Annotated in this window: 87 protein-coding genes, 1 tRNA gene and 3 pseudogenes (1 of these 91 cut by a window edge); 32 read left to right on the forward strand and 59 right to left on the reverse strand. The window is 63.2% G+C overall.

Annotated features, from left to right (window positions below):
- From ACNFHO_RS12120 to ACNFHO_RS12230, 23 genes and pseudogenes are all read right to left on the reverse strand, one after another.
- Positions 1 to 51: the 5' portion of a phage tail tape measure protein gene (locus tag ACNFHO_RS12120; RefSeq protein ID WP_416766443.1), read on the reverse strand. 2586 nt of this gene lie to the left of the window's left edge; only the first 51 of its 2637 coding nucleotides appear in the window; its start codon is at positions 49 to 51; the stop codon falls past the left edge of the window.
- Positions 41 to 160, reverse strand: a complete 120-nt coding sequence (locus ACNFHO_RS12125; RefSeq protein ID WP_081263144.1) for a GpE family phage tail protein — start codon at positions 158 to 160, stop codon at positions 41 to 43. The genes ACNFHO_RS12120 and ACNFHO_RS12125 overlap by 11 nt, the downstream gene beginning before the upstream one ends.
- Positions 161 to 168: 8 nt before the next feature.
- Complete coding sequence (locus tag ACNFHO_RS12130) at positions 169 to 480, reverse strand: phage tail assembly protein (RefSeq protein WP_416766444.1); 312 nt, start codon at positions 478 to 480, stop codon at positions 169 to 171.
- A gap of 23 nt (positions 481 to 503) precedes the next feature.
- Entirely contained in the window at positions 504 to 1019 is a 516-nt protein-coding gene (locus ACNFHO_RS12135) for a phage major tail tube protein (protein WP_182321904.1), read from the reverse strand.
- Between the two features lie 14 nt (positions 1020 to 1033).
- The gene (locus ACNFHO_RS12140) at positions 1034 to 2206 is read right to left on the reverse strand and encodes a phage tail sheath protein (protein WP_416766446.1); all 1173 of its coding nucleotides are present in this window, start codon (positions 2204 to 2206) and stop codon (positions 1034 to 1036) included.
- Between the two features lie 108 nt (positions 2207 to 2314).
- Positions 2315 to 2740, reverse strand: a complete 426-nt coding sequence (locus ACNFHO_RS12145) for a phage tail assembly chaperone (RefSeq protein ID WP_416766447.1) — start codon at positions 2738 to 2740, stop codon at positions 2315 to 2317.
- Positions 2741 to 2748: 8 nt separating this feature from the next.
- Positions 2749 to 5106 (reverse strand): phage tail protein, encoded by a 2358-nt coding sequence (locus ACNFHO_RS12150; RefSeq protein ID WP_416766448.1) that lies wholly within the window; start codon positions 5104 to 5106, stop codon positions 2749 to 2751.
- Positions 5099 to 5710, reverse strand: a complete 612-nt coding sequence (locus ACNFHO_RS12155) for a phage tail protein I (RefSeq protein WP_416766449.1) — start codon at positions 5708 to 5710, stop codon at positions 5099 to 5101. The genes ACNFHO_RS12150 and ACNFHO_RS12155 overlap by 8 nt, the downstream gene beginning before the upstream one ends.
- Positions 5707 to 6621 (reverse strand): baseplate J/gp47 family protein, encoded by a 915-nt coding sequence (locus ACNFHO_RS12160; RefSeq protein WP_416766451.1) that lies wholly within the window; start codon positions 6619 to 6621, stop codon positions 5707 to 5709. The genes ACNFHO_RS12155 and ACNFHO_RS12160 overlap by 4 nt, the downstream gene beginning before the upstream one ends.
- On the reverse strand, positions 6618 to 6962 hold the full coding sequence (locus ACNFHO_RS12165) for a GPW/gp25 family protein (RefSeq protein ID WP_416766452.1): 345 nt from the start codon (positions 6960 to 6962) through the stop codon (positions 6618 to 6620). The genes ACNFHO_RS12160 and ACNFHO_RS12165 overlap by 4 nt, the downstream gene beginning before the upstream one ends.
- Positions 6959 to 7564, reverse strand: a complete 606-nt coding sequence (locus ACNFHO_RS12170) for a phage baseplate assembly protein V (protein ID WP_416766453.1) — start codon at positions 7562 to 7564, stop codon at positions 6959 to 6961. The genes ACNFHO_RS12165 and ACNFHO_RS12170 overlap by 4 nt, the downstream gene beginning before the upstream one ends.
- A gap of 25 nt (positions 7565 to 7589) precedes the next feature.
- Positions 7590 to 8045, reverse strand: coding sequence for a phage virion morphogenesis protein (locus tag ACNFHO_RS12175; RefSeq protein WP_416766455.1), 456 nt, complete (start codon positions 8043 to 8045; stop codon positions 7590 to 7592).
- Complete coding sequence (locus tag ACNFHO_RS12180) at positions 8038 to 8571, reverse strand: phage tail protein (protein WP_401112455.1); 534 nt, start codon at positions 8569 to 8571, stop codon at positions 8038 to 8040. The genes ACNFHO_RS12175 and ACNFHO_RS12180 overlap by 8 nt, the downstream gene beginning before the upstream one ends.
- Positions 8555 to 8821 (reverse strand): Rz1-like lysis system protein LysC, encoded by a 267-nt coding sequence (gene lysC / locus ACNFHO_RS12185; protein WP_401112452.1) that lies wholly within the window; start codon positions 8819 to 8821, stop codon positions 8555 to 8557. The genes ACNFHO_RS12180 and lysC overlap by 17 nt, the downstream gene beginning before the upstream one ends.
- Positions 8742 to 9110, reverse strand: a pseudogene (locus tag ACNFHO_RS12190) (LysB family phage lysis regulatory protein); the annotation flags it as partial. The gene lysC and the pseudogene ACNFHO_RS12190, both read right to left, overlap by 80 nt.
- Positions 9110 to 9904 carry an N-acetylmuramidase domain-containing protein gene (locus tag ACNFHO_RS12195; protein ID WP_416766456.1) on the reverse strand — a complete coding sequence of 265 codons (795 nt, stop codon included), beginning with the start codon at positions 9902 to 9904 and terminating at the stop codon, positions 9110 to 9112. The gene ACNFHO_RS12195 and the pseudogene ACNFHO_RS12190, both read right to left, overlap by 1 nt.
- Complete coding sequence (locus ACNFHO_RS12200) at positions 9901 to 10215, reverse strand: phage holin, lambda family (protein ID WP_416766457.1); 315 nt, start codon at positions 10213 to 10215, stop codon at positions 9901 to 9903. Before ACNFHO_RS12200 ends, ACNFHO_RS12195 begins: the two co-directional genes overlap by 4 nt.
- Before the next feature lie 33 nt (positions 10216 to 10248).
- The gene (locus ACNFHO_RS12205) at positions 10249 to 10461 is read right to left on the reverse strand and encodes a tail protein X (RefSeq protein ID WP_416766459.1); all 213 of its coding nucleotides are present in this window, start codon (positions 10459 to 10461) and stop codon (positions 10249 to 10251) included.
- A complete protein-coding gene (locus ACNFHO_RS12210) occupies positions 10461 to 10655 on the reverse strand; it encodes a hypothetical protein (protein WP_416766460.1) in 195 nt (64 codons plus the stop codon). The genes ACNFHO_RS12205 and ACNFHO_RS12210 overlap by 1 nt, the downstream gene beginning before the upstream one ends.
- Complete coding sequence (locus ACNFHO_RS12215; protein WP_416766462.1) at positions 10655 to 11116, reverse strand: head completion/stabilization protein; 462 nt, start codon at positions 11114 to 11116, stop codon at positions 10655 to 10657. The genes ACNFHO_RS12210 and ACNFHO_RS12215 overlap by 1 nt, the downstream gene beginning before the upstream one ends.
- Positions 11117 to 11221: 105 nt before the next feature.
- Positions 11222 to 11920 carry a terminase endonuclease subunit gene (locus ACNFHO_RS12220; protein WP_416766463.1) on the reverse strand — a complete coding sequence of 233 codons (699 nt, stop codon included), beginning with the start codon at positions 11918 to 11920 and terminating at the stop codon, positions 11222 to 11224.
- 10 nt (positions 11921 to 11930) lie between these two features.
- The gene (locus ACNFHO_RS12225; RefSeq protein ID WP_416766464.1) at positions 11931 to 12938 is read right to left on the reverse strand and encodes a phage major capsid protein, P2 family; all 1008 of its coding nucleotides are present in this window, start codon (positions 12936 to 12938) and stop codon (positions 11931 to 11933) included.
- 33 nt (positions 12939 to 12971) lie between these two features.
- Entirely contained in the window at positions 12972 to 13835 is an 864-nt protein-coding gene (locus ACNFHO_RS12230) for a GPO family capsid scaffolding protein (RefSeq protein ID WP_125930244.1), read from the reverse strand.
- A 150-nt stretch (positions 13836 to 13985) separates the two neighbouring features.
- Between ACNFHO_RS12230 and ACNFHO_RS12235 the strand changes: the two genes are divergently transcribed.
- A complete protein-coding gene (locus ACNFHO_RS12235; protein WP_416766466.1) occupies positions 13986 to 15743 on the forward strand; it encodes a terminase ATPase subunit family protein in 1758 nt (585 codons plus the stop codon).
- Complete coding sequence (locus ACNFHO_RS12240; protein WP_416766467.1) at positions 15740 to 16798, forward strand: phage portal protein; 1059 nt, start codon at positions 15740 to 15742, stop codon at positions 16796 to 16798. Before ACNFHO_RS12235 ends, ACNFHO_RS12240 begins: the two co-directional genes overlap by 4 nt.
- 172 nt (positions 16799 to 16970) lie before the next feature.
- Here the strand turns inward: ACNFHO_RS12240 and ACNFHO_RS12245 are convergent, their stop codons facing one another.
- From ACNFHO_RS12245 to ACNFHO_RS12300, 12 genes are all read right to left on the reverse strand, one after another.
- Positions 16971 to 17291: a hypothetical protein gene (locus ACNFHO_RS12245; protein ID WP_416766469.1), complete on the reverse strand. Its 321-nt coding sequence runs from the start codon at positions 17289 to 17291 to the stop codon at positions 16971 to 16973.
- Between the two features lie 264 nt (positions 17292 to 17555).
- A complete protein-coding gene (locus ACNFHO_RS12250) occupies positions 17556 to 19028 on the reverse strand; it encodes a hypothetical protein (RefSeq protein WP_416766471.1) in 1473 nt (490 codons plus the stop codon).
- Between the two features lie 556 nt (positions 19029 to 19584).
- A tRNA-Thr gene (locus tag ACNFHO_RS12255) sits at positions 19585 to 19660 on the reverse strand.
- Positions 19661 to 19757: 97 nt separating this feature from the next.
- Positions 19758 to 20012, reverse strand: a complete 255-nt coding sequence (locus ACNFHO_RS12260) for a hypothetical protein (protein ID WP_253781904.1) — start codon at positions 20010 to 20012, stop codon at positions 19758 to 19760.
- 21 nt (positions 20013 to 20033) lie between these two features.
- Positions 20034 to 20414: a hypothetical protein gene (locus ACNFHO_RS12265; protein ID WP_125931219.1), complete on the reverse strand. Its 381-nt coding sequence runs from the start codon at positions 20412 to 20414 to the stop codon at positions 20034 to 20036.
- A gap of 18 nt (positions 20415 to 20432) precedes the next feature.
- Positions 20433 to 20639: a helix-turn-helix domain-containing protein gene (locus tag ACNFHO_RS12270; RefSeq protein WP_043211003.1), complete on the reverse strand. Its 207-nt coding sequence runs from the start codon at positions 20637 to 20639 to the stop codon at positions 20433 to 20435.
- A gap of 9 nt (positions 20640 to 20648) precedes the next feature.
- Positions 20649 to 21227 (reverse strand): hypothetical protein, encoded by a 579-nt coding sequence (locus ACNFHO_RS12275; RefSeq protein WP_054895538.1) that lies wholly within the window; start codon positions 21225 to 21227, stop codon positions 20649 to 20651.
- A gap of 477 nt (positions 21228 to 21704) precedes the next feature.
- Positions 21705 to 22922, reverse strand: a complete 1218-nt coding sequence (locus ACNFHO_RS12280) for a methyltransferase (protein ID WP_414155889.1) — start codon at positions 22920 to 22922, stop codon at positions 21705 to 21707.
- A gap of 117 nt (positions 22923 to 23039) precedes the next feature.
- Positions 23040 to 23729: an ABC transporter permease gene (locus ACNFHO_RS12285; protein ID WP_125931221.1), complete on the reverse strand. Its 690-nt coding sequence runs from the start codon at positions 23727 to 23729 to the stop codon at positions 23040 to 23042.
- Positions 23726 to 24421, reverse strand: coding sequence for an ABC transporter permease (locus tag ACNFHO_RS12290; protein WP_063541434.1), 696 nt, complete (start codon positions 24419 to 24421; stop codon positions 23726 to 23728). Before ACNFHO_RS12290 ends, ACNFHO_RS12285 begins: the two co-directional genes overlap by 4 nt.
- 57 nt (positions 24422 to 24478) lie before the next feature.
- Entirely contained in the window at positions 24479 to 25231 is a 753-nt protein-coding gene (locus ACNFHO_RS12295; RefSeq protein ID WP_054895292.1) for an ABC transporter substrate-binding protein, read from the reverse strand.
- Positions 25232 to 25243: 12 nt separating this feature from the next.
- Positions 25244 to 26017 (reverse strand): ABC transporter ATP-binding protein, encoded by a 774-nt coding sequence (locus ACNFHO_RS12300; protein WP_065863893.1) that lies wholly within the window; start codon positions 26015 to 26017, stop codon positions 25244 to 25246.
- Between the two features lie 643 nt (positions 26018 to 26660).
- Here ACNFHO_RS12300 and gabP point away from each other — a divergent pair.
- The gene (gene gabP / locus ACNFHO_RS12305) at positions 26661 to 28049 is read left to right on the forward strand and encodes a GABA permease (protein ID WP_054895290.1); all 1389 of its coding nucleotides are present in this window, start codon (positions 26661 to 26663) and stop codon (positions 28047 to 28049) included.
- 77 nt (positions 28050 to 28126) lie between these two features.
- Here the strand turns inward: gabP and trmL are convergent, their stop codons facing one another.
- Positions 28127 to 28582: a tRNA (uridine(34)/cytosine(34)/5-carboxymethylaminomethyluridine(34)-2'-O)-methyltransferase TrmL gene (gene trmL / locus ACNFHO_RS12310; RefSeq protein WP_112899365.1), complete on the reverse strand. Its 456-nt coding sequence runs from the start codon at positions 28580 to 28582 to the stop codon at positions 28127 to 28129.
- Here trmL and ACNFHO_RS12315 point away from each other — a divergent pair.
- On the forward strand, positions 28581 to 29018 hold the full coding sequence (locus ACNFHO_RS12315) for a hypothetical protein (RefSeq protein WP_416766476.1): 438 nt from the start codon (positions 28581 to 28583) through the stop codon (positions 29016 to 29018). The two genes, trmL and ACNFHO_RS12315, sit on opposite strands and share 2 nt — an antisense overlap.
- Positions 29019 to 29583: 565 nt before the next feature.
- Here ACNFHO_RS12315 and ntrC read toward each other — a convergent pair.
- The 4 genes from ntrC to glnA form a co-directional block, all read right to left on the reverse strand.
- Entirely contained in the window at positions 29584 to 31020 is a 1437-nt protein-coding gene (gene ntrC, locus ACNFHO_RS12320; protein ID WP_063541426.1) for a nitrogen regulation protein NR(I), read from the reverse strand.
- Complete coding sequence (glnL, locus tag ACNFHO_RS12325; RefSeq protein WP_063541424.1) at positions 31017 to 32102, reverse strand: nitrogen regulation protein NR(II); 1086 nt, start codon at positions 32100 to 32102, stop codon at positions 31017 to 31019. Before glnL ends, ntrC begins: the two co-directional genes overlap by 4 nt.
- Positions 32103 to 32365: 263 nt before the next feature.
- The gene (locus ACNFHO_RS12330; RefSeq protein ID WP_416766479.1) at positions 32366 to 32908 is read right to left on the reverse strand and encodes a chorismate mutase; all 543 of its coding nucleotides are present in this window, start codon (positions 32906 to 32908) and stop codon (positions 32366 to 32368) included.
- Between the two features lie 151 nt (positions 32909 to 33059).
- Entirely contained in the window at positions 33060 to 34466 is a 1407-nt protein-coding gene (gene glnA, locus ACNFHO_RS12335; RefSeq protein WP_063541420.1) for a glutamate--ammonia ligase, read from the reverse strand.
- A 492-nt stretch (positions 34467 to 34958) separates the two neighbouring features.
- On the opposite strand from glnA, the gene thiI reads away from it, so the two are divergent.
- Positions 34959 to 36413 carry a tRNA uracil 4-sulfurtransferase ThiI gene (thiI, locus tag ACNFHO_RS12340; RefSeq protein ID WP_054895283.1) on the forward strand — a complete coding sequence of 485 codons (1455 nt, stop codon included), beginning with the start codon at positions 34959 to 34961 and terminating at the stop codon, positions 36411 to 36413.
- A 127-nt stretch (positions 36414 to 36540) separates the two neighbouring features.
- Positions 36541 to 38361 (forward strand): translational GTPase TypA, encoded by a 1821-nt coding sequence (gene typA / locus ACNFHO_RS12345; protein ID WP_054895282.1) that lies wholly within the window; start codon positions 36541 to 36543, stop codon positions 38359 to 38361.
- A 196-nt stretch (positions 38362 to 38557) separates the two neighbouring features.
- Here the strand turns inward: typA and ACNFHO_RS12350 are convergent, their stop codons facing one another.
- Positions 38558 to 38962, reverse strand: coding sequence for a YkgJ family cysteine cluster protein (locus ACNFHO_RS12350; protein ID WP_054895281.1), 405 nt, complete (start codon positions 38960 to 38962; stop codon positions 38558 to 38560).
- A 186-nt stretch (positions 38963 to 39148) separates the two neighbouring features.
- Here ACNFHO_RS12350 and ACNFHO_RS12355 point away from each other — a divergent pair, with 186 nt between their 5' ends.
- The 3 genes from ACNFHO_RS12355 to ACNFHO_RS12365 all read left to right on the forward strand — a co-directional run bounded on the left by ACNFHO_RS12355 (position 39149) and on the right by ACNFHO_RS12365 (position 43439).
- The gene (locus ACNFHO_RS12355; protein WP_063541416.1) at positions 39149 to 41599 is read left to right on the forward strand and encodes a glycogen/starch/alpha-glucan phosphorylase; all 2451 of its coding nucleotides are present in this window, start codon (positions 39149 to 39151) and stop codon (positions 41597 to 41599) included.
- 229 nt (positions 41600 to 41828) lie between these two features.
- Entirely contained in the window at positions 41829 to 42839 is a 1011-nt protein-coding gene (locus ACNFHO_RS12360; RefSeq protein WP_054895279.1) for a class 1 fructose-bisphosphatase, read from the forward strand.
- 3 nt (positions 42840 to 42842) lie between these two features.
- A complete protein-coding gene (locus tag ACNFHO_RS12365; protein ID WP_054895278.1) occupies positions 42843 to 43439 on the forward strand; it encodes a DUF924 family protein in 597 nt (198 codons plus the stop codon).
- A 52-nt stretch (positions 43440 to 43491) separates the two neighbouring features.
- Here ACNFHO_RS12365 and ACNFHO_RS12370 read toward each other — a convergent pair whose 3' ends face one another.
- Both ACNFHO_RS12370 and ACNFHO_RS12375 read right to left on the reverse strand, forming a co-directional pair.
- A complete protein-coding gene (locus tag ACNFHO_RS12370) occupies positions 43492 to 44322 on the reverse strand; it encodes a methyl-accepting chemotaxis protein (RefSeq protein WP_370671086.1) in 831 nt (276 codons plus the stop codon).
- A 24-nt stretch (positions 44323 to 44346) separates the two neighbouring features.
- Positions 44347 to 45582 (reverse strand): annotated as a pseudogene (locus tag ACNFHO_RS12375) (cache and HAMP domain-containing protein); the annotation flags it as partial.
- 21 nt (positions 45583 to 45603) lie between these two features.
- On the opposite strand from ACNFHO_RS12375, the gene bamE reads away from it, so the two are divergent.
- Positions 45604 to 45858, forward strand: coding sequence for an outer membrane protein assembly factor BamE domain-containing protein (gene bamE / locus ACNFHO_RS12380; RefSeq protein WP_054895277.1), 255 nt, complete (start codon positions 45604 to 45606; stop codon positions 45856 to 45858).
- On the forward strand, positions 45855 to 46427 hold the full coding sequence (locus ACNFHO_RS12385) for a lipocalin family protein (protein ID WP_416766483.1): 573 nt from the start codon (positions 45855 to 45857) through the stop codon (positions 46425 to 46427). Before bamE ends, ACNFHO_RS12385 begins: the two co-directional genes overlap by 4 nt.
- A 55-nt stretch (positions 46428 to 46482) precedes the next feature.
- On the opposite strand, the gene ACNFHO_RS12390 is transcribed toward ACNFHO_RS12385, so the two are convergent.
- A complete protein-coding gene (locus ACNFHO_RS12390) occupies positions 46483 to 47847 on the reverse strand; it encodes a formimidoylglutamate deiminase (RefSeq protein ID WP_416766485.1) in 1365 nt (454 codons plus the stop codon).
- 143 nt (positions 47848 to 47990) lie between these two features.
- Between ACNFHO_RS12390 and hutC the strand changes: the two genes are divergently transcribed.
- The 11 genes from hutC to hutG all read left to right on the forward strand — a co-directional run bounded on the left by hutC (position 47991) and on the right by hutG (position 60869).
- The gene (hutC, locus tag ACNFHO_RS12395) at positions 47991 to 48701 is read left to right on the forward strand and encodes a histidine utilization repressor (RefSeq protein ID WP_172964844.1); all 711 of its coding nucleotides are present in this window, start codon (positions 47991 to 47993) and stop codon (positions 48699 to 48701) included.
- The gene (locus ACNFHO_RS12400; protein WP_414154422.1) at positions 48698 to 49273 is read left to right on the forward strand and encodes a HutD family protein; all 576 of its coding nucleotides are present in this window, start codon (positions 48698 to 48700) and stop codon (positions 49271 to 49273) included. The genes hutC and ACNFHO_RS12400 overlap by 4 nt, the downstream gene beginning before the upstream one ends.
- A gap of 450 nt (positions 49274 to 49723) precedes the next feature.
- Complete coding sequence (gene hutU, locus ACNFHO_RS12405) at positions 49724 to 51403, forward strand: urocanate hydratase (RefSeq protein WP_063541406.1); 1680 nt, start codon at positions 49724 to 49726, stop codon at positions 51401 to 51403.
- A gap of 161 nt (positions 51404 to 51564) precedes the next feature.
- Positions 51565 to 52533 carry an ABC transporter substrate-binding protein gene (locus ACNFHO_RS12410; protein ID WP_416766486.1) on the forward strand — a complete coding sequence of 323 codons (969 nt, stop codon included), beginning with the start codon at positions 51565 to 51567 and terminating at the stop codon, positions 52531 to 52533.
- Positions 52534 to 52559: 26 nt separating this feature from the next.
- Positions 52560 to 53411 carry an ABC transporter permease gene (locus tag ACNFHO_RS12415; RefSeq protein WP_063541402.1) on the forward strand — a complete coding sequence of 284 codons (852 nt, stop codon included), beginning with the start codon at positions 52560 to 52562 and terminating at the stop codon, positions 53409 to 53411.
- Entirely contained in the window at positions 53408 to 54238 is an 831-nt protein-coding gene (locus ACNFHO_RS12420) for a quaternary amine ABC transporter ATP-binding protein (protein ID WP_054894807.1), read from the forward strand. Before ACNFHO_RS12415 ends, ACNFHO_RS12420 begins: the two co-directional genes overlap by 4 nt.
- Before the next feature lie 8 nt (positions 54239 to 54246).
- Positions 54247 to 55770 carry an HAL/PAL/TAL family ammonia-lyase gene (locus tag ACNFHO_RS12425; protein ID WP_416766488.1) on the forward strand — a complete coding sequence of 508 codons (1524 nt, stop codon included), beginning with the start codon at positions 54247 to 54249 and terminating at the stop codon, positions 55768 to 55770.
- A 23-nt stretch (positions 55771 to 55793) separates the two neighbouring features.
- On the forward strand, positions 55794 to 57326 hold the full coding sequence (gene hutH / locus ACNFHO_RS12430; protein WP_125931228.1) for a histidine ammonia-lyase: 1533 nt from the start codon (positions 55794 to 55796) through the stop codon (positions 57324 to 57326).
- 104 nt (positions 57327 to 57430) lie between these two features.
- Positions 57431 to 58834 (forward strand): amino acid permease, encoded by a 1404-nt coding sequence (locus ACNFHO_RS12435; RefSeq protein ID WP_063541396.1) that lies wholly within the window; start codon positions 57431 to 57433, stop codon positions 58832 to 58834.
- A 15-nt stretch (positions 58835 to 58849) separates the two neighbouring features.
- Entirely contained in the window at positions 58850 to 60055 is a 1206-nt protein-coding gene (gene hutI, locus ACNFHO_RS12440) for an imidazolonepropionase (RefSeq protein ID WP_416766491.1), read from the forward strand.
- Positions 60056 to 60065: 10 nt separating this feature from the next.
- Positions 60066 to 60869 carry an N-formylglutamate deformylase gene (hutG, locus tag ACNFHO_RS12445; protein WP_414154418.1) on the forward strand — a complete coding sequence of 268 codons (804 nt, stop codon included), beginning with the start codon at positions 60066 to 60068 and terminating at the stop codon, positions 60867 to 60869.
- A gap of 56 nt (positions 60870 to 60925) precedes the next feature.
- Here hutG and ACNFHO_RS12450 read toward each other — a convergent pair whose 3' ends face one another.
- Entirely contained in the window at positions 60926 to 66427 is a 5502-nt protein-coding gene (locus tag ACNFHO_RS12450) for a dermonecrotic toxin domain-containing protein (RefSeq protein ID WP_416766493.1), read from the reverse strand.
- 177 nt (positions 66428 to 66604) lie between these two features.
- Here ACNFHO_RS12450 and pip point away from each other — a divergent pair, with 177 nt between their 5' ends.
- From pip to ACNFHO_RS12485, 7 genes are all read left to right on the forward strand, one after another.
- Positions 66605 to 67576 carry a prolyl aminopeptidase gene (gene pip / locus ACNFHO_RS12455; protein ID WP_063541390.1) on the forward strand — a complete coding sequence of 324 codons (972 nt, stop codon included), beginning with the start codon at positions 66605 to 66607 and terminating at the stop codon, positions 67574 to 67576.
- Positions 67573 to 68010: a D-aminoacyl-tRNA deacylase gene (gene dtd, locus ACNFHO_RS12460; protein WP_065863878.1), complete on the forward strand. Its 438-nt coding sequence runs from the start codon at positions 67573 to 67575 to the stop codon at positions 68008 to 68010. Before pip ends, dtd begins: the two co-directional genes overlap by 4 nt.
- Before the next feature lie 263 nt (positions 68011 to 68273).
- Positions 68274 to 70019, forward strand: a complete 1746-nt coding sequence (locus tag ACNFHO_RS12465; RefSeq protein WP_081255321.1) for a glucan biosynthesis protein G — start codon at positions 68274 to 68276, stop codon at positions 70017 to 70019.
- Positions 70012 to 72585: a glucans biosynthesis glucosyltransferase MdoH gene (gene mdoH / locus ACNFHO_RS12470; protein WP_112899350.1), complete on the forward strand. Its 2574-nt coding sequence runs from the start codon at positions 70012 to 70014 to the stop codon at positions 72583 to 72585. Before ACNFHO_RS12465 ends, mdoH begins: the two co-directional genes overlap by 8 nt.
- Positions 72586 to 72806: 221 nt before the next feature.
- Entirely contained in the window at positions 72807 to 73604 is a 798-nt protein-coding gene (locus ACNFHO_RS12475) for a transporter substrate-binding domain-containing protein (RefSeq protein WP_054894813.1), read from the forward strand.
- Positions 73605 to 73628: 24 nt separating this feature from the next.
- A complete protein-coding gene (locus ACNFHO_RS12480) occupies positions 73629 to 74645 on the forward strand; it encodes an amino acid ABC transporter permease (RefSeq protein WP_372821900.1) in 1017 nt (338 codons plus the stop codon).
- Positions 74638 to 75372 carry an amino acid ABC transporter ATP-binding protein gene (locus tag ACNFHO_RS12485; RefSeq protein WP_054894811.1) on the forward strand — a complete coding sequence of 245 codons (735 nt, stop codon included), beginning with the start codon at positions 74638 to 74640 and terminating at the stop codon, positions 75370 to 75372. The genes ACNFHO_RS12480 and ACNFHO_RS12485 overlap by 8 nt, the downstream gene beginning before the upstream one ends.
- 75 nt (positions 75373 to 75447) lie before the next feature.
- On the opposite strand, the gene ACNFHO_RS12490 is transcribed toward ACNFHO_RS12485, so the two are convergent.
- From ACNFHO_RS12490 to ubiE, 12 genes and pseudogenes are all read right to left on the reverse strand, one after another.
- A complete protein-coding gene (locus ACNFHO_RS12490; protein ID WP_416766497.1) occupies positions 75448 to 77391 on the reverse strand; it encodes a HAMP domain-containing methyl-accepting chemotaxis protein in 1944 nt (647 codons plus the stop codon).
- A 152-nt stretch (positions 77392 to 77543) separates the two neighbouring features.
- On the reverse strand, positions 77544 to 78416 hold the full coding sequence (locus ACNFHO_RS12495) for a methyl-accepting chemotaxis protein (RefSeq protein WP_407682514.1): 873 nt from the start codon (positions 78414 to 78416) through the stop codon (positions 77544 to 77546).
- Positions 78399 to 79514 (reverse strand): annotated as a pseudogene (locus tag ACNFHO_RS12500) (methyl-accepting chemotaxis protein); the annotation flags it as partial. The gene ACNFHO_RS12495 and the pseudogene ACNFHO_RS12500, both read right to left, overlap by 18 nt.
- 45 nt (positions 79515 to 79559) lie before the next feature.
- On the reverse strand, positions 79560 to 80267 hold the full coding sequence (locus tag ACNFHO_RS12505; RefSeq protein ID WP_416766499.1) for a 16S rRNA (uracil(1498)-N(3))-methyltransferase: 708 nt from the start codon (positions 80265 to 80267) through the stop codon (positions 79560 to 79562).
- The gene (gene tatC / locus ACNFHO_RS12510) at positions 80264 to 81055 is read right to left on the reverse strand and encodes a twin-arginine translocase subunit TatC (protein ID WP_063546576.1); all 792 of its coding nucleotides are present in this window, start codon (positions 81053 to 81055) and stop codon (positions 80264 to 80266) included. Before tatC ends, ACNFHO_RS12505 begins: the two co-directional genes overlap by 4 nt.
- Positions 81052 to 81426, reverse strand: a complete 375-nt coding sequence (tatB, locus tag ACNFHO_RS12515; RefSeq protein ID WP_054894794.1) for a Sec-independent protein translocase protein TatB — start codon at positions 81424 to 81426, stop codon at positions 81052 to 81054. The genes tatC and tatB overlap by 4 nt, the downstream gene beginning before the upstream one ends.
- A gap of 3 nt (positions 81427 to 81429) precedes the next feature.
- Entirely contained in the window at positions 81430 to 81714 is a 285-nt protein-coding gene (locus tag ACNFHO_RS12520; RefSeq protein ID WP_054894793.1) for a twin-arginine translocase TatA/TatE family subunit, read from the reverse strand.
- A 77-nt stretch (positions 81715 to 81791) separates the two neighbouring features.
- Entirely contained in the window at positions 81792 to 82124 is a 333-nt protein-coding gene (locus tag ACNFHO_RS12525) for a phosphoribosyl-ATP diphosphatase (RefSeq protein WP_054894792.1), read from the reverse strand.
- A 2-nt stretch (positions 82125 to 82126) separates the two neighbouring features.
- Positions 82127 to 82519, reverse strand: coding sequence for a phosphoribosyl-AMP cyclohydrolase (hisI, locus tag ACNFHO_RS12530; RefSeq protein ID WP_054894791.1), 393 nt, complete (start codon positions 82517 to 82519; stop codon positions 82127 to 82129).
- A gap of 73 nt (positions 82520 to 82592) precedes the next feature.
- On the reverse strand, positions 82593 to 84203 hold the full coding sequence (gene ubiB, locus ACNFHO_RS12535; RefSeq protein ID WP_054894790.1) for a ubiquinone biosynthesis regulatory protein kinase UbiB: 1611 nt from the start codon (positions 84201 to 84203) through the stop codon (positions 82593 to 82595).
- Positions 84200 to 84823 (reverse strand): ubiquinone biosynthesis accessory factor UbiJ, encoded by a 624-nt coding sequence (locus tag ACNFHO_RS12540; protein WP_151925997.1) that lies wholly within the window; start codon positions 84821 to 84823, stop codon positions 84200 to 84202. Before ACNFHO_RS12540 ends, ubiB begins: the two co-directional genes overlap by 4 nt.
- Positions 84823 to 85593 (reverse strand): bifunctional demethylmenaquinone methyltransferase/2-methoxy-6-polyprenyl-1,4-benzoquinol methylase UbiE, encoded by a 771-nt coding sequence (gene ubiE / locus ACNFHO_RS12545; protein WP_054894788.1) that lies wholly within the window; start codon positions 85591 to 85593, stop codon positions 84823 to 84825. Before ubiE ends, ACNFHO_RS12540 begins: the two co-directional genes overlap by 1 nt.
- Before the next feature lie 124 nt (positions 85594 to 85717).
- Between ubiE and ACNFHO_RS12550 the strand changes: the two genes are divergently transcribed.
- The 3 genes from ACNFHO_RS12550 to ACNFHO_RS12560 all read left to right on the forward strand — a co-directional run bounded on the left by ACNFHO_RS12550 (position 85718) and on the right by ACNFHO_RS12560 (position 87361).
- On the forward strand, positions 85718 to 85993 hold the full coding sequence (locus tag ACNFHO_RS12550) for a polyhydroxyalkanoic acid system family protein (protein WP_063546572.1): 276 nt from the start codon (positions 85718 to 85720) through the stop codon (positions 85991 to 85993).
- 131 nt (positions 85994 to 86124) lie between these two features.
- Positions 86125 to 86547 carry a phasin family protein gene (locus ACNFHO_RS12555; RefSeq protein ID WP_063546570.1) on the forward strand — a complete coding sequence of 141 codons (423 nt, stop codon included), beginning with the start codon at positions 86125 to 86127 and terminating at the stop codon, positions 86545 to 86547.
- Positions 86548 to 86557: 10 nt separating this feature from the next.
- Entirely contained in the window at positions 86558 to 87361 is an 804-nt protein-coding gene (locus ACNFHO_RS12560) for a phasin family protein (RefSeq protein WP_416766504.1), read from the forward strand.
- A 94-nt stretch (positions 87362 to 87455) separates the two neighbouring features.
- Here the strand turns inward: ACNFHO_RS12560 and ACNFHO_RS12565 are convergent, their stop codons facing one another.
- Positions 87456 to 88070 carry a TetR/AcrR family transcriptional regulator gene (locus tag ACNFHO_RS12565; protein WP_054894783.1) on the reverse strand — a complete coding sequence of 205 codons (615 nt, stop codon included), beginning with the start codon at positions 88068 to 88070 and terminating at the stop codon, positions 87456 to 87458.
- 4 nt (positions 88071 to 88074) lie between these two features.
- Positions 88075 to 89757, reverse strand: coding sequence for a class II poly(R)-hydroxyalkanoic acid synthase (gene phaC / locus ACNFHO_RS12570; RefSeq protein ID WP_416766506.1), 1683 nt, complete (start codon positions 89755 to 89757; stop codon positions 88075 to 88077).
- Positions 89758 to 89952 lie beyond the last annotated feature (195 nt).

Here is an 89952-nt window from a genome sequence, read left to right on the forward strand (position 1 = left end):
GGCCTGGTCGATGGCGTCCAACAGCACCCGCAGGCGCAGGTCATTTGCCATGGTTGTTACTCCTGATCCGCGCTCGCTCGCGCCAGTCCATCAGCTCGCAAACACTGAGCCTGTCCATGTCACCGGGCGACCAGTGAAAGACGATGGCCACGTCGGCCATCGCGTCCTCTACGCAACGAGGGATGCGTCCGTCTTCATCCGCTTCTGCAGCAAAAAACTGGCGACCTTCGTGCCGATGGCAAACAGGTCGGCGGGGTCCAGGCGGCTGGCTTCGTACTCGTTGAGATCGGTGATACGCGGGATCAGCTTGATCAGGCTGGCCACGTCGATTTGTAGCAGCTCGGACAGGTGCAGGCCGCGCAGCTCGCCGGAGGAGGGTTTGCGCAGGGTGACGAGTGCGATCTCGGTGTCGCCGCGTTTGATCGGGGTGTCCAGCTCGACCTGGTTGTCGTTCAGCGGGGTGGCGTCGGTGGTCTTCATGGTGGCTCCAGTGGGGAAGGGGGTTAGATGCCCAGGGCTTTACGCTGCTCGGCGAGCATGTCTTTGCCGTCGATGATCTCGATGAAGTTGAGCAGGTCGATCTCGACCAGGACCTCGCCATCCACCGCCAGCTTGTAGTAGCTGCAGGTGGTGGTGATGCTGTGCTCGGTGTCCTCGCCGGGCGTGGCTTCGCCCATCTCGATGGTTTCGTGGCGGCCGCGGACGACGACCTCCACGGCGGATACGGTGCCGGTGTCGTCCTGCTGGAAGCTGCCGGCGAAGCGCAGCATCACGCCGTCAGCCTTCACCGCGCCGAATTGGCGCAGGGCCAGCAGGTCCAGGCCGCCGGTCTTCCATTCGAACTGGATACCGTCGTCGGAGAAGCCCAGGTCGGCCTTCACCGGGCCGTTCATGCCGCCCCCGCGGTAGCCTTCCATCTTGCGGCTCAGGGGCGGCAGGGTGCAGGACTTGCACACGCCCAGGTAGCTGGTGCCCTCGTTGAAGAGGTTCATGTTCTTGAGTTTGCGCGGCATGGCCATGGTGGCGGTCTCCGTCAGCTGTTGATGCGGCTGGCGAAGTCAGCCAGGTATCGATCAGTGATGCGCTGGCGAAGGGTCAGGTCCTCCAGCGGCGGTACCGGCGTGTAGTCGTAGTCGATGTAGAGCTTGCCGGCCTTGAGGGTGGTAGCGCTGTTGACCTCTTCGTCGTACCAAGCGCTGCCGCCGATGAGGTAGCCGCCGGCCACCAGCTCGCGGAACTTGGCGTTGATACCCTCGATGATGTCGCGCACCAGGGAGGGGTGCATGGGTTTGTCCATCGCCCACATGTGCGCCTCGGCCATGGTGTCGGCCAACACCTGGGCGGTGCGGGTGTAGTTCTCAAAGGCGAACAGCGGGTCTTCGGTGCAGGTGCGGCTGCCCCAGAAGCGGAAGCCGTCGGCGTTGATCAGCGTGGTGACTTCGTTACTGTTGAGGTAGTTGGCGTCGGTCGCCGGGTTCTGCAGGTCCCAGAATACGTCGGCGCTGATGCCGGTCACGCCGTTGACCGGGATGTTCGACAGGGTTTTGTGCCAGCCGGTGTCCTTGTCGATCTTGGCGCGCAGGCCCAGGGCGCGGGCCACAGCGGGCGCGGTGACCGTGGCATTGGTCGCGGTGCTCCACTGTTCGAAGTCCGGCCAGATCACCATGGTTTCGCGGGCGCCGAAGTTCTCGCGGTACGCGACGGCCTCTTCCTTGGTCTTGCAGCCGCTCGCGCTGACGTAAGCGAAACCGCGCAGCTGCTGGGCAATCGCGGTCAGGGCGTTGGCCACTGGCAGGGTGTCGAGTCCTGGCACGCCGAGGATGCGCGGGGTGACCTTGAGGCGGGTCTTGGCAGCGAGCAGGGCCTTCATGCCGGTGTACTTGCCGGTTTCGGTGGTGGTGCCGATCAGGTTGCTGGTGGTCTCGGCGTCAGTCGCGCCCTTGGCCACTCGCACGACGACGGTCGCGGGTTGGGTCTGGTCGGCGATGGCCTGCAGGCTGTCGGCCAGCGTGCCGGTCTCGCCGGCCTTGCCGATGGCGCTTTGAACGCTTGTCAGCAGGACGGGCGTATCGAGGGGGAACATAGCCGGATCGGCGTCGTCTGCGGTGCAGACCAGGCCGACCACGGCGGTGGAGACGGTGCGGATTGGGCGGGTGCCCTCGTTAATTTCGAGGACCCGGACGCCGTGATGGTATTCGTCGGCCATGGTAGGTGCCTGTGCAGTGGGGTGACACTGCACAGGCTGCCGCGCGCGCGCGGGATCAGCGAGGGGCTGGGCTTGTAAGAGGGCATACTACAAACGGCGCGGTGATTATTACAGGCCCTGGCTGGCCAGCCAGGGCGGGGCTGCCGGTCGATGAGCCTGCAGTGGAAACTCCTTGGACTCTGGCCATGTACGTAGTGCTCGTCGATACACCTGCAGCTCGGCGTATTCGACGATAGTCAGCGTTGTGTCTACGCCCTCCTCAAGCTCGTCGCGGTGACGGACGACCAGGCTGTCAGTCACGGACAACTGCTCGTCACGCCAACCTCGCTCAATTGCGGCGAACCAGCCGGGAGACTCCGAGGGATCCCTGAGCACTGGATAGCCCTGATCGTTCGCGACCAGCCACTTACCCTGCGCCTGCCCATCCTGCAGCGCCGCGTATTCCTCGTCACTGACCGCTACGGCTCCATCGGGGATAAACCCATGGAACGCGAGACTGTAAAAGCCGCCGTCTGCCGCACAGAAGTAATTCATATGCCTCCTTAGTAACCCTTGGCCCGCCAGAAGTGCTGGGAAGCGCTGCTGCTGCCTGAATGGGAATAGTTGAACCCTGTTTTCGTGAAAGCCCCAACCTGGACTGGTCCTCCACGGGTCGCGGGCGCTTGCGTTCCGGCGTCGACATAGGTCATCTGCACATTGAGGCAAGCATTGGGAAATGCCTGAGGGAATGTGATTGGCATTACCACTCCAGGCGCTGCACCACCGGTCAATCCCCACATTTCGATGTCGCCGTTAGGCAGCTTGGAATAGCCAGTGACAGCGAGAGAGGCCGCAAACAGCGGCGATGTGCGAAGCGGCTCAGTACCGAAGTGGCAGCGCCAGACGTTCATTTCCCTGATCGCGATGAAATCACCACCGGCGGCGAGGGTGTACGGCACAGCTACCCCCAGGTTGTTCATCGCCAACTGATCGCTGGCGACTACAGTCACGCGCGCCGTGGTCGCGACCGGCCCCGCCGAAATCAACACAGCAGCACCTAAGGGCACTGTCGAGGTGTCTGGCAATGTCACCGTGGTGTTGGCGGCCAGCTCGATACGCTTGCCCAGGTCTGCGACCGTCAGCGCTCGACTGGCAGAAATGCTGAGTGAGCCGGAGAAGCTGCCCAGCGCGCGCTGTACAAATTCGGTGGTTGCCAGTTGGCGGCTGTTGTCGAACTGCGGCAGCGTCGGCCGGTCCACAAAGCTGAGCGCTGCGCTACCGCCGATCAACGCCCAGCTCCCCCCAGCCCGCGCCAGTATCGCGGTGTCACCCTTGTTCAACGTCAGCGACGTAACAAGGCCGGCCCCAGGATCAATGACGTCTCCCCCTTGTACCGCTACCGTCTGGGTGCCCGACGTGCCGGAGTGCTGAATTGCAAACGTGGCGCCTTCCACCAGAGTGGAGATAAGTGGCAGTGTCAGTGTGTAGCCGGTGCCCGCCATGCGGATTAGCTTGCCGGCGTCTGCCTTGGTCAGCGTAACGTTCGCGCCATAGGTCGTCGCACCCGAAAAGCTGCCTAGCGCGCGCTGCACAAACTCGGTGGTGGCCAAACTGCGCCCGCTATCGAATTGTGGTTGAGTGCTCCAGCTCGCTTCTTGCATGACAGCTGCGTACCTCAGCAGCACCGAGCCGCCGATGAGATACCAAAGGTTGGTGCCATTGCGGATGAACTCGGCGGTGTCGCCCTGACCCATTGCGATATTGCCCGGCGCGTTGATTGCGCCAATCGTGTCGCCACTCGCCGCAGTTACTGTGAGCGAGCCTTGGGAACATAGCAGCTTGACGATCGCCCCCGGCTTGATCTGCGCGCCAGTGGGCAGTGTTGCGGTCACGGGCGTTGTTGGGTGGCCGAGCGCTACTAACTTGCCGCACTCCGCCTGCGTCAGCGAGGCCGAACCCGAAAAGTTCGTATAACCGCCGTATTCCACACCCATGCGCTTCAGAAAGGCCGTGTTGACCAGCAACTGAGAGCTATCGAACTGAGGGGGTGTCGGCGTCGTTGGCTGGCCGGTGAACGCTGGTGACAGCAGCCGGGCAAAGCCGTCGGTAACGTCGCGGAATACCAGTGCAGTGGTGCCCAGGACAATAGGCGCGTCGGTGATCAGTTGCCAAATGGTATCGGCGAGTATTGCTCCCTGCTCGACAGCGACTATGAGCCCCGGCGTCACCTCAGTACTTGCATCGGCATCCGAGGATCGCGACCAGGAGCCAACAGCAGCGGTATATAGGCCATTGTCTTTCGCGGCGGCTTGGTTCTTCACCAGTACTCGGTCGCCAGCCAACAGCAATACCCCGTCGACAGTTTGCAGGCCGGTCAGCGTGATATTGGCCGTGGTAGCTACCCGCACGGACTGCTTGTTGTCCAGCTTGTTGATTTCCTCGGTGAGGCGGCTGTCGACGTACTCGCGGGTCGCTAGGACGACGGAAGGATCGATCCTCAGTTCGACATTGGAAGAGCTGCTGACAAGAAGGTTCATGCGCACCACTTGGGTGCGCCCTGAGCCCTGGTTCAGCAGGGGCTTATAGGTCGGTGGGCAGTTGGCAACCGCGACCATGTCCCCGTCAGCGTCGTACAGCGCGATTTCCCGGATCCATTTGCCGCCGACCTCGGCCGGGATCACCTGCTCCGCCACGATGATGGCGTTGTTCTTGTCGTCGACCTTGAGCTGGTTCAGCGGTGCGCGGCGCCACTCGTTGATCAGGCGTGTCTGGGTGGCGTTTGGGGTGGGCTCAGTGCCGTTGGCATCGCCGACACCAAGCTGGGTAATCCGCCAGGGGATACCCAGTGCATCCGCGTTTGCCTGTTTCGCCGCTCCCACGTTGGTGAGGATGGCGTAGAACTGCGTGTTCTGGTCAGCCATGTGCAATGTCCATAGTGTCTATCGTGTGATCTCGACCACCACGGCCAATCGAGCCGGTGACCTCGATGTCGCGTGGGGCAGGGGGGAAAATGTCCAGTTCGTCACCGTCGTAGAAGCCGCTGGCGATGTGGAGTGAGCCGCTTGTCTCAAGGCTTATGGCAAGGCCGGTCAGGTGCCGGGTGAGCGGTTTCGCGTCGTCGATCAGCCGAGTCAACTCCTGGTAGGTCTCGTCGCTGATGCCCTCGTCGTTCACACCGACCTTGATTGCGAAGGTGCCGGGCACGCCATTTGGCTCGGTTTGAAACCACTCCACGACCTCGATCAAGTAGCCCAGTGGCTCCACCACACGGCGCAGGGCACCGATGGTGCCCTTGCGGGAGTGGACGAAGTACGACGAGCGGATCGCCCTGCGTTTGACGGCCTCCGACCAGCCGCTGTCCCATCGATCGATGGAGAACGCCCAAGCCAGAAACGGCAAAAGCGCCACAGGGCAGCGCTCAGGATTGATCAGATCGCGGATCGGAACGGGCACCCGCTCGATCTGAGCCAAGGCCTCGGCCGCCTGGCGCTCCAGTGGAGTGGCATTGCCAGGGAGCAGCCTCATGGCTCACTTCCTTGGACCAGCGCTATGGAGGTGCAGAACGGCGCTTGGCTGAGGCTCGCGTTGATATCCGACCATGCCTCCAGCTCAACCTTTCGCACACCCTCGACGTGCAATGCCGCATGGATGGCGGATTCCGACACCTGCATGCCCAGGCGGCGGCGTTGATGAACGAAGGCCAGCAGCTTCTGTTCTGCTGCGTCGAGGATGGGTTCGGCTTCAGGGCCGAGCGTTTTCAGGAACAGCCTCGCTTTGACCTGGTACTGGATGATCTGGGCACCTTGAACGGTCAAGCGGTCGGCCACAGGGCGGCGGTCTTCGTCGTTCAGGTAGGTGCGCACTGTGGCGAGCAGGGCCTCGCTGGCAGTGCCATCCCCTTGGGCGGCTTGCACCGTGACGACGGCCACGGCCGGCGATGGGCTGTCCGCTGTGGCATCTGCCACCATGCCGTCAGCGGCGCGGGCGTGGAAGATGTAGGCATTACGCGGCCCCGCGGTGCTCAGGCCCTCGAAAGCCATCTGCGCACGCTCCCGCAGCGCCTCGTCGCTCTCCAGCACCTGCGGAATAGGCGGTACGGCCTGTGGCTGGGCAGTCTGGATGACCAGGCGCTTGACGTTGAAGTTGCCGGCGACCTGGTCCAGGTCGTTGCCCCCAGCCGAGCTGAGCATTACCGCGAGCGAGGCCTCGTTGACCCGCTGACGCAGGATCATTTCCCGGTAGGCGTTCTCCTGCAGCAGCTTGGTGATCGGTTCCGACTCCAGCTCCAGGCGCGCGGCGATCTCGGCCTGTTCATCCGCTGGCCAGAGGCTGACGGCATAGGCCTTGCGCTCGGCGAGGATCTGCTCGAAGTCGATTTGCTCCACCACCAGTGGGGCAGGGAGCTGGCTAAGGTCAATGGGCAGGAAGGTATTCATGCACTGCCCCCCAGCTGCAGCGGTGTGCGGATGTTGAACGGTTCGTTGGTGTCCACCAGGACGCCGGTCAGGCTCAATTCGGCCTGGCCGCTAAGGTCGCCGATCACCAGTTCGACTTGGGCAAGGCTGATCCGCGGTTCCCAGCGCATCAGGGCCATGGCGGTCGCCGCGTACAGGCGCAGGCGGGTGGCGGGGTTGAGTGGCTGGTCTACCAGCTCGGGCAGCAGACTGCCGTACTCGCGGCGCTCCACGCGGGTGCCCTGGCGGGTGGTGAGGATGTCCTCGATGGACTGGGCGATGTGTTCGAGCTTGCTCAAGGCAGCCCCGGTGCGACGGTTCATTGTGGTGCTCCCGTCTGCCCAGGCCCTGGCATGACGCCGGCATGAACGTGCTCGACCAGGCTGATGCCGGCCGCAACGACGTCGACGGAGACCGTGACGGTTCCGGTGACGTTCTGGTTGCCGGTCTGGGTGTAGTCGCCCTCATGGGTGATCGGGCCGACGATGTGGATGCCGCCCGTGCTGGTTAGGCTGGTGGTACCGCCATTGGGCAGAACCGCGCTGAGGTGGTGCGCAACACTGTCGTACTCGATCACGGCGCCGTCGCGGTAGGTGCGGCGGTGCAGGCCAGGGCGGTCACCGTTGGCGGGAATGGTGTCGCTGAACAGACCAGTGAATACGACGCCATTGGCCATCTGCCCGCTGGGGGAGAGCAGCAGCACCTGTTCATTCACGGTGGGCGGGTCCCATTCCTGGTCTGCGCCGGCACGCCAGGCCATCCACGGCAACCAGGTCGTCAGATTTCCACCGGTTTGCACCTTCACCCGGGGCGGCTTGTGCTGCACCTCGGCGATGGTGCCAAAGCGGATCAGGTTTTCCAGCAGGCGGTTCAGGTCGGCGATGTTCATGCCGGCGATGGTCGCGCCACGCGCGCGCGGGTGCATTCGCGTGGGCTTGTAGGGAAGGGCGTTACAGGGTCAGGTGAGCCAGCAGGGTGTCGCGGAGCTGGTCAATCTCGGCGTCGGTAAAGCCCAGCAGCTCGCGCTGTTCGTACTGTACGACCGCGCCACCACGGGCCACACGGTCTTTCAGCCCCTTCTGGTGGACATTGGCGATCTTGGCAATCCGACCGGCGAAGCCCACCGACGCGCCGGCGGCGTCCCCTTGGGCCTTCAGGTAGGTGGCGGTGCGCATCTTCTGGAACATCTTCACCTTGCGCCGGACACGGCCTTTCTTGCCTCGTAGCTGCCGAGGTTTGCGCGGGGCGTAGGGCGATCCGTCCGGGTTGCGCTGGGCAATGACGCGCTGTTGCTGGCTACGGCGCAGGTCCTTGGCGACAGTCCTGGCCAGCTTGGTTCGAGCGGCTGGCTCTATGCGCTGTAGGAGCGGGCTGATCCAGTGCTCCAGGGCGTCCAGGTCAGCCATGGTGTTGGGGCTTCAGTTGAGGGGTGGCCAGGGCCATGCCGTCTGGGGCGGCGGGCGGCTGCCAGGAGGCAAGCGGCTCGCCGTTGGCATAGAGCGTGACTTCGCCTTGGTCCTCGTAGGGTTCGTACTGGGGCTCGCCAGGGTGGGTCACGTCGAAGCCGCCGCCGTCCAGGCGCTTCACCACCACCCGTTCTGTCAGTGGCAGGGTCAGGCTGAGGTCGACCTTGCTGCGGTCGAGGAGATCGGCTTCGAAGGTCAGGCCATCGGCCGACTTTTCCAGGTTGGCCAGCAGCTCGGACTGGTTGACCCGCAGCCAGCCGAGAATCGGCAGCATCACGCTGTCCGGGTGGCCGGCGAAGTCGGTCAGGATGATCTGCAGGGTATAGGCGTACTCGAACGACAGGCTGACGGCTGCGGTGCAGCGGACTTTGCCGCTGTCGATGAACATCAGCAGGCGGTCGGGGTTGCGAGCGAGGCCAGGGACGGCGGCGAGCAGGTGCTCGCGCAGGCTATCGGGCTTGTTCATGGTTCACCTGGTGCTGGTAGACGCGGTCGACCTGGGCGGCGCACTCGGCCCAGGCCAGTTCGGTGCGCTCCTGGTCAGTGAGCAACTGGCCGTTGCGGGCTGGTGCCGTCGCCGGCAGCTGGCACGGGACGACTACCGGACAGCCACTGACGATAAGCGTCGGCGCCGGTGATGGCGGGGCGCTCGCGCAGCCGGCGAGCAGCGTCAGGCAGAGGCTGGTCAGCCCATTCGCGAAGTTGCTGGTTTTCATGCTTGAGGCCCTCGATCATGCGTTCGCGCTGGGCAAGTCCTTGGCGCAGTTCGCCTTGAAGGGCAAGCAGCTTGGCCTGGCTGGCCCGCTCGCTCGCCAGTTCGGATTTCAGTTGGTTGGCCGTGGCCAGGTTCTGGTCGCGGTCTTGCTGCGCACGGCTTAGCTGATCCTCCAGCCGTTTGCCGGCCTCGTTGGCGGTGGCTAGCTGGTGCTGCTGGTCCCAACCCCACAATGCGGCGCCGCCGGCCGCGAGCAGGGCGAGGGCAAGCAAGCCGGTGCGCAGATCCATCAGGCAACCGCCAGGGCGCGGTCCTGGTGCCGCTCGAAGGCGCGCTCCAGCTTCACGTCGTACAGGTTCCGCTTGTAGTCGGCGCCGTTGTACAGCTCGGCGACCTTGGCCCACTTCAAAGCTTTCAGGGCCTTGTGCAAGGTGGGGTCGGTCTCGATGAAGCGGACGAAGGCCTCCAGCTGCTCGGGTTCGCCGCGCGCCATGTGGTCGACGAAGTCCTGCACATTGGCGTAGCCGAGCCGCTCCCAGTGTAATCCCATGATCTGGAAGGCCCCCCAGCTGGCCGACTCCAGGGCGGCGGTGTCATCGAGCTGGCGGGCCTGGACCAGGCGCTGATGCTCGGCGGTACCGCCGATGTATCCGCCGGGCTTCGGGTTGACCAGGGCAGGGTTGAGGTGGGCCAGTTCGTCAGCGCGGGGCTGTTGCAGACGCCTGAACATGATGTGACGTTCGAACAGGATCACGGGCTTGCCGTTGTCCAAGAAGCCGCGCCCTTTCGATTCCACCTCGTTCAGGGCATAGATGGCCGCCACCGGCACGCCCAGCCGCTCGGAGGCCTTCACCAGGTCGGCGTGCTTCAACAGCTTCAGGTTGTCAGCGCCTTGCAGGCTGGACAGCGTCTTGGGACCCGCCACGCCGTCGGAGACCAGGCCCGTCTTGAGCTGGTAGACGCGGACAGCAGCCTCGGTGGCGTCACCATAGATCCCGTCGGCCGAGAGCTTGGCGCCGTGATCGTTGAGCTTGCGTTGCAGGTCGCGGACCGCTTGGGAGCGGTCACCGTGTCGAAGCGTCATAGAGTTTCCTCCTTGCGGGTGAGGGTTTTCGTCGCGGCTGCACGCACGAACTCAACGCCCAGCAAGCCGATGAGACCACCGAAGAACGGCGCGGCAGTGAGCGGGATGCCGATCAGTGAAAGGCCGTGGCTCGCGGAAAGGGCGAGGGCGCCGCAAAGCGGGGCCTCGATCACCAGCTGGCGAAGCTTGCCGCCGCCGTAGATCACACGCAGCGCGGCGATGAGGGCGGCGAGTAACCCGGAGTACAGTCCGGGCCAGTTGTGTTCGAGCCAGGAGGCCAGGAAGGCCCAGGTTTCGGGACGGTCAGGCATGTTGATCCTTCCTTGGTTGGGTGGTCGCGCGGGTCAGTCCCATAGGTTCACCATCGGTCTTTCAGGGGCTGCCGTCTGGAGTTCGGGCAGGGTGATGAGCAGGCCGGCCGGGAGCACGGCGCCGTGATCGGCCAGGCCAGGGTTGGCATCGAGCACGGCCTCGACCACGCCGGCTGTGCGGCCGTAGTGCCTCCAGCACAGGGCGTCGACGGTGTCGTGCTGCTGGGTACGGCGCTGCTCGTCCATCACTTGGAGTCCTCGGCCACGTCGTCGGGGTAGACCCACGGTCCGTCATCGCTGATAACCGCCCCAGGTGATGTGCCAGTGGCGAGATCTCGGCAAACAGCGAGGCCAAGCGGGTGCATGATTTCCCGGTTGATTCGGACCAGCAGGCCGCGCTGGGAGATCTCGTTCCAATCAATCATTTTGGGCTTGTTCATCACAGCAGCTCCACGGTGGTGCGCGGGGTGCCGAGGAAGTCCCGGACGGCCCAGCGCTGGTCGCGGCGGTAGTCGTCGATGGTCGGCATGGTCTCGTCGGCATTCTTGTCGCCGCTGCCGCTGCTGTCGTAGCCGCGGTACCGCTCGCAGACTTCGGCGCCGGCGGCGCACTCGACGGCGCGCAGGTACAGGTACACCAGTTGGGATTGGCCATTGATCTGCGCGCTGGGCACATCAGCGAGCTTCTCGGCGCCCGCGGCCTGGGCCTTTGTGCGCCACTCCACCAGGTCGCGGTTCACAGCGATCACTGCGGCTATGACGGCGGTTTCAAGTCGGGCGGGGGTGACGCTGGAGTCGATTCGCAGGGTTTCGCGGATCTTGTCCAGGTCAATCGACGGCCAGAAGTCTTCACTGTTGATGTGGCCGCCGGGTACTGGGCCGCCGGGAATGAATCCGCTCATGGTCGCGTGCTCTGGAATAGGTCGGCGGTGGTCGGGACTTCTCAGCTTGGCCAAGGAGAAAGCCGCTGATCCGTCCCGAGCCGCCGGGTTGCGTGGGACGCTCGGTTAGCCGGCCGGGCCGGTGATTTTCTTGAGGAGGCGCTCGGCGCGCTCCAGGTCTTTCTTGCCGCCGCAGCTACCGTGCAGCTCGATGGCGCGGCGCAGCAGGTCGACCCCCGCATGGACCTGGCCTGGCTGGCCGGGATTGTTTTCGTCCAGGTCGGCAACGGTGGCCTTGCCGAGGGCCATCATCAACTTGGCACGGGCCTCGTCGGGCATGTCCTCTTCGGCGGTCAGCTCGGCGGTCCGGGTCAGGATCTCGATGGGGAAGGGCTCGCTGGTTTTCTGCGCCTTGAGCGCGGCCTCGGCGATTTCTTCGGCGACGATGCAGCCGGTTGAACGCTCAAAGCGGTCAGGCATCTTCAGTCCGTGTTTCAACACGTACGTGGCCACGTCCAGGCCACCAGCCCAGTCGCCTGCGTCGAAGCGCCAGATCATCACGGTGGTCAGCACCTCATCCTGGGCACCGTGGCCAGCCTCGATCACGCCTGCGACATAGGGCTCGTATGCTGGTAGCAGATCCACCTTGAGCTTGCCTTTGCCTTCCCGCGACTGAATGGCGGAAAGGCGTTGGCGGTCCTGATGCAACTGGGCGAGGTGCAGCTCGTACTGGGTGGCGCCTTCCATGGTTTGTTCGGGCGTGGTGGCCGCCGCGGCCTGGGCCGCGGTCACGCGCTGGAAGTGGCGTCGGCAGGGATTGGTCATGACGATACCCTCACGCGATCTCAATGTTTTCGGCGAACGCGGCGCAGCCCAGGTCCTCGATGACGTAGGCCTCGTTGACCGACTCGAAGTTCTCGATACGATCGCGGGAGGCGTTGTCGACGACGGTCTTGCGGCGGCTGCCTTCCTGCCAGTAGTACGACAGGTTGTCCAGACGGGTGACGAACAGGCCGTTGGCAGGGAAGTGCGGCACACGCACGGCCGGCAAGTTGCCGATGCGCTTCTGGCTGGTGACGATATCGGCCGCCAGCATTTCGGTCGGGGCGTTTGGCTTGTTGATAATCGGGAAGTACTTGTCGGCCAGGATCTTACGACCACAGACCACCACCAACTCGGTGTCCTCCTGGTACCAGGGCTCGATCAGCTCGTTGACCATGGCGAACACCAGGGCGTCGATGTTCTCGAAGTCCTTGCCGCCGCCGATGGAGATCTTGCCGCTGCCGTCGACCACCTCTTTCATCACGCGCGCGGCGTTCTCACGGCGCATTTTCTCCAGCCAGCCGATGTTCACGTCCTGCAGCAGAGGGTTGGTCGCGGGGTTGGAGGTGGCCGCGCGACTGGTGCCGTTCCAGCCGATGCAGATGCGGTTCAGCGCCATCAGCTTGATGATCGCGTCTCGAATTCGGGCCTGGAAGTCTGGGAACTTGGCCCAGGCGTCGAGCTTCTGGTACTTGAGGTGGGTGTCGTAGTTGGTTTGGGTGCAGACGTAGCCGCGGTTGTCGAGGCCGGTCGGGTCTCGGGTTTCGCGGGCTTTGAGGTCGGTGTCGGTTGTGCCGGCGATGTTGCCAGTCACGCCCAGGCCGATTTTTTCGCCCATCTGCTCGTTGACGGGATAGCTGTTGATCATGCCCAGGAACTGACTGGACTCCTGAATACGGCTTTCGAGTTTCTGGGCCACGGCCGGGTTGGCGGCGAACTTGGTGGTGACGTCAGGCACGCCGTGGAGCTTGGCGAGCTGGGCCAGGTATTCGTTGAAAAGCAGGCGGGTATCGTTACGCATAGTAGTCTCCGGTGTTCCTTGATCCGTTCTCGATCAGCAGTCGGTGAGGTCGCGACCGCTGCCACCGGGTACCGATGGGCGATCCTTCTGGGTGGTGTCTTGGGTGTTGCTCAGGCGCTTGACCAGGGCGTTGAAATCCTCTGTCAGCTTGGCGACTTGGGTAACCAGGTCATTGCGCGCTGCCACCTCTTGGCTGAACGCCTCGCCTTGTTCCTTGGCGTGACCGGCCAGGGCCTCAATCGCCTCGGCCAGTTCGGTGAAATGGGCGTCGTCCTTGACGGCTTTGTCCTTGCTCTTGCCGAGGGCTTCCATGACACGGGAGAACAGGCCGGCGACCTTGCCCTCTGTGTCCGGGACCTCCTCGAATTCGAGATCGATCTCGATGGCCTCGCTGAAGAGGTTCTCGGGATCGCGCTTGCGCGCTTTCAACGGGTTGGCATCGGGATGCTGCGCGCTGAAGGTGAGCATTTCGGTACCGAGGCTGGCCGGGGTGTCTGTGACGGCAAGACCGTCCAAGTAGGCGCGGCCTGTGTCGGCGAACTTCGGGCGGATCTCGATGCTGGTGTAGAGCTTCTGGCGTGCCTTGTTCAGGTTAATCAGGTCGGCAGTCGGCTCGATCTGGGCGAACAGGGCCAGCTTCTTCTTGCCGGCGATCTCGACCTCTTCGGTCTTGAGCGCTACCACATCGCCATAGGCTTTAAAGGGTCCATCAGGCAGCAGGCTGCGGAAGTGCTCCAGCCACACGCGGGCGCCATAGGTATTGGTGCTGTAGGTCTCGGCGGCGTCAACCAGCCACTGGCGCTCAATGGTGCGGCCATCGGTGGTGGCGCCTTCGACGGCGACGCGGAAGAATTTGCTGCGGTGTTTCTTGGCTGGGGTCTCGGTCTTGCCGGCCATACTGGGCGTCCTCGTTGCGGTGGCGGTGTGCCTGCGTTGAGGGCATGGTCCGCAGCGCGCCGGTCGGCAGCAATGCGCGGGGTTTGTAGGGCAGGGCGCTACAGGCAGCGCTAGTAGGGGATCGCGCGCGCGAGCGGCAGCATCGGCGCCATGAACGCTATCGCCCAACCCACCGCCGACGCACGCCGCCAAGCCAAGTTCCTGTATTGGACCGGGTGGCGTATCACCGATATCGCCGATTTCCTAAGCGAGAAGGAGAAGACCGTCCACAGTTGGAAGGCCCGCGACGAGTGGGACCGGGCGGACAACGTCGAGCGGATCGGTGGTGCCCTCGAAGCACGCCTCGTGCAGCTGATACTCAAGGAGGGCAAGACTGGCGGGGACTTCAAGGAGATTGACCTGCTGCACAGGCAGTTGGAGCGCCAGGCGCGAATTCAGCGCTACCAGGGCGGCGGTACCGAAACCGACCTAAACCCCAATATCGCCAAGCGTAACGAAGGGCCGAAAAAGCAGGCGGTGCGCAATGCACTGGACGAACAGCAGATCGAAACGCTTGTTGAGGCGTTCCGCGATAGTTGCTTTGACTACCAGATGGACTGGTACCGGGCCGGTAACCAGCGCACCCGCATGGTACTCAAAAGCCGGCAGATCGGCGCTACCTTCTACTTTGCTCGGGAAGCACTGATCGACGCGATCACGACGGGGCGTAACCAGATCTTCCTGTCAGCGAGCAAGGCCCAAGCACACCAGTTCAAGACCTACATGCAGTCGTTCATGAATGAGGTGCTGGGCGTCAAGTTGACCGGTGACCCGATAGTGCTCTGGAACAATGCCGAGCTGCACTTCCTTGGCACGAACTACCGCACGGCCCAAGGCCGAACTGGCAACTTCTACTTCGACGAATTTTTCTGGGTCCACGGGTTCAAGGAGGTCAACAAGGCCGCCTCGGCCATGGCCCTTCAGAAGCGTTGGCGGAAGACGTATTTCTCGACTCCAAGCAGCATGGCGCACCCGGCGTATACATGGTGGACGGGCGAGCGTCTGAACAAGGGCAAGCCGACCGCCAAGCACATCAAGCTCGATGTGAGCCATCAAGCGCTGCAGCAGGGGCGATTGGGGGAGGACAAGATCTGGCGCCAGATCGTGACGATCCTCGACGCCGAGGCGCGGGGGTGCGACCTGTTCGATCTGGACGACCTGCGCATTGAGTACGACGCCGAGGCTTTCCAGAATCTGTTGATGTGCGAGTTCGTCGACGATGGTGCAAGCATCTTCCCGCTGGCGATGCTGCAGCCGTGCATGGTGGATAGCTGGGCGGTGTGGGATGACTACAAGCCCTTCGCAGCCAGGCCGTTTGCCGACCGGCAGGTCTGGGTCGGCTATGACCCGGCTGAAACGACCGACAGCGCGGGTCTGGTCGTGGTGGCGCCATCGCTGGTACCGGGCGGCAAGTTCCGCATCCTCGAGCGGCACCAGTTCCGTGGTATGGATTTCGACGCCCAGGCCGAGACCATCCGCAAGGTGACCCAACGCTACTGGGTGACCTACATCGGCATTGATACCACGGGCTTGGGCGCTGCCGTAGCCCAGCTGGTGCGCCAGTTCTTCCCAGGTCTGCGGACGTTTTCCTACAGCCCCGAGGTGAAGACGCGCCTGGTGATGAAGGCGGTGGATGTGATCAGCAAAGGCCGACTGGAGTTCGATGCCGGTTGGACGGACGTCGCCCAGTCGCTCATGGCCATCCGCAAGACCATCACCGCTGGCGGGCGACAGTTCACCTACACCGCCGGCCGCAACGAGGCCACCGGCCACGCTGACCTGGCTTGGGCACTCTTTCACGCACTGCAAAACGAGCCGCTGGAGGGCCTTACCACGGCCAACACCGGCTTCATGGAGATCTACTCATGAGCAAGTCGAACAAGCGCCGCCAGCGCGGTGGCGCACTGGCGCAGCCGGCCCACGAGAGCGAGGTCCTGGTCAAAGGGGCCGGTGGGGAGTCGATGGCGTTCACGTTCGGCGATCCGGTACCGGTGCTGGATGGGCGCGAGATCCTCGATTACCTGGAGTGCTGGTCAAACGGGCGCTGGTACGAGCCACCGATCAATCTGGATGGTCTGGCTCGGTCGACCAAAGCCAGCGTGTACCTGCAGTCGGGGCTTACGTTCAAGCGCAACATGCTGGTGCGCAGCTTCATTCCCCATCGGCTGCTGACCCGGCACGCGTTTGAGCAGATCGTTATGGACTGGGGGTGGTGCGGAAATCTGTATCTGGAGAAGCGCGACAACATGCTTGGCCAGGCCATTGGGCTGCAGCCGTGTCTGGCTAAGTACATGCGCCGCGGTATCGACCTGGAGACCTATTACCAGGTGCGGGGTTGGAAGGATGAACATGCCTTCAAGGCCGGCAGCATCTGCCACCTGCGCGAGGCCGATATCAACCAGGAGATTTACGGTCTGCCCGAGTGGCAGCCCGCTTTGCAGAGTGCGCTGCTGAACGAGAGCGCCACGCTGTTCCGGCGCAAGTACTACCAGAACGGCAGCCACGCGGGCTTCATTCTCTACATGACCGATCCGGCCCACAGCGAGAAGTTCGTCGACGACCTGCGGGATGCGATGAAGAACAGCAAGGGGCCGGGCAACTTCCGCAACCTGTTCATGTACGCGCCCAACGGGAAGAAGGACGGTATTCAGCTGCTGCCGATCAGCGAAGTGGCGGCCAAGGATGACTTCGGGGCGATCAAGAACATCAGCCGGGATGACCTGCTCGCAGCCCTGCGCATTCCGCCGCAACTGATGGGCATCGTGCCCCAGAACGCTGGCGGCTTCGGCTCGATCAAGGAGGCGGCGGAGATCTGGGCGATGAACGAGCTAGAGCCGGTCCAGACACGCTTGGGCCAGCTCAATGACTGGTTAGGTGAGGAGGTGGTGCGCTTCGCACCCTTCGAGATATCCGCGCGGGGGTGAAGTCACAACTGGTAGGTACACCCATCACAGAGCCGCCCATTGAGGCGGCTTTTTTCTGTTCCAAGGACCTCAAAACATGCGGGGCTACAGCATGAAAAACCCCATTAAATTCTAACCCCTTACCCCTCTGCAAGCCAGGCCATATGCCGGTTTTATTCAGTAAATACGGTGGTTAAAGCGGTGGATAGACCAACGGTTCGGGGCGGATCTGGCTTGCAACCTGGCCACCCCAAGTTGGGGTGCCACTCCCTCGCTGCAGGTTTATCTCCATGCATGCGTGGGCTCTTGCAGTTCTGAGTTCGTGACGCAGTGTGTTGATCTCCTGGTTGAGCTCCCAGTTGATTTCCACCAGTTTCTGCATGTCTTCGTGCGCCTTCACAAGCTGTTGGAATGCTTGCTCGTTTTCATGTCTGAGCAACACGACCTGGTGCGCGGTCATCTCCTCGCGGCTGGGCATTCCCAGTTCGAACCCCTCGTCGTCGATAAGCACCATGGGCGCCTCCTTCAAAAAATGCTGTATGTGCATACAGTATCACTGGGGTGGAGGCCTGCCGAGCCCTGCCCGCTGAGCGGTGCTGACCCAGCGCGCGCAATCGTCCCCCCGCCACGCCTGCGGGCTAAACGTGTGGGAAATTCCGCGCCCCTGCATGGCGATGAGAGACCGTGCGGCATTGGGGCTGCTGGGTCTTTTCGAGTACGGATCGTTCTGCGAATCCCTGCACCTGGAGCGTTTTCCACAGGCCGGCACAACTGTCATTCACGACGGCAGCTGCGGGTCCATGTTTAGCGTCCCGTCCGAGTTATACGTTATGTATGTCAAGTGCTCATATTCTATATCTTGGTAGGACTCGTCAAACTTTGCCTGATAGAACTTAAAATTAGCTCGACGATTGGCTTTACAATGCTCGGATATTTTTTTAATGATTTGAATTTTCACCGTGTCGGGAGTTTTTATGCCGAAGATGATCCCGTCTAGCTGGTGAAAAGAATAGCTGACGAGACGCTCCTCACGTGTTAACTCTACTCCTGCGAGTATGACCCGGGCTTCAGTTTCTTTTTCCCAGTGCGCGGTTTTGTTAGTACAGCTCTGCAGAAATTCCTTGCTGTGGGTAGGCCAGACTTCTGCCGGGGTTTTGTAGAGGGACGAAGCATTTTTACTAACGATTCCCGATTCATCGGTGTACCAGTAGGAAAGAGCCCAGTCTTTATTTACTGCCAGTAGCGAGTCGAAAAAATTGGGCCCCCTGTATTCTGGCTTGTAATTTACCTCGATTAATGGAAGGGTTAGAGGCATATTCAGATAGTATTCATCCTTTGGCCTACCATAGTGATAGCCTTGGATGTATATAAATGGCAATTTTTTGAGGGTCAGCCCCTCATTTGCACCTGCCGTCGCGCTGTTATAAATCAGGCATATGCCTTTGTGGTTGTCCCCGTAGGAGCCCCAGATCGCCGAGTTGGAGCAGCTCTTCATAAAGCAGGCTACGTACCAGCGGGGATACATCAGGTAGTCGAGGTGGTTTGAGAATTCCTCAGGAAAATTTACAAACAGGCGATGGGCGTTCGAATCTAATTCTACTTCTCTAAAAACACTGCCTCTAATCGCTTGCTGTTTAAATTTCGTCTTAATTTCGATGTATTTTGCTAGGTCAGGTGAAGCGCCTTCTTTAGCAATTTCCCCGGCACGCAAGCTAATGTATGCGAGGAAATTTTCCCTGCTTGCTATATACATGATTGTTTCATGTATCTTGAGCTCGGCATGAAGTGCTTCGAATATGTAGCCAAGTATGGCGGTGTGAAGCGTTGATAGATGAGCGGACAGTTCTAGTCGGGAAACGCTCCGCTGGGAGTTGGCAAGCGACTCGATGTACATTTTTATTGCATTGCACGATTGGACTGAAGCTATGGCTTGCTTAATGTAATCTTGTGATGTCTCAGGGAAATTTGAGGGCTTGAGATCTATATGCATTTCACCTTTGTTGGGGCCAGCATAACGATCAATTACGGCCTCATACAGTATCAGCGTGTAGTGCTTAATTAAGTTTTTCCAAGCGACTACATCCCCCAAGAAAAAGGTTTCCCGGTGCCCTTCAAGAGGGTCGTTCAGTTCCTCTGGCGATGCGAAATAGATGGTGAGCTCGTCAAGCTCTCCTGCTCGGGCTTCAGCTTCTTGCGTGGCAGGCCGACCCAGCAAACGTTCAGCAGTGCGAAACCGGAAATACTGACTCATCGGAGGACCTCAAGAGTGGGGTCCGATCGATCATACGGAGCCATCCCTACTAATCAAGATTTTGATCGAAGGCCTGTGATGGCGCTTGACGTCAGTAGACGCTCATTGAGAGGTGCCCTGGGAAAAAGGTAAGTTTTCGTTGAAAGGGCTCGGTGTGGGCTGAGATGCCCGGATTTACTGGGCTTGGTCGCTAACCTTCGATGGTTAGGAATGGTTAGGACTTAGGTTAGGAGTTTTCAACTGCCTGATTTTAAAGGGATTTTTTTTTGAGGACCTGACTATAGGTAAAGGTAAGGAAATTACTATTACTTAACCAAAACCTAACTTCAAGAGGTTTTCTGGAGGCCAGAAATGGAGAGGGATGCAGCCTGTTCGCATGAAACCTAACCGACCTAACCTTTTTCCGATGGGTCAACATCAAACGTTGGTCGCCCCTAGGGGGAGGCTGATTGAGGGTGACGCGCAGATCTGCGCTTGCTCACACCTCTTGGTACGTGCGTTGGTACGTGCGCGCTCGAATGAGCATCAAGAAACGCACGTAAACCATTGATTTGAATGGTGCCGGCACCAGGAATCGAACCCGGGACCTACTGATTACAAGTCAGTTGCTCTACCATCTGAGCTATACCGGCACAGGGGCGTCATTATAGCGATCGGTTGGCTGCTGTAAACCACTTCCTTGCATTCAACGCGAAATCGCCTAAGTCACCGCCCCAAAAGGAGAAAATCCTACCAGCCGCGGTGGATGGTGTTGACGCTCGGTTCAGGCTCTGCGGGGTTGAAAAACAGCTTGTGGTTGTCGCAACCGCGCTTGCGGCAGCGGTCGTCCACTCGCAGGGGCAGGCCGCGGTCGCCGCCGAGCTGCATGCCGGGGGTTTCCCAGTCCAGGTTCGAGGTCTTCGGGGTGTAGCTGCTGCTACTGCTGGAGCAGCCGCTCAGGGCCAGGCCAAGGGCCAGAAGGGTGAAAGGCGTGGTGTATTTCACGTGTCGAAATCCGTTCATCTATCAATCTGGGTTGCGAATGCGCTGGATGGTGCCACCGCAGGCCATGTAGCAGCTGTCGTAATCGCGGCCGCAACTGTAGCTGGATGAGCTGCCGAATGGGTAGCTCGGCTGGTAGCAGTTGTGACGCGCTTCCTTCTTGCTCTTGCCGGTCTTGCAGTACTGGTAGGCACGCATTTCGGCCTGGTACAGGGCGCGCTGGCTGTTTTGTTCCAGACGCTCCAGTTGCTGGCAATGCCTGCGCTCGCTCGAGCAGCTGTTGATGCAGTTCATGCCATGCGCGCTGGGCGGTGGCGAATACCTATACGTGTAACTCGGGCCGCAGCCGCTGATCAGCCAGGTGGCCAGCAGTACGGCGAGTAAACCTTTGTGGGGCAAATACATGGGTGTTGCAGTCCTTGATCATTCCTCGCTGAACTCCAGCAGGTCGCCGGGTTGGCAGTTCAGCGCGCGACACAGCTTCTCGAGGGTTTCGATCTTGAAGCCCTTGATCTTGCCGTTCTTCAGCAGCGACAGGTTCGCTTCCGTTATACCGATGATTTCCGCCAGGTCCTTGGAACGGATCTTGTTCCGAGCCATGACGACGTCGAGGCGGATGATTATCGGCATAAGGGGTGGCTAGACATAACAGTTGTGTTCATCGCTGATGGTCTTGGCGTCACGCATGAGCAGCGAGAAGGCGCAGAGCAGAATGCCTTTCATGATCTCGTAGACAGCCTCGGATGATACACCGATCGACACGCTGAAGCTCCTTTCGCCAGCAGGCAGGTCGATGGCCAGTGCCAGGCCCTCGAAGGTGCCGATCAGCGACCAGAGCAGCGGCGAGCCGATGCACAGCAGGCCGACCCACCAGAGCAGGCGGATGTTGGGCAGGGTCCAGGTCTGGCCCTTGGACAGGCGCATGAAGAAGATGCCGGTCAGCAGCAGGGCGAATGCCGAGATGGCGGTGGGAATCAGGTCGAGGAAGAAGACCAGGCCGATCGCCAGGTGAGACGGTTGGTAGCCTTCGGCCAGGAGCAGCGGCATCTGGTCGCCGTAGGCCTGCAGGTAGGCGGAAACCATGGTGGGGTAGTCGAGCAGCCAGAGCAGCGGCGTGCCGCCGAACTCGACGGCAGCGGTGGTCCAGGCCAGAAGGGCGGCCAGGGCGCCGATGGTGCGCAATCGGGAGCGCGCATAGGCGACGGATCTACTGTTCATGGGGTGCCTCCGTACAGTAATGAACGGAGCGGATTATTCTTGATAAATTATCGTAATACAATAATTTATTTTTGGTTTTGTGCTTTTGCGACGCTTTGCCGCAGTGGGAACTTTAACCAGGTGTGGGAGCGGGTTTACCCGCGAAAAAGACACCGCGCTGCCTGGCACGGGCTACGCCCGTGTTCGCGGGACCAGCCCGCTCCCACAGGGAATGGGCTGGCCTTTAGATTCTGAACAAGACAGTTGCTGCAAGGGGCTTGCGTCGGATCCGGGATTTGGCTTATGCACAAGCGGCATGCAGGCGCTGCGCGAAAGGCATGCCGAAGCGCTGCGCCGTTGGTCTTTGCGCAAAGGCCTGTTTTTGCTGGCGTTCGCTTACTGAAGGGAATAAGCGAAGCGTGTGAAATAGCCGGTGGATCCAATAAACCGTGAATTTCATCACAAGCTTGTTCACAGACTTATCCACAGGTTGTCCGGCTAGTTTCGCTCGCCCAGCAGCAGCAGGTTGCGGGGTGTCAGTGGGTAGTCGCAGAACACACCCAGGCGCACGTTGTAGCCGTTTTCCTGAAGAAACAGCGCACGATCGAGTACCAACCACAGCTCCAGCGGGCGACGGAACAGGTTGCGCAGCAGTTCGAGGTTGCGCACTTGCGCCAGTCGTTGCCAGCCAGCGGCCTCCAGGGCGGCCCAGTCGGGGTTGCCGCTCAGGGGTACTTCGCGCAATGCGGCAAGGTCGCGGCAGTAGTCTTCGAAGGATTTTTCCAGCCAGGCCGTGGGCAACGAGGGCGTGGGCAGGTACTCGTCGGTCTGTCGTTGCTGGCGTTGCAGCAGGTCGAAGCCCAGGCGGCGGGCCATCGAGGTGTCGCGCTGGCGACGGGTGCGGGCGCTGGAGGTGACGGCTTCGCTCAGCGGCAGGCCCAGGTCGGTGATGCTCAGGTGCAACTGCGAGGCTTGCGCGGGGCCCGACAGGGCCTGGTAGTGCTCGGCCTGGATGCGGTTGTAACAGCATGGGGCGACGGCGATCTGCCGGCAGCCTCGGGCGCTGGCCAGTTGCAGCAGGCGCACGTGCAGGTCGCCGCAGGCGTGCAGGGCGACCACGCTCTTGTTGCCGTCCAGGTGATGGGCGCTGTCGCTGGCCATCACGTCCTGCTGCACGTGGCTGGCGCGCAGGTGGTGATGGTCGCTGAGGGTTTGGCCGGCGCTGACCAGTGCGGCGTCATATTCCAGGCAGGTGAGCTGCTGGCCGGGTTGCAGCAGGCGACGGCCCAGGTGGCCCTTGCCGGAGCACCAGTCCAGCCAGTGGTGGGTGGGCTGGCTGAAGCTCAGGTGGCTGCCAAAGGCTTCGATCTGCTGCCACTTGCGGCCGGGGACGTGGACGTTCAGGCGGTGGCCGCCCGGCGGCAGTGGCGCCTGGGGCAGTTCGCCGACGTTCGACAGTTGCAGGGCTTGCTGCGCGAGCTGCGGGAAGGGCGCGGGGGCCGGCAAGTGTTCGAGGTGATGCTCGGCGGCTTCGGCCTGTTCCAGGGTGCGGTTGCGCAACCAGTGGGCGAGCTCGGGATAGCGGGATTCCCATTCCAGGTGCAGGGCGGTAAAGGGCCGGGGTTTCCACAGGGATTCGTGCTGGAGCAGGAACTGGTCCAGGGCCTGGAAGCGGGCGCTCAGCTGGTCGGGGTGGAGGAATGGGGTCGGGGGCATGGAGGGTGGTCGGTGGTGAGGCCTTCGCGGGCAAGCCCGCTCCTACAACAACCCTCCAATCATGCAGGGCAGCTGTGGTAGCGGACTTGCCCGCGAAAAGGTCAGCTCGGTTTCAGCTCACCGCCCCTGGCAGGCGTCGACGCGCAACCAGCGCTCGAGCAGCTTGAAGCCCTGCACCAGGACGAACGAAATCAACAGGTAGAACACGCCCGCGGCAAAGAAGATCTCCACCGGCAGGTAGGTGCGGGCGATGATCGTGCGCGCCATGCCGGTCAGTTCCAGCAGGGTCACGGTGCTGGCCAGGGCGCTGGCCTTGAGCATCAGGATCACTTCGTTGCTGTAGGCCGGCAGGCCGATGCGCGCGGCGCGCGGCAGCATGATGTAGAACAGCGCCTTGCCCCGCGACATGCCCAGCGCGCGCGCCGCCTCGATCTCGCCCTTGGGTATCGCCTGCAGCGCACCGCGCAGGATCTCGGCGATGTAGGCGGCGGTGTGCAGAGTCATGGTCAGTACGGTGCACCAGAACGGATCGCGCAGGTACGGCCACAGCGAGCTGCTGCGCACCAGGTCGAACTGCGCCAGGCCGTAGTACACCAAGAACAATTGCACCAGCAGCGGCGTGCCGCGGAAGAAGAAGATGTAGCCGTAGGGCAGGGCGCGTACGTACCAGTGGCGCGAGGAGCGGGCGATGCCCAGCGGGATGGCCAGGATCAGCCCGGCGATCACCGCGATGGCCACCAGCTCCAGGGTCAGGGTCGCGCCCTGGGCCAGGCGTGGCAGCCACTTGATGATGACTTCCCAGTTCATTGCGCGGCCCTCATGAAGCCGCGAGCGGCGCGTTTTTCAAGGAAGTGCATGCCGGTCATGGCGACGATGGTCAGGCACAGGTAGATGCACGCGGCGACGGCGTAGAAGGTGAACGGTTCCTTGGTCACGGTCACGCCGATCTGCGCGTGGCGCATGATTTCTTCGAGGCCGATCACCGACACCAGCGCCGTGTCCTTCATCAGGATCATGAACAGGTTGCCCAGGCCCGGCAGGGCCACGCGCCACATCTGCGGCAGGATGATCCGCGAGAGGATGCGCCCCTTCGACAGCCCCAGTGCCAGGCCCGCTTCACGGTGGCCCTTGGGGATCGCCAGGATCGCGCCGCGGAACACTTCCGTGGCGTAGGCACCGAAGCACAGGCCCAGGGCGATCACGCCGGCGGCGAAGGCGCTGAGCTCGAGGCCGGGCATGTTCAGGGCATCGCCGAGGCTGCTCATCAGCCCGACGGTGCCGAAATAGATCAGCAGGACCCACAGCAGTTCGGGCACGCCGCGAACCAGGGTCGAGTAGGTGCCGCCAAGCCATTGCAGTGGCTTGATGGGCGAGGTCTTGGCCAGCGCGCCGAGCAGTCCAAGGACCAGCCCCAGCAGCAAGGCACAGAGCGCCAGTTTTACGGTCATCAGGGTGCCAGCCAACATGGCCGGACCGAATCCGTGCAGGTCGATATTCATGGGCAGGGTGCGTTCAAGGGACCGGCACCGCGCAGCGGCGGTGCCAGTCGGGGCGTATCAGTAGATGCTGAACGGGAAGTACTTGTCGTTGATCTTCTTGTACGTGCCGTCGGCGATGATTTCCTTCAGAGCAGCGTTCAGCTTCTCACGCAGAGGGTCGCCTTTACGCACGGCGATACCGATCTTGTCGCTCTCTTCCACCGGGTCGCCCTTGAACTCGTAGTTCTGGCCGTCCTTGCTCTTGAGCCACTCGTACTGCACGTACTTGTCGGCCAGGATGCCGTCGATGCGGCCGGCGATCAGGTCCAGGTAGGCGTTTTCCTGGGTGTCGTAGAGCTTCACGTCGACATCGCTGCCGTAGTGGTCTTCCAGCCAGGTGCCGGCCAGGGTGGCGCGCTGGGTGCCGATGGTCTTGCCCTTGAGCGAAGCCTTGTCGGTCTTGAAGTCAGCGTTCTTCGGCGCGATGAACTGCAGCTTGTTGGAGTAGTAGGGGTCGGTGAAGTCCACGGCCTGCTTGCGCTCATCGGTGATCGACAGCGACGACACCAGGAAGTCGAACTTCTTGGCGTTCAGGGCGGGGATGATGCCGTCCCAGTCGGAGGTCACGACCGAGCACTCGACTTTCATCTTGGCGCACAGGGCGTCGCCGATGTCCTTGTCGAAGCCGACCACGTTACCGCTGGCATCCTTGTTGTTGAACGGCGGGTAGGCCGCCTCGATACCCATGCGCAGTTTTTCCGCGGCCAGGGCGTTGGCCGACATCACCAGCGTGGCGGCAGCGGCCAGGAGGAATTTCTTGTAGGTCTGCATGTGTTGCTCCGTTTAGCGGTGGCTGGACATGAATTGCTTGCAACGCGCCGAGGTCGGGTTTTCGAAGACCTGTTGCGGCGATCCTTGCTCTTCCACGAGGCCCTGGTGCAGGAAGACCACTTCACTGGACACCTGGCGGGCAAAGTTCATCTCGTGCGTTACCAGCAGCATGGTACGGCCTTCGTCGGCCAGTGCGCGGATAACGTTAAGCACTTCCTGGACCATTTCCGGATCGAGCGCCGAAGTCGGCTCGTCGAACAGGATGACCTTGGGCTTCATGGCCAGGGTGCGGGCGATGGCGGCGCGCTGCTGCTGGCCACCGGAAAGCTGGGCGGGATAGCTGTGACGCTTGTCGTAGATGCCGACCTTGTTGAGCAGCGCCTCGGCTGCTTCGATGGCCTCGGCCTTGCTCTGGCCGAGCACGCGGCGCGGCGCCTCGATGATGTTGTCGAGGATCGACATGTGCGGCCACAGGTTGAAATTCTGGAAGACGAAGCCGATTTCGCTGCGCAGACGGTTGATCTGGCGGTTGTCGGCGGCGATCAGGTCGCCGGTCTTGGTGGCCTTGAGCTTGAGCGCTTCGCCGGCGACGAGGATTTCACCCTGGTGCGGGTTCTCGAGCAGGTTGATGCAGCGCAGCAGGGTGGACTTGCCGGAACCGGACGAACCGAGGATCGAGATCACGTCACCGTCGCGCGCGGTCAGCGAAATGCCCTTGAGAATTTCCTGATCGCCGTAGCGTTTGTGCAGATTGCGGATTTCCAGCGCGGGCGTGGCCTGGGCCATGTGCGGTCCTCATGTGTTCGGGTGCGTTCCCAGCTGTTGGCGGCCTTCCTGGCGAGCGCAACGCTAGCATAGCGGCGTAATGGCGGCCAACCGGGTCGCAGCGGGCTCGGGTCGTTGGCGGGACAGTTTGTCGCATCGCTGCAGTGCAACGTCGCGCGGATGTCCGCAATGCGTTGCGCTTGGCACCGGAGCCTTGATGAAAAAAGGCGCGATGGTGCCAGTTTTGGGCGGGGGAGGGAAGGAGTTTTGCTTTTGTTCGGTGGTGCGCCCCCGCCCAAACCGTAGGAGCGGGCTTGCCCGCGAAGGCCACACCACCGACTCAAGGTTGCACGCCAAGGTTGCACCTTTTGTGCCCCTGATCGGTGCAAAGGTGTTACCAAGGACTACCTTTGGTGCGTTTGTAAGTGGGTATTTCAGTAATGCACACTTGGCCCGCAGGCCTGGATGGGCATTCGGTCAAACCCTGGCCAAATGCCCGCAAGGCCCCGCCATTCGGGACTGAGACATTATTCAGACGAATGATTTTCCGCGCTGGCGCACTTATTGCCAGCTGGAAAGCGCCGATTGCCAAGGCGTCTAAATCAACCCCTGGCGCGCTTCGTTATCAGCAATCGGGTGGTCCACTCCTTACAAAGGTAGTTTTATGAGCGGTAAGCACAATTCCAATGACCTCGCTCAGGGGCTCAAACAACGGCATGTCACCATGCTGTCCATTGCTGGCGTCATCGGCGCCGGTCTGTTCGTCGGCTCCGGCCACGCCATCGCCGCAGCCGGCCCGGCGGTCCTGCTCGCCTATGCCGCTGCCGGTACCCTCGTGGTGCTGGTGATGCGCATGCTCGGCGAAATGGCCGTCGCCTCGCCCGACACCGGTTCGTTCTCGACCTACGCCGACCGCGCCATCGGGCGCTGGGCCGGCTTCACCATCGGCTGGCTGTACTGGTGGTTCTGGGTGCTGGTGATCCCACTTGAGGCCAACGCCGCTGCAGCGATCCTGCATGCCTGGTTCCCGGCGGTCGACCTGTGGGCGTTCTCGCTGGTCATCACCCTGGCGCTGACCATCACCAACCTGTTCAGCGTGAAGAACTACGGCGAGTTCGAGTTCTGGTTCGCCCTGCTTAAAGTGCTGGCGATCATCGCCTTCATCGTCGTCGGCTGCGCGGCCATGTTCGGCATGGTGCCGGGCAGCCAGGTCAGCGGTGTCAGCCACCTGTTCGATACCCAGGGCTTCATGCCCAATGGCCTGGGGGCAGTGCTGGCAGCCATGCTGACCACCATGTTCTCGTTCATGGGCACTGAAATCGTCACCATCGCGGCCGCCGAGTCGAAGGATCCGGGCAAGCAGATCAGCCGTGCGACCAACTCGGTGATCTGGCGCATCTGCCTGTTCTACCTGGTGTCGATCTTCTTGGTCGTGGCCATGGTGCCGTGGAACGATCCGACCCTTGCGGAAAAAGGCTCCTACCAGACCGTCCTGAGCCTGATCGGCGTGCCCAATGCCAAGCTGATCGTCGACATCGTCGTGCTGATCGCCGTGACCAGCTGCCTGAACTCGGCGCTGTACACCTCTTCGCGCATGCTGTTCTCCCTGAGCAAGCGTGGCGACGCACCGGCCGTGGCCCAGCGCACCACCAAGGCGGGCACCCCGCACTGGGCGGTCATGTTGTCGACCGCTGCGGCCTTCCTGTGCGTGTTCGCCAACTTCGTCGCCCCGGCCCAGGTGTTCGAGTTCCTGCTGGCCAGCTCCGGCGCCATTGCGCTGCTGGTGTACCTGGTGATCGCCGTTTCCCAGCTGCGCATGCGTGCCCAGCGTGAAGCGCGCGGCGAGAAGATCTCGTTCAAGATGTGGCTGTTCCCGGGGCTGACCTGGGCGACCATCGCCTTCATCGTCGCTGTGCTGGTGGTGATGGCGCTGCGTGAAGATCACCGGATCGAGATCATCGCGACGGCCTTGCTGAGCATCGCCGTGGTGGCGGCAGGCCTCCTGCTGCACCGCAAGCGCGGTGCTGCCGGGCAGGTGGCGCTGGATAACTGATCCGCACCGCGTAAATGAAAAGGCCGCGTCCTGTGAGGGACGCGGCCTTTTTCATGGGCGGCGAATCGCGGTCCTGCTCAGGCGAAGCCTTGTTGGCGCCAGGCCTCGTAAACCGTGACGGCCACTGTATTGGACAGGTTCAGGCTGCGGCATCCGGGGCGCATCGGCAGGCGCAGGCGTTGCTCGGCGGGCAGGCTGTCCAGCACCTCGGCGGGCAGGCCGCGGCTTTCAGGGCCGAACAGGAAGGCATCGCCTGGCTGGTAGGCCACTTCATGGAAGGGGTGCGAGGCCTTGGTGGTGAAGGCGAACAGGCGCGGTTGCCCCAGGCTTTGCAGGCATGCTTCAAGGCTCTCGTGGCGCTTGAGCGTGGCATACTCGTGATAATCCAGCCCCGCACGACGCAGGCGCTTGTCGTCCAGCTCGAAGCCGATCGGCTCGATCAAGTGCAGGTCGCAGCCGCTGTTGGCGCAGAGGCGGATGATATTGCCGGTGTTCGGTGGAATTTCTGGTTGAAAGAGGATGACGTGAAACATGCACGGCTCCAGGCACGAAGATGACGAGCATTCTACCCTCGAACCGGACCCGCGTTCGAAGGCTTGGCCACGGGTGTTGCTGTCGATGGCGATCGTCGGCGTGATGGTAGGGCTGATGATCGGTCGCCTGACTACCCCCGAAGATCGTGTGCTCGAGCGCGTTGAGGCGGTTCAGGACGGCCTTGACCTGTGGTTCAACGCAGAGCCCAGGCTGCATGGCGAGAACGTCGAGGGTACGGTGGCCGTGGTGTTCCAGGCCGAGGGCAAGGCCCAGCGTGGACAGTTGAGCCTGCAGGGCAAGCCGGTGGGCTGGCGTTTGCAGCAGAGCGAGGAAGGGCTGGTGCTTACGGTGGTGGCCGCGCGTCCCCTGAGCGGTACGTGGGCCGCTGCAGAGGACGCTGGGCGCTGGCGGGTGCAGGTGAGGCTGCACGAATAAAAGAGGGGATGTCTCGGCCTGCCTGTACCAAGGTCCCCAAAACGGGCGATGTTGCGAATAAAAGAGGGAGTCCCGGCCTGCCTGTACCGAGGTCCCCGAAACGGGCGGTGTTGCGAATAAAAGAGGGAGTCCCGGCCTGCCTGTACCGAGGTCCCCGAAACGGGCGGTGTTGCGAATAAAAGAGGGGGATATCCCGGCCTGCCTGTACCGAGGCCCCCGAAACTGGAGATACAGTACCTATTGCAGGGGGCGTGCCAGTTTTGAAAGGCCCGGAAATACTGGGCTTTCAGGGCGGTTTTGCGGGGATTGGAGGGGATTTGTGCCTTGCCGAGGTGCAAGTGGCACAGGATCGGTGCATGAGGGGAGCGTGCGGCGGAGACTTGTAGAAGCTGGCTTGCCTGCGAAGCAAGCACCGCGGTGCATGGCACGGGCTACGCCCGTGTTCGCGGGACAAGCCCGCTCCCACAGGGATTGGGCTGGTCTTTAGATTTTGAGCAAGACAGTTGCCCCTACAGGAGCTGGGCTTGCTTCTGGATCGGATGAGCGCAGCGCGACGCGTCAGTCGTCAGTGATCCTCACCCTCATCGTCATCCCCGCCATCGACCTTCATCCCCAGCTCCTTGATCTTGCGCGTCAGGGTGTTGCGCCCCCATCCCAGCAGCACTGCGGCATCGCGGCGGCGTCCGGCGGTGTGCTTGAGCGCGGTCTCGATCATGATCCGTTCGAAGCTCGGCACGGCGCTGTCGAGCAGGTTCGACTGCCCGCGCGCCAGGGCCTGGTCGGCCCACTGGCGCAGTGCCTGCTCCCAGTTGGTGACCGGTGCGGCATCATGCGGCAGGTTGAGCAGCTCTGGCGGCAGGTCGCCGATCAGCACTTCGCGGCTCGAGGCCATCACCGTGATCCAGCGGCAGGTGTTCTCCAGCTGACGCACGTTGCCAGGCCAAGGCAGGTTGCGCATGAACTCCTCGGTTTCCGGCTTCAGCAGCTTGGGCTCGACCGCCAGCTCCCGCGCCGCACGGCCCAGGAAGTGGCGGGCGAGGGCCGGGATGTCCTCGCGCCGGTCAGCCAGGCGCGGGATGTGGATGCGGATCACGTTGAGGCGATGGAACAGGTCTTCACGGAACTTGCCGGCCTGTACCAGCGATTCCAGGTTCTGGTGGGTCGCGGCGATGATGCGTACGTCCACCTTCACCGGTACATGGCCACCGACCCGATAGAACTCGCCATCGGCCAGCACGCGCAGCAGGCGGGTCTGGGTGTCGGCAGGCATGTCGCCGATCTCGTCGAGGAACAAGGTGCCGCCGTCAGCCTGCTCGAAGCGTCCGCGCCGCTGGTTGGCCGCACCGGTGAAGGCGCCTTTCTCGTGGCCGAACAGCTCGGACTCCATCAGGTCCTTGGGGATCGCCGCCATGTTCAGCGCGATGAACGGCGAAGCCGCACGCGGGCTGTGGCGGTGCAGGGCGTGGGCGACCAGTTCCTTGCCGGTGCCGGACTCGCCGTTGATCAGCACGGTGATGTTGGAATGGCTCAGCCGGCCGATGGCGCGAAACACCTCCTGCATCGCCGGTGCCTCGCCGATGATCTCGGGCGTGCGGGCGAGTACGGGCGGCGCTTCGAGCGCCTGCTGTTCCTGGGCGTGCTGGTTGGCGCGCTTGACCAGCGACACCGCCTCATCGACGTCGAACGGCTTGGGCAGGTACTCGAAGGCACCCCCTTGGTAGGACGCCACCGCGCTGTCCAGATCGGAGTGGGCGGTCATGATGATCACCGGCAGGCGCGGGTGCTGTTCGCGAATCTGCGCGAGCAGGTCCAGGCCGCTGGCGCCAGGCATGCGGATGTCGGAGATGATCACGTCCGGCTGCTGCCGGGCCAGGCGACCCATGACCCCGTCGGCACTGTCGAAGCTCTGGGTGGTCATGCCCTCTTGTTGCAGGGCTTTTTCCAGGACCCAGCGGATGGAACGATCATCGTCGACGATCCACACGGTTTCACTACGGCTCATGGGGCTGTGGCTCCTTGTTCCAGGGGCAGGAAGATCGAGAAGGTGGTATGGCCGGCATGGCTTTCACACTCGATCAGGCCCTGATGCTGGCTGATGATGTTCTGGGTAATGGCCAGCCCGAGCCCGGTACCGTCCGGGCGCCCGCTGACCATGGGATAGAAGAGGGTGTCCTGCAGTTCCGCGGGAATGCCGGGGCCGTTGTCGATGATTTCGACCCGTGCCACCAGCCTGTGGCGCACATGGCCGATGGTGAACTGGCGCACCGCGCGGGTGCGCAGGGTGATGCGGCCCAGGCGCAGTTCGTTCTGCCCGCTGATCGCCTGCATGGCGTTGCGCACGATATTGAGTACGGCCTGGATCATCTGCTCGCGGTCGATCAGCACGTCCGGCAGGCTCGGGTCGTAATCGCGCACCAGGGTGATGCCACCCTGGCTTTCGGCCTCCACCAGGCTGCAGACACGTTCGAGCACTTCGTGCACGTTGGTCATCGACAGCGACGGCAGCTTGTTCGAACCGAGCATACGGTCGACCAGGTTACGCAGGCGGTCGGCTTCTTCGATGATGACGTTGGTGTAGTCGCGCAGGCCGTCTTCGGGCAACTCGCGGGCCAGCAACTGCGCTGCGCCACGGATGCCGCCGAGCGGGTTCTTGATCTCGTGGGCGAGGCCGCGCACCAGCATCTTGGTGGTTTCCTGCTTGCTCAGTTGCGCCTCTTCCTTGGTGATGCGCAGCAGGCGGTCGCGCGGGTGGACTTCGAGCAGCAGCAGGGTGTTGCCCTGGTGCAGGATCGGCGTCACGGCGTAGTCGACGGTGATGCTCTGGCCGGTCAACGAGGTCAGTTGGGCTTCGCGCTTGGTGAACGGGTGCGCCTGTTCCACGGCCTGGCGCAGGGAATTGAGCGCCTCGGTCGATTCGGTGAACAGCTCACTGATGAACTGGCCATGGCTGCGCTGGCCGCTGACGGCCAGGAGCATTTCCGCTGCCGGGTTCATGTACTCAAGGCGCAGGTCGCTGTTGAGCAGCAAGGTGGCAGTGGTCAGGTTGTCCAGGAGCAGACGGTGCTGTGCATCGCTGATGGTCATGGTGCGTGGTTGACCTCTTTTGGCGCTGTTCTGGCACATGGCGCCCCTGGCTCGACCAGGGGCGGGCACGCTGGTAATCCGCTGATAGCCTGAAAATGCAAGAAACAAACCAAGGCTCCGAAAAGAAGCGGAATTGCCCGATAAAGCGCTGGATATGCGCAAAATCGGCTCAGAAAAGCCTGGTTTACCGATTCTCCTGACCTAATTTGGGGTGCATTGCGGGGCGTTCAGCGGTTTTGTGCACCAATATAGAGCATAGAGCGTCAGGGGCGTTGGCACAGGTTGGCGGTCGCCCTGATCAGGAACAGGCGACGCGGGGCATCGGTAGTTCTCGATGCAATCGCTTCAGCCAGGGCTTCGCTGCAGCGCTGCGGACGCTGCTGGTCGAACTCGGCCAGTGCATCGAGCAATCGGTCCTGGAGCTGATCCAGTATGGGGCGGATCACGCTGGCGAGGTCCTGGCGCGGGATATCAGGCGCTTGATGTTGCAGGTGCCACTGGTTGAGCAGGTGATACTGCCTGAGCTTGTTGGCTTCTATCTGATCGGCAAAGAACTGTTCGGCACGGTCGGCGCTCAATCGATGTGCACTGGCTGCCTGGCCGACCTTGGCCAGTACCTGTTGCTCACGTGGGCTGTCTTGAACCGGTTGGTCACGATCCCATTTATGCAATGCGACCGCCTGGGCGATTTCCAGTCGCTGTTCGATGCTGTCGAGCAGGGGATCGAAGGGGGAGCGGGGCTCGTTGGCGTTCACGCAAGCGGACAGTCCTGCGATGCAGGAGAAGGTGATAAATGAACGACGCATGGGAGTCTCCATGGGGTTGGAGCCTCTGAGTCTCGCAGTAATTCAACTAACCTTCTAGTAGGAAGGTTCTGTAAATCCTGGATGTGAAAACGCAAACGGCCTCCCGAAGGAGGCCGTTCTCTAGACGGTCACGGCGCAGGCGCCGCGCGCATCAAACGCTGTAGTACAGGTCGTATTCCAGCGGGTGAACGAAGGTACGGACCTTGATCTCTTCTTCGGACTTCAGCTCGATGTAGGCGTCGATGAAGTCGTCGGAGAACACGCCGCCCTTGGTCAGGAACGCACGGCCCTTGTCCAGCTCTTCCAGGGCTTCTTTCAGGCTACCGCAAACCTGTGGGATCTCTTTGGCCTCTTCAGGCGGCAGGTCGTACAGGTTCTTGTCGGCGGCATCGCCTGGGTGGATCTTGTTCTGGATACCGTCCAGGCCGGCCATCAGCAGTGCAGCGAAGCACAGGTACGGGTTGGCAGCCGGGTCCGGGAAGCGCGCTTCGATGCGGCGGGCTTTCGGGCTGGAAACGTAAGGGATACGGATCGAGGCCGAGCGGTTACGAGCCGAGTAGGCCAGCATGACCGGAGCTTCGAAGCCTGGTACCAGACGCTTGTAGGAGTTGGTAGCCGGGTTGGTGAAGCCGTTCAGGGCCTTACCGTGCTTGATGATACCGCCGATGAAGTACAGGGCGGTGTCGGACAGGCCGGCATAGCCTTCGCCGGAGAAGGTGTTCTTGCCGTCCTTGGAGATCGACATGTGAACGTGCATGCCCGAGCCGTTGTCGCCGTACAGTGGCTTCGGCATGAAGGTTGCGGTCTTGCCATAGGCGTCGGCAACGTTGTGCACGCAGTACTTCAGGGTCTGGACTTCGTCAGCCTTGGTGACCAGGGTGTTGAACTTCACACCGATCTCGTTCTGGCCGGCAGTCGCCACTTCGTGGTGGTGAACTTCGATGACCAGGCCCATTTCTTCCATGGCGTTGCACATGGCGGTACGGATTTCGTGGTCGTGGTCGCACGGCGGAACCGGGAAGTAGCCGCCTTTGACGGCAGGGCGGTGGCCCTTGTTGCCGCCTTCGACGTCCTGGTCGGTCATCCAGGAGCCTTGCTCGGAGTAGATCTTGAACATCGAGCCGGAGATGTCCGACTTGAACTTCACCTGGTCGAAGATGAAGAACTCAGGCTCTGGGCCGACGAATACGGTGTCGCCGATGCCGGTGCTCTTCAGGAACTCTTCGGCACGCTTGGCGATGGCGCGTGGGTCGCGGTCGTAGCCTTGCATGGTGGACGGCTCGATCACGTCGCAGACCAGGATCAGGGTCGGCTCTTCGGTGAACGGGTCGAGCACGGCGGACGAGTCGTCCGGCAGCAGGATCATGTCGGAAGCTTCGATGCCTTTCCAGCCCTCGATGGAGGAGCCGTCGAACATCTTGCCAGCTTCGAAGAAGTCTTCATCCAGCGCATCGCGAGCCGGCATGGTGACGTGGTGCTGTTTGCCTTTGGTGTCCGTGAAACGCAGATCAATCCACTTGACGTCATGATCTTTGATGAGTTGAACCGACTTCGACATGTTGTCCTCCGGATGGTCTAGGGTGCGCTTGGCCGCTGCCCTGGAAAAAGGGTGTCGCCGGGCGCGGATAGTCGGCCAAGCTTACCTGCATCACAAGGGAGCAAATTGCATGCCAGTGCCCGAAAATGGCGAGGGCGCCATGAAAATAGGCGTTTGCGGGTGTTTGGCGGGTGGCGGGCGCGGGTTGTCGCACTGTTTAAAGGCATTTTTCCGTCTTGATGAACTATTTTGGTGCAATTTCTCGAGAGTGATGCGTTGTTTGAGGGCCCTATCGCGGGACAAGCCCGCTCCCACATGATTTAAAAATCTTAAGACCAGTCCAATCCCTGTGGGAGCGGGCTTGTCCCGCGATAGGGCCGCGACAGCCACTACAAACCCGGGCTCTTGCATTTATCTGCATGCCTCTGATCAAAAGTTGCTCAAACCTCGAGCCATTTCCGCTATAATTCGCGCCCCTCATTTTCGGCAGGCCCCGGGCGCGCTGTTAACCCAATGAAACTTATCGTCAAAGTCTTCCCAGAGATCACCATCAAGAGCCGGCCGGTGCGCAAGCGCTTCATCCGCCAGCTCGGCAAGAACATCCGCAACGTGCTCAAGGATCTGGATCCTGAGCTCGTGGTCGATGGTGTCTGGGATAATCTCGAGGTGGTCACCCGCATCGAAGACGAGAAAGTCCAGCGCGAGATGATCGAACGCCTGACCTGCACCCCAGGGATCACCCACTTCCTGCAGGTGCAGGAGTATCCGCTGGGCGACTTCGACGACATCGTCGACAAATGCAGGCAGCACTTCGGCCACCTGCTGGCCGGCAAGCGCTTCGCCGTACGCTGCAAGCGCGGTGGCCACCACGACTTCACCTCGATGGACGTCGACCGCTACGTCGGCAGCCAGCTGCGCCAGCAGTGCGGCGCCGCCGGCATCGACCTGAAGACCCCCGAAGTGATGGTGCGCATCGAAATCCGCGACCAGCGCCTGTACGTCATCCACAACCAGCACAACGGCATCGGCGGTTATCCGCTGGGTGCGCTGGAGCAGACGCTGGTGCTGATGTCCGGTGGCTTCGACTCCACCGTGGCGGCCTACCAGATGATGCGCCGCGGCCTGATGACCCACTTCTGCTTCTTCAACCTCGGTGGCCGTGCCCACGAGCTGGGCGTGATGGAAGTCGCGCACTACCTGTGGAAGAAATACGGCAGCAGCCAGCGCGTGCTGTTCATCAGCGTGCCGTTCGAAGAAGTGGTCGGCGAGATTCTCGGCAAGGTCGACAACAGCTATATGGGCGTGACGCTCAAGCGCATGATGCTGCGTGCCGCGGCGCGCATGGCCGATCGCCTGGAAATCGACGCCCTGGTCACCGGCGAGGCGATCTCCCAGGTTTCCAGCCAGACCCTGCCCAACCTTGCGATCATCGACTCGGCCACCGACAAGCTGGTGCTGCGTCCGCTGCTGGCCAGCCACAAGCAGGACATCATCGATACCGCCTACCAGATCGGCACCGCCGATTTCGCCAAGCACATGCCCGAGTACTGCGGCGTGATCTCGGTGAACCCGACCACCCATGCCAAGCGCCACCGCATGGAGCATGAAGAGAAGCAGTTCGACATGGCGGTGCTCGAGCGCGCCCTGGAACGCGCCAAGCTGATCTCCATCGACCACGTGATCGACGAGTTGGGCAAGGATATCGATATCGAGGAAGTGGCCGAGGCGCTGCCAGGTCAGATCGTCATCGACATCCGTCACCCTGACGCCCAGGAAGACGAACCGCTGCAGATCGACGGCGTCGAGGTCCAGGCACTGCCGTTCTACGCGATCAACAGCAAGTTCAAGCAGCTCGATGCCAACCGGCAGTACCTGCTTTATTGCGACAAGGGTGTGATGAGCCGTCTGCACGCACACCACCTGCTCAGTGAGGGACATGCCAATGTGCGTGTTTATCGTCCGGCATAAGACGCCAGGGCTGTATGGCGGCAGCATCCGCCATCGCCCTCCCGACCTGCGGGCCCGCTGAGCCTTTTACCTTCATATTGGCCGCCTAGACTGGCGGCAAACCGAATCCTCTGCACGAGATACAGTTGTGATCGAAAATCTGCGTAACATCGCCATCATCGCCCACGTTGACCATGGTAAAACCACCCTGGTCGACAAACTCCTGCGCCAGTCCGGCACCCTGGAGCGTAACGAGCTCAACGACGAGCGCGTCATGGACTCCAACGACCAGGAAAAAGAGCGCGGCATTACCATTCTGGCGAAGAACACCGCCATCAACTGGAACGGCTACCACATCAACATCGTCGACACCCCCGGCCACGCCGACTTCGGTGGCGAGGTTGAGCGTGTAATGTCGATGGTCGACTCGGTGCTGCTGCTGGTCGACGCCCAGGACGGCCCGATGCCGCAAACCCGCTTCGTAACCAAGAAAGCCTTCGAAGCCGGCCTCAAGCCAATCGTCGTGATCAACAAGGTCGACCGTCCGGGCGCGCGTCCTGACTGGGTTCTGGACCAGATCTTCGACCTGTTCGACAACCTCGGTGCCACCGACGAACAGCTGGACTTCAAAGTCGTCTACGCTTCGGCCCTGAACGGCATCGCCGGTCTGGACCACACCGAAATGGGTGAGGACATGACCGCGCTGTACCAGTCGATCGTCGACAACGTACCTGCGCCGAACGTTGACCGTGAAGGTCCGTTCCAGATGCAGATCTCCGCTCTGGACTACAACAGCTTCCTCGGTGTTATCGGCGTTGGCCGTATCGCCCGTGGTCGCGTCAAGCCGAACACTCCGGTTGTCGCCATCGACACCGACGGCAAGAAGCGCAACGGTCGTATCCTCAAGCTGATGGGCCACCACGGTCTGCACCGCGTCGACGTCGAAGAAGCCCAGGCTGGCGACATCGTCTGCATCAGCGGTTTCGACGAGCTGTTCATCTCCGACACCCTGTGCGCCCCGGACGCGGTAGAGGCGATGAAGCCGCTGACCGTCGACGAGCCAACCGTTTCGATGACCTTCCAGGTCAACGACTCGCCGTTCTGCGGTAAAGAAGGCAAGTTCGTCACCAGCCGCAACATCAAGGATCGTCTGGACAAGGAGCTGCTGTACAACGTAGCCCTGCGCGTTCAGGAAACCGACTCCCCTGACAAGTTCAAGGTATCGGGCCGTGGTGAGCTGCACCTGTCGGTTCTGATCGAAACCATGCGCCGCGAAGGCTTCGAGATGGCTGTAGGCCGTCCTGAAGTGATCATCCGTGAAGTGGACGGCGTGAAGCAGGAACCGTTCGAGAACGTCACCATCGACATCCCTGAAGAATCCCAGGGCAAGGTCATGGAAGAGATGGGCCTGCGTAAGGGCGACCTGACCAACATGGTCCCGGATGGCAAGGGCCGTGTGCGCCTGGAATACAACATTCCGGCCCGTGGTCTGATCGGTTTCCGTAACCAGTTCCTGACCCTGACCAACGGTGCAGGCATCCTGACCTCGATCTTCGATCGCTACGACACCATGAAGTCGGGCCAGATGTCCGGCCGTCTGAACGGTGTTCTGGTTTCGGTCGAGACCGGCAAGGCCCTGACCTACTCGCTGGAAACCCTGCAGGCGCGCGGCAAGCTGTTCGTCGAGCACGGCCAGGAGATCTACAACGGTCAGATCATCGGTCTGAACAGCCGTGACAACGACCTGGGCGTGAACCCGACCAAAGGCAAGAAGCTCGACAACATGCGTGCTTCGGGCAAAGACGAAGTCATCGCCCTGGTTCCGCCGGTTCGCCACACCCTCGAGCAGGCCCTGGAATTCATCCAGGACGACGAGCTGTGCGAAGTGACGCCGAAGTCGATCCGTCTGCGCAAGAAGATCCTGGACGAAGGCGAGCGTACCCGCGCTGCCAAGAAAGCCAAGAACTGAGTTAGCTCAGGCTGAATGAGAACGCCCCCGGTCGAAAGGCCGGGGGCGTTTTTGTTTGTCTGCAGACTGGGTTGTGTTCATGCCGGCCTCTTCGCGGGCAAGCCCGCTCCCACAGGGACCCCGCTGCCCCAGTGGCCGGCGGGGTCCCTGTGGGAGCGGGCTTGCCCGCGAAGAGGCCCGTACCGGCGCTACAGGCCTATCGCCCAACCACCTTGGGCTTGTACGCACAGTACCCCGGCCGCGGTCCGACCTTGGGGTGGTTCCGGCAGGTATCCGGGCGCTTGTCATAAATGGTGCACAGGCGGCTCTTGCGGTCCAGATACATGCAATCGTCGTTGCTCATCCGGGTCAGGGTGAAGATGCCCGACTTCTGGTTGAAGCGTTCGATGATGCCTTCTTTCTGCAGGCGCTTGGCGACGTTCTTCGGCGGCTCGTCCTTCTCGAACTCGTCCACCACGCCGATGCGGATCAGATCCTTGATCTTCACCTCAACAGGCAGGGTACAGCAGGTCGAATGGCAGCCATGGCACATGCTGCTGGTGTAGCGCTGCCAGGTTTCCAGGCGGTCGACTTCGGCGGCGGCGATCAGGGTCGGTTTCATTTTAATAGTGGGCGGATCACGGTCTTGGGGCGCGCGATCATACCGGAGTTGTTCAATTTGTGAACAACCTTTTGCCGGAATCGCCAAGCCGGCATGAAAACTGCGAACCGAGCCTGTCACTCCCTGTCGAAGGGTCTAGTCTCTTCAATCTCCCTCCGTATCCGTCAACTTGCCCGAGGATGCCGCATGTCCCAGGAACCCAAAGCTCGTGACGCCGAGGTGGCCGCGTTTCGCGCCGCTGTACTGGACAAACTGACCTACGCGGTCGGCAAGGACCCGGAACATGCCTTCGACCATGACTGGTTCGAAGCCATCGCCCTGGCCGCCCGCGATCACATGGTCGACCACTGGATGGACCACACCCGCCGGGCCTACCGGCGCAGCCAGAAGCGGGTCTACTACCTCTCCCTGGAATTCCTCATCGGCCGACTGCTGTACGACAGCCTGAGCAACCTGGGCTATCTGGAAATCGCCCGTGAAGCGCTCGAGGGGCTGGACGTGGACCTTGAGCGCATCCGCCTGCTCGAGCCCGATGCAGCGCTGGGTAATGGTGGCCTGGGACGGCTTGCGGCGTGCTTCATGGAAAGCATGTCGACCCTCGGCATTGCTGCCCATGGCTACGGTATTCGCTACGAGCACGGGTTGTTCCGCCAGGCCATCGTCGATGGCTGGCAGCAGGAGCAGACCGAGAACTGGCTGGACTTCGGCAACCCTTGGGAGTTCGAGCGCGCCGAGGTGATCTACCCGATCAGTTTTGGCGGCAGTGTCGAAACGCTGCACGATGCCCATGGTGCTGCGCGGCAGGTCTGGACGCCGGGCGAAACCGTGCGTGCAGTGGCCTACGATACGCCGGTGGTCGGCTGGCGCGGCTCCAGCGTCAATACCTTGCGCCTATGGCGTGCCCGGGCGCTCGAAGAGTTGCATCTGGAGCGCTTCAATGCCGGGGATCACCTGGGGGCGGTGGCCGAAGTGGCGCGGGCCGAAAGCATCTCGCGGGTGCTTTATCCGGCGGACAGCACCGAAGCGGGGCAGGAATTGCGCCTGCGTCAGGAGTACTTCTTCGTCTCCGCGTCGCTGCAGGATCTGCTGCGACGTCACCTGAACATGCACGATGACCTGCTCAACCTGCCGGACTCGGCGGCGATCCAGCTCAACGACACCCACCCCTCGATCGCCGTCGCCGAGCTGATGCGCCTGCTGGTCGACCAGCACGGGATTCCCTGGGAAAAGGCTTGGGAGCTGACGGTCGGCACCCTGGCCTACACCAACCACACCCTGCTGCCCGAGGCCCTGGAAACCTGGCCTGTGGCGTTGATGGAACGCATGCTGCCGCGGCACATGCAGATCATCTACCTGATCAACGCGTACCACATCGACGCGCTGCGGGCCAAAGGCTTGCATGACTTCGACGTGCTGCGCGCGGTGTCGCTGATCGAGGAGGATAACGGCCGCCGTGTGCGCATGGGCAACCTGGCGTTTCTCGGTTCGCACAGCGTCAACGGCGTGTCGGCGCTGCATAGCAAGTTGATGAAGAGCACGGTGTTCGCCGAATTGCACAAGCTGTATCCGCAACGGATCAACAACAAGACCAACGGCATCACCTTCCGCCGCTGGCTGTACCAGGCCAATCCGCAGTTGACCGGCATGCTGGTCGACGCCCTGGGCGCCGAGGTGCTGGACGATCCGGAGGGCAAGCTCAAGGCGCTGGCGCCTCATGCCGATAAAGCCACCTTCCGCAAGCAGTTCGCAGCCCAGCGCCTGCACAGCAAGCGCGCACTGGCGAGCATCATCCAGGACCGCATCGGCGTGACGGTCAATCCCGAAGCGTTGTTCGACGTGCAGGTCAAGCGTATCCACGAGTACAAGCGCCAGTTGCTCAACCTGTTGCATACCGTCGCGCTGTACCAGGCCATCCGCAACGACCCGACCACCCAGTGGGCGCCGCGGGTGAAGATCTTCGCCGGCAAGGCGGCAGCCAGCTATCACCAGGCCAAGCTGATCATCAAGCTGACCAACGACATCGCCCGGGTGGTCAACAACGACCCCACCGTGCGCGGGCTGCTCAAGGTGGTGTTCCTGCCCAACTACAACGTCAGCCTGGCCGAGAGCATCATCCCGGCGGCCGACCTTTCCGAGCAGATCTCCACTGCCGGGTACGAAGCGTCCGGTACCAGCAACATGAAGTTCGCCCTCAACGGCGCGCTGACCATCGGCACCCTCGATGGCGCCAACGTCGAGATGTGCGAGCAGGTCGGCGCGGAAAACATGTTCATCTTTGGCCTGACCGCCCAGCAGGTCGAGGCGCGCAAGCGCGCGGGCGATTTCGGTGCGGCGGCTGCCGTGGCAGCGTCGGGGCGCCTTGGCGATGTCCTGCAGGCGATCCGCAGCGGGGTGTTCTCGCCGGATGATCCAGGGCGCTATGCCGGGCTGATCGACGGCCTGGTGGCCTACGATCGCTTCCTGCTGTGTGCCGATTTCGATGCGTACTGGGATGCCCAACTGCGGGTCGAGGAACTGTGGCATACGCCGCAGGAGTGGTGGCGTATGGCGGTGCTCAATACCGCACGGATGGGCTGGTTCTCGTCGGACCGGACCATTCGCGAATATGCCACTGAGATCTGGAAGGCATTGGATTAGCAGGGTGTCAGTTCCGGCCCTATCGCGGGGCAAGCCCGCTCCTGTAAAGGACGGCGCTGGTCCTGTAGGAGCGGGCTTGCCCCGCGATGGGGCCGCCGCCGACCAACTGCCTGAACTCATCGCCCGAACCACCGTCTGATCCGCCAGGCGAGTCTCTTCGCTCGCTAGGCTGCCACTCTCCCTGTAAACTGCGGGGGTTTTTCTACCCCTTTCCACTTCGGAGCCATACATGTCCCGCGTTACCCTGAGTCGCTATCTGATTGAGCAGACCCGCAGCAACAACACTCCTGCCGATCTGCGCTTCCTGATCGAAGTGGTGGCGCGCGCGTGCAAGGAAATCAGCCACCACGTGTCCAAGGGCGCCCTGGGCGGCGTGCTGGGCAGCATGGGCACCGAAAACGTGCAAGGCGAAGTGCAGAAGAAGCTCGACGTCATTTCCAACGACATCCTGCTCGAGGCAAACGAGTGGGGCGGCCACCTGGCCGGCATGGCGTCCGAAGAAATGGACAACGCCTACCAGATCCCGGGCAAATATCCCAAAGGCGCTTACCTGCTGGTCTTCGACCCGCTGGACGGCTCGTCCAACATCGACGTCAACGTCTCGGTCGGTACCATCTTCTCCGTGCTGCGTTGCCCGAACGAGTACCTGAGCCAGAACGAAACCCTCAACGAAAACGCCTTCCTGCAACCAGGCACCCAGCAGGTCGCCGCCGGTTATGCGATCTACGGCCCGCAGACCATGCTGATCCTCACCCTGGGCAATGGCGTCAAGGGCTTCACCCTGGACCGCGAACTGGGCAGCTTCGTCCTGACCCACGAAAACATCCGCGTTCCGGAAACCACCGCCGAGTTCGCCATCAACATGTCCAACCAGCGCCACTGGGAAGCCCCAGTGCAGCGTTACGTGGGCGAGCTGCTGGCCGGTGAGACCGGGCCGCTGAAAAAGAATTACAACATGCGCTGGATCGCCTCGATGGTGGCCGACGTGCACCGCATCCTGACCCGTGGCGGCCTGTTCATGTACCCGCGCGACGCTCGTGAGCCGAGCAAGCCGGGCAAGCTGCGCCTGATGTACGAAGCCAACCCGATGTCGTTCATCATCGAGCAGGCCGGCGGCGCATCGACCAACGGTTACGAGCGCATCCTCGACATCAAGCCTGAGAGCCTGCACCAGCGCGTGTCGGTGATCCTGGGCTCGAAGGAAGAGGTCGAGCGCGTCACCGCCTATCACAAGGAGTAAGTCATGCTCGCACCTTGGCAGCCGTTGCTGGAATGGTGGTTCGGTTGGGGCACCAATGCCCAGGCCGTGGCTGACGAGAAAAACACCCGCTGGTTCGGCAAGCATGACGATGCCGAGGCCCAGGCACTGTTCGGCGATCTGGTCGAGCAGGCCCTGGCGGGTGGGCTCGATGAGTGGCAGCAGAGCCCGCAGGGCTGGTTGGGGTTGTTGATCCTGCTCGACCAGTTGCCGCGCATGATCTACCGCGACACACCGCGCGCCTTCGACGGCGACCGGCGTGCCCAGGTGGTGGCCATGCAGGGTTTGCAGAAGGGCTGGGACTATCAGTTGCTGCCGATCCAGCGCGTGTTCGTGCTGCTGGTGCTGGAGCACGCCGAGGTGCTGGATTGGCAGAACCTGTGCGTGGAGCGCTACCAGGTCTTGCTGGACGAGCAACCCGAGGCCAATCGCCGGTTGTTCGAAGGCTTCCTGGACTATGCCGAGCAGCACCAGCGGGTGATCGCGCGGTTCGGGCGTTTTCCGCATCGCAACCTGATGCTGGGGCGGCCGAGTACCAGTGAAGAGATGGACTTCCTGCTGGAGCCGGGTTCCCGGTTCTGAATCAGCGGCGCCTTCTTCGCGGGTTCATCCGCGAAGAAGGCGCCGCCGAACCTTATATCCTGAAACTCCCCACCAACTGCTTCAACCGATCGACCTGATGCTCCAGGTCGTTGCAGGCACGCAAGGTGCTCTGCAGGTTCTGCACCCCTTGCTGGTTCAGCGTATTGATCTCGGTGATGTCGACATTGATCGACTCGACCACTGACGTCTGCTCTTCGGTCGCCGTGGCCACCGACTGGTTCATGCCGTCGATCTCGCCGATGCGCTGGGTCACGCTGCCCAGGCGGTCGCCTGCGCGGTTGGCGATCTCGACGCTGTGATCACTGTGCTGCTGGCTCTGGTTCATGGTGCTCACCGCCACTTGCGCGCCGGCCTGCAATTCCTCGATCAGCCCCTGTACCTGCTGCGCCGACTCCTGGGTGCGGTGCGCCAGGTTGCGCACCTCATCGGCCACCACGGCAAAACCACGCCCTGCCTCGCCGGCCCGCGCTGCTTCGATGGCGGCGTTGAGCGCCAGCAGGTTGGTCTGCTGGGAGATACCGCTGATCACGTCGAGAATCTGGCCGATGTTCGCGGTATGGGCGTTGAGCGTCTCGATATTGCCGCACGAATCGCTGATTCGCGCCGACAGCTTGTTCATCACATCGATGGTCTGGCCAACCACCTGCTGGCCTTCCGCGGCCAGGTCGCGGGCGTCGCTGGAGTGCTGCGAGGCGAGGGCGGCGTTCTGGGCGATCTCCTGGGCTGCGGCGCCCAGCTGGTTGATCGCCGCCGCCACGCTGCTGGTGCGGCTGGACTGCTGGTCGGCGTTGTCGATGGAGGCGTTGGATGCACTCACCACCTGCTTGGCCACGGCGTTGACCTGGCCAGTGGCCGAAGCCACTTCGCGGATCGACTCGTGGATACGCTCGACGAAGCGGTTGAACGACTGCCCCAGGCTGCCGAATTCGTCCTGGCCGTGGATGGTCAGGCGCCGGGTCAGGTCGCCTTCGCCCTCGGCGATATCGCGCATGGCTCGGCCCATCACGTGCAGCGGCTCCATCAGCACACGAATCAGCAGGCCCAGCAGGGCGATGATCACCACCACGGCAATCAGCGTGGCCACCACCGCCGAGGTGCGCAGTTCGCCGAGCATGGCGAAGGCAGCATCCTGGTCCAGGACCAGTGCGACGTACCAGTCCGCCGGCACGCCATCGACGTGGGTGAAGCTGATGAACTGGCTGCGACCGTCTGCCTCGACTTCGGCCAGCCCCTTGCCGATGCGCGGGGTGTTGTTGGGGTAGACGTCTGCCAGGGTCTTGAGTGCCAGCTCGGCCTTGGGATGGATGAGGATCTTGCCTTCGCCGTTGACGATGAAGGCGTGGCCCTTGCCGCCGAAGTCCAGGGCGTTGACCAGGTTGCTGATGGTCTGCAGGTCGGTGTCGACGCCGCTGACGCCAATCAATTGGCCGGCCTGCTGCACGGGCGTGGCAAGGGTGATCACCAGCTTGCCGGCCGACGCCGAGATGTAGGGTTCGGTGATGATGGTCTGGTTGGCGGCGCTGGCGGCCTTGTACCAGCCGCGGGAGCGCGGGTCGTAGTCGGGGGCGCGATTGCCGGCCGGCACCGATTGCATACGGCCGTCCTTGCCGCCGAAGTAGGTGAGCTGGAAGTTGCTGGCGTAGACCGGCAGCGCCAGGCTGCGGTCAAGGCTGGCCTTTTCCGGGCCGTCCACGGCGACCTGCTGGCCCAACGACTGTAGCAACTGGATGCGGCTGTCGAGCCAGGTGCGGATATTGCCCGCGGTGAGGTTACCCAGTTCCTGCAGGTTGGTTTCGGTATCACTGCGCAGCGACTGGCGCTGGCGATAGTCGTTGAACAGCACGAAGCAGGCGAAGGCGACGGCCACCACGAGTGCGGCGGCCACCAGGATCTTGTGGCTGAACTTGAGATTTTTTGTCATGTGCAAGGTCTGCGCAGGCATTTCGGGAGGAGGGTGCGGCAAAGGGCCACATCGCTGAATGCTATGTCGCCCGTGATGAATTAGCCATGAGAGATTTGTGACGGGACCCGACCAACGGCATGGTACGAAAGCAGGGGTAGCAGGGAACCGGGGAGGCATTTTCGCTTCTAAGGTCTCTGCAGGCCGTCTCGCCTGTTGCATCCATCTCCAGGAGAGCCCTTCATGTCGTTGCGTTCCCTCGCCCTGTTGTCCTTGTTGGTCGTCCTGACCGCCTGCAGCAAGATCAACCAGGAAAACTATTCCAAGCTCAAGGCCGGCATGAGCAAGGCCGAGGTCGAGCAACTGCTCGGGTCGCCGAAGGAGTGCTCGGGCGCACTCGGCATGAGCAGCTGTACCTGGGGGGACGAGAAGAGCTTCATCAGTGTTCAGTACGCCGCTGACAAGGTGTTGATGTACTCCGGGCAGGGCCTCAAATGAGGGCCGCGCATCTGCTGCTGGCGCTGGGTCTGGCGTTGGTATTGGGCGGGTGTGCCAGCTCGTCGGTGGATTCGTTGGCGCCCAAGACGGCTGGCAACGTCGACCTCAAGCGCTACCAGGGCAAGTGGTTCGAACTGGCCCGCCTGCCGATGCGCTTCCAGGAAGGCTGCGCGCAATCCGAAGCCCATTACAACCTCAAGCCCGATGGCAGCCTGGGGGTGCTCAATCGTTGCCGTAGCGAAGGTGATGAATGGTTGCGCGCCGAAGGTCGTGCGGGCATCGAGGCGCCGGGGCACACCGACAAGTTGTGGGTGGAGTTCGACAACTGGTTCACGCGCCTGGTACCGGGGCTGACCAAGGCGGACTACTGGATCCTGTACGTGGACGATCACTACCGCACTGCGATTGTCGGCAGCCCGAATCGCAAGTACCTGTGGATCCTGTCGCGAACTCCGAGCCTGCCGGCGTGGGAGCGCGAGAACCTGCTGTCGAAGGCTCGCCAGCAGGGGTATGACACCAGTCGGCTGATCTGGCGGGTATCGGACAAGGCGATCGTTGCCCGGCATTGAGTCTGCCGGGCTCCAGACCAGGCCTGGCGCGATCCGCAGCTGATCGCGCCGGCTTTCAGCCCAGCAGCGTGCGCAGTACCGCGGCGAATGCCTGCCCGCTTTGCTCTTCCAGCGCATGTCGCCCCTGGCGTACCACCCACCGGCCGTTGACCATCACATCACGTACCTGACGGTCGCTTCCGGCGAACAGCCAGCGGTTGAGGATGCCGTCGCCGCTCGAGGTCGCCAGGTACGGATCCTGGCCATCGAGCACCAGCCAGTCGGCACGCTTGCCCACCGCCAGCTCGCCAATGCCTTGCCCCAGGGCCTGCGCGCCGCCTGCCAGCGCCGCGTCGTAGAGTGTGCGGCCGACCATCGGCTGGTCGCTGCGGTACAGCCGGTTGCGCCGCTGGTCGCGCAGGCGCTGGCCGTACTCCAGCCAGCGCAGCTCTTCGACGACGCTCAGCGAGACATGGCTGTCCGAGCCGATGCCCATGCGCCCGCCCTGGGCCATGAAGTCGACGGCCGGGAAGATGCCATCGCCCAGGTTGGCCTCGGTGGTCAGGCACAGCCCTGCCACCGCGCCGCTGCGGGCCATGGCGCTGACTTCGTCGGCCTCGACGTGGGTTGCATGCACCAGGCACCAGCGCGCATCCACCTCGACGTGCTCGTACAGCCATTGCACCGGGCGACGGCCGCTCCAGCCCAGGCAGTCGTTGACTTCCTTCTGCTGCTCGGCGATGTGGATGTGCACCGGGCACGCCTTGTCGCTGGCGCCCAGCACTTCGGCGATCTGGTGTGGCGTTACCGCGCGCAGCGAGTGGAAACACAGGCCCAGGTGCTGCGCGGGTTGCGCGGCCAGCAGCGGCTTGAGCTGCTCCTGCAGGCGCAGGTACTGCTCGGTGGAGTTGATGAAGCGGCGCTGGCCCTCGTTCGGCGCCTGGCCGCCGAAGCCGGAGTGGGAGTACAGCACCGGCAGCAGCGTCAGGCCGATGCCGCTGGCGCTCGCTGCCGCGCTGATCTGGCGCGACAGCTCGGTGGGGTCGGCGTAGGGCGTGCCGGCATTGTCGTGGTGAACGTAGTGGAATTCGGCCACCGAGGTGTAGCCGGCCTTGAGCATCTCGATGTACAGCTGGCGGGCGATGACCTGCAATTGCTCGGGAGTGATCAGGCCGACCAGGCGGTACATCAGGTCGCGCCAGGTCCAGAAGCTGTCGTTGGGATTGCCGACCACCTCCGCCAGGCCTGCCATGGCGCGCTGGAAGGCGTGGGAATGCAGGTTGGGCATGCCCGGCAGCAGCGGGCCGGCCAAGCGTTCGGCGCCTTCGGCGCTGGCGTTCACGTCTATTTTTTCGAGGCGCCCGGCGGTGGACACCTCGAGGCGGACATTGCTGGCCCAGCCTGAAGGGAGCAGGGCGCGTTCGGCGAAGTAGGCGGACATCACTCGGTCATCCTGTATCGTTATTTGTATATACATATACAGACGTTTGCCTGCCGGGTAAACTGCGGCAAGCTACCGTCAATCAAATTGCACAAGGATGCATAGCCGTGCCGACACCTTCCGTCTCCGCGCTGGTGGCCCAGATGGGCGAAGGGCCGGCGCCGCTGTATGCGCGGGTCAAGCAGATGATCGTCCAGCAGATCGAAAACGGTAGCTGGCCGCCTCATCATCGCGTCCCGTCGGAAAGCGAGCTGGTCAGCCAGCTGGGCTTCAGCCGCATGACCATCAACCGCGCCCTGCGCGAGCTGACCGCCGAGGGCCTGCTGGTCCGCATGCAGGGCGTCGGGACCTTCGTCGCCGAACCCAAGACGCGCTCGGCGCTGTTCGAAGTCAACAACATTGCCGACGAGATCGCCAGCCGCGGGCATCAGCACCGCTGCCAGGTGATCATCCTCGCCGAGGAGGCCGCAGGTTCCGAGCGCGCCATGGCCCTGGACATGCGCGAGGGGCAGCGGGTGTTCCATTCGCTGATCGTGCACTACGAAAACGATGTGCCGGTGCAGATCGAGGATCGCTATGTGAACGCGGCGATCGCCCCGGATTACCTGCGCCAGGATTTCACCCGGCAGACGCCTTATGCGTACTTGTCCCAGGTCGCGCCGCTGACCGAAGGCGAACACGTGGTCGAAGCGATCCTGGCTGACCCAGACGAATGCAAGCTGTTGCAGATCGAGCGTGGCGAGCCCTGCCTGCTCATCCGTCGGCGTACCTGGTCAGGCCGCCAGCCGGTCACCGCCGCGCGCTTGATTCATCCCGGTTCCCGTCATCGCCTGGAAGGACGTTTCAGCAAATGAGCCAGCTGCAGTTGTTGCGTGCCCGCGATTATCCGCGCATGCCCTGGAAGAACGGTGGTGGGTCTACCGAAGAAATCACCCGCGATGCGGGCGTTGGCCTGGACGGGTTCGGCTGGCGCCTGTCGATCGCCGATATCGAGGCTTCCGGCGGCTTTTCCAGTTTCACCGGTTATCAGCGGATCATCACCGTGCTGCAGGGCGATGGCATGCGCTTGTCGGTGGACGGCCACGAAAGCCGGCCGCTGCTGCCGTTCGATGCCTTTGCGTTCAGTGGCGAGAGCCAGGTTGCCTGCACACTGCAGGGTGGCCCGATCCGCGACTTCAACCTGATCTATGCGCCGAACCGTTACCGCGCGCGGTTGCAGTGGTTCATGGGGGGTACTCGCCTGTTCAGTTCGGCCGAGACCGTGCTGGTGTTCAGTGCCGAGGCGGACCTGAGCGTCGGGATCCAGGGGCAGGCGTCGGTGCTTGGTTTGTATGACTGCCTGCAGCTCAGTGGTAACGCGGGTTTGCTGGAGGTCGAGGTATCGGGGCGCTGCTGCGTTATCGAGTTGAGTCCTCAGCTGTTGTAAGTCTTCAGGGCGCTATCGCGGGACGAGCCCGCTCCTACAGGTTCAGTGCGTCATTCAGGACGGCGCTGAACCTGTAGGAGCGGGCTCGTCCCGCGATAGCGCCCTCAAAAACCCTGAAAAAGCAGTTACCCGGTAACGCCCGCAAACAGCGCACCCTGTTACCGAATGCCCCAAAGTGGCGCAAAGTCATTTCTGTCTGAACTCCCCGACAAATCCTTCCCGCGATTTTTCTTCACGTCTCAAGGCCCTGAACCACGAGGCCTCCAGCCCATCGCCCGAACCTCTCGAACCACCCGTTTCGATGACTTGGCAATTCAATTGCATATGCTTGTATGTACAAGTAAAGATAAGTGCGCGATAGTGGATAGGCCGTCCCATCCGCACGGTACCGAACAGCCCCGGCCCGCCGATCTCGTCGGGTTTGAATAGATCGCTCAAGGAGCACCTTTCGTGACTGACAAAAAGCCCACCACTTTCCGTGACGTCGAGATCCGCGCCCCACGTGGCACCCAGCTGAACGCCAAGAGCTGGCTGACCGAGGCCCCGCTGCGCATGCTGATGAACAACCTTGATCCGGAAGTGGCCGAAAACCCAAAGGAGCTGGTGGTGTACGGCGGCATCGGCCGTGCTGCGCGCAACTGGGAGTGCTACGACAAGATCGTCTCCACCCTCAAGGAGTTGAACGACGATGAAACCTTGCTGGTGCAGTCGGGCAAGCCGGTTGGGGTGTTCAAGACCCACAGCAACGCCCCGCGCGTACTGATCGCCAACTCCAACCTGGTGCCGCACTGGGCCAACTGGGAGCACTTCAACGAACTGGATGCCAAGGGCCTGGCCATGTACGGCCAGATGACCGCCGGCAGCTGGATCTACATCGGCAGCCAGGGCATTGTCCAGGGCACCTACGAAACCTTCGTCGAAGCCGGGCGCCAGCACTACGGCGGCAGCCTCAAGGGCCGCTGGGTGCTGACCGCAGGCCTCGGCGGCATGGGTGGCGCCCAGCCTCTGGCCGCGACCCTGGCTGGCGCCTGCTCGCTGAACATCGAATGCCAGCAGGTCAGCATCGATTTCCGCCTGCGCACCCGTTACGTCGACGAGCAGGCCACCGACCTCGATGACGCCCTGGCGCGCATCGCCAAGTACACCGCCGAAGGCAAGGCGGTTTCCATCGCCCTGCATGGCAACGCCGCTGAAATCCTCCCGGAACTGGTCAAGCGTGGCGTGCGTCCGGACATGGTCACCGACCAGACCAGCGCCCACGACCCGCTCAATGGCTACCTGCCGATCGGCTGGACCTGGGAGCAGTACCGCGACCGCGCCAAGACCGACCCCGCTGGCGTGGTCAAGGCCGCCAAGCAATCGATGGCGGTGCACGTGCAAGCCATGCTCGACTTCCAGAAAGCCGGCGTGCCGACCTTCGACTACGGCAACAACATCCGCCAGATGGCCCAGGAAGAAGGCGTGAAGAATGCCTTCGACTTCCCAGGCTTCGTGCCGGCCTACATCCGTCCGCTGTTCTGCCGCGGTATCGGCCCGTTCCGCTGGGCAGCCCTGTCGGGCGACCCGCAGGACATCTACAAGACCGACGCCAAGGTCAAGGAACTGATCCCGGACGATGAGCACCTGCACCGCTGGCTGGACATGGCCCGCGAGCGCATCAGCTTCCAGGGCCTGCCGGCACGTATCTGCTGGGTTGGCCTGGGCCTGCGCGCCAAGCTGGGCCTGGCGTTCAACGAAATGGTGCGCAGCGGCGAGCTGTCTGCCCCGGTGGTGATCGGCCGTGACCACCTGGACTCCGGCTCCGTATCGAGCCCGAACCGTGAAACCGAATCCATGCAGGATGGCTCCGATGCCGTGTCCGACTGGCCGCTGCTCAACGCCCTGCTCAACACTGCGGGTGGCGCCACCTGGGTTTCCCTGCACCACGGCGGTGGCGTAGGCATGGGCTTCTCCCAGCACTCGGGTGTGGTGATCGTCTGTGACGGTACCGACGAAGCGGCTGCGCGTATTGCCCGCGTCCTGACCAACGACCCGGCCACCGGTGTGATGCGCCATGCCGACGCCGGTTACCAGATTGCGATCGATTGCGCCAAAGAGCAGGGTCTGAACCTGCCGATGATCACGGGTTGATCCGCGTCCCAGGGGTTGCTGCGCAGCCCCATCGCGGGACAAGCCCGCTCCTACTGTAGGAGCGGGCTTGTCCCGCGATGGGGCACGCAGTGGCCCCAGGTGATCCACCTTCTTTGCAAGGACTGCCGATTTCCACTTCTTAAGTTTGGGAGCGTCACGCAATGAAAACCAACAAGACCTTGCTTGCTTCGCTGTTCGCCCTTGGCCTGCTCGGCAGCGCCGGTGCCACTCAGGCCGCTACCTGGTGCGAATCCGGCAAACCGGTGAAATTCGCCGGGCTGAACTGGGAAAGCGGCATGCTGCTGACCGATGTGATGCAGTTCGTGCTCGAGAAGGGCTACAGCTGCAAGACCGACAGCCTGCCGGGCAACTCCATCACCATGGAGAACGCCCTGGGCACCAACGATATCCAGGTGTTTGCCGAGGAGTGGGTGGGTCGCAGCGAAGTGTGGAAAAAGGCTGAGGCAGCCGGCAAGGTGGTCGGCGTCGGCGCACCGGTGGTCGGTGCGGTCGAAGGCTGGTACGTGCCGCGCTACGTCATCGAGGGCGATGCCAAGCGCAAGCTCGAAGCCAAGGCGCCAGACCTGAAGAACGTGGCCGACCTGGCCCAGTACGCCAGCCTCTTCAAGGACCCTGAAGAACCAAGCAAAGGCCGTTTCTACAACTGTCCGGCCGGCTGGACCTGTGAGCTGGACAACACCCAGATGCTCAAGGACTACGGCCTGGAAGACAAATTCACCAACTTCCGTCCGGGCACCGGCCCTGCGTTGGATGCGGCGGCGCTGTCGAGCTACAAGCGCGGCGAGCCGATCCTCTTCTACTACTGGACGCCAACCCCGCTGATGGGCCAGATCGACCTGGTCAAGCTCGAGGAAAAACCGGGCGTCGACAAGACCGTGTCGATCAAGGTCGGCCTGTCGAAAACCTTCCACGAACAAGCGCCGGAGCTGGTCGGCGTGCTGGAGAAGGTCAATATCCCGATCGACATTCTCAACCAGAACCTGGGGCGCATGAGCAAGGAACGCATCGAATCGCCGAAGCTGGCCAAGATCTTCCTGAAGGAACATCCTGAAGTCTGGCAGGCGTGGGTCAGTGAAGACGCTGCCAAGAAGATCAATGCGGCGCTCTGAGCGTCCTCACCTGATGAGTGGTACCTATGTTCCCTGACAATCTCACATTCTCCATCGCCGACTGGGTCAATGGTTGGGTCGATGCGCTGGTGACCAACTACGGCGATGTGTTCCGGCACATTTCCGACACCCTGCTGTGGGCCATCGTCAACCTCGAAGGCCTGCTGCGTGCAACGCCCTGGTGGCTGATGCTGGGTATCGTCGCGGTCATCGCCTGGCACGCCACCCGCCGCATCCTGCCGACCCTGGTGATCGCCGGCCTGCTGTTCCTGGTCGGCGCCGTCGGCCTGTGGGACAAGCTGATGCAGACGCTGGCGCTGATGCTGGTGGCCACGCTGATCTCGGTGTTGGTGGGCATTCCGTTGGGCATCCTGTCGGCGCGCAGCAACCGCCTGCGGGCGGTATTGATGCCGCTGCTGGACATCATGCAGACCATGCCCAGCTTCGTGTACCTGATTCCGGTACTGATGCTGTTCGGCCTGGGCAAGGTGCCGGCGATCTTCGCCACCGTCATCTACGCCGCACCACCGCTGATTCGCCTGACCGACCTCGGCATTCGCCAGGTCGACGGCGAGGTGATGGAAGCGATCAACGCCTTCGGCGCCAATCGCTGGCAGCAACTGTTCGGCGTGCAGTTGCCGCTGGCACTGCCAAGCATCATGGCCGGGATCAACCAGACCACCATGATGGCCCTGTCGATGGTAGTGATCGCCTCGATGATCGGCGCTCGTGGCCTGGGCGAGGATGTGCTGGTCGGTATCCAGACCCTCAACGTTGGCCGCGGCCTCGAAGCGGGCCTGGCCATCGTGATTCTCGCGGTGGTGATCGACCGCATTACCCAGGCCTATGGTCGGCCACGTCATGAGGTGAGCAAATGAGCACGCAGCCGATCAGCAAGATCGAAGTGAAGAACGTCTTCAAGATCTTCGGCGAGCGCGCCGGGGAAGCCCTGCAACTGATCCGCGAGGCGCGCAGCAAGGAGCAGGTGCTGTCGCAGACCGGCTGCGTGGTCGGGGTCAACGACCTGTCGCTGTCGATCGGCAGCGGCGAGATCTTCGTCATCATGGGCCTGTCCGGCTCGGGCAAGTCCACGTTGGTGCGCCACTTCAACCGCCTGATCGACCCCACCAGCGGGCAGATCCTGGTCGATGGCGAGGACATCCTGCAGTACGACATGGAAGCCCTTCGCGAATTCCGCCGACGCAAGATCAGCATGGTGTTCCAGAGCTTCGGGCTGCTGCCGCACCGCAATGTGCTGGACAACGTCGCCTACGGCCTGAAGGTGCGTGGCGAGAGCAAGCAGCTGTGCCAGGAACGTGCGCTGCAGTGGATCGAGACCGTGGGCCTGAAGGGCTACGAGAAGAAGTATCCGCACCAACTCTCCGGTGGCATGCGCCAGCGTGTGGGCCTGGCCCGGGCGCTGGCAGCCGATACCGACATCATCCTCATGGACGAGGCTTTCAGCGCCCTCGACCCACTGATCCGCGCAGAGATGCAGGACCAGTTGCTGGAACTGCAGAAAACCCTGCACAAGACCATCGTCTTCATCACCCACGACCTGGACGAGGCGGTACGCATCGGCAACCGCATCGCCATTCTCAAGGATGGCCGCTTGATCCAGGTTGGTACGCCGCAGGAAATCCTGCACTCGCCGGCCGACGAATACGTCGACCGTTTCGTTCAGCGCCGCGCCGTCGCGGTATGAGGAGCATCATGTCGAAACCTGAAGTCGTGGTGATCGGCAACGGGCCGGTACGCTGGCAGGACATTGCCGCCGTGGCCCGCCACGGCGCGCGCCTGGAGCTGGCGCCGCAGGTGTGGGCGCGTATCGACAATGCCCAGGCCATCGTCCGGCGTATCGTCGACAGCGGCGAGCGCGCCTATGGCGTGAACACCGGCCTGGGCGCCCTGTGCAACGTCTCGCTGCAGGGCGAGCAGCTCAGCGCCCTGTCGCGCAACACCTTGCTCAGCCACGCCTGCGGCGTCGGTCCGGCGCTGCCGGACGAGCAGACGCGAGCGATCATCTGCGCCGCCATCGTCAACTACAGCCACGGCAAGTCGGGCCTGCAGCGTTCGGTGGTCGAGGCGCTGCTGGCGTTGCTCGAACACGGCATTACCCCGCAGGTCCCGTCCCAGGGCTCGGTGGGCTATCTCACGCACATGGCCCACATCGGCGTGAGCCTGCTGGGTGTGGGCAAGGTCAGTTATCGCGGGCGCCTCGTCGAGGCCGCCGAGGCCTTGGCCGATGCCGGGCTTGCGCCGGTGCAGCTCGGAGCCAAGGACGGGCTATGCCTGGTCAACGGCACGCCGTGCATGACCGGCCTCGCCAGCCTTGCGCTGGATGACGCCAGCCGCCTGCTGCAATGGGCCGATGTGATCGGCGCCATGAGCTTCGAGGCCCTGCGCGGCCAGATCGCTGCGTTCGACGCCGAGATCATCGCCCTCAAGCCACACCCAGGCATGCAGCTGGTGGGCGAGAACCTGCGCGCGCTGCTCGATGGCAGTGAAGTGATCGCCTCGAGCAAAGGCATCCGGACCCAGGACGCCCTGAGCATCCGCTCGATTCCGCAGGTGCACGGCGCGGCCCGTGACCAATTGGCCCATGTGGTGCGCCAGGTCGAGGCCGAGCTCAACGGCGCCAACGACAACCCGCTGCTGCTCGGTACACCGGACGATTTCCGTGTGGTCTCGCAGGCCAACCCCCATGGCCAGTCGGTGGCCCTGGCTGCCGACCTGCTGGCGATTGCCATGGCCGAGATCGGTTCGATCGCCGAGCGCCGCCTGGACCGCCTGGTCAACCCGCATGTCAGTGGCCTGCCGGCGTTCCTGGTCAGCAACCCCGGCGTCAACTCGGGGATGATGATCGCCCAGTACGTCGCCGCCTCGCTGTGCGGGCAGAACCGCCAGCTGGCGCAGCCCGCGGTGCTCGACAATTTCGTCACCTCGGGGCTGCAGGAAGATCACCTGAGCATGGGCACCAATGCCGCACTCAAGCTGCACCAGGTATTGGAGAACTGCACGCAGATCCTCGCCATCGAGTACCTGCTGGCCGCCCAGGCATTCGAATTCCTCAAGGAACAGCGTTTCGGCGCGGGCACCGACGCGGCCTGGCGCTTGCTGCGCGAGAGCGTGCCGGCCTACCTGCAGGACCGCTGGCTGGCGCCGGACATCGCCAGCACCGCGGCCCTGCTCAAGGATCCACGGTTGCCGCAGCCGGTGCTGGCTGCGCTGCACTAGACAAAATAACAAGGAGCATGAACATGGAAGCTTTGACCCTGACCCCCGGCCAGTTGACCCTGGCCCAGTTGCGCCGCATCCACCAGGCGCCGGTGCGCCTGAGCCTGGATGCCGACGCGGGTGCCGCCATCGACGCCAGCGTTGCCTGCGTCGAGCGCATTCTTGCCGAAGACCGCACGGCCTACGGCATCAACACCGGTTTCGGCCTGCTGGCCTCGACCCGCATCGCCAGCCACGACCTGGAAAACCTCCAGCGCTCGCTGGTGCTGTCCCACGCTGCCGGGATCGGCGCGCCGCTGGACGACGCGCTGGTGCGCCTGATCATGGTGCTGAAGATCAACAGCCTCAGCCGGGGTTTCTCCGGCATCCGCCGCAAGGTCATCGATGCGCTGATCAGCCTGGTCAACGCCGAGGTCTATCCGCACATTCCGCTGAAGGGCTCGGTGGGTGCCTCTGGCGACCTCGCGCCGCTGGCGCACATGTCGCTGGTATTGCTGGGCGAGGGCAAGGCGCGTTACCAGGGGCAATGGCTGAACGCCAACGAAGCTCTCGCGGTAGCTGGCCTCGAGCCGCTGACCCTGGCCGCCAAGGAAGGCCTGGCCCTGCTCAACGGCACCCAGGCGTCCACCGCCTATGCGCTGCGTGGCCTGTTCCAGGCCGAAGACCTCTTCGCCGGGGCCATTGCCTGTGGTGCGCTGACCGTGGAAGCGGCACTGGGCTCGCGCTCGCCGTTCGATGCGCGTGTCCATGAGGTGCGCGGGCAACGTGGCCAGATCGACGCTGCCGCCTGCTACCGCGACCTGCTGGGCGACTCCAGCGAGGTTTCGCAATCGCACAAGAATTGCGGCAAGGTCCAGGACCCGTACTCGCTGCGCTGCCAGCCGCAAGTCATGGGCGCCTGCCTGACCCAGTTGCGCCAGGCTGCCGAGGTGCTGGCGGTGGAATCCAACGCCGTCTCTGACAACCCGCTGGTGTTCGCCGCCGAGGACGAAGTGATCTCGGGCGGCAACTTCCACGCCGAGCCGGTGGCCATGGCAGCCGACAACATCGCCCTGGCCATTGCCGAGATCGGCTCGCTGAGCGAACGCCGCATCTCGCTGATGATGGACAAGCACATGTCGCAGTTGCCGCCGTTCCTGGTGGAAAACGGCGGGGTCAACTCCGGCTTCATGATCGCCCAGGTCACCGCCGCTGCGCTGGCCAGCGAGAACAAGGCCCTGTCGCACCCGCACAGCGTCGACAGCCTGCCGACCTCGGCCAACCAGGAAGACCATGTGTCGATGGCCCCGGCCGCGGGCAAGCGCCTGTGGGAGATGGCCGAGAACACCCGTGGCGTGCTGGCCATCGAATGGCTGGGCGCTTGCCAGGGCCTGGACCTGCGTGAGGGCCTGAAGACCTCGGCGAAGCTGGAGCAGGCGCGCCAGACCCTGCGCCGCGAGGTACCGCACTATGACCGTGACCGCTTCTTCGCGCCGGATATCGAGGTGGCTGTAGAGCTGCTGGCCGACGGGCGCCTGACCGGCTTGTTGCCGGCTGGAGTGCTGCCGAGCCTGTGATCGGTGTCCATGCCTTCGCGGGGCCAGCCCGCTCCCGCAGTCGAAGCTGCAGGAGCGGGCTGGCCCCGCGATGAGGCTCTTGAGAACAACAATAAGGACGAACCATGCAACCAGCACAAGGACTCAAACGCGGGCTGACAGCCCGACACATTCGATTCATGGCCTTGGGATCGGCCATCGGCACCGGCCTGTTCTACGGCTCGGCGTCGGCGATCCAGATGGCCGGGCCAGCGGTGCTGCTGGCCTACCTGATCGGCGGCGCGGCGGTGTTCATGGTCATGCGCGCGCTTGGCGAAATGGCGGTGCACAACCCCGTGGCCGGTTCTTTCGGGCAGTACGCCAGCACCTATCTCGGACCGATGGCCGGGTTCGTGCTCGGCTGGACCTATGCCTTCGAGATGATCATCGTGTGCATCGCCGACGTCACCGCGTTCGGGATCTACATGGGCTTCTGGTTCCCCGAGGTGCCGCGCTGGATCTGGGTACTGGGCATCGTGTTCCTGATCGGCGGGCTGAACCTGTGCAACGTCAAGGTGTTCGGCGAGATGGAGTTCTGGCTGTCGCTGCTCAAGGTCGGCGCCATCGTTGCGATGATCGTGGCCGGCTTCGGCATCATGGCGTTCGGTCTGGGCCAGGCCGGTGCCGAAACCGGTGTCGGGGTCGCCAACCTGTTCGAGCATGGCGGCTTCCTGCCCAATGGTATCGGCGGCCTGATCGCTTCGTTCGCGGTGGTGATGTTCGCCTTCGGCGGCATCGAGATCATTGGTATCACCGCCGGTGAGGCGCAGGATCCCAAGCGCGTCATCCCCAAGGCGATCAACGCCGTGCCGCTGCGCATCCTGCTGTTCTACGTGCTGACGCTGTTCGTGCTGATGTGCCTGTACCCCTGGCCACAGATCGGCACCCAGGGCAGCCCCTTCGTGCAGATCTTCAGCAACCTGGGCATCGGCTCGGCCGCTGCGGTGCTGAACGTGGTGGTGATTTCCGCGGCGGTCTCGGCGATCAACAGCGACATCTTCGGTGCGGGTCGCATGATGTACGGCCTGGCCGAGCAAGGCCAGGCGCCGCGAGGGTTCGCACAGTTGTCCAGGCACGGCGTGCCGTGGCTGACGGTGCTGGTGATGGGCGCTGCGCTGCTGTTGGGGGTGCTGCTCAACTACCTGATTCCGGAAGACGTCTTCCTGCTGATCGCCTCGATCGCCACCTTCGCCACCGTGTGGGTGTGGCTGATGATTCTGGTCACCCAGGTGGCCATGCGCCGGCGCATGAGCCGCGAGCAAGCGGCCGCACTGGAGTTCCCGGTGCCGTTCTGGCCCTGGGGCCCGGCGCTGGCGATTGTGTTCATGTTGTTCATTTTCGGTGTGCTCGGCTACTTCCCGAACACTCAGGCGGCGCTGCTGGTGGGCGTGGCGTGGGTGGTGTTCCTGGTGCTGTCCTACCTGCTGTGGTGCAAGCCGCGCTCGGGGCAGGGCCAGGTCGCCCGGGGGCAGGCCGAACTGCACCGCTGACTTGTGGAGAGCTTTATGAGAACCCTTTGGCAGCACTGCCACGTGGCCACCATGGCCAACGGCAGCTACTCGATCATCGAGGATGCGGCGATCGTCACCAATGCCGGGCTGATCGAATGGATCGGCCCCAAGGCCGAACTGCCGGGCGTCGATGCCGAGCGTGTGGTCGACCTGGGCGGCGCCTGGGTCACTCCTGGCTTCATCGACTGCCATACCCACACAGTGTTCGGCGGCAACCGCAGTGGTGAGTTCGAACAGCGCCTGCAGGGCGTCAGCTATGCCGAGATCGCCGTCCAGGGCGGTGGCATCGCCAGCACCGTGCGTGCCACGCGTGCGGCCAGCGAGGACGCACTGCTGGCCAGCGCCCGGCAGCGTGTTCAGGCGTTGCTGCGCGATGGTGTCACCACACTGGAGATCAAGTCCGGCTACGGCCTTGACCTGGCCAATGAGCGCAAGATGCTGCGCGTTGCCCGGCGCATCGCCGAAGAGCTGCCAGTGACCGTGCGCGCCACCTGCCTTGCCGCTCACGCATTGCCGCCGGAGTACGCCGGCCGGGCCGATGACTACATCACCCATATCTGCGACGAGATGCTCCCGGCCCTGGCCGCCGAAGGGTTGGTGGATGCGGTGGATGCGTTCTGCGAACACCTGGCGTTCTCGCCGGCGCAAGTCGAGCGGGTGTTCATCAAGGCGCGTGAACTGGGGTTGCCGGTCAAGCTGCACGCCGAACAGTTGTCGTCGCTGCATGGTTCGAGCCTCGCGGCACGCTACCAGGCGCTGTCGGCCGATCACCTGGAATTCATGACCGAGGAAGATGCCATCGCCATGGCCCAGGCGGGCACCGTCGCCGTGCTGCTGCCGGGGGCGTTCTATTTCCTGCGTGAAACCCAGTTGCCGCCGATGGACGCCCTGCGTCGGCATGGCGTGAAGATCGCCCTGTCCAGCGACCTCAACCCCGGCACCTCGCCGGTGCTTTCGCTGCGCCTGATGCTGAACATGGGCTGCACCCTGTTCCGCATGACCCCGGAAGAAGCCTTGGCCGGTGTCACCGTGCACGCCGCCACGGCCCTGGGCCTGGGCGACAGCCATGGTTCGCTGGAGGCTGGCAAGGTCGCTGACTTCGTCGCCTGGCAGATCGACCGTCCTGCCGACCTGGCCTACTGGCTGGGTGGCGACCTGCCCAAGCGCGTGGTGCGCCTGGGCCACGAAATTTCCCACTGAGCGAGGCGTCATGGACAAGGTATTGAGTTTTCATCAAGGTCGCCTGCCGCTGCTGATCAGCATGCCCCATGCCGGTCTCACGTTGACCCCGGCGGTCGAAGCCGGGCTGGTGGACGAGGCCAGGAGCCTGCCGGACACCGACTGGCATATTCCGCAGCTGTACGACTTTGCCCGTGAGCTGGGGGCCAGCGTGGTGGCGGCCGAGTACTCGCGCTTCGTCATCGACCTGAACCGGCCGGACGACGACAAGCCGTTGTACGTCGGCGCCACCACCGGGCTGTACCCGGCGACGCTGTTCGACGGAGAGCCGTTGTTCAAGGAAGGGCAGGTGCCGTCGGCCGACGAGCGTGCCACCTACCTGGAGAAGATCTGGCGCCCGTACCACGGCACTCTCCGCCAGGAGCTGGATCGCCTGCGGGCCGAGTTCGGTTACGCGCTGCTGTGGGACGCCCACTCGATCCGTTCGCTGATTCCGCACCTGTTCGAGGGCAAGCTGCCGGACTTCAACCTCGGTACCTTCAACGGCGCGAGCTGCGACCCGGCGCTGGCCGAGCGGCTCGAGGCGGTGTGCGCCGACGCACCTGCCTACAGCCATGTACTCAACGGGCGTTTCAAGGGCGGGCATATCACCCGTCACTACGGCGATCCGGCCAACCACGTCCACGCGGTGCAGTTGGAACTGGCGCAGAGCACCTACATGGAAGAGGTTGAGCCGTTCGCCTACCGCGAGGATCTGGCGCGGCCCACGCAGGAGGTGCTGCGGCGCCTGCTCGCCAGCGTGCTCGAATGGGGCAAGGGGCGTTATGGCAAGTGAGGGCAACCCCGGGCCGGGACAAAGCCGGCCCGGGGTAGTGCGGTGTCGCCAGCGGGTCATTCGCGCTCGGGGTTGGCCTGGAGGGTCAGCTCCTGTATCAGGCGAGCTTCCTTTGTCTGCTTTTCACGCTTCAAGCTGTCGAACTCCGGCGCGAGTTGCTCCAGGGTGCTGTCGGGGAACTGCTCGGGCAACTCCAGTACCTGCGCCTGGTACTGCTGTTCGATCGCTTCGAAGCGCGCCTGGTGGGTGTGGCGCAGGTAGCGAATCCATTCTTCGTTGCTGGTGGCGTAGTTCAGGAACGACTCGCCCTGTTCTTCGCGGTGCACCTGGTCCACGGCCAGCGCCAGCTCGTTACGGCTGACATCGGCGAAAGCCTCGTACAGCATGTTGTCATCCGGTACGCCAAGCTTGAGTTCCGCATTCAACCCGCGTCGATAGGCCAGGCGCACCTCTGCCTCGTCGCGCCCCCTGGCTTTGTCCCGGGCGATCTCGTCCAGCCGGTGCAGGCGGAAGAGACGACGCAGCTCCCGGTAGAGCGTGTGCTCCGACTCTGCCGCCTCGGTCAGCAAGCGCCGGCCGTCGATCAGCAGTTCGATGTTCTGGAACACCAGCAGGGCGCCGTCATGGCAGGTCTGGTTGCCGGTGTCGGGCTGCACCAGGGCCTCTTCGGCCACGGCGTTGAACAGCAGACGCTCCTCGGTATTGACCGCGGCCTTGACCAGCATCAGACGCACGCGCTCGCAGAACGATTGGCGGGTCTGGCCGTTGCGATAGGGGGCAGCCTGGCGCAACCGACCGACCAGCGCCAGCAGGTTGGCAGCGTCACCGCTTTCTTCGAGGGTTTCCCAGGCGCTTCTCAGGGCCTCGTTCTGCGCCTGGGCGCCGAGCGACCAGTCGTCGACGTTGGGCAGGTCGTTATCGGCAGAGAGCATCGGGTTGTGCAGGTGTCCGCCAGCCATTTCATCATCTGACGAGGTGAGAAAGAGCAGGTCTTCGGGCACGTCCATGGCGAAGGTATAGCTGTGCTGGCTGTCCGATGAGGTGCGCGCGCGCGTCATGGTGTCCATGCTCAACGGGTTGCCGAACAATGCGATCGATGAGATCGGGAAACCGTTATCGATGTTGCTGAGGATGTGTTCGGGAAGTTCGGTGAGCTCGTTTTCACTGAGATCCAGCATGTCCATCGGCAGCAGGCTGTCGATCCATGCCGGCCAATGCTGCAGGCCCATGTTGTTCAAGTCGAGGCGGCGCAGGTTGCGTAGCGCTTCGGGCACTTGGGTGATGGTGCCCATGCGGTTGCCGCCCAGGTCCAGCACTGTCAGGTTGCTCAAGTGAGCGAGGGTTGCAAGCATGCTGTCGTCCACCTCCAGGTTCATGTCGCGCATCGAGAGGTAGGTCAGGCGTGGCAGGCGCAACAGTGCCGTGGGCAGGGTCTGGGTGGCGCCGATGTATTCCACCAGGTTCAGGCTCTCGACGTTCGGGAGTCGGGCGAGAAACGCATCCAACTGCTCTGTGCTTCCACTCGCTCGGGATAGGGACAGGTTGCGCACCCGCTCGTTGAAGAAGGCCGGCAACTGTGGCGGGAAATGCCCCAGGTCCATGTCTTCCAAGCGCAAGGTCGTCTGGGTCAGGCCTTGTTCCTGGCTCTGCCAGAAGGTGCTCAACGCGGAGCCGATACGGCGGCGGGCAAGTGTCGCGGCCTGGCTTGGCGGGGCGCTCGAACTGGAGGCGTTGGCCCACTGGTCGATGGCCTCGTGCAACGCCTGGCGTTGCTGGAGGTGCTGGTCGAGACGGGTACGCAGGCCGGGCGAGATATCGACCGTGACGTTGGGGCTCGACGCTTCCTGGGCCAACAGCAGGCGCAGCAATTGGTCATCGCTGATGCGGTTGCCTTCCAGTGTGATGACGGTGTGTGGGCGTGCGTCGGCGTGGCTGCTGAGCAGCATGCCAGGCAGTACCCGCAGGTTGTTGTCGCGTAGCGAAAGTTCGCCGATGTTCGCCAGTGCCCCTAGGCCCAGACCCTGCGGCCAGTGGTCGAGGGTCATACGGTCGAGACCAAGGTAGTCCAGCGTGAGCTCGCGAAAATCCGGGCGGTAGCGTTCGGAAAGGCGGTTGCCGCTGAAGTCCAGGCGACGCAGGCGAGGCAGGCCGGCGAGGCTGTTGATGTCGCTCTCGGACAGTTGCAGGTTCTGGTTCAGCAGGCTGAGCGATTCGAGTTCGGGGAAGTGCGTTGCCATCAACCCAACGCTGAACAGCATTTGCGATGGGGCGGCGGTTTGCGAGTAGGGGCGGCTGATTTCGAGTGAGCGCACGCCTGGCAACTGTCGGAACAGGTTGTTCAGGTGCCGCTCGTATGCGGTCCAACCCACGCTGCTGCCAAATGACGGCTCGGTCAGTTGCACGTGCGTGATGGTCGCGCTGAGGAAGTCGGGCAGGTCCGAGGGGAAGCTGCTGAGGTCGATGCGCTCCAGGTGCAGGGGGGCTTGGGTGTCTCCGAGGGCGGGCAATGCGTTGCGGTGCCAGTGATCCATGAAGCGTGCCTGAAGCTCGGAGAACGTTTGTGGCGGGACAAGGATGTCGGGGTGGACCGCCGTGCGCCAATCGTCCAGCCAGCGCTGCAGGGCGGTGCGCTGGTCTTGCAGCTCGCGCAGGCGGTTATGGATGTCCGAACGGTTCATGCCGCTGGTTTCAAGGCGGGTCAGGATCTGTTCGGCCGAGCGGGAGAGGTGTTCGGGCAGTTCGAGGGTGCGGATGATGCGCAGCAGTGTATGGCGGGTGAACGAACCCCCAACCGCACCTCGACCGCCCAGTGGGTAGCCGATGCGCCCGTCGGCCAGGCGCATCGGTGAGCGGTAGCCTGGGTTCAGCGGTTGCATGCCCAGCAGGCGCCTGAACGTTGCGCGTGGCAGGGGGTTGGCCTGGATCAGGCGTTTCAAGGCAAGGGTCTGTTCGGCACCGTCGCCCGCCAGTGTTTCGCGCAGGGCGGTCGGTATCACCTCGAGCAATGCGCTGTACAACGAGGTATGCGAGGACAAGGAGGTGGCCGATTCCGCAAGGTAGCCTGAGGCGGTGCTGACGAGGGTCTGGCCCTGCGAGTCGGTGGTGCCGATCTCGAAGGTTCCGCCAGGCAACTGCTCCAGTGTCAGGCGGGTGCCGGTTGGCCAGTCGGACAACTGCTCCAGCGTGTACAGCGCCAGCCGCTCGCTATCGGCATTGCGCACCGAGTCCAGGAATAGCCCCTCGTAGGCACGCGCCAGGCGCACCTGTTGCTGATAGAGGCGTATTTCCTGGGCCAGGCGGTAGGGCACCTTGGCTTGTGCCAGGCTTTGCAGCTCCTCGGGCGTGGCGTGGCGCAGCAGTTCCTCGACGATGGCATTCGGCAGTTGCGGGTAGCGCTGCTGGATGAGCTCTGCGGATGGCGTCACGCTGCTCGACAAGGCGCTGTAGCGCTTGGCGAATTCTGCCTGGGCCATGTGTGGCTCGGCGTAGGCGGGCGTCTGGCTGATTTGCTGGTCCAGCGTGAAGCGCGCCAGGGTGTCTTCCAGCAGTGCGGGAAGCCGCTGGTTATCGGCGACGATCCGGCGCAGCACGTCTTCCTGGGTGTCGCTGGTCTCCAGGATTTGGATGATGGTTTCATCGTCGAACGCCGCGGCCAGCGGGCTTGCGCGACGCATGAGGGTAAGCGCCTGCCAGGTCAGCGGCTGGTCCAGTTCGTGCAGCCAGGCACCGGCACCATTGTGGCGCAGGCTCGGTTGGTAGCTCTGCGGGTTGTGCGGGTGTTCGAGCCGGTATTCACCAGTAGGCGTCGCCTGGCTCAGCGAATAGTGGGTGCCATCCAGCGCCAGCCAGGTCTTGCCTTGATGATGGTACAGGCCGAATTCATCTGGCTGCAGGTCGGCTGGCAGCAGAATGTCGTGGGCGAACGGCCGCAGGTCGGGCGCCCACAGGCGGGTCTGGCCATCGGGCAGTTCGATGGGGGTGAGTTCCTCGATGAAGGAGGGCGTTTCCACCGGAATACGCTCGAGCGCCGGTACCTCGCCTGTGCCGCCGGCGGCCCCCAGTGCGGCGGTGAGCGCCACGTTCTCGACCACATCCATCAGGTACTCGAAGGCCTGTTGCTGGTCGCCGTTGGCCCAGCTGTCCAGGCCCTCGAACACCTCGTAGCTCAGTTGGATAGCGGCCACGCCCATCATCACCTGGCCCAGCACGGGTATGAAGAAGGCGCTGATGTTGAGCGCGTCGAATGCCAGCTGGGTGAAGTAGGCTCGACGCTTTTCGGCGGTCTTTTCGTCCTCGACGGCGGTGGGCACCGCGTGGAATGCCGCGTCGTCCTTGAGCCGCTGCTGCTTGTGCTCGACCTGATGGCTGAGCAGCGGCTGGCGCAAGGGCTCCAGGGTCACCGGAACCCAGGCCTCTGGGTCGCGGACCCGCTCGACCTGGCTGCCTTGGCCGTCGGAGCTAGGTTGTACGGTGCTCCAGTCGACCGGTTGCAGGCAGTCGCGCAGCTTTTCGAAGAAGGTGGCGCTGTCACGCGCCGGCACTGCGCGCTTGAGCTGATCGACCGGCATCATCCACAGCTGTTCGCGCAAGTGGGCCTGTGCCTCGTGCACCGAATGGTGCTGCTGCAAGGGGGTGTCGCTGCCGGGCAGGTAGGTGACGAGCAGGCCTTTGTGCGGCAATAGCAGCGGATCGTAGGCCAGTAGCTGCTCGGGAGAGGCGACGGCGCCGATGACCATGGCCCCGGTCAACGGCACCCCGAACAGGGCCAGCCCGGCGCAACGCACCGGGCTGCCCTGGTACTCGGCTGGCTTGTCCTCGACGAGGGCGAGCAGTATCGAGTGCAATTCGGCGTCGATCGCATGGCTGAGGTAGGCTTTATGCACCTCCACGCGCAAGGCCGCCTGTTCGGTCGCGCGCAGCGCTGGCGCCGCGGAGTTCAACACGTCGCCGATCAGCGTCTGGTACTGGCCGCCGATGTCCAGCTCACGGCTCAGGGCCGCGAACTCGTGGGGAACGATGGAGAGTTGCTTTCCGTCCGGCGTAAGGAACGTAAACGTGTTGCTGTCGACAACGGCTGCGCTGAGCCATTGTCCATCTAGCCCATTGGGCTCGGCTTCGGCCTCCTCGAAATTCTGCAGCGCACAGTGCAGCAGCGATTGAGTGGCCACTTTCAACGCGCGCTGCCCATTGACGACGGGGTCGCCTTCCAGCTGCAGTTTGTAGGCTTCTGCCTTGCTGGCATTGATCAGGTAGTGGGTGGATACGTCGAGGGACAACGCGAACCGCTTTTCAATCGCCTGGCGCAAGTGCTGGGTGGCGAACGCTGTCAGCGCCGGGAGCACGCCCAGTTGCGCATTGAGCTCGGTGCTGTGGGCCTGGTAGTCGGTATAGGCCTGGGCGAGGTCACGGGTAGTCGCGTTGGCCTGCGCGAACCAGGTCGGCGGGGTTTTGAGGGTTTCGCGCATGATGGTGTGCGCATGGGCAGGGGTCGTGTGCATCCACGGCGGCATCTTGTGTTCGATCAAGGCGTGGGGAGCGAGGGGGGCTGACGGCTTCATGGCGGTGTCTCGTGGGGAAATCGCCGATGCTAGTGAGCCGCGCAGGCCAGGCTGACATAACAGTTTATAGAGGCCGTGAGGCAATCATCTGGCAGGCCCATCACACGGGTACATGCTCAAAGCGCAATTCAGGTTTATGATGGCCCTCGGCCGAACAATCCTCACACGGAGTGCGCAATGCAGACCCTCTACCCGCAGATCAAACCCTACGCCCGGCACGATCTGGCCGTGGAAGCGCCGCACGTGTTGTATGTCGATGAAAGTGGTTCGCCTGAAGGTTTGCCGGTGGTGTTCATCCACGGAGGTCCGGGCTCGGGCTGCGACGCCCAGAGTCGTTGCTACTTCGACCCCAACCTCTACCGCATCATCACCTTCGACCAGCGCGGCTGTGGGCGCTCCACGCCACACGCGAGCCTGGAGAACAACACCACCTGGCACCTGATCGAAGACCTGGAGCGCATCCGCGAGCACCTGGGCATCGACAAATGGGTACTGTTCGGTGGCTCCTGGGGCTCGACGCTGGCGCTGGCCTACGCCCAGACCCACCCCGAGCGCGTGCATGGCCTGATTTTGCGTGGGATCTTCCTGTGTCGTCCCCAGGAAATAGAATGGTTCTATCAGGCGGGCGCCAGCCGTCTGTTCCCCGACTACTGGCAGGACTACATCGCGCCGATCCCGGCAGAGGAGCGCGGCGACCTGGTCAAGGCTTTCCACAAGCGCCTGACCGGCCACGACCAGATCGCCCAGATGCAAGCCGCCAAGGCCTGGTCGACCTGGGAAGGCCGTACTGCCACGCTGCGTCCCAACCCGCTGGTGGTCGATCGCTTCTCCGAGCCTCAGCGTGCGCTGTCGATCGCCCGTATCGAATGCCACTACTTCATGAACAATGCCTTCCTCGAGCCGGACCAGCTGATCCGCGACCTGCCGAAGATCGCCCATCTGCCGGCGGTGATCGTGCATGGACGCTATGACGTGATCTGCCCGCTGGACAACGCCTGGGAGCTGCACCAGGCCTGGCCGAACAGCGAACTCAAGGTGATCCGCGATGCTGGGCACGCCGCGTCCGAGCCAGGCATCACCGATGCCCTGGTACGCGCCGCAGACCAGATGGCGCGTCGCCTGCTCGACCTGCCCCTGGAAGAAGCATGAAGGGCCTGCTGCAGCGTGTACGCGCAGCACGGGTCGAAGTCGAGGGCGAGATCGTCGGCGCCGTAGACCAGGGTTTGCTGGTGCTGGTGGCGGTCGAGCCTGAAGATACCCGCGAACATGCCGATAAGCTTTTGCACAAGCTGCTGAACTACCGGGTGTTCAGCGACCCGCAAGGCAAGATGAACCTGTCGCTCAAGGATATCGGCGGCGGGCTGCTGCTGGTGTCGCAGTTCACCCTGGCCGCCGACACCCGTAGTGGCATGCGGCCGGGTTTTTCGACGGCGGCGCCGCCTGCACTGGGGGCCGAGCTTTTCGACTATCTTTTGCAGCAGGCTAAGCTTCAGCACTCGAACGTCGAGAGTGGCCGTTTTGGTGCAGATATGCAGGTTCACCTGGTCAATGATGGCCCCGTAACATTTATGTTACAAATATGAGCCGCAAAAACCCCTTGTTTGTAGGAAAACAAGGGGTTTTGTACGATAAATAGTTTGTCCAGCCTGATGCGTTGTAACGCAGCCTGCTGGATAATCGCGCGCTGCGTGAGCCTGCGTTCGCAGGTTCGTTTCACTCTGACTCGAGCATTGTCTGGATCCGTTTGGGGAATCATTGCGCCCTTGCGGGGTCCGAACAGTGCTCGCCAACCCGGCATTGGTCGCTGGCCGTTGGTTTCATGATCTGTTTACGGCGAGGGTTGCTCGTGATTGTAAGTCCCTGTAATGCACCAAGAATCCCCGGCAATCGGCTGCGCACGGCCTTGTTGGCAGGCGCAGCGCTGGTTGGCCTGATGAGCGCTGGCCAGCTGTGGGCATTCAATCTTGACGATGTTGCAGCCAAGGCAAAGGATCTGGCCGGCCAGAAGTACGAAGCACCGAAGAGCAACCTGCCTCCGGTGTTCCGCGACATGAAGTACGCGGACTATCAGAAAATCCGCTTCATCCAGGAAAAGGCCGAATGGGCGAATGACAAGACCCCGTTCAAGCTCTCCTTCTATCATCAGGGCATGCACTTCGACACGCCGGTGACCATCAACGAGATCACCGCCAAGAAGGTCGAAGAGATCAAGTACGACCCGAGCCGCTTCGAGTTCGGCGACGTACCGCATGACGCCGATGCCACCAAGAACCTCGGCTACGCCGGTTTCCGCGTGCTCTACCCGATCAACAAGCCTGACAAGCAGGATGAGATCATGACCCTGCTGGGCGCCAGCTACTTCCGCGTGGTCGGCAAGGGGCACGCCTATGGCCTGTCTGCCCGTGGCCTGGCCATCGACACCGCGCTGCCGTCCGGCGAAGAGTTCCCGCGCTTTCGCGAGTTCTGGATCGAGAAGCCCAAGCCCGCCGACAAGCACCTGGTGATCTACGCGCTGCTCGATTCGCCACGTTCCACCGGCGCCTACAAGCTGACCGTGCGTCCAGGCGACGACACCATCGTCGACGTCAAGTCCAAGGTGTTCCTGCGCGATCACGTCAGCCGCCTGGGCATCGCCCCGCTGACCAGCATGTTCCTGTTCGGCCCGAACCAGCCGTCGAAGGTACAGAACTACCGTCCGGCGCTGCATGACTCCGAAGGCCTGTCGATTCACGCCGGCAACGGCGAATGGCTGTGGCGTCCGCTGAACAATCCGAAACACCTGGCAGTCAGCAACTTCAGCGTCGAGAACCCGCGTGGTTTCGGCCTGATGCAGCGTCAGCGCGCCTTCAGCGACTTCGAAGACCTCGACGACAACTACCAGAAGCGTCCAAGCACCTGGATCGAGCCCAAGGGCGACTGGGGCAAGGGCACCGTCGACCTGGTCGAGATTCCGACTGCCGACGAGACCAACGACAACATCGTTGCTTTCTGGAGCCCGGAAACCCTGCCTGAGCCAGGCAAGCCGTTCGAGTACAACTACCGCCTGCACTGGACCATCAGCGAGCCCAAGTTCCAGGCCCAGGACCTCGGCTGGGTCAAGCAGACCCTGCGTTCCACCGGTGACGTCAAGCAAGCCAACCTGATCCGTCAGGCCGATGGCAGCGTGGCTTTCCTGGTCGACTTCAACGGCCCGGTGCTGGCGGCATTGCCGGAAGACACCGCGGTGCGCAGCCAGGTCAGCGTGGGCGACAATGCCGAGCTGGTCGAGAACAATCTACGCTACAACCCTGAGATCAAGGGCTGGCGTCTGACCCTGCGGTTGAAGGTCAAGGATCCGAAGAAGTCCACCGAGATGCGTGCCGCGCTGGTACGCGATGTTCCGGTCGAGGCGCCGAAGGAAACCAAACCTGCCGAAACCAAGCAGGACAAGGCGGCCGCCAAGCACGCCAAGGCTCAGCATGCCAAGGCCGAGAAGGCCGAGACGCCTGCCGAGCAACCAGCCGCCGACGCGGCGTCCACCAACGGGGCCCCGGCCACCACCGAGAAGGTGCTGACCGAAACCTGGAGCTATCAGTTGCCTGCCGATGAGTAACTCAAGCGCAAGGCCGGAATCGCTTGGCGAGTACCTGGCCCACCTCCCTCTGAGCGACGAGCAGCGAGCGGAACTCGCCAGCTGCTCTTCCTTCAGCGAGCTGCACCAACGCCTGGCGGCCGATCCGGCCGCCAGCGCCACCGAGGCCGTCCAGGCTTCGGTGGGTTCCCGTCTGACGGTTGGCAGTGCCGCCGAGCTCGAAGAGGCCGAGATGCTCGGCGTCGACGGCGGTGGCCGCCTGTGCCTGAAGATCGCCCCACCGATCAAGCGTACCAAGGTCCTGCCCGAGCCCTGGCGCACCAATATCCTGGTGCGCATGTGGCGGCGCATGACTGGCCGCACCAACGCTCCGCAACCGCCCAAGCGCGAGTTGCCGCCGGCACGCTGGCGCCGGGTCGGTTCGTTGCGCCGCTACATCCTGCTGGCGCTGATGATCGGCCAGACCATCGTCGCCGGCTGGTACATGAAGGGCATCCTGCCGTACCAGGGCTGGTCGTTCGTCGACCTGGACGAAGTGGTCAACCAGCCGATCTGGGACACCGTCGTGCAAGTCTGGCCCTATGCCTTGCAGACTTCCATCCTGATTCTCTTCGGCATCCTGTTCTGCTGGGTGTCGGCGGGCTTCTGGACCGCGCTGATGGGCTTCCTCGAGCTGCTCACCGGCCGCGACAAGTACAAGATTTCCGGCAGCAGTGCCGGCAACGAGCCGATCCCGGCCGATGCCCGCACTGCGATCGTCATGCCGATCTGCAACGAAGATGTGCCACGGGTCTTCGCTGGCCTGCGCGCGACCTTCGAGTCGGTGGCCGCCACCGGCAACCTGGACCGCTTCGACTTCTTCGTGCTCAGCGACACCAACGACACCGACATCGCCGTTGCCGAGCAACAGGCGTGGCTCGAGGTGTGCCGTGAGGCGAAAGGCTTCGGTCGTATCTTCTATCGCCGCCGCCGCCGCCGCGTGAAACGCAAGAGCGGCAACCTCGACGACTTCTGCCGTCGCTGGGGGGGCGAATACAAGTACATGGTCGTGCTCGACGCCGACAGCGTGATGAGCGGTGAGTGCCTGAGCAGCCTGGTGCGCCTGATGGAGGCCAACCCGGACGCCGGTATCATCCAGACCGGGCCGAAGGCTTCTGGCATGGACACGCTGTATGCGCGCATGCAGCAGTTCGCCACCCGTGTGTACGGCCCGCTGTTCACCGCAGGCCTGCACTTCTGGCAGCTGGGCGAATCGCATTACTGGGGGCACAACGCGATCATCCGCATGAAGCCCTTCATCGAGCACTGCGCCTTGGCGCCATTGCCGGGCAAGGGCGCCTTCGCCGGCGCGATCCTGTCCCACGACTTCGTCGAAGCCGCGCTGATGCGCCGTGCCGGCTGGGGCGTGTGGATCGCCTACGACCTGCCGGGCAGCTATGAAGAGCTGCCCCCGAACCTGCTCGATGAGCTCAAGCGCGACCGGCGCTGGTGCCACGGCAACCTGATGAACTTCCGCCTGTTCCTGGTCAAGGGCATGCACCCGGTGCACCGCGCGGTGTTCCTCACCGGGGTGATGTCGTACCTGTCGGCACCGCTGTGGTTCCTGTTCCTGGTGCTGTCGACCGCGTTGCTGGCAACCAACACGCTGATGGAGCCGCAGTACTTCATCGAGCCGTTCCAGCTGTATCCGCTGTGGCCGCAGTGGCACCCGGAAAAAGCCATCGCGCTGTTCTCCACCACCATCGTGCTGCTGTTCCTGCCCAAGCTGCTCAGCATCATCCTGATCTGGGCCAAGGGCGCGACCGAGTTCGGCGGGCGAATCAGGGTGACCCTGTCGATGCTGATGGAGATGCTGTTCTCCATGTTGCTGGCGCCGGTGCGGATGATCTTCCACACCCGCTTCGTGTTGGCCGCGTTCCTCGGCTGGGCAGCGACCTGGAATTCGCCGCAGCGTGACGACGATTCCACCCCGTGGAGCGAAGCGGTGCGGCGTCATGGCCCGCAGACCTTGCTGGGTATCGCCTGGGCTGCGCTGGTGGCTTGGCTGAATCCGAGCTTCCTGTGGTGGCTGGCGCCGATCGTCGGCTCGCTGGTGCTGTCGATCCCGGTTTCGGTGATCTCCAGCCGTGTGCGTCTGGGCCTGGCGGCCAAGGACGAGCGCTTGTTCCTGATTCCCGAGGAATACGCCACGCCGCACGAGCTGCTGGCAACCGACCAGTACACCCACGAGAACCGCTGGCACGCCCTGAAGGATGGCTTCGTTCGCGCCGTGGTCGATCCGCGTCAGAACGCCCTGGCCTGCGCCATGGGTACGGCCCGTCACGGTCAGTCTGCCGCGATCGAGACGCTGCGCGCCGAACGCATCGCCAAGGCGCTGGAAGCCGGCCCCAAGGGGATCGACGGCAACACTCGCCTGGCCCTGCTGAGCGACCCGGTGGCGCTGTCGCGCCTGCACGAGCGGGTGTGGACCGAGCAGAACGAGGCGTGGATCAAGGTGTGGCGCAACTCCATCGCCAACGATCCGCACTCGCCGCTGTTGCCGCTGCATCCTGAAGGTGAAGGTCAGCCAGCACTCGTCGGCGCCTGATCCATCGCATTCGCGGGCAAGTCCGCTCCTACAGGCTTTGTAGGAGGGGGCTTGCCCGCGAAGCTTTTTCTACCACCATGATTTTTGGCCAACAAAGTCCCCACCGGCTCTAGGTCCCAGGGCCTGCATGCGTTAGCATCCGTCCCGACACAACGCACCGGTCGGAACGATCGTGCACACAATAAAATTCTGCGTACTTCTTGCTAGGGGACCTGGTGATGATGAAGAAATACCTGTCGCGCATGCTGCTCGGCGTCACCGCGCTGATCGCGGTCACAACCGCCCAGGCGGGCGCCATCGATGATGCGGTCAAGCGCGGCACCCTGCGCGTGGGTATGGACCCGACCTACATGCCGTTCCAGATGACCAACAAGCGCGGCGAGATCGTCGGCTTCGAGGTCGACATCCTCAAGGCGATGGCCAAGTCCATGGGCGTCAAGCTCGAAACCGTCTCCACCGCCTATGACGGCATCATCCCGGCCCTGCTGACCGACAAGTTCGACATGATCGGCAGCGGCATGACCCTGACCCAGGAACGCAACCTGCGCCTGAACTTCAGCGAACCCTTCATCGTGGTTGGCCAGACCCTGCTGATCCGCAAGGAGCTGGCAGGCGAGATCAAGTCGTACAAGGACCTGAACAACGAGAAGTACCGCCTGACCTCCAAGCTCGGCACCACCGGCGAGATGGTCGCCAAGAAGCTGATCAGCAAGGCCAAGTACCACGGCTACGACAACGAGCAGGAAGCGGTGATGGACGTGGTCAACGGCAAGGCCGATGCCTTCGTCTACGACGCGCCGTACAACGTGGTCGCGGTGAACAAGGCCGGCGCCGGCAAGCTGGTCTACCTGGAAGAACCCTTCACCTACGAGCCGCTGGCATTCGGCCTGAAGAAGGGCGACTACGACAGCATCAACTTCATCAACAACTTCCTGCACCAGATCAAGCACGACGGGACCTACGATCGTATTCACGACAAGTGGTTCAAGAAGACCGACTGGCTGAAGGACATGGAATAAGAGCCCGGACCACAAGCCCTGGCGATGACCCTGACGCGCAGGCAACCCCTGCGCGTTCGCATTTACGGAAGCACCCACGTGATCAAACACAAGAAAGCCCAGTGGCCCTGGCACGCGCTCACCGCGCTGGTGCTGGTGGGCCTGGCGTTCAGTCTGTACATGGCCACCTCGATGATCTCTTACGAGTGGCGCTGGAACCGTGTGCCGCAGTACTTCGCCTTCCAGGCCGAAGACGTGCAGCGCGCCGCGGCCTACGGCACCGTCGAGGAGATCGTCGTGTCCGGCAACGACGCCCGCGTCACGCTCAAGAGCGAGGACGGCGAGGTGCAAGTGCTGGAGGTGGTCAAGGACAGTCTGCAACTGAGCCGTGGTGACGATGTCGCCGAGGGCGACCAGATCGGCGTCACCCGCCACTGGGCGGCCGGCCCGCTGGCCTGGGGCCTGTGGACTACTTTGTGGATCTCGGTGCTTTCCGGTGCGTTCGGCCTGGTGATCGGCCTGTTCGCCGGGTTGTGCCGGTTGTCGAGCAACCCGACCCTGCGCGACCTGTCCACGGTTTATGTCGAACTGGTGCGCGGTACGCCGCTGCTGGTGCAGATCTTCATCTTCTATTTCTTCATCGGCACTGTGCTCAACCTGTCCCGCGAGTTCGCCGGGGTGGCGGCGCTGGCGCTGTTCACCGGCGCCTATGTGGCCGAGATCGTCCGTGCCGGTGTGCAGTCGATCACCAAGGGGCAGAACGAAGCGGCGCGCTCGCTGGGCCTGAATGCCAGCCAGTCGATGCGCCATGTGATCCTGCCCCAGGCGTTCAAGCGTGTGCTACCGCCACTGGCGGGGCAGTTCATCAGCCTGGTCAAGGACACCTCGCTGGTGTCGGTGATCGCCATTACCGAGCTGACCAAGAGCGGTCGCGAGGCGATCACCACGTCGTTCTCGACCTTCGAAATCTGGTTCTGCGTGGCAGGCCTGTACCTGCTGATCAACCTGCCGCTGTCGCACATTGCCAGCCGGCTCGAGCGGAGGCTTGCGCAAAGTGATTGAAGTCCGTGACCTGCTGAAAGTCTTCGACACCCGCGGCCAGGTGGTGCGTGCGGTGGACAACGTCTCCACCCAGGTTGCCAAGGGCGAGGTGGTGGTGGTGCTGGGCCCCTCGGGTTCCGGCAAGTCGACCTTCCTGCGTTGCCTGAACGGCCTGGAGCATTTCGACGAAGGCCACGTGGCCATCGATGGGCTGCGCCTGGAAGACCCCAAGACCGACATCAATGCCTACCGCCGTGAAGTCGGCATGGTGTTCCAGCACTTCAACCTGTTCCCGCACATGACCGTGCTGGAGAACCTGTGCCTGGCGCAGAAGGTAGTGCGCAAACGTAGCAAGGCCGACCGCGAAGCCAAGGCCCGTGCACTGCTGGAGAAGGTCGGCATTGGCCAGAAGGTCAATGAATACCCCTCTCGCCTCTCGGGGGGCCAGCAGCAACGGGTGGCCATTGCCCGCGCCCTGGCGATGGACCCGAAGGTGATGCTGTTCGACGAACCGACCTCGGCGCTCGACCCCGAGATGGTCGGCGAGGTGCTGGATGTCATGAAGACCCTGGCCCAGGAAGGCATGACCATGGTCTGCGTGACCCATGAGATGGGCTTTGCCCGAGAGGTGGCTGACCGGGTGCTGTTCTTCGATCATGGCAAGTTGCTGGAAGATTCGGCACCCGCTGCGTTCTTCGCGGCGCCGAGGGACCCGCGGGCCCAGGCGTTCTTGCGCCAGGTGCTTTGATCGGATCGCTCTTTGCGTGGGCAAGCCCGGCCTCCTGTAGGCGCGAGCTTGCGCGCGCAAGGCACATCACCGTTCCTACAGGCTGAATCGCCCCACCATCCCCCGCAACTGCTGCCCCAGCTGCTGTAGTTCACCACTGGAAGTGGCCGTCTGTTCGCTCGCCGAACTGGTGTGATCGGAAGCCTCGCGCACACTGATCACGCTGCGGTTGATCTGTTCGGCCACCACGCTCTGCTCTTCGCTGGCGGTGGCGATTTGCTGGTTCATCCCCTGGATGTTCGATACGGTCCGGGTGATCTGCCCCAATGCATCGCCCGCGCGGCGACTCAGCTCGACACTTTGCTCGGTCAGGGTCCTGCTGCTGTCGAGCAGAGAAGTGACTTCATCGGTGCCCTGGTGCAGGCTTTCGATCAGGTGCTCGATCTCCTCGGTCGACTGCTGGGTGCGCTGGGCCAGGCCCCGTACTTCGTCCGCCACCACCGCGAACCCGCGACCGGCTTCGCCGGCACGTGCCGCTTCGATGGCCGCATTGAGGGCCAGCAGGTTGGTCTGTTCGGAAACCGACTTGATCACGTCGAGGATACTGCCGATCCGTTGGCTTTCCCCCGCCAGGTGTTGCATCGAGGTGAGGCAGCGGTCCATCTGCGTTGCCAGCTGTTCGATACGCGCGATGGCTTCGGCCACCACCTGATCGCCCATTTGTGCCTGCTGGTCAGCGTTGGTTGCGGCCAATGAGGCATGTTCGGCGTTCTGCGCCACTTCCTGCACGGTCGCGCTCATCTGGTTCATGGCCGTGGCCACCTGGTCGGTTTCCTCGCGCTGCTGAGTGATGCGCTCGAGCGTGTCTGCGCTGGCCCCGGCCAGTTGCGAGGCCGCTTGTGACAAGTGCTCGACGCTCTGGTCGATGCCGCCGATCAGCTGGCGCAGGCTCAGCGTCATCTCGCACATGCTGCGCTGCAACTGGCCCATTTCGTCGCGACGCGCCACCGTTTCCACTTGGCTGAGGTCGCCGCGAGCGATGCGGGCGGCCTGGGCCAGGGTCTGGCGCAGTGGCTCGGTGATCTGCCGGGTGATCAGCCAGCCGGCCATCACGCCGACAGCCAAGGCCAGCAGTGCCACGCTGGTCAGCAGTGAGCGAGCGGCTACGGCTTCATGGTCGCGTTGGGCGATTTTTTGTTCGGCCAGTGTCAGGCTCGCAGCCCTGAGGTCGTTGCCCGCAGTTTCCATGCTGTTCTGCAACTGTTCGGCGCGGATTGCCGCCTGACGGTATTGCTCAAGACTGGCGCGGTACTCGGTCAGGGCTTGCTGTGGACGCGCCATGAGCTCGCTTGGCAGCGCGAGCGGGGTGAGGGCGGTGAGCATTTGTTGCAGGCTGGCCTGCGCAGCATCGAGCGAAGCCTCGCCAACCTTGGCGAAATCCTCGACCGGCGAGAAGGTGTAGGCGGGGACCAGGCTTTGCTGGTTGGCGCTGTCGACCTGGCGGGTGAGTGTGTCCATTAGTCCGAGCAGACCGTTCTGTTGTCCATCGGCTGGGAGCTTGAGCAGAGCCTGGGTCTGCAGGTTGTCAATGACTTCGCCGAGAACCCGGTCGCGATCCTGCATGATGTTGCGCAAACGGCTGCGATTGTCGACCGCCTGCAGCAGCTCGCTGAAGCTCTCGCGCAGGCGTTGCAGTTGCTGCAGTTTTTCCGTGAGCAAGCGGCGCGACTCGTCGACACCACTGCGCTGCTGGAGCAGGGTCAGCATGCTGTCGAGTTGATCCAGGGTAGTACCGATGCGCGCCTTGCTAGTGTCGTCGGACAGTACGCGGAACGTGATACGTTCGGCGCGCAGGTCCTTGGTCAGGTCATTGATACGGACGATTTCGCTGAGTTGCTGCGAGCGTTCGATGGCACCGTCCAGGGCGCGCCAGCCGCTGACGGTGGTTGCGAGTGTGAGCAACAGGACCACGGCGAAGCCGAGGGTGAGTTTGAGTCGCACGCTGAGGTTGGCGAGGCGGCGATTGAGATATCCGAACATGGCGAGTCTCCATCCATATGAGAGAAGGACCATGCTGGTAGGTTGCCAGCATGGTCCTTCTGCTCATCGGCAGAGCGCGCGTGGGACTCGACCTGTAAATCCTGTGGGAAAGTTCCACTGGCAGGTAGTGATTATTCCTTGCCTGGCGGCGCTCAGAGACGGAAGCGGGCTACCAGGCCCTGCAGGTGGGTGCCGAGCCGCGCCAGCTCGACGCTGGAGCTGGCAGTCTCTTCACTGGCCGCCGAGGTCTGGTCGGAAATATCCCGTACATTCATCACGCTGCGGTTGATCTCTTCGGCCACCGCGCTCTGCTGCTCTGCCGCCGTAGCGATCTGCTGGTTCATCGATTGGATCGACGACACGGTGCGGGTGATGGTATCCAGCGAGCTGCCGGCGCGACGGGTCAGTTCTACGCTGCTGTCGGTGAGTTCGCGGCTGCTGTCCATCACACTGGATACCCGCTGGGTGCCGCTCTGCAGGTTGGCGATCAGCTCCTCGATCTCCTCGGTCGACTGCTGGGTGCGCTGCGCCAGGCTGCGTACTTCATCGGCGACCACGGCGAATCCGCGACCAGCCTCGCCTGCGCGTGCAGCTTCGATGGCGGCGTTGAGGGCCAGCAGATTGGTCTGCTGGGCGACCGACTTGATCACGTCGAGCACGCTGCCGATCTTGTCGCTCTCGGTCTTGAGCTGGTTCATCGCTTCGCTGGAGTTACCCACTTCGTTGGCCAGGCGCTCGATCTGGGCGATGGCCTCGCCGACCACCCGATCACCCTCGCGAGCCTGCTGATCGGCCATCAGCGCGGCTTCCGACGCCTGCTCGGCGTTGCGCGCTACTTCCTGCACGGTGGCTGCCATTTCGTTCATGGCGGTCGCGACCTGGTCGGTCTCGACTTTCTGGTTGTTGACCCCTGCGCTGGTCTGCTCGGTGACGGCCGACAGCTCTTCGGCAGCGCTGGCGATCTGGGTGACGCCGTCGCCGATACCGCTGATCAGTTCGCGCAGGCCCTGGGTCATGCGTTGCATGCTGGCTTGCAGTTGGCCAAGCTCGTCGCGACGTTGCACCTGCAGGTCCTGGCTCAAGTCGCCGCTGGCCACGCGTTCGGCTGCGCTGAGGGTCTGGCGCAGGGGCACGACGATCTGCCGAGTGATGGCCCAGGCGGCAATGACGCCTAGCAGCAGGGCCAGGGCACTGGCTCCGCCCAGTAGGGTCTTGGCCTGCCGGGCACCACTGTTGCGCACGGCGGTCTGCGATGCGGTCATCTGCGTACCGGCATCCATCAACACCTGGCCCTGTACAACCATTCGTTGCAAGGTCTGCTCGGCGCTGGTCTGCGCTGCGCCGAACTGGTTCACCGCATCGCGATAGGCGCCCATGGCATTGGCGGCATCATCGAGACTGGCGGCGTATTCGGCGGGCACCCTGGCCGGCAGGGCCTTGAGCACAGCGAGCGCCTGGTCGATGGCATCCAGCGCGGTCTGCTGGAATTCGGCCTTGCCGCTATAGGTGTAGCCACGGACCTGGAAGCGCGCCTGCTGGAGCAAGGCGCTGGCCTGCACGATCTGTTGATAGAGGCTGATGTCGCCACCTTGCGCAAGGCGTTGCTGCACCTGGCCGATCAGCGCAGCGGCCTTGTCGGCGCTGTCACCCAGCACACTGCGTGCGGCTTCACGGCGCTGGCCGGCCTGCTTGAGCTCGACGAAGGCCTGGCGGTATTGGCGCACGGCTTGACGCTGCTGCTCCAGGCGCTGGCGATCCTGCGGATGCTCGATCTGCCCGAGCATCATCTCGACCTGCTGCTCGAGCTTGCCGAGCGCTTTTTCCAGCTCGCCCGCCGATGCGTCGTCGCGATTGCGTTCGTACTGCTGGCGGGCGATGCGCAGGTCCTGGCTGTAGCCGAGGATCAAGGAGATGTTGCCCAGCTTGTCACCGCGGTCGATGATCGAGTCCATGCCGCGCCAACCTGTGGCGGTGATCGCCATGGTCAACAACAGTACCAGGCCGAAGCCGGCCCCCAGTTTGCGACTGACGCTCACGTTTCCCAGCGACTGGACAACCTTTCCGTACATGACGATCTCCCCGGCGACTTGAAAAGCCAGAATTTTCTTGTGTTGCAAGGCCATCGGCCTGCTGGGGAGAAACTTGATGCCAGGATGCTGATCAAATGGTCAGAATATTCGGGAAAGCAGAGCCGTGACCGCCGTTTCCACACGCAGGATGCGCTCGCCCAGTTGTACGGGGGCCAGGCCGGCCTTGCCCAGCAGTTCCACTTCGTAGGGAATCCAACCGCCTTCCGGACCGATCGCCAGGGTCACCGGCCCTTGCACCGCGCGGGGACAGGCCGGGTAGGGGCCGGGGTGGCCAACCAGACCGAGCGTGCCGTCGGCGATGGCGGGCAGCCGGTCTTCGACGAAGGGTTTGAAGCGTTTTTCGATGATGACTTCCGGCAGCACGGTGTCACGGGCCTGCTCAAGGCCCAGGATCAGGTTCTCGCGGATGCTGTCCGGCTGCAGGAACGGCGTCTGCCAGAAGCTTTTCTCGACCTTGTAGCTGTTGACCAGGATCAACCGCGGCACGCCGAGGGTGGCGATGGTCTGGAACAGACGGCGCAGCATCTTGGGGCGGGGGACGGCCAGCACCAGGGTGAGCGGCAGCTTCGCTGGTGGCTCCTGATCGAAGCTGACCCGCAGCTCGGCTTCGTGGCCCTCCAGGCGGACTACCTCGGCCTGGCCCATCAGGCTGCCGATGCGGCCTACGCGCAGGGTGTCGCCCACCGCCACGCGGTGGATGTCCTGCATGTGCGTCAAGCGGCGGTCGGCCAGTACGACACGGTCGGCCGCGACGAAGTCGGCCTCCTCGAGCAGCAGCAGGTTCACGCCTGGGTCGCTGGTGGCTGGTCGTTGTGGTCGTCCGCGGCTTCATCCTGCGGATGGCTGCGCTTGCGGATCAGGCCGCCGAACAGCACGCCGATCTCGAACAGCAGCCACATGGGCACGGCCAGCAGCGTTTGCGAGAAGATGTCCGGCGGGGTGAGGATCATGCCGACCACGAAGCAGCCGATGATGACGTAGGGACGGATCTTCTTCAGGTACTTCACATCGACAACGCCGATCCACACCAGCAGCACCACCGCCACCGGAATCTCGAAGGCGACGCCGAAGGCGAAGAACAGGGTCATGACGAAGTCGAGGTAGCTGGCGATGTCGGTCATCATCGACACGCCTTCAGGTGTGGCGCTGGCGAAGAAGCCGAAGATCAGCGGAAACACCAGGAAGTAGGCGAAGGCCATGCCGGCGTAGAACAGGATGATGCTGGAAATCAGCAGCGGGATGGCGATGCGCTTTTCATGGCGATACAGCCCCGGTGCGATGAAGCCCCAGATCTGCTGGAGGATGAACGGGATGGCCAGGAACAGCGAGACGATCATGGTCAGCTTGAACGGCGTGAGGAACGGGGATGCCACGTCGGTGGCGATCATCGTCGCATTGGCCGGCAGGTGCGCACGCAAGGGTGCCGAGACCAGGGTGTAGATCTGCTGGGCGAAGGAGAACAGCCCGGCGAAGATCAGGAAGATAACGGCTACGCAACGCAGCAGGCGGGTGCGCAGTTCGGTCAGGTGCGAGACCAGCGGCATGGGCTGGTCGTGTTCCGGAGTTTCGCTCATGGGGCTCGGGGCGGCTGGTGCGGCTCAGGGGTGGTCGTGGGCGCCGCAGGGGCGGCATTGGCGTCGGCGGCAGGTGCGGGAGTCTCGCTCGCGGCCGTCGTGTTCACGGGCTGCGCGGGCGGTGTCTGCGGGTTGAGGATGCGCTTGGCTTCCTGTTCCATCTGCAGGATGTGCTCGTTGTGCAACTGGCGGCGGATGTCATCGGCACCGATCTCGCGCTCGACTTCCATCTTGATGCTGTTGAAGCTGCGCTTGAGCCGGCCGATCCACAACCCCGCGGTACGCGCGGCGCCAGGCAGGCGCTCGGGGCCGAGCACCAGCAGGGCAACCAGGCCGACGAGCAACAGCTCGCTGAAGCTGATGCCGAACATGGGTCAGTCTTTCCGTTGTGGCTCTTGGACCGGCTGAGCCTGGCCCTCGATGGTGTGCGGCTGGCTCAGCGGCGCGGTGTTGTGCGGCTGCTGGGTGGGTTGCACGGACGGCTGTACAGGCGGCGGAGTCTGCTCGGCAGGCTTGCTTTCTTCCTCGTTCATGGCCTTGCGAAAGCCCTTGATCGATTCGCCCAGGTCGCTGCCGAAGTTCTTCAGCTTTTTGGTGCCGAACACCAGCACTACGACGACCAGCAGGACGATCCAGTGTTTCCAGTCAAAGATACCCATGGTGTACTCCCTTGAATGATGTGTAGCCTGAGCGGGCGTTATCGCAGGGCGAGCCCGCTCCTGCAGGGGCATGTCGATCAGGTCGGTTGGCGCGCGGCCTTCTCGTCATGGCCGGAAAGCCCGAAGCGGCGGTCGAGTTCGTCCAGTACCGCCTGTGGATGCTGCCCCAGTGCGCTGAGCATCACCAGGCTATGAAACCACAGGTCGGCGGTTTCATAGATGACATCACTGTAATCCTTGCTCACGGCGGCGTCTTTGGCGGCGATGATCGTCTCGATCGACTCTTCGCCAAGCTTCTCCAGAATCTTGTTCAGGCCCTTGTGGTAGAGGCTCGCCACGTAGGAGCTGTCGGGGGCCGCCTGCTTGCGTTGTTCGAGCACTTCAGCCAGGCGATCGAGTGTGTCGCTCATGTTCAGTGCCCCGCGTGGTAGATAGTGTCAGGATCTTTCAGGACTGGGTCGACGATCTTCCATTCACCGTTTTCGAAGACACGATAGAAGCAGCTTTCACGGCCGGTATGGCAGGCGATATGACCCAGTTGCTCGACCATCAGGATGACCACGTCGGCGTCACAATCCAGGCGCAGCTCATGCAGTTTCTGCACATGGCCGGACTCTTCGCCCTTGCGCCACAGCTTGCCCCGCGAGCGCGACCAATAGATGGCGCGGTTCTCGGCGGCAGTCAGGGCGAGCGATTCACGGTTCATCCAGGCCATCATCAGCACACGCCCGGTCTTGTGGTCCTGGGCGATCGCCGGTACCAGGCCATCGCTGTTCCACTTGATCTCGTCCAGCCAGTCTTTCATCGTCGACTCCAAAACAGGCCCGCTCCCGTACCGGACCCTTTGCGCCTAGTGTGCCAGCCAGCAGCGCGGCTGGCTATCGGCGCACGATCAGGTAGAGCCCGGCAGCCAGCATCAGCCACGCCGGCCAGGCGGCCGGGGCGCTGAGGCTCGCGGCACCGGCGGCCAGGGTCGCGCCGCCACCGAGCAGGCCGGCACCGAGCAGGCGCAGCGCCCAGTTGTCGCCCGCCCGGCGGCGCTCTGGCAGTTGCGGGTCGTGCAGGTGCGGCTGCGACAAGCGTTCGAGCAGGTCGCGGGTCATGTCGGCCAGGTGCGGCAACTGCTCGGCTTGGCTATAGAGGTTGCCGAACACCGCCTTGGGGCTCATGCGCTCGCGCATCCAGCGTTCCAGATAGGGCTTGGCGGTGCTCCACAGGTCCAGGTCAGGGTACAGCTGGCGCCCCAGGCCTTCGATGTTGAGCAGGGTTTTCTGCAGCAGCACCAACTGCGGCTGAACTTCCATATTGAAACGACGGGCCGTCTGGAACAGGCGCATCAGCACCTGGCCGAAGGAAATATCCTTTAACGGTTTTTCGAAGATCGGCTCGCATACGGTGCGGATCGCCGCTTCGAATTCGTTGACCTTGGTGTGTGCCGGCACCCAGCCCGAATCGATGTGCAATTGCGCCACGCGGCGGTAGTCGCGCTTGAAGAAGGCGATCAGGTTGCGTGCCAGGTAGTCCTGGTCTTCGGCGGTCAGGCTGCCGACGATGCCGCAGTCGATGGCGATGTACTGCGGGCTCCACGGCTTGACCGTGCTGACGAAGATGTTGCCCGGGTGCATGTCGGCGTGGAAGAAGCTGTCACGGAATACTTGGGTGAAGAACACCTCGACACCGCGTTCGGCCAGAAGCTTCATGTCGGTGCGCTGGTCGGCCAAGGTGGCCATGTCGGTGACCGGCACGCCGTAGATGCGCTCCATCACCAGCACTTTCGGGCGGCACAGGTCCCAGTACACCTGCGGCACGTACATCAGGTCCGAGCCTTCGAAGTTGCGCCGCAGCTGGCTGGCGTTGGCCGCTTCGCGCAGCAGGTCGAGCTCGTCGTAGATGGTCTTTTCGTAGTCGCTGACCACTTCCACCGGGTGCAGGCGGCGCGCATCGGCGGAGGCCCGTTCGGCCACCTTGGCGATCAGGAACAACCACGCCAGGTCCTGGGCGATCACGGGCTTGAGCCCCGGGCGAACCACCTTGACGACCACCTCTTCGCCGCTCTTGAGACGTGCCGCATGTACCTGGGCGACCGAGGCCGAGGCCAGTGGCTCGACGTCGAAGCGGCTGAACACCTCGCCGACTTTCGCACCGAGCTGCGCTTCGATCAGCGCCACGGCTTTCTGTGGGTCGAATGGCGGCACGCGGTCCTGCAGCAGCATCAGCTCGTCGGCGACGTCCGTTGGCAGCAGGTCGCGGCGGGTGGAGAGCAGTTGGCCGAACTTGATGAAGATCGGCCCCAGGTCCTGCAGGGCCAGGCGCAGGCGCGCGCCGCGGCTGAGCTCGCTGGGCTTGCGCGGTAGCCAGCGCCAGGGCAGCAGCAGGCGGATGCTGAGCAGCCACCAGGGCAGGGGCAGGTCGAACAGCAGGTCATCGAGGCGGTAGCGGATCACGACGCGCTGGATGCGCAACAGACGGCGGACGGCGAGCAGCTTCATGCGTTATCGCTGGAATCAAGAGTGTGGGAAAGGCGACGGATGCGCGCCTCGAGACGTTCGATATCGACCTTCAGCGCATCGAGCTCGCTGAATGCCGCTTCGGCTTCGCGCTGCCCGACCAGGGTACGCGATTCCTCGGCCAGGTACTCGGACAGATTCTGGCTGAACCGCGACAGGCCCTGCCGGGTCCAGCGTGCGCGCAGGCGCAAGTGGCCGGCGATCAGCGCGGTGGGGACCGGCCCCAGCCAGCGCGACAGCTCGTACTCCCAGTCGAGCTCCAGGTCCTGGAGCACGCCGACCAGGTCGAGCAGCACCGCGCTGTCGCCATGCAGCTCGACCTGCGGGCTGTGCAGCACGGCGTTCTTGTCTGTGGCGAAGGCCAACTGGGCCAGGCTGCCGGCCGGCGCACGCAGGGTGCAATCGACCTCGCCCTCCCAATGCGCGGCGAGCATCAGGCCCTCTTCGTCGGGCAGGATGAACAGCTGCAGGGCGGGCTGGCGGCAGTCGATGGCGATCACCTTGCCTTCCAGTGCACCCAGGCGCGGCAGCGCCGTGCTGTCCATACGCAGCACACGGTTGAGCCCGTGCTCGACGCTGGCGAGCAGCCCGGCCAGGAGCATCAGGGTTTGATTCCCCGGTGCACGGCGACGATGCCGCTGGTCATGTTGTGGTAGGTGACGCGGTCGAAACCGGCATCGACCATCATGCTTTTCAGCGTTTCCTGGTCCGGGTGCATGCGGATCGATTCGGCCAGGTAGCGATAGCTTTCCGAGTCGTTGGTGATCAGCTTGCCGGCCAGGGGCATGAAGGCGAAGGAGTAGGCGTCGTAGGCGCGCGACATCAGTTTGTTGGTGGGCTTGGAGAACTCCAGCACCAGCAGGCGGCCACCGGGCTTGAGCACACGCAGCATCGAGCGGATGGCTTCATCCTTGTGCGTCACGTTGCGCAGGCCGAAAGCGATGGTCACGCAGTCGAAGTGGTTGTCGGGGAAGGGCAGCTTTTCAGCATCGGCCTGGACGAACTCGATATTGCCGGCCACGCCGCGGTCGAGCAGGCGATCGCGGCCGACCTTGAGCATCGATTCGTTGATGTCGGCCAGTACCACCTGGCCGGTCGGGCCGACCAATCGCGAGAACTTGGCAGCCAGGTCACCGGTGCCGCCGGCGATGTCGAGCACGCGGTTGCCGGGGCGCACACCGGACAGCTCGATGGTGAAGCGCTTCCACAGGCGGTGCATGCCGCCGGAGAGCACATCGTTCATCAGGTCGTATTTGGCGGCCACGGAGTGGAAGACCTCGGCGACCTTCTTCGCCTTCTGGCTCTCGGGGACGTCCTGGTAGCCAAAGTGGGTGGTGGGTTCGGCGTGGTCGCCTTTGCGCTGGTCGTTCATATCGCTTCACCGAAAAAAATTACCGCCATTCTAGGGCGAACGGGCGGATTTGTCTTGGCGGGGTGTGCCGTCTCGCGGGCGCGGGCATAATGCCGATTATGTCTTCATTGCCTGGATACCCCGCATGACTCAGATCAGCGTCGAACGCAAACATTCCCTCGGTCGCGAAGCTGCCCGGGCCAAGGCTGAAAGCCTGGTCGACAAGCTGTCGCGCGAGTACGACCTCAAGGCCACCTGGAACGGCGACCGCGTCGATGTCGCGCGCAGCGGCGCCAACGGCAGCGTGCACATCGGCGAGGACAGCATCCGTGTCGAGCTGAAGCTGGGCATGATGCTGTCGATGATGAGCGGCACTATCAAGGGCGAGATCGAGCGCGCGCTGGACAAGGCGCTGGCCTGAGAACCGGGGCTGCATGGCGGCCCTGACCCCTCACCTTAGGGTGAGAATTCTAATTTCCCACCCTATCTTCATGCTCAAGCCCGCATTTCAAGGGCAGTTCCTCCATCCACATCGAACGTGAGGTGCAGAGCATGGCCAAGTTGACCCTGAAAAAGAAAGAAGACGCCCAGGACAGCACCCTGAGCGAAGTGCGCGGCTACGCGCGCAAGATCTGGCTGGCAGGCATCGGCGCATACGCCCGGGTCGGCCAGGAAGGCTCGGAGTACTTCAAGGAGCTGGTCAAGGCCGGTGAAGGCGTCGAGAAACGCGGTAAGAAAACCCTCGACAAGAAGCTCGACGCGGCCAACGGCCAGCTCGATGAAGCGGCCGAGGAAGTGAGCCGGGTACGTGGCAAGGTCGAGGTCCAGCTCGACAAAATCGAAAAGGCTTTCGACGCACGGGTGGCCCGCGCCTTGAATCGCATCGGCATTCCGTCTAAACATGACGTTGAGGCGTTGTCCATCAAACTCGAACAGCTGACCGAGTTGCTCGAGCGTGTCGCGCGCAAACCATAAGGAGAGCAGGATGGCTGGCAAGAAGAACACCGAAAAAGAAGGCAGCTCCTGGATCGGCGGGATCGAGAAGTACTCCCGCAAGATCTGGCTGGCAGGTCTGGGGATCTACTCCAAGGTCGACCAGGATGGCCCCAAGCTTTTCGATTCGCTGGTGAAGGATGGCGAGAAAGCTGAAAAGCAGGCGAAGAAAGATGCCGATGCGGCCAAGTCGGCGACTACCTCGCGAGTCTCCGATGTGAAGGATCGCGCGCTGGGCAAGTGGAGCGAGCTGGAAGAGGCCTTCGACAAGCGTCTGAACAGTGCAATCTCGCGTCTGGGCGTCCCTAGCCGTAACGAGATCAAGGCGCTGCACCAGCAGGTCGACAGCCTGACCAAGCAGATCGAGAAGTTGACAGGCGCCTCAGTGGCACCGGTGTCCAAGGCCTCGGCGTCGAAGTCCGCAGCGAGCAAGACCGCTGCCAAACCATTGGCCAAGCCTGCGGCGAAACCCGCCGCCAAGTCGACTGGCAAGACTGCCGCGGCAAAACCCGCTGCCAAGACCGCCGCGGCTAAACCTGCGGCCAAGCCCGCTGCCAAAGCTGCAGCTGCCAAGCCGGCCGCCAAGCCTGCGGCGAAACCCGCAGCCAAGCCGGTAGCCGCCAAGCCAGCGGCAGCGAAGAAACCTGCCGTGAAGAAAGCCCCGGCCAAGCCGACTGCAGCCAAGCCGGCTGCCGCGAAGCCCGCCGCTCCGGCCGCAACCACGGCACCGGCAGCAAGCGCAGCAGCAACTGGCAATACGCCGTCGGCACCGGTGAGCCCAGCTAGCCAAAGCTGATATCGCGACGTGCGTTTCGCGGGCAAGTCGCAGCGGTGAACCGCCGCTGCGACTTGCCCGCGAATGCGTCAGTGGCAACACCGCAAGTTCAGCCCTACACGTCCAGATATTTCCCCGCCAACTGCTCCGCCGCCCTGCGCGCCGGTTCCTGCAGATGCGGTGCCACCAGCATCATCACCTGGTACACCACGATCCCCACATCGCCCTCGCGCCCCAGTACCCGCTGGTAATCCAGCGAGAACAGCAGTGTCAGCGTGATCTGCTCAACCAGTTGCCCCAGCGCCTGGGTCTCGCTCACCACCAACCCCTGGCTCTTGAGGCTGGCCAGCAGCGCCGCCAGGGTGCGCTTGATCGCATTGATCAGCCCGCGCATGCCGCGTGCCAGCTTGGGCAGGCGGCCGGTGAGATTGGACAGGTCCTGGAACAGGAAGCTGTACTGCGCCATGCGCTCGACGATCAGGTGCAGGAACAGCCAGTAGTCCTCGGCATCCAGGCGCACCTCCAGTGGTGGATCGAGCAGCGGCATCAACTCGTCTTCGAACCGCTCGAACAGGCCCAGTACCAGCGGCTCCTTGCCGTGGAAGTGGTAGTAGAGGTTGCCCGGGCTGATGCCCAGCTCGTTGGCGATCTCCAGGGTCGAGACGTTCGGCTCGCCCTGGCGGTTGAACAGCTCAAGGGCGCAGGCCAGGATGCGGTCGCGGGTCTTCATGGGCTCAGCGTGCCATCACGTAGGTGCCAGGCGCCGGCCCGAGCGGTGGGTAGGAGGGGCTGCCCAGTTCGGTCTTCGGCGGTCTGAGGCTGCCTGAGCGGCGTGAGATCCACTCCAGCCACTGCGGCCACCAGGTGCCGTCGCTACGGGTGGCATCGTGGAACCAGGCGCGAGGGTCGCTGGAGAGCCGAGGGTTTTCCAGGTAATAGGCCTTGGGGTTGCCGGGAGGGTTGATGATGCTCTGGATGTGCCCGCTGTGCGACAGCACGAAGCGTCGCTCGCCGCCCAGCAGCAGGGCCGAGCGATACACCGCGTCCCAGGGGGTGATGTGATCGTTGCTGCCAGCCACGGTAAAGCTGTCGACCGTGACCTGCCCGAGGTCGATCGGTGTGCCGCACACCTCCAGGCCACCCGGCTGCACCAGTGGGTTGAGCTTGAAGAAGTCCAGCAGCTCGCCGTGCAGGGCAGCAGGCAGGCGAGTGTTGTCGGCGTTCCAGTAGAGAATGTCGAAGGCGGGTGGCGTCTTGCCGAGCAGGTAGTTGTTGACCCAGTAGTTCCAGATCAGGTCGTTGGGGCGCATCCAGGCGAAGATCCGCGCCACCTCGCCGCCATCGAGCACGCCGCGCTGGTAGGAGCGTCGCTTGGAGGCCTCGAGGGTCTGTTCGTCGGCGAACAGGCTGGCAGGGCTGCCGAACTGGCTGTCGAGCAGGCTCACCAGGTAGGTGGCGCTGCGCACCTTGCGCAAGCGCCCCTTGACCTGCAGATGCCCCTGCAGCGCGGCCATGGTCAGCCCGCCGGCACAGGCGCCCATGAGGTTGGGGTCGCGGTTGCCGCTGATGCTGCGACAGGCGTCCAGCGCTTCCTCCAGTGCCTGTACGTAGCTCGAAAGGCCCCATTCGCGGTGGCACGGGTCGGGGTTGCGCCAACTGACCATGAATACCTGCAGGCCGTTCTTGAGCATGTATTGCACGAAGCTGTTGGTCGGCCCCAGGTCGAATACATAGAACTTGTTGATCTGCGGCGGCACCACCAGCAGCGGGCGGGTGTACTGTTTTTCGCTCATCGGCTTGTACTGGATCAGCTCCAGCAGCTCGTTGCGAAATACCACCGCGCCGGGGGTAGCTGCCAGATTGCTGCCGACTTCGAAGGCGCGATCGTCGACCTGGCGCGGCAGGCCGTCGTTGTGGCGCAGGTCGTCGAGCAAGTGGGCGAGGCCGCGCACTACGCTCTGGCCACCGGTGTTGAGCATTTCCTTGACCGCCAGGGGGTTGAGCAGCGAGTTGCTTGGCGAGACGGCGTCGGTGAGCAGGTTGAACAGAAAGTGCGCGCGGGCTCTGTCGTCATCGTCCAGCGAGCTTTCCTCTATCCACTGGCGGGTCTGCTTCTGCCAGGCCAGGTAGGCCTGCAGGCCGCGCCGGTAGAAGGGGTTCTGGCTCCACGTCGGATCGGTGAAGCGCGCGTCCCGAGGGTGCGGCTGGTGGGGTGTGTCGCCGAGCAGCACGCGGCCCAGCTGACCGCCGAGGCTCAGCAGATGGTGGGCGGTGTGCAGCGGATTGCGCAGGCCGATGCGTCCGACCTGACGCAGGGTCGAGATCAGGTCGCGACCGCGCAGGCCGGCAATGGCGTTCTGCACGTTCATGCTGGTGGCCGGGATCGGTGTCGTCCCCTTCGCCGGTTTGTCCTTCATGGCAACAATCCCTCGTCGATCCTTGTCTGCGGTGCGGCCTTCGCGGGGGCGCCCCCCGCCCCCCCCCCCCCCACCCCCCCCGCCGGTCCGCCCGCCCAGTGGTATGCCCGCCCCGGTGCGGGCGGGGCGCCCGCGCCCCCCCCCCCCCCCCCGGAGATCCTATGCACGCCAACACGCGTTATGAAAACTTCATCG

The organism is Pseudomonas sp. NY15374 (assembly GCF_048068255.1).
Lineage (GTDB): Bacteria > Pseudomonadota > Gammaproteobacteria > Pseudomonadales > Pseudomonadaceae > Aquipseudomonas > Aquipseudomonas machongensis.

Excerpts from the sequence above, each read along its gene's own strand:
- ACNFHO_RS12270 (WP_043211003.1), bottom strand. The coding sequence starts at position 20,639 with ATGCCGATAATCATCCGCCTCGACGTCGTCATGGCTCGGAACAAGATC.
- ACNFHO_RS12525 (WP_054894792.1), bottom strand. The coding sequence starts at position 82,124 with ATGAGCGACACACTCGATCGCCTGGCTGAAGTGCTCGAACAACGCAAG.
- ACNFHO_RS12360 (WP_054895279.1), top strand. The coding sequence starts at position 41,829 with ATGTCCCGCGTTACCCTGAGTCGCTATCTGATTGAGCAGACCCGCAGC.
- glnA (WP_063541420.1), bottom strand. The coding sequence starts at position 34,466 with ATGTCGAAGTCGGTTCAACTCATCAAAGATCATGACGTCAAGTGGATT.
- ACNFHO_RS12495 (WP_407682514.1), bottom strand. The coding sequence starts at position 78,416 with ATGCAACGCATGACCCAGGGCCTGCGCGAACTGATCAGCGGTATCGGC.
- ACNFHO_RS12315 (WP_416766476.1), top strand. The coding sequence starts at position 28,581 with ATGCACGGCTCCAGGCACGAAGATGACGAGCATTCTACCCTCGAACCG.
- lysC (WP_401112452.1), bottom strand. The coding sequence starts at position 8,821 with ATGAAAACCAGCAACTTCGCGAATGGGCTGACCAGCCTCTGCCTGACG.
- ACNFHO_RS12165 (WP_416766452.1), bottom strand. The coding sequence starts at position 6,962 with ATGAACCGTCGCACCGGGGCTGCCTTGAGCAAGCTCGAACACATCGCC.
- glnL (WP_063541424.1), bottom strand. The coding sequence starts at position 32,102 with ATGACCATCAGCGATGCACAGCACCGTCTGCTCCTGGACAACCTGACC.
- ACNFHO_RS12385 (WP_416766483.1), top strand. The coding sequence starts at position 45,855 with ATGAGGGCCGCGCATCTGCTGCTGGCGCTGGGTCTGGCGTTGGTATTG.
- ACNFHO_RS12275 (WP_054895538.1), bottom strand. The coding sequence starts at position 21,227 with ATGAACAGTAGATCCGTCGCCTATGCGCGCTCCCGATTGCGCACCATC.
- ACNFHO_RS12475 (WP_054894813.1), top strand. The coding sequence starts at position 72,807 with ATGAAGAAATACCTGTCGCGCATGCTGCTCGGCGTCACCGCGCTGATC.
- bamE (WP_054895277.1), top strand. The coding sequence starts at position 45,604 with ATGTCGTTGCGTTCCCTCGCCCTGTTGTCCTTGTTGGTCGTCCTGACC.
- hisI (WP_054894791.1), bottom strand. The coding sequence starts at position 82,519 with ATGAAAGACTGGCTGGACGAGATCAAGTGGAACAGCGATGGCCTGGTA.
- ACNFHO_RS12490 (WP_416766497.1), bottom strand. The coding sequence starts at position 77,391 with ATGTTCGGATATCTCAATCGCCGCCTCGCCAACCTCAGCGTGCGACTC.
- ACNFHO_RS12225 (WP_416766464.1), bottom strand. The coding sequence starts at position 12,938 with ATGCGTAACGATACCCGCCTGCTTTTCAACGAATACCTGGCCCAGCTC.
- ACNFHO_RS12180 (WP_401112455.1), bottom strand. The coding sequence starts at position 8,571 with ATGAACAAGCCCGATAGCCTGCGCGAGCACCTGCTCGCCGCCGTCCCT.
- ACNFHO_RS12355 (WP_063541416.1), top strand. The coding sequence starts at position 39,149 with ATGTCCCAGGAACCCAAAGCTCGTGACGCCGAGGTGGCCGCGTTTCGC.
- hutI (WP_416766491.1), top strand. The coding sequence starts at position 58,850 with ATGAGAACCCTTTGGCAGCACTGCCACGTGGCCACCATGGCCAACGGC.
- ACNFHO_RS12220 (WP_416766463.1), bottom strand. The coding sequence starts at position 11,920 with ATGACCAATCCCTGCCGACGCCACTTCCAGCGCGTGACCGCGGCCCAG.
- tatC (WP_063546576.1), bottom strand. The coding sequence starts at position 81,055 with ATGAGCGAAACTCCGGAACACGACCAGCCCATGCCGCTGGTCTCGCAC.
- trmL (WP_112899365.1), bottom strand. The coding sequence starts at position 28,582 with ATGTTTCACGTCATCCTCTTTCAACCAGAAATTCCACCGAACACCGGC.
- hutH (WP_125931228.1), top strand. The coding sequence starts at position 55,794 with ATGGAAGCTTTGACCCTGACCCCCGGCCAGTTGACCCTGGCCCAGTTG.
- mdoH (WP_112899350.1), top strand. The coding sequence starts at position 70,012 with ATGAGTAACTCAAGCGCAAGGCCGGAATCGCTTGGCGAGTACCTGGCC.
- ACNFHO_RS12195 (WP_416766456.1), bottom strand. The coding sequence starts at position 9,904 with ATGACGCTTCGACACGGTGACCGCTCCCAAGCGGTCCGCGACCTGCAA.
- ACNFHO_RS12560 (WP_416766504.1), top strand. The coding sequence starts at position 86,558 with ATGGCTGGCAAGAAGAACACCGAAAAAGAAGGCAGCTCCTGGATCGGC.
- ACNFHO_RS12280 (WP_414155889.1), bottom strand. The coding sequence starts at position 22,922 with ATGCCCCCGACCCCATTCCTCCACCCCGACCAGCTGAGCGCCCGCTTC.
- hutC (WP_172964844.1), top strand. The coding sequence starts at position 47,991 with ATGGGCGAAGGGCCGGCGCCGCTGTATGCGCGGGTCAAGCAGATGATC.
- ACNFHO_RS12400 (WP_414154422.1), top strand. The coding sequence starts at position 48,698 with ATGAGCCAGCTGCAGTTGTTGCGTGCCCGCGATTATCCGCGCATGCCC.
- ACNFHO_RS12565 (WP_054894783.1), bottom strand. The coding sequence starts at position 88,070 with ATGAAGACCCGCGACCGCATCCTGGCCTGCGCCCTTGAGCTGTTCAAC.
- ACNFHO_RS12175 (WP_416766455.1), bottom strand. The coding sequence starts at position 8,045 with ATGGCTGACCTGGACGCCCTGGAGCACTGGATCAGCCCGCTCCTACAG.
- ACNFHO_RS12245 (WP_416766469.1), bottom strand. The coding sequence starts at position 17,291 with ATGGTGCTTATCGACGACGAGGGGTTCGAACTGGGAATGCCCAGCCGC.
- ACNFHO_RS12350 (WP_054895281.1), bottom strand. The coding sequence starts at position 38,962 with ATGAAACCGACCCTGATCGCCGCCGCCGAAGTCGACCGCCTGGAAACC.
- ACNFHO_RS12265 (WP_125931219.1), bottom strand. The coding sequence starts at position 20,414 with ATGTATTTGCCCCACAAAGGTTTACTCGCCGTACTGCTGGCCACCTGG.
- ACNFHO_RS12125 (WP_081263144.1), bottom strand. The coding sequence starts at position 160 with ATGGCCGACGTGGCCATCGTCTTTCACTGGTCGCCCGGTGACATGGAC.
- ubiE (WP_054894788.1), bottom strand. The coding sequence starts at position 85,593 with ATGAACGACCAGCGCAAAGGCGACCACGCCGAACCCACCACCCACTTT.
- ntrC (WP_063541426.1), bottom strand. The coding sequence starts at position 31,020 with ATGAGCCGTAGTGAAACCGTGTGGATCGTCGACGATGATCGTTCCATC.
- ACNFHO_RS12425 (WP_416766488.1), top strand. The coding sequence starts at position 54,247 with ATGTCGAAACCTGAAGTCGTGGTGATCGGCAACGGGCCGGTACGCTGG.
- ACNFHO_RS12295 (WP_054895292.1), bottom strand. The coding sequence starts at position 25,231 with ATGCAGACCTACAAGAAATTCCTCCTGGCCGCTGCCGCCACGCTGGTG.
- dtd (WP_065863878.1), top strand. The coding sequence starts at position 67,573 with ATGAAGGGCCTGCTGCAGCGTGTACGCGCAGCACGGGTCGAAGTCGAG.
- ACNFHO_RS12285 (WP_125931221.1), bottom strand. The coding sequence starts at position 23,729 with ATGAACTGGGAAGTCATCATCAAGTGGCTGCCACGCCTGGCCCAGGGC.
- pip (WP_063541390.1), top strand. The coding sequence starts at position 66,605 with ATGCAGACCCTCTACCCGCAGATCAAACCCTACGCCCGGCACGATCTG.
- ACNFHO_RS12250 (WP_416766471.1), bottom strand. The coding sequence starts at position 19,028 with ATGAGTCAGTATTTCCGGTTTCGCACTGCTGAACGTTTGCTGGGTCGG.
- ACNFHO_RS12415 (WP_063541402.1), top strand. The coding sequence starts at position 52,560 with ATGTTCCCTGACAATCTCACATTCTCCATCGCCGACTGGGTCAATGGT.
- ACNFHO_RS12550 (WP_063546572.1), top strand. The coding sequence starts at position 85,718 with ATGACTCAGATCAGCGTCGAACGCAAACATTCCCTCGGTCGCGAAGCT.
- ACNFHO_RS12150 (WP_416766448.1), bottom strand. The coding sequence starts at position 5,106 with ATGGCTGACCAGAACACGCAGTTCTACGCCATCCTCACCAACGTGGGA.
- hutG (WP_414154418.1), top strand. The coding sequence starts at position 60,066 with ATGGACAAGGTATTGAGTTTTCATCAAGGTCGCCTGCCGCTGCTGATC.
- ACNFHO_RS12410 (WP_416766486.1), top strand. The coding sequence starts at position 51,565 with ATGAAAACCAACAAGACCTTGCTTGCTTCGCTGTTCGCCCTTGGCCTG.
- ACNFHO_RS12390 (WP_416766485.1), bottom strand. The coding sequence starts at position 47,847 with ATGTCCGCCTACTTCGCCGAACGCGCCCTGCTCCCTTCAGGCTGGGCC.
- ACNFHO_RS12230 (WP_125930244.1), bottom strand. The coding sequence starts at position 13,835 with ATGGCCGGCAAGACCGAGACCCCAGCCAAGAAACACCGCAGCAAATTC.
- ACNFHO_RS12140 (WP_416766446.1), bottom strand. The coding sequence starts at position 2,206 with ATGGCCGACGAATACCATCACGGCGTCCGGGTCCTCGAAATTAACGAG.
- ACNFHO_RS12330 (WP_416766479.1), bottom strand. The coding sequence starts at position 32,908 with ATGCGTCGTTCATTTATCACCTTCTCCTGCATCGCAGGACTGTCCGCT.
- ACNFHO_RS12205 (WP_416766459.1), bottom strand. The coding sequence starts at position 10,461 with ATGGACGAGCAGCGCCGTACCCAGCAGCACGACACCGTCGACGCCCTG.
- ACNFHO_RS12235 (WP_416766466.1), top strand. The coding sequence starts at position 13,986 with ATGAACGCTATCGCCCAACCCACCGCCGACGCACGCCGCCAAGCCAAG.
- ACNFHO_RS12240 (WP_416766467.1), top strand. The coding sequence starts at position 15,740 with ATGAGCAAGTCGAACAAGCGCCGCCAGCGCGGTGGCGCACTGGCGCAG.
- gabP (WP_054895290.1), top strand. The coding sequence starts at position 26,661 with ATGAGCGGTAAGCACAATTCCAATGACCTCGCTCAGGGGCTCAAACAA.
- tatB (WP_054894794.1), bottom strand. The coding sequence starts at position 81,426 with ATGTTCGGCATCAGCTTCAGCGAGCTGTTGCTCGTCGGCCTGGTTGCC.
- ACNFHO_RS12435 (WP_063541396.1), top strand. The coding sequence starts at position 57,431 with ATGCAACCAGCACAAGGACTCAAACGCGGGCTGACAGCCCGACACATT.
- ACNFHO_RS12170 (WP_416766453.1), bottom strand. The coding sequence starts at position 7,564 with ATGCACCCGCGCGCGCGTGGCGCGACCATCGCCGGCATGAACATCGCC.
- ACNFHO_RS12130 (WP_416766444.1), bottom strand. The coding sequence starts at position 480 with ATGAAGACCACCGACGCCACCCCGCTGAACGACAACCAGGTCGAGCTG.
- ACNFHO_RS12480 (WP_372821900.1), top strand. The coding sequence starts at position 73,629 with ATGACCCTGACGCGCAGGCAACCCCTGCGCGTTCGCATTTACGGAAGC.
- ubiB (WP_054894790.1), bottom strand. The coding sequence starts at position 84,203 with ATGAAGCTGCTCGCCGTCCGCCGTCTGTTGCGCATCCAGCGCGTCGTG.
- ACNFHO_RS12160 (WP_416766451.1), bottom strand. The coding sequence starts at position 6,621 with ATGAATACCTTCCTGCCCATTGACCTTAGCCAGCTCCCTGCCCCACTG.
- ACNFHO_RS12290 (WP_063541434.1), bottom strand. The coding sequence starts at position 24,421 with ATGAATATCGACCTGCACGGATTCGGTCCGGCCATGTTGGCTGGCACC.
- ACNFHO_RS12210 (WP_416766460.1), bottom strand. The coding sequence starts at position 10,655 with ATGAACAAGCCCAAAATGATTGATTGGAACGAGATCTCCCAGCGCGGC.
- ACNFHO_RS12155 (WP_416766449.1), bottom strand. The coding sequence starts at position 5,710 with ATGAGGCTGCTCCCTGGCAATGCCACTCCACTGGAGCGCCAGGCGGCC.
- ACNFHO_RS12145 (WP_416766447.1), bottom strand. The coding sequence starts at position 2,740 with ATGAATTACTTCTGTGCGGCAGACGGCGGCTTTTACAGTCTCGCGTTC.
- ACNFHO_RS12450 (WP_416766493.1), bottom strand. The coding sequence starts at position 66,427 with ATGAAGCCGTCAGCCCCCCTCGCTCCCCACGCCTTGATCGAACACAAG.
- ACNFHO_RS12555 (WP_063546570.1), top strand. The coding sequence starts at position 86,125 with ATGGCCAAGTTGACCCTGAAAAAGAAAGAAGACGCCCAGGACAGCACC.
- ACNFHO_RS12300 (WP_065863893.1), bottom strand. The coding sequence starts at position 26,017 with ATGGCCCAGGCCACGCCCGCGCTGGAAATCCGCAATCTGCACAAACGC.
- phaC (WP_416766506.1), bottom strand. The coding sequence starts at position 89,757 with ATGAAGGACAAACCGGCGAAGGGGACGACACCGATCCCGGCCACCAGC.
- ACNFHO_RS12540 (WP_151925997.1), bottom strand. The coding sequence starts at position 84,823 with ATGCTCCTGGCCGGGCTGCTCGCCAGCGTCGAGCACGGGCTCAACCGT.
- ACNFHO_RS12365 (WP_054895278.1), top strand. The coding sequence starts at position 42,843 with ATGCTCGCACCTTGGCAGCCGTTGCTGGAATGGTGGTTCGGTTGGGGC.
- ACNFHO_RS12135 (WP_182321904.1), bottom strand. The coding sequence starts at position 1,019 with ATGGCCATGCCGCGCAAACTCAAGAACATGAACCTCTTCAACGAGGGC.
- ACNFHO_RS12200 (WP_416766457.1), bottom strand. The coding sequence starts at position 10,215 with ATGCCTGACCGTCCCGAAACCTGGGCCTTCCTGGCCTCCTGGCTCGAA.
- ACNFHO_RS12215 (WP_416766462.1), bottom strand. The coding sequence starts at position 11,116 with ATGAGCGGATTCATTCCCGGCGGCCCAGTACCCGGCGGCCACATCAAC.
- thiI (WP_054895283.1), top strand. The coding sequence starts at position 34,959 with ATGAAACTTATCGTCAAAGTCTTCCCAGAGATCACCATCAAGAGCCGG.
- ACNFHO_RS12420 (WP_054894807.1), top strand. The coding sequence starts at position 53,408 with ATGAGCACGCAGCCGATCAGCAAGATCGAAGTGAAGAACGTCTTCAAG.
- ACNFHO_RS12520 (WP_054894793.1), bottom strand. The coding sequence starts at position 81,714 with ATGGGTATCTTTGACTGGAAACACTGGATCGTCCTGCTGGTCGTCGTA.